This window comes from Avibacterium sp. 20-129 (genome assembly GCF_026226845.1).
Classification (GTDB): Bacteria; Pseudomonadota; Gammaproteobacteria; order Enterobacterales; family Pasteurellaceae; genus Avibacterium.
The window spans coordinates 115,084-230,426 of record NZ_JAKKOE010000002.1; the positions used below are offsets into that span (position 1 = coordinate 115,084).

At 40.3% G+C, this 115,343-nt stretch carries 103 protein-coding genes, 9 tRNA genes, 3 rRNA genes and 3 pseudogenes (2 of these 118 only partly in view); 88 read left to right on the plus strand and 30 right to left on the minus strand.

Features of this window, described 5'->3' with window-relative positions; all coding sequences use genetic code 11:
- Positions 1-1,494, plus strand: the 3' portion of a protein-coding gene (gene plsB / locus L5B90_RS08085; RefSeq protein ID WP_250349613.1) for a glycerol-3-phosphate 1-O-acyltransferase PlsB. Its footprint begins 939 nt before the window's first position; the window shows 1,494 of its 2,433 coding nt (coding positions 940-2,433); the start codon falls outside the window, past its left edge; it ends in the stop codon at positions 1,492-1,494.
- 282 nt (positions 1,495-1,776) lie between these two features.
- Here the strand turns inward: plsB and recN are convergent, their stop codons facing one another.
- Together recN and L5B90_RS08095 are read right to left on the minus strand one after the other, a co-directional pair.
- Positions 1,777-3,453, minus strand: a complete 1,677-nt coding sequence (recN, locus tag L5B90_RS08090) for a DNA repair protein RecN (RefSeq protein WP_250363489.1) — start codon at positions 3,451-3,453, stop codon at positions 1,777-1,779.
- Between the two features lie 77 nt (positions 3,454-3,530).
- Positions 3,531-4,448: an NAD(+) kinase gene (locus tag L5B90_RS08095; RefSeq protein ID WP_250364590.1), complete on the minus strand. Its 918-nt coding sequence runs from the start codon at positions 4,446-4,448 to the stop codon at positions 3,531-3,533.
- A gap of 159 nt (positions 4,449-4,607) precedes the next feature.
- Between L5B90_RS08095 and grpE the strand changes: the two genes are divergently transcribed.
- On the plus strand, positions 4,608-5,210 hold the full coding sequence (gene grpE / locus L5B90_RS08100; RefSeq protein WP_250363488.1) for a nucleotide exchange factor GrpE: 603 nt from the start codon (positions 4,608-4,610) through the stop codon (positions 5,208-5,210).
- A 58-nt stretch (positions 5,211-5,268) separates the two neighbouring features.
- Here the strand turns inward: grpE and tadA are convergent, their stop codons facing one another.
- From tadA to rppH, 5 genes and pseudogenes are all read right to left on the minus strand, one after another.
- Positions 5,269-5,790, minus strand: coding sequence for a tRNA adenosine(34) deaminase TadA (gene tadA, locus L5B90_RS08105; protein ID WP_265762754.1), 522 nt, complete (start codon positions 5,788-5,790; stop codon positions 5,269-5,271).
- 97 nt (positions 5,791-5,887) lie between these two features.
- On the minus strand, positions 5,888-6,739 hold the full coding sequence (locus L5B90_RS08110; RefSeq protein ID WP_265762616.1) for a thymidylate synthase: 852 nt from the start codon (positions 6,737-6,739) through the stop codon (positions 5,888-5,890).
- A 12-nt stretch (positions 6,740-6,751) separates the two neighbouring features.
- Positions 6,752-7,552, minus strand: coding sequence for a prolipoprotein diacylglyceryl transferase (gene lgt, locus L5B90_RS08115; protein ID WP_250349617.1), 801 nt, complete (start codon positions 7,550-7,552; stop codon positions 6,752-6,754).
- Positions 7,553-7,562: 10 nt separating this feature from the next.
- Positions 7,563-8,354: a sulfite exporter TauE/SafE family protein gene (locus L5B90_RS08120; protein WP_265762617.1), complete on the minus strand. Its 792-nt coding sequence runs from the start codon at positions 8,352-8,354 to the stop codon at positions 7,563-7,565.
- 145 nt (positions 8,355-8,499) lie between these two features.
- Positions 8,500-8,971 (minus strand): annotated as a pseudogene (rppH, locus tag L5B90_RS08125) (RNA pyrophosphohydrolase); the annotation flags it as partial.
- 674 nt (positions 8,972-9,645) lie between these two features.
- On the opposite strand from rppH, the gene L5B90_RS08130 reads away from it, so the two are divergent.
- Positions 9,646-10,245, plus strand: a complete 600-nt coding sequence (locus L5B90_RS08130) for a cation diffusion facilitator family transporter (protein WP_265762618.1) — start codon at positions 9,646-9,648, stop codon at positions 10,243-10,245.
- Between the two features lie 65 nt (positions 10,246-10,310).
- Here L5B90_RS08130 and ampD read toward each other — a convergent pair whose 3' ends face one another.
- Entirely contained in the window at positions 10,311-10,865 is a 555-nt protein-coding gene (ampD, locus tag L5B90_RS08135; protein WP_265762619.1) for a 1,6-anhydro-N-acetylmuramyl-L-alanine amidase AmpD, read from the minus strand.
- 142 nt (positions 10,866-11,007) lie between these two features.
- Between ampD and ppdD the strand changes: the two genes are divergently transcribed.
- Positions 11,008-11,442: a prepilin peptidase-dependent pilin gene (ppdD, locus tag L5B90_RS08140; RefSeq protein WP_326938215.1), complete on the plus strand. Its 435-nt coding sequence runs from the start codon at positions 11,008-11,010 to the stop codon at positions 11,440-11,442.
- A gap of 12 nt (positions 11,443-11,454) precedes the next feature.
- Complete coding sequence (locus tag L5B90_RS08145; RefSeq protein WP_265762620.1) at positions 11,455-12,867, plus strand: GspE/PulE family protein; 1,413 nt, start codon at positions 11,455-11,457, stop codon at positions 12,865-12,867.
- A gap of 48 nt (positions 12,868-12,915) precedes the next feature.
- On the opposite strand, the gene L5B90_RS08150 is transcribed toward L5B90_RS08145, so the two are convergent.
- Positions 12,916-17,493 (minus strand): exo-alpha-sialidase, encoded by a 4,578-nt coding sequence (locus L5B90_RS08150; protein WP_265762621.1) that lies wholly within the window; start codon positions 17,491-17,493, stop codon positions 12,916-12,918.
- Between the two features lie 284 nt (positions 17,494-17,777).
- On the opposite strand from L5B90_RS08150, the gene L5B90_RS08155 reads away from it, so the two are divergent.
- The 21 genes from L5B90_RS08155 (at position 17,778) to lpxC (ending at position 40,517) form a co-directional block, all read left to right on the plus strand.
- A complete protein-coding gene (locus L5B90_RS08155) occupies positions 17,778-18,881 on the plus strand; it encodes a PhoH family protein (protein WP_265762756.1) in 1,104 nt (367 codons plus the stop codon).
- Positions 18,878-19,345, plus strand: coding sequence for an rRNA maturation RNase YbeY (gene ybeY / locus L5B90_RS08160; protein ID WP_265762622.1), 468 nt, complete (start codon positions 18,878-18,880; stop codon positions 19,343-19,345). The genes L5B90_RS08155 and ybeY overlap by 4 nt, the downstream gene beginning before the upstream one ends.
- Before the next feature lie 2 nt (positions 19,346-19,347).
- Positions 19,348-21,309, plus strand: a complete 1,962-nt coding sequence (locus tag L5B90_RS08165) for a GNAT family N-acetyltransferase (RefSeq protein WP_265762623.1) — start codon at positions 19,348-19,350, stop codon at positions 21,307-21,309.
- 46 nt (positions 21,310-21,355) lie between these two features.
- Positions 21,356-21,523, plus strand: coding sequence for a DUF5363 domain-containing protein (locus L5B90_RS08170; RefSeq protein ID WP_250349627.1), 168 nt, complete (start codon positions 21,356-21,358; stop codon positions 21,521-21,523).
- Positions 21,524-21,756: 233 nt separating this feature from the next.
- Positions 21,757-22,215 (plus strand): division/cell wall cluster transcriptional repressor MraZ, encoded by a 459-nt coding sequence (mraZ, locus tag L5B90_RS08175; RefSeq protein WP_115250036.1) that lies wholly within the window; start codon positions 21,757-21,759, stop codon positions 22,213-22,215.
- Positions 22,216-22,328: 113 nt separating this feature from the next.
- A complete protein-coding gene (gene rsmH, locus L5B90_RS08180) occupies positions 22,329-23,294 on the plus strand; it encodes a 16S rRNA (cytosine(1402)-N(4))-methyltransferase RsmH (protein WP_265762624.1) in 966 nt (321 codons plus the stop codon).
- A 2-nt stretch (positions 23,295-23,296) separates the two neighbouring features.
- On the plus strand, positions 23,297-23,617 hold the full coding sequence (ftsL, locus tag L5B90_RS08185) for a cell division protein FtsL (RefSeq protein WP_250349629.1): 321 nt from the start codon (positions 23,297-23,299) through the stop codon (positions 23,615-23,617).
- A gap of 14 nt (positions 23,618-23,631) precedes the next feature.
- A complete protein-coding gene (ftsI, locus tag L5B90_RS08190) occupies positions 23,632-25,431 on the plus strand; it encodes a peptidoglycan glycosyltransferase FtsI (RefSeq protein ID WP_265762625.1) in 1,800 nt (599 codons plus the stop codon).
- Between the two features lie 21 nt (positions 25,432-25,452).
- The gene (murE, locus tag L5B90_RS08195) at positions 25,453-26,928 is read left to right on the plus strand and encodes a UDP-N-acetylmuramoyl-L-alanyl-D-glutamate--2,6-diaminopimelate ligase (protein WP_265762626.1); all 1,476 of its coding nucleotides are present in this window, start codon (positions 25,453-25,455) and stop codon (positions 26,926-26,928) included.
- Complete coding sequence (gene murF / locus L5B90_RS08200) at positions 26,925-28,307, plus strand: UDP-N-acetylmuramoyl-tripeptide--D-alanyl-D-alanine ligase (protein ID WP_265762627.1); 1,383 nt, start codon at positions 26,925-26,927, stop codon at positions 28,305-28,307. The genes murE and murF overlap by 4 nt, the downstream gene beginning before the upstream one ends.
- Positions 28,301-29,383, plus strand: a complete 1,083-nt coding sequence (gene mraY / locus L5B90_RS08205) for a phospho-N-acetylmuramoyl-pentapeptide-transferase (RefSeq protein ID WP_250349633.1) — start codon at positions 28,301-28,303, stop codon at positions 29,381-29,383. The genes murF and mraY overlap by 7 nt, the downstream gene beginning before the upstream one ends.
- A 19-nt stretch (positions 29,384-29,402) precedes the next feature.
- Positions 29,403-30,713: a UDP-N-acetylmuramoyl-L-alanine--D-glutamate ligase gene (gene murD, locus L5B90_RS08210; protein ID WP_265762628.1), complete on the plus strand. Its 1,311-nt coding sequence runs from the start codon at positions 29,403-29,405 to the stop codon at positions 30,711-30,713.
- Positions 30,714-30,723: 10 nt separating this feature from the next.
- The gene (ftsW, locus tag L5B90_RS08215; protein ID WP_265762629.1) at positions 30,724-31,902 is read left to right on the plus strand and encodes a putative lipid II flippase FtsW; all 1,179 of its coding nucleotides are present in this window, start codon (positions 30,724-30,726) and stop codon (positions 31,900-31,902) included.
- 16 nt (positions 31,903-31,918) lie between these two features.
- Positions 31,919-32,977 (plus strand): undecaprenyldiphospho-muramoylpentapeptide beta-N-acetylglucosaminyltransferase, encoded by a 1,059-nt coding sequence (gene murG / locus L5B90_RS08220; protein ID WP_265762630.1) that lies wholly within the window; start codon positions 31,919-31,921, stop codon positions 32,975-32,977.
- Positions 32,978-33,000: 23 nt separating this feature from the next.
- Positions 33,001-34,431, plus strand: a complete 1,431-nt coding sequence (gene murC / locus L5B90_RS08225) for a UDP-N-acetylmuramate--L-alanine ligase (protein WP_265762631.1) — start codon at positions 33,001-33,003, stop codon at positions 34,429-34,431.
- Between the two features lie 11 nt (positions 34,432-34,442).
- A complete protein-coding gene (locus L5B90_RS08230) occupies positions 34,443-35,369 on the plus strand; it encodes a D-alanine--D-alanine ligase (protein WP_265762632.1) in 927 nt (308 codons plus the stop codon).
- Entirely contained in the window at positions 35,369-36,139 is a 771-nt protein-coding gene (locus L5B90_RS08235) for a cell division protein FtsQ/DivIB (RefSeq protein ID WP_395895920.1), read from the plus strand. Before L5B90_RS08230 ends, L5B90_RS08235 begins: the two co-directional genes overlap by 1 nt.
- A 24-nt stretch (positions 36,140-36,163) precedes the next feature.
- The gene (gene ftsA / locus L5B90_RS08240; RefSeq protein WP_250349639.1) at positions 36,164-37,441 is read left to right on the plus strand and encodes a cell division protein FtsA; all 1,278 of its coding nucleotides are present in this window, start codon (positions 36,164-36,166) and stop codon (positions 37,439-37,441) included.
- A 32-nt stretch (positions 37,442-37,473) separates the two neighbouring features.
- A complete protein-coding gene (locus tag L5B90_RS08245) occupies positions 37,474-38,076 on the plus strand; it encodes a hypothetical protein (RefSeq protein WP_250363472.1) in 603 nt (200 codons plus the stop codon).
- Between the two features lie 173 nt (positions 38,077-38,249).
- Positions 38,250-39,557 (plus strand): cell division protein FtsZ, encoded by a 1,308-nt coding sequence (gene ftsZ / locus L5B90_RS08250; protein ID WP_250349641.1) that lies wholly within the window; start codon positions 38,250-38,252, stop codon positions 39,555-39,557.
- A gap of 42 nt (positions 39,558-39,599) precedes the next feature.
- Positions 39,600-40,517, plus strand: coding sequence for a UDP-3-O-acyl-N-acetylglucosamine deacetylase (gene lpxC, locus L5B90_RS08255; protein ID WP_250349642.1), 918 nt, complete (start codon positions 39,600-39,602; stop codon positions 40,515-40,517).
- A gap of 63 nt (positions 40,518-40,580) precedes the next feature.
- Here the strand turns inward: lpxC and L5B90_RS08260 are convergent, their stop codons facing one another.
- Complete coding sequence (locus tag L5B90_RS08260) at positions 40,581-41,501, minus strand: LysR family transcriptional regulator (protein ID WP_250363471.1); 921 nt, start codon at positions 41,499-41,501, stop codon at positions 40,581-40,583.
- 145 nt (positions 41,502-41,646) lie between these two features.
- Here L5B90_RS08260 and hchA point away from each other — a divergent pair, with 145 nt between their 5' ends.
- The 4 genes from hchA to pheA all read left to right on the plus strand — a co-directional run bounded on the left by hchA (position 41,647) and on the right by pheA (position 45,742).
- The gene (gene hchA / locus L5B90_RS08265; protein WP_250349644.1) at positions 41,647-42,513 is read left to right on the plus strand and encodes a glyoxalase III HchA; all 867 of its coding nucleotides are present in this window, start codon (positions 41,647-41,649) and stop codon (positions 42,511-42,513) included.
- 94 nt (positions 42,514-42,607) lie between these two features.
- Positions 42,608-43,357: an SDR family oxidoreductase gene (locus L5B90_RS08270; RefSeq protein WP_250363470.1), complete on the plus strand. Its 750-nt coding sequence runs from the start codon at positions 42,608-42,610 to the stop codon at positions 43,355-43,357.
- Between the two features lie 15 nt (positions 43,358-43,372).
- Positions 43,373-44,368 (plus strand): NAD(P)H-quinone oxidoreductase, encoded by a 996-nt coding sequence (locus L5B90_RS08275; RefSeq protein WP_265762633.1) that lies wholly within the window; start codon positions 43,373-43,375, stop codon positions 44,366-44,368.
- 210 nt (positions 44,369-44,578) lie between these two features.
- Entirely contained in the window at positions 44,579-45,742 is a 1,164-nt protein-coding gene (gene pheA / locus L5B90_RS08280; protein WP_250349647.1) for a prephenate dehydratase, read from the plus strand.
- Positions 45,743-45,816: 74 nt separating this feature from the next.
- Here pheA and L5B90_RS08285 read toward each other — a convergent pair whose 3' ends face one another.
- Positions 45,817-47,130, minus strand: a complete 1,314-nt coding sequence (locus L5B90_RS08285; protein WP_250349648.1) for an NCS2 family permease — start codon at positions 47,128-47,130, stop codon at positions 45,817-45,819.
- A gap of 194 nt (positions 47,131-47,324) precedes the next feature.
- On the opposite strand from L5B90_RS08285, the gene galE reads away from it, so the two are divergent.
- The 4 genes from galE (at position 47,325) to adk (ending at position 51,496) form a co-directional block, all read left to right on the plus strand.
- A complete protein-coding gene (galE, locus tag L5B90_RS08290; protein WP_265762634.1) occupies positions 47,325-48,341 on the plus strand; it encodes a UDP-glucose 4-epimerase GalE in 1,017 nt (338 codons plus the stop codon).
- Between the two features lie 72 nt (positions 48,342-48,413).
- A complete protein-coding gene (locus L5B90_RS08295; protein ID WP_265762635.1) occupies positions 48,414-49,682 on the plus strand; it encodes an AmpG family muropeptide MFS transporter in 1,269 nt (422 codons plus the stop codon).
- Positions 49,683-49,716: 34 nt separating this feature from the next.
- Positions 49,717-50,718, plus strand: a complete 1,002-nt coding sequence (locus tag L5B90_RS08300; protein WP_250349651.1) for a bile acid:sodium symporter family protein — start codon at positions 49,717-49,719, stop codon at positions 50,716-50,718.
- A gap of 133 nt (positions 50,719-50,851) precedes the next feature.
- Positions 50,852-51,496, plus strand: coding sequence for an adenylate kinase (gene adk / locus L5B90_RS08305; RefSeq protein WP_265762636.1), 645 nt, complete (start codon positions 50,852-50,854; stop codon positions 51,494-51,496).
- Positions 51,497-51,541: 45 nt separating this feature from the next.
- On the opposite strand, the gene L5B90_RS08310 is transcribed toward adk, so the two are convergent.
- Positions 51,542-52,348: a DNA ligase gene (locus L5B90_RS08310; RefSeq protein ID WP_265762757.1), complete on the minus strand. Its 807-nt coding sequence runs from the start codon at positions 52,346-52,348 to the stop codon at positions 51,542-51,544.
- 216 nt (positions 52,349-52,564) lie between these two features.
- Between L5B90_RS08310 and L5B90_RS08315 the strand changes: the two genes are divergently transcribed.
- From L5B90_RS08315 to L5B90_RS08355, 9 genes are all read left to right on the plus strand, one after another.
- Positions 52,565-53,713: a 5-methyltetrahydropteroyltriglutamate--homocysteine S-methyltransferase gene (locus tag L5B90_RS08315; RefSeq protein WP_250363463.1), complete on the plus strand. Its 1,149-nt coding sequence runs from the start codon at positions 52,565-52,567 to the stop codon at positions 53,711-53,713.
- Between the two features lie 193 nt (positions 53,714-53,906).
- The gene (gene nagB / locus L5B90_RS08320; RefSeq protein ID WP_265762637.1) at positions 53,907-54,710 is read left to right on the plus strand and encodes a glucosamine-6-phosphate deaminase; all 804 of its coding nucleotides are present in this window, start codon (positions 53,907-53,909) and stop codon (positions 54,708-54,710) included.
- Between the two features lie 12 nt (positions 54,711-54,722).
- On the plus strand, positions 54,723-55,868 hold the full coding sequence (nagA, locus tag L5B90_RS08325; protein WP_265762638.1) for an N-acetylglucosamine-6-phosphate deacetylase: 1,146 nt from the start codon (positions 54,723-54,725) through the stop codon (positions 55,866-55,868).
- Between the two features lie 140 nt (positions 55,869-56,008).
- Positions 56,009-57,232: an ROK family transcriptional regulator gene (locus tag L5B90_RS08330; protein WP_250349656.1), complete on the plus strand. Its 1,224-nt coding sequence runs from the start codon at positions 56,009-56,011 to the stop codon at positions 57,230-57,232.
- A 145-nt stretch (positions 57,233-57,377) separates the two neighbouring features.
- Positions 57,378-57,454 (plus strand) — tRNA-Met (locus L5B90_RS08335).
- 5 nt (positions 57,455-57,459) lie between these two features.
- Positions 57,460-57,544, plus strand: a tRNA-Leu gene (locus tag L5B90_RS08340).
- A gap of 27 nt (positions 57,545-57,571) precedes the next feature.
- Positions 57,572-57,646: transfer RNA gene (locus L5B90_RS08345), tRNA-Gln, on the plus strand.
- Positions 57,647-57,691: 45 nt separating this feature from the next.
- Positions 57,692-57,766: transfer RNA gene (locus tag L5B90_RS08350), tRNA-Gln, on the plus strand.
- Positions 57,767-58,055: 289 nt separating this feature from the next.
- Positions 58,056-59,318, plus strand: coding sequence for an NRAMP family divalent metal transporter (locus tag L5B90_RS08355; RefSeq protein WP_250363460.1), 1,263 nt, complete (start codon positions 58,056-58,058; stop codon positions 59,316-59,318).
- 159 nt (positions 59,319-59,477) lie between these two features.
- On the opposite strand, the gene L5B90_RS08360 is transcribed toward L5B90_RS08355, so the two are convergent.
- The 4 genes from L5B90_RS08360 to prlC form a co-directional block, all read right to left on the minus strand.
- The gene (locus L5B90_RS08360; RefSeq protein ID WP_250363459.1) at positions 59,478-60,896 is read right to left on the minus strand and encodes a surface lipoprotein assembly modifier; all 1,419 of its coding nucleotides are present in this window, start codon (positions 60,894-60,896) and stop codon (positions 59,478-59,480) included.
- Between the two features lie 60 nt (positions 60,897-60,956).
- Positions 60,957-63,512 carry a TonB-dependent hemoglobin/transferrin/lactoferrin family receptor gene (locus L5B90_RS08365; RefSeq protein WP_265762639.1) on the minus strand — a complete coding sequence of 852 codons (2,556 nt, stop codon included), beginning with the start codon at positions 63,510-63,512 and terminating at the stop codon, positions 60,957-60,959.
- A 9-nt stretch (positions 63,513-63,521) separates the two neighbouring features.
- Positions 63,522-65,315: a transferrin-binding protein-like solute binding protein gene (locus L5B90_RS08370; protein WP_250363457.1), complete on the minus strand. Its 1,794-nt coding sequence runs from the start codon at positions 65,313-65,315 to the stop codon at positions 63,522-63,524.
- Positions 65,316-65,548: 233 nt separating this feature from the next.
- Complete coding sequence (prlC, locus tag L5B90_RS08375) at positions 65,549-67,591, minus strand: oligopeptidase A (protein ID WP_265762640.1); 2,043 nt, start codon at positions 67,589-67,591, stop codon at positions 65,549-65,551.
- A 127-nt stretch (positions 67,592-67,718) separates the two neighbouring features.
- Here prlC and L5B90_RS08380 point away from each other — a divergent pair, with 127 nt between their 5' ends.
- Positions 67,719-68,081, plus strand: a complete 363-nt coding sequence (locus tag L5B90_RS08380; protein ID WP_250363455.1) for a YbaN family protein — start codon at positions 67,719-67,721, stop codon at positions 68,079-68,081.
- A gap of 81 nt (positions 68,082-68,162) precedes the next feature.
- Positions 68,163-69,707, plus strand: a complete 1,545-nt coding sequence (locus tag L5B90_RS08385; protein WP_265762641.1) for a peptide ABC transporter substrate-binding protein — start codon at positions 68,163-68,165, stop codon at positions 69,705-69,707.
- Between the two features lie 18 nt (positions 69,708-69,725).
- On the opposite strand, the gene L5B90_RS08390 is transcribed toward L5B90_RS08385, so the two are convergent.
- The 4 genes from L5B90_RS08390 to erpA are packed head-to-tail and all read right to left on the minus strand — an operon-like array spanning position 69,726 to position 73,611.
- Complete coding sequence (locus L5B90_RS08390; protein WP_265762642.1) at positions 69,726-70,484, minus strand: PIN domain-containing protein; 759 nt, start codon at positions 70,482-70,484, stop codon at positions 69,726-69,728.
- A gap of 18 nt (positions 70,485-70,502) precedes the next feature.
- Positions 70,503-72,863 (minus strand): penicillin-binding protein 1B, encoded by a 2,361-nt coding sequence (mrcB, locus tag L5B90_RS08395; protein WP_265762643.1) that lies wholly within the window; start codon positions 72,861-72,863, stop codon positions 70,503-70,505.
- A 32-nt stretch (positions 72,864-72,895) separates the two neighbouring features.
- Positions 72,896-73,255, minus strand: a complete 360-nt coding sequence (locus L5B90_RS08400; protein ID WP_265762644.1) for a YacL family protein — start codon at positions 73,253-73,255, stop codon at positions 72,896-72,898.
- A 14-nt stretch (positions 73,256-73,269) separates the two neighbouring features.
- Positions 73,270-73,611 carry an iron-sulfur cluster insertion protein ErpA gene (gene erpA, locus L5B90_RS08405; RefSeq protein WP_268738983.1) on the minus strand — a complete coding sequence of 114 codons (342 nt, stop codon included), beginning with the start codon at positions 73,609-73,611 and terminating at the stop codon, positions 73,270-73,272.
- Positions 73,612-73,748: 137 nt separating this feature from the next.
- Here erpA and map point away from each other — a divergent pair, with 137 nt between their 5' ends.
- A complete protein-coding gene (map, locus tag L5B90_RS08410; protein ID WP_265762645.1) occupies positions 73,749-74,552 on the plus strand; it encodes a type I methionyl aminopeptidase in 804 nt (267 codons plus the stop codon).
- A gap of 574 nt (positions 74,553-75,126) precedes the next feature.
- The gene (gene glnD / locus L5B90_RS08415) at positions 75,127-77,724 is read left to right on the plus strand and encodes a bifunctional uridylyltransferase/uridylyl-removing protein GlnD (protein ID WP_265762646.1); all 2,598 of its coding nucleotides are present in this window, start codon (positions 75,127-75,129) and stop codon (positions 77,722-77,724) included.
- A gap of 60 nt (positions 77,725-77,784) precedes the next feature.
- Here glnD and L5B90_RS08420 read toward each other — a convergent pair whose 3' ends face one another.
- Both L5B90_RS08420 and hemL read right to left on the minus strand, forming a co-directional pair.
- Entirely contained in the window at positions 77,785-78,645 is an 861-nt protein-coding gene (locus L5B90_RS08420; protein ID WP_250351657.1) for a DMT family transporter, read from the minus strand.
- A 19-nt stretch (positions 78,646-78,664) separates the two neighbouring features.
- On the minus strand, positions 78,665-79,954 hold the full coding sequence (hemL, locus tag L5B90_RS08425) for a glutamate-1-semialdehyde 2,1-aminomutase (protein WP_265762647.1): 1,290 nt from the start codon (positions 79,952-79,954) through the stop codon (positions 78,665-78,667).
- A 148-nt stretch (positions 79,955-80,102) separates the two neighbouring features.
- Between hemL and wecA the strand changes: the two genes are divergently transcribed.
- The 10 genes from wecA (at position 80,103) to rrf (ending at position 87,807) form a co-directional block, all read left to right on the plus strand.
- A complete protein-coding gene (gene wecA / locus L5B90_RS08430; RefSeq protein ID WP_265762648.1) occupies positions 80,103-81,173 on the plus strand; it encodes a UDP-N-acetylglucosamine--undecaprenyl-phosphate N-acetylglucosaminephosphotransferase in 1,071 nt (356 codons plus the stop codon).
- Between the two features lie 10 nt (positions 81,174-81,183).
- Positions 81,184-81,996, plus strand: a complete 813-nt coding sequence (locus tag L5B90_RS08435; RefSeq protein WP_265762649.1) for a Wzz/FepE/Etk N-terminal domain-containing protein — start codon at positions 81,184-81,186, stop codon at positions 81,994-81,996.
- A 171-nt stretch (positions 81,997-82,167) separates the two neighbouring features.
- A tRNA-Arg gene (locus L5B90_RS08440) sits at positions 82,168-82,244 on the plus strand.
- A gap of 21 nt (positions 82,245-82,265) precedes the next feature.
- Positions 82,266-82,341 (plus strand) — tRNA-His (locus L5B90_RS08445).
- Between the two features lie 8 nt (positions 82,342-82,349).
- Positions 82,350-82,426: transfer RNA gene (locus L5B90_RS08450), tRNA-Pro, on the plus strand.
- Positions 82,427-82,564: 138 nt separating this feature from the next.
- Positions 82,565-84,108: ribosomal RNA gene (locus L5B90_RS08455) — 16S ribosomal RNA — on the plus strand.
- Between the two features lie 81 nt (positions 84,109-84,189).
- Positions 84,190-84,266 (plus strand) — tRNA-Ile (locus tag L5B90_RS08460).
- Positions 84,267-84,291: 25 nt separating this feature from the next.
- A tRNA-Ala gene (locus tag L5B90_RS08465) sits at positions 84,292-84,367 on the plus strand.
- Between the two features lie 310 nt (positions 84,368-84,677).
- Positions 84,678-87,576: ribosomal RNA gene (locus tag L5B90_RS08470) — 23S ribosomal RNA — on the plus strand.
- A gap of 115 nt (positions 87,577-87,691) precedes the next feature.
- A 5S ribosomal RNA gene (rrf, locus tag L5B90_RS08475) occupies positions 87,692-87,807 on the plus strand.
- Together the 16S, 23S and 5S rRNA genes with 5 tRNA genes alongside form the textbook arrangement of a ribosomal RNA operon.
- 200 nt (positions 87,808-88,007) lie before the next feature.
- Here rrf and L5B90_RS08480 read toward each other — a convergent pair.
- The gene (locus L5B90_RS08480; protein ID WP_265762650.1) at positions 88,008-88,271 is read right to left on the minus strand and encodes a lipopolysaccharide kinase InaA family protein; all 264 of its coding nucleotides are present in this window, start codon (positions 88,269-88,271) and stop codon (positions 88,008-88,010) included.
- A gap of 401 nt (positions 88,272-88,672) precedes the next feature.
- On the opposite strand from L5B90_RS08480, the pseudogene L5B90_RS08485 reads away from it, so the two are divergent.
- Positions 88,673-89,101: pseudogene (locus L5B90_RS08485) on the plus strand (phage head morphogenesis protein); the annotation flags it as partial.
- Positions 89,102-89,458: 357 nt separating this feature from the next.
- Positions 89,459-90,625, plus strand: coding sequence for a porin (locus tag L5B90_RS08490; RefSeq protein WP_265762651.1), 1,167 nt, complete (start codon positions 89,459-89,461; stop codon positions 90,623-90,625).
- 181 nt (positions 90,626-90,806) lie between these two features.
- On the opposite strand, the gene L5B90_RS08495 is transcribed toward L5B90_RS08490, so the two are convergent.
- Together L5B90_RS08495 and cmoA are read right to left on the minus strand one after the other, a co-directional pair.
- Positions 90,807-91,073, minus strand: a complete 267-nt coding sequence (locus L5B90_RS08495; RefSeq protein ID WP_265762652.1) for a hypothetical protein — start codon at positions 91,071-91,073, stop codon at positions 90,807-90,809.
- On the minus strand, positions 91,060-91,785 hold the full coding sequence (cmoA, locus tag L5B90_RS08500; RefSeq protein WP_265762653.1) for a carboxy-S-adenosyl-L-methionine synthase CmoA: 726 nt from the start codon (positions 91,783-91,785) through the stop codon (positions 91,060-91,062). Before cmoA ends, L5B90_RS08495 begins: the two co-directional genes overlap by 14 nt.
- A 197-nt stretch (positions 91,786-91,982) precedes the next feature.
- Between cmoA and L5B90_RS08505 the strand changes: the two genes are divergently transcribed.
- The 8 genes from L5B90_RS08505 to ruvB all read left to right on the plus strand — a co-directional run bounded on the left by L5B90_RS08505 (position 91,983) and on the right by ruvB (position 98,383).
- Positions 91,983-92,273, plus strand: a complete 291-nt coding sequence (locus L5B90_RS08505; RefSeq protein ID WP_265762759.1) for a type II toxin-antitoxin system RelB/DinJ family antitoxin — start codon at positions 91,983-91,985, stop codon at positions 92,271-92,273.
- The gene (locus tag L5B90_RS08510; protein ID WP_250349674.1) at positions 92,274-92,570 is read left to right on the plus strand and encodes a type II toxin-antitoxin system RelE/ParE family toxin; all 297 of its coding nucleotides are present in this window, start codon (positions 92,274-92,276) and stop codon (positions 92,568-92,570) included.
- 84 nt (positions 92,571-92,654) lie between these two features.
- The gene (gene aspS, locus L5B90_RS08515) at positions 92,655-94,424 is read left to right on the plus strand and encodes an aspartate--tRNA ligase (RefSeq protein ID WP_250349675.1); all 1,770 of its coding nucleotides are present in this window, start codon (positions 92,655-92,657) and stop codon (positions 94,422-94,424) included.
- A 42-nt stretch (positions 94,425-94,466) separates the two neighbouring features.
- The gene (gene nudB, locus L5B90_RS08520; protein ID WP_250349676.1) at positions 94,467-94,910 is read left to right on the plus strand and encodes a dihydroneopterin triphosphate diphosphatase; all 444 of its coding nucleotides are present in this window, start codon (positions 94,467-94,469) and stop codon (positions 94,908-94,910) included.
- Positions 94,911-95,282: 372 nt separating this feature from the next.
- Positions 95,283-96,023: a YebC/PmpR family DNA-binding transcriptional regulator gene (locus L5B90_RS08525; protein ID WP_265762654.1), complete on the plus strand. Its 741-nt coding sequence runs from the start codon at positions 95,283-95,285 to the stop codon at positions 96,021-96,023.
- A 77-nt stretch (positions 96,024-96,100) separates the two neighbouring features.
- On the plus strand, positions 96,101-96,661 hold the full coding sequence (ruvC, locus tag L5B90_RS08530; RefSeq protein ID WP_250349678.1) for a crossover junction endodeoxyribonuclease RuvC: 561 nt from the start codon (positions 96,101-96,103) through the stop codon (positions 96,659-96,661).
- Positions 96,662-96,747: 86 nt separating this feature from the next.
- On the plus strand, positions 96,748-97,362 hold the full coding sequence (gene ruvA, locus L5B90_RS08535; RefSeq protein WP_250349679.1) for a Holliday junction branch migration protein RuvA: 615 nt from the start codon (positions 96,748-96,750) through the stop codon (positions 97,360-97,362).
- Between the two features lie 13 nt (positions 97,363-97,375).
- Positions 97,376-98,383: a Holliday junction branch migration DNA helicase RuvB gene (gene ruvB, locus L5B90_RS08540; RefSeq protein WP_250363439.1), complete on the plus strand. Its 1,008-nt coding sequence runs from the start codon at positions 97,376-97,378 to the stop codon at positions 98,381-98,383.
- Positions 98,384-98,648: 265 nt separating this feature from the next.
- Here the strand turns inward: ruvB and L5B90_RS08545 are convergent, their stop codons facing one another.
- The 3 genes and pseudogenes from L5B90_RS08545 to L5B90_RS08555 all read right to left on the minus strand — a co-directional run.
- Positions 98,649-99,785: a glycerate kinase gene (locus L5B90_RS08545; RefSeq protein WP_265762655.1), complete on the minus strand. Its 1,137-nt coding sequence runs from the start codon at positions 99,783-99,785 to the stop codon at positions 98,649-98,651.
- A gap of 12 nt (positions 99,786-99,797) precedes the next feature.
- Complete coding sequence (locus L5B90_RS08550; protein ID WP_265762656.1) at positions 99,798-101,174, minus strand: GntP family permease; 1,377 nt, start codon at positions 101,172-101,174, stop codon at positions 99,798-99,800.
- Between the two features lie 122 nt (positions 101,175-101,296).
- Positions 101,297-101,737: pseudogene (locus L5B90_RS08555) on the minus strand (PucR family transcriptional regulator); the annotation flags it as partial.
- A 133-nt stretch (positions 101,738-101,870) separates the two neighbouring features.
- Between L5B90_RS08555 and L5B90_RS08560 the strand changes: the two are divergent.
- Positions 101,871-102,218 carry a phage protein Gp27 family protein gene (locus L5B90_RS08560; protein WP_265762657.1) on the plus strand — a complete coding sequence of 116 codons (348 nt, stop codon included), beginning with the start codon at positions 101,871-101,873 and terminating at the stop codon, positions 102,216-102,218.
- A gap of 377 nt (positions 102,219-102,595) precedes the next feature.
- On the opposite strand, the gene L5B90_RS08565 is transcribed toward L5B90_RS08560, so the two are convergent.
- Positions 102,596-103,093 carry a helix-turn-helix domain-containing protein gene (locus tag L5B90_RS08565; RefSeq protein WP_265762658.1) on the minus strand — a complete coding sequence of 166 codons (498 nt, stop codon included), beginning with the start codon at positions 103,091-103,093 and terminating at the stop codon, positions 102,596-102,598.
- Between the two features lie 137 nt (positions 103,094-103,230).
- Between L5B90_RS08565 and L5B90_RS08570 the strand changes: the two genes are divergently transcribed.
- On the plus strand, positions 103,231-103,419 hold the full coding sequence (locus L5B90_RS08570) for a DNA-binding protein (RefSeq protein ID WP_265762659.1): 189 nt from the start codon (positions 103,231-103,233) through the stop codon (positions 103,417-103,419).
- Positions 103,420-103,428: 9 nt separating this feature from the next.
- Positions 103,429-105,432 (plus strand): transposase domain-containing protein, encoded by a 2,004-nt coding sequence (locus L5B90_RS08575; protein WP_265762660.1) that lies wholly within the window; start codon positions 103,429-103,431, stop codon positions 105,430-105,432.
- Between the two features lie 100 nt (positions 105,433-105,532).
- Here the strand turns inward: L5B90_RS08575 and L5B90_RS08580 are convergent, their stop codons facing one another.
- A complete protein-coding gene (locus L5B90_RS08580; RefSeq protein WP_116538929.1) occupies positions 105,533-106,039 on the minus strand; it encodes a hypothetical protein in 507 nt (168 codons plus the stop codon).
- Positions 106,040-106,073: 34 nt separating this feature from the next.
- Here L5B90_RS08580 and L5B90_RS08585 point away from each other — a divergent pair, with 34 nt between their 5' ends.
- The 18 genes from L5B90_RS08585 to L5B90_RS08670 all read left to right on the plus strand — a co-directional run.
- Positions 106,074-106,991 (plus strand): AAA family ATPase, encoded by a 918-nt coding sequence (locus L5B90_RS08585; RefSeq protein WP_005825940.1) that lies wholly within the window; start codon positions 106,074-106,076, stop codon positions 106,989-106,991.
- Between the two features lie 2 nt (positions 106,992-106,993).
- A complete protein-coding gene (locus L5B90_RS08590; protein WP_005825938.1) occupies positions 106,994-107,311 on the plus strand; it encodes a hypothetical protein in 318 nt (105 codons plus the stop codon).
- A gap of 24 nt (positions 107,312-107,335) precedes the next feature.
- Entirely contained in the window at positions 107,336-107,857 is a 522-nt protein-coding gene (locus tag L5B90_RS08595) for a host-nuclease inhibitor Gam family protein (RefSeq protein ID WP_005825936.1), read from the plus strand.
- Between the two features lie 68 nt (positions 107,858-107,925).
- The gene (locus tag L5B90_RS08600) at positions 107,926-108,144 is read left to right on the plus strand and encodes an ANR family transcriptional regulator (RefSeq protein ID WP_005752513.1); all 219 of its coding nucleotides are present in this window, start codon (positions 107,926-107,928) and stop codon (positions 108,142-108,144) included.
- Positions 108,144-108,329 carry a hypothetical protein gene (locus L5B90_RS08605; RefSeq protein WP_005752512.1) on the plus strand — a complete coding sequence of 62 codons (186 nt, stop codon included), beginning with the start codon at positions 108,144-108,146 and terminating at the stop codon, positions 108,327-108,329. The genes L5B90_RS08600 and L5B90_RS08605 overlap by 1 nt, the downstream gene beginning before the upstream one ends.
- A gap of 1 nt (position 108,330) precedes the next feature.
- On the plus strand, positions 108,331-109,287 hold the full coding sequence (locus tag L5B90_RS08610; RefSeq protein WP_265762661.1) for a hypothetical protein: 957 nt from the start codon (positions 108,331-108,333) through the stop codon (positions 109,285-109,287).
- Positions 109,288-109,298: 11 nt separating this feature from the next.
- Positions 109,299-109,583 carry a hypothetical protein gene (locus L5B90_RS08615; protein ID WP_265762662.1) on the plus strand — a complete coding sequence of 95 codons (285 nt, stop codon included), beginning with the start codon at positions 109,299-109,301 and terminating at the stop codon, positions 109,581-109,583.
- Positions 109,584-109,736: 153 nt separating this feature from the next.
- Entirely contained in the window at positions 109,737-110,306 is a 570-nt protein-coding gene (locus L5B90_RS08620) for a gp16 family protein (protein WP_265762663.1), read from the plus strand.
- Entirely contained in the window at positions 110,293-110,847 is a 555-nt protein-coding gene (locus L5B90_RS08625; RefSeq protein ID WP_116538924.1) for a hypothetical protein, read from the plus strand. The genes L5B90_RS08620 and L5B90_RS08625 overlap by 14 nt, the downstream gene beginning before the upstream one ends.
- A 203-nt stretch (positions 110,848-111,050) precedes the next feature.
- A complete protein-coding gene (locus tag L5B90_RS08630; protein ID WP_005752507.1) occupies positions 111,051-111,485 on the plus strand; it encodes a Mor transcription activator family protein in 435 nt (144 codons plus the stop codon).
- A gap of 77 nt (positions 111,486-111,562) precedes the next feature.
- Complete coding sequence (locus tag L5B90_RS08635) at positions 111,563-112,108, plus strand: N-acetylmuramoyl-L-alanine amidase (RefSeq protein ID WP_265762664.1); 546 nt, start codon at positions 111,563-111,565, stop codon at positions 112,106-112,108.
- Between the two features lie 2 nt (positions 112,109-112,110).
- Positions 112,111-112,329: a DUF2644 domain-containing protein gene (locus L5B90_RS08640; RefSeq protein ID WP_005752503.1), complete on the plus strand. Its 219-nt coding sequence runs from the start codon at positions 112,111-112,113 to the stop codon at positions 112,327-112,329.
- Positions 112,330-112,331: 2 nt separating this feature from the next.
- The gene (locus L5B90_RS08645) at positions 112,332-112,604 is read left to right on the plus strand and encodes a DUF2681 domain-containing protein (protein WP_265762665.1); all 273 of its coding nucleotides are present in this window, start codon (positions 112,332-112,334) and stop codon (positions 112,602-112,604) included.
- Between the two features lie 128 nt (positions 112,605-112,732).
- Positions 112,733-112,960: a TraR/DksA C4-type zinc finger protein gene (locus L5B90_RS08650; RefSeq protein ID WP_265762666.1), complete on the plus strand. Its 228-nt coding sequence runs from the start codon at positions 112,733-112,735 to the stop codon at positions 112,958-112,960.
- A complete protein-coding gene (locus L5B90_RS08655) occupies positions 112,957-113,286 on the plus strand; it encodes a DUF2730 family protein (protein WP_005752500.1) in 330 nt (109 codons plus the stop codon). Before L5B90_RS08650 ends, L5B90_RS08655 begins: the two co-directional genes overlap by 4 nt.
- A complete protein-coding gene (locus tag L5B90_RS08660) occupies positions 113,283-113,576 on the plus strand; it encodes a VpaChn25_0724 family phage protein (protein WP_005752497.1) in 294 nt (97 codons plus the stop codon). The genes L5B90_RS08655 and L5B90_RS08660 overlap by 4 nt, the downstream gene beginning before the upstream one ends.
- A 33-nt stretch (positions 113,577-113,609) precedes the next feature.
- Positions 113,610-114,179: a DUF3486 family protein gene (locus L5B90_RS08665; RefSeq protein WP_005825920.1), complete on the plus strand. Its 570-nt coding sequence runs from the start codon at positions 113,610-113,612 to the stop codon at positions 114,177-114,179.
- On the plus strand, positions 114,179-115,343 hold the 5' portion of the coding sequence (locus L5B90_RS08670) for a terminase large subunit domain-containing protein (RefSeq protein ID WP_265762667.1). Its footprint extends 356 nt past the window's final position; 1,165 of the gene's 1,521 nt are visible here — the first part of the coding sequence; the start codon lies at positions 114,179-114,181; its stop codon lies beyond the right edge, outside the window. Before L5B90_RS08665 ends, L5B90_RS08670 begins: the two co-directional genes overlap by 1 nt.

A 115,343-nucleotide genomic window follows, 5' to 3' on the forward strand; every position in this document is an offset into this window, starting at 1 on the left:
TTGCTTTCTTATGTGTTATATCATCAGGGCTTGGTTACACCACATATTGCAGCGGGAATTAACTTAAATTTCTGGCCGGTGGGCGCAATGTTCCGCCGAGGAGGGGCATTTTTTATTCGCCGAACCTTCAAGGGCAATCGCCTCTATTCAACGATTTTCCGTGAGTATTTAGCAGAATTATTCCATCGTGGTTATTCGGTTGAATATTTTATTGAAGGGGGACGTTCGCGCACCGGACGTTTACTTGCCCCTAAAACGGGGATGATGTCGATGACCTTGCAAGCATTACAACAACGCCAAACACGTCCTATTTCTGTCGTGCCTGTTTATGTAGGCTACGAACACGTTTTGGAAGTGGATACGTATGCCAAAGAATTGCGTGGTGCGGCAAAAGAGAAAGAAAATGCAGGGCTTGTGTTACGCGTCATTAAAAAATTGCGTAATTTAGGTAAAGGCTATGTGAATTTTGGTGAGCCAATCGTATTAAGCAGTTATTTGAACCAACATTTTCCAGAATGGAAAGAATTGCATTTAGACGATGAACGTTCTCAATGGTTTAATAAAGCCGTTGATGCGGTGTCAAACCAAGTTATGGTGAATATTAATAATGCCGCCGCAGTCAATGCGATGAATTTAACAGGAACTGCATTGCTATCATCTCGTCAGCGTGCATTAACGCGAAAACAGTTATTAGAGCAGTTAGCAAGTTATCAACAATTTTTACAGAATGTGCCTTATTCTGATGATGTCATTGTACCAAGCGAAACACCAGAAGAAATGCTCGATCACGTTTTAAATTTAGATCGTGTGGGCGTCTTGGTTGAAAAAGATAATTTTGGCGAGATCATTCGTTTAGAGCGTAATTCAGCGGTGTTGATGACTTATTATCGCAATAATATTCAGCATTTATTCGCCTTACCTTCTCTGGTGGCGAGCATTGTGTTGCACTATGGTGCAATGCAAAAAGATCTTGTCCTTGAGGCGGTTGAAAAAATTTATCCGTTCTTGCGTGGTGAATTATTTTTACATTTCAGCGATGGTGAATTAAAAGATTATGTAGAAAATATTATTCAGGAATTGCAACGGCAAAATATTATTCAATGCAATGAGAATTTGCTCGCGATCCACAAACCTCAAGTCAGAATGTTACAGCTTTGGTCATCGGGCGTGAGAGAAATTTTGCAGCGTTATTACATCACGGTAAGCATTCTACAAAATGATCCAACGATTTCTCGAGCCACATTAGAAAAAGAAAGTCAATCTGTGGCACAACGTTTATCTGTGCTGCACGGTATTAATGCTCCAGAGTTTTTTGATAAAGCCGTGTTTTCTGCGTTTGTTGGAAATCTAAAACAATATGGTTATTTTGATGACAACAATCAAGTGAATGCCTCCTTGCTTGATGAACTCAGTGAAATTCTTGCGCAGATGATTTCTGCCGAAGTCAGACTTACAATTAAAAGTGCGGTGGAAAAAAACGAAGAAATTGACTAATGTTTTGATTAAGTATTTTCAAGTGAGCTAAAGAACCTTAGCTAAATCGCGAAGGTTCTTTTTATGTTTTAAATGATAACCCTATCTACTAAAAATCATCTAGGTGAGCGTTGTCAGCAATTTTTTCTTATTTGCCTAGCTCGAGTAACCCGATTACTTAGATAGAGCCAGAAACCTCATAAACAGTGCCTAGAAAAAGTAAAAGAAGCAGATTTTTTACGTCATCATTTCAAAAATAGCTTGCAATAACCTTTCGCGGAACGCGAAAGGTTTTAGAGAAATTTAGGCAATCAAACGGAGCATTTCTTCTGCGTTTGCCAAGGCACTTTCAGTGACTTTGGTTGAGCCAAGCAATTTAGCTAAGGCTTTCACACGTTGTTGCTGGGAAAGCGCGGTCATTTTTGTTTCCGTTTTTCCATCAATGGTTTGTTTTTCGACAGAAAAATGTTGATGCCCACAACAGGCGACTTGTGGTAAGTGGGTAACGCAAATCACTTGGCATTTTTTGCCTAATTTGCGTAATAATTTTCCCACTACGCTTGCGGTTGCACCACTGATGCCCACATCAATTTCATCAAAAATGAGGGTTGAAATCGCGGATTTATCAGAGGTCAGCACTTGTAACACCAAGGCGATACGTGAAAGCTCACCACCCGATGCCACTTTTGCCAATGGTTGAGCGGATTGTCCGAGGTTTGCTTGTAGAATAAATTGCACCTGATCCATACCTTGGGCAGTCAGTTTACTTTCCGCCTGTACCACACTAATAGAGAATTCGGCATTTTCCATTGCCAGTTGTTTAATGCCTTTAGTCACTTGTGCTGAGAGTTTTTCTGCCCCTTTTTGGCGACTTGCACTTAAAGCCTGTGCATTTTCTAACAACTGTGCATAAGCCACTTTTTCTTGTTCAATCAGTGCATCTTCGCTGTCAGCAAAATCTACAAGCTGATGGAGTTCTTGTCTTAAAGATTGATGCAATGCAACCAATTCTTCCGCTTTTACATTGTGTTTACGTGCAAGTTGTAGTGCTTGGCTCATTCGGCTTTCCACTTCCTGTAAACGATACGGATCGGGGTCAATGTTGCAGGATAAATGTTGGATCTCAGAGCTTGCTTCCTGTACTTGGATCAACGCTTCTTGTAACATTGTGAGTGCATCATTGTAGTGCGGATCAAGGCTGTGTAGTTCTTCTAAATTTTGCACCGCACGATAGAGCAAGCTATCTACGTTCAGTTCATCATTCTCACTTAATAAATTTAAGACAGATTGAGAAAGTGCGGTGAGTTCTTCGCTGTTAGCAAGTCGGTTATATTCTTCCTCTAGCTCACTAAATTCATTTTCTTGTAAATTAAATTCATCAAGCTCTTCAACTTGATATTGTAGCAGTTGTTTTTTCGCCTCATTTTCGGCACATTTTTGTTGGAAATTCGCGACTTGTTGTTGCAACGCTTTCCATTGACGATATTGCTTTTGTACCTTGGCAAGCAGATCAGTATGCGCGCAATAGTCATCTAATAAGGTGAGCTGATAGTCATTTTTTAGCAAACGTTGTGAGGAATGTTGCCCATTGACTTGAATTAAATATTGCCCTAGTTCTTTGAGTTGGCTAGCAGAGACAGGAATGCTATTAATAAAGCCTTTGGAACGTCCATCAGCGTTGATTACTCGACGTAAAATACAGTTTTCTGGATTATCTTCATCTTGCAATTCTTGAACTTTAAGCCATTCATCAGCGGGGCTGTTTGGTTCAATCTGGAATGTGGCACAAATATCTGCACGGTTTTGCCCTTCACGTAACATCGCGCTTTCTGTACGTTGTCCTAAGCATACGCCAAGGGCGTCAATGGCAATAGATTTACCCGCACCCGTTTCACCAGTAATGGCAGACATTCCCTGCGCAAATTCAATATCAAGGTGATGAACAATCGCAAAATTATTAATCGTAAGTTGAGTAAGCATAATACACTCCTGTTTAACTGTATATATATCAGTTTATAACTGATTTTATATACAGTAAAGGGGTTTATGCAAATTTTTTACGCGGAATTTCTCAACCAGCCCAATTTTGTGCTTAACACATTGTAATAATTATAACTTTTTAAGTGAAGTAAACGCAGTTTATGTTTGCTTTTATAAATATGTACCACGTCATCAGGGGTGAACGGCAGCGCGACTTGACTATCGCAACCCGCTTCTAATTGCGGGGTGTTGTAGTCTGCAAAACGAATAGAGATTTTGCTTTCGCCATCAATGACCAAAGGGCGAGAAGAAAGGGTGTGTGGAAACATTGGTACTAGCGCGATTGCATTAAGTTGCGGGGTAAGAATCGGGCCACCAGCGGAAAGCGAATAGGCCGTTGAGCCTGTCGGTGTAGAAATAATTAAGCCATCAGAACGCTGTGAAAAGGCCAATTTATCATCAATATAAACGTGGAAATCGATCATATGAGCAATTTTGGCAGGGTGAATCACCGCTTCATTTACTGCATTGCTGGTGGCAATAATTTGTCCTTCTCGTTCAATGGCTGTTTCTAATAAAAAGCGTTCTTCCACAAAAAATTCACCACGATCTAAGCAAGCCTCAAGTTGGGCATAGGCATTTTTCGGATCAATATCCGTCAGAAAGCCTAAATTACCTCGGTTAATACCAATTAAAGCAATATCATATTTAGCTAAGATTCTTGCTCGCCCAAGCATATTGCCATCACCACCGATAACAATGGCTAATTGCGCCTGTGTACCAATCTCATCTAATTCTGCAAGATGTTGAATAGGTAAGCCTAAACGCTCGCCCACACTTTTTTCCACAAGTACCTGATAGCCTTTTTCTAAAAGCCATTGAAATAAATTTTTGTGCATTTGCAAATTTACATCATTGCGCGGACGCCCCACCAATCCGATGGTATGGAAGGAATTATGCAAACTTTTGTTGTCGATTAAATGGGTTGTGGACATCATATTTATTTTTATGCGGAAAACAGACCGCACTTGAATTCAAGAAATTTATGGCTATATTACACATAAACTATGTCAGTGGCTAGCCAAGTTTAGCAACTGTCAATTTTTACGTTTTTTGTTACAATAACGCAAATTTTTGAACAGATGGAGAAAACGATGTCAGAACAAGAACAACAAGTGGAAAAAACAGAAGTAAAACAAGAACAAGTAGAACAGGCAGAGAATGTGCAAGAAACAGCACAACAGCAAGAAAATGCTGAAAACCTTGAAGGCGATGCGTTAGAAGAAGCCATAGCCCGTGTTCAAGAACTTGAAGAGCAACTTGTTGAAACGGCGAAGAAAGAGCAAGATATTCTATTACGTAGCCGTGCAGAAATTGATAATATTCGCCGTCGTGCCGAACAAGATGTGGAAAAAGCACACAAATTTGCTTTAGAAAAATTTGCCAAAGATTTGCTTGAAACCATTGATAATCTTGAGCGAGCCTTGGCAACCCCAGTTAGCACGGAAGACGAGAGTTTAAAAGGCGTGTTAGATGGTGTGGAATTAACCTTAAAAGGATTGTTGGCAACAGTAGCACGTTTTGGCGTAGAAGCGGTTGGGACGGTGGGAGAAACCTTTAATCCCGATTTACACCAAGCCATTTCAATGCAGCCGGCAGACGGTTTTGAAAGCAATCAAATCACCACTGTACTACAAAAAGGCTATTTGCTGAATGGTAGAGTGATTCGCCCTGCAATGGTGATGGTGGCTGCGTAATCAATCAAATGCAATAAGTCTCATAAAAATAGGCGAGTGTATCGCCTATTTTTTTGCTCTAAATTTGAAGGGAATTTTTTTGCGTCAGCTTTTGCTGCTTTTTCTGTTCACGCCTTTTGCGGAAAAATTCGCTAAGTTTTTGGCTACATTCTTCTTGCAGTACACCGCCAGTAATTTCAAGATTGTGATTCATTTTATAATCATCAAAAAAGTGAAAACGCGAACCTACCGCCCCTGTTTTTAGATCATAAGCACCGAATACTAAACGCTTAATTCGGCTATGTAAAATTGCGCCTGCACACATTGTGCAAGGCTCCAGGGTAACGTACAGGGTGGTATTGAGTAAGCGGTAGTTTTGTTGCACTTGTCCTGCTTGGCGGAGTGCGACAATTTCTGCGTGAGCGGTGGGATCGTGTTGAAGAATAGATAGATTCCAGCCTTCTGCCACAATATTTCCTTCATCATTAACTAACACGGCACCTACAGGAATTTCCCCTAAGGCTTCTGCTTTATCAGCAAGGCTTAGGGCGTAACGCATCATTTTTTCATCAAAATCTGACCGCACTTTTATTCCCTCAATATTTAATTCGTGTGAAAAATCAGCCACAAATTGGCTGATTGGTAACATAAAGTGCGGTGCTTTTTGTGGAAGTTTTTCATTTTGTTATTTTTTATGCTTACACCGAGAAAGGATATTTAATCGCAGGGTGAGATTCATAGCCAATAACCTTGAAATCCTCCATTGTTACCCAGGTTTCGAGATCTTCAAGGGTTTTGATGTCAGGATTAATTTCTAATTTTGGTAGAGGCAATGGCTCTCGTTTGAGTTGTACATTTTGCATTAGCTCAAGCTGATCTTCATAAATATGTGCATTGACGATTTTATGATACGCCATTCCTGCTTTTTTCCCAGTAATTTGAGCCATTAATGCCAAGAAAGTAAACACTTGAATTTGGTTGAAATTTAACCCTAATGGTACATCGCAAGAACGTTGATAGCTGGTTAAATAAAGGGTATCGCCAAGTAAAGAAAAGGTGTGGGTGTGCATACAAGGACGCAAACAGCCTAGCTCAATTTCTCCGGGATTGTAAAAGGTGATGATTTCGCCACGATCGTCTAGCCCTTTGGTTAAATCATTCACCACTTTACGCAATTGGTCAAGGGTTTCACCATTTGGTTTACGCCAAGCACGCCCTTGCACACCATAAACGCGCCCCATATCATCAGTGCCTTTACGGTGTGGGTTATTCAACCACGCTTGATTTTCATTTGCATTGGCATCCCACGTTTTAGTGCCAAGCTTACGGAAATCAGCGGCATTGTCATAGCCACGAATGTAGCCTAAAAATTCTGCAATTGCGGCTTTCCAGTAACTTTTTCGGGTAGTGATTAAAGGAAATTTATTGTCCGCGACATTATAAGTGAGATCTGCATTAATCAGGGTTAAACAACGTTTTCCTGTCCGTTCATTTTCTACCCAAGTGCCGTTATCAATAATGTTTTGGCATAAATCTAAATATTGACGCATTATAAATTTCCCCTATTTTTTCACCGCACTTTTATAAGCGATCAGCATAATCAATGCCCCCAGCAGAATCATTGGCAATGAGAGAATTTGCCCCATTGAAATGTGCTGTTGGAAGAATAAGCCAAGCTGCGCATCAGGTTCACGAAAATATTCAATAATGAAACGGAATGTGCCATAACCGACTAAAAATAATCCTGCCACTGATCCCGTAGGGCGTGGTTTTTTGATAAACAGATTAAGAATGACAAATAGCACGAGCCCCTCTAACACGGCTTCATAAAGTTGCGAAGGGTGGCGAGGTAAATAACCGCCAGAGGGGAATAGCACTGCCCAAGGTACGTCTGTTACACGTCCCCAAAGTTCATCATTGATAAAGTTACCAATTCGCCCCATTCCTAAACCAAAAGGAATAAGCGGTGCAACAAAATCTGCCGTTGCCCAAAAGCCACGGTGTTGTAATTTGGCAGTGATAAACATAGCTAAAATCACACCAATTAATCCGCCGTGGAAAGACATTCCCCCTTCCCAGACACGAATTAAATACATCGGATCTTGTAAGAAATAATCAAATTGATAGAACAGCACATAACCGATACGCCCACCTAGGAATACACCAAGAAAGCCGTTAAATAAGAGGTTGTCCACTTGTTCTGTTGTCCAGCCACTATTTGGGCGATTGGCTCGGCGAACGGCAAGCCAACGTGCAAAGACAAAACCGATTAAATACATTAATCCGTACCAACGCAAGGCAACAGGACCTAACTGAAAAATCACAGGATCAAAGTGAGGAAAAGGGATAAAGCTAGAATTCATATATTTCCTTTTATTTCATAATCATATTGATAGCAATCACAATCAATAATACAGCAAAATAACGTTTTAGGGTTTTTACAGGCAATTTATCCGTGGTGCTTGCCCCTAATTTAGAGGTGAAAAATGACGTTGCAGTAATTGCCACTACAGCGGGTAAATACACATAACCTAATGAATAGCTTGGCATATTCGGTTGTCCCCAGCCACCCACGATAAAACTTAGCATTCCAGAGAGACCCAGTAACATTCCACAGAATGCAGATGAACCAATGGCTTTTTTCATCTCGATCCCACGTGCATTAAGAAACGGCACAATAAAGCCACCACCGCCAATGCCTGCAATGCTAGAGGCAATGCCAATCAAGATACCGCCAATGACAGAAGAAGTCGTGGTTAATGTTTTTGTCGCTTCTTTTGGTTTAATGGAAAGCAACATTTTCAATGCAAGATACACCACCAAACAGGCGAATAATTTGCTCGAAATGCTTTTATCTAAATGACCTACAAAAAGCCCTGAAATGAACGTGGTTACCATAATCACAGGGGCTAGCACTTTTACCGCATTCCATACAATATTGCCGAGTTTTTGATGGCGTTGTGCGGAAGAAAATCCAGTTACCACAATTGTGGCGAAAGAAGTACCTAATGCTGTGGACATCAAAAGTTCACTAGGCACATCAACCATTGGCAATAAATAAACCAATACCGGGACAATAATCAGTCCGCCTCCAATGCCAAATAAGCCTGCTAAAAAGCCGACCACACAGCCGACAATTAAACAAATAAGAAAAAAACTCAGCATTATGCTCCCCTTGTTCGATGAAATGAACGCTTATAATATTTGCCTGATGAATATTTTTTGCCAGAATGTTTGTTCGGTGTATTAGTTGCAGAATGTGTGAGCGAAGTTTTCTGCTCTTGAGGCGCCGCATTTGGCTGATTTTTCGGATTAAACAATACCCCCGCAAATTCTTTCATCGCTTTGCGGTACACTTCTTTTTTAAAAGGAACAACCTGACGCACAGGATACCAAAAATTCACCCAACGCCAACCATCAAATTCTGGCGATTTGGTGGTTTGCATATTAATATCTTTTTCGTCCGAGACTAATTGTAATAAGAACCAACGCTGTTTTTGCCCAATGCACATTGGCTTGCTGTCGTAGCGTAATAAGCGTTTAGGAAGTTTATAGCGAAGCCATTGTTTTGATACATAAAGTAATTTAACATCTTTACGAGTTAAACCCACTTCTTCAAAAAGCTCACGATACATTGCTTGTTCAGGCGTTTCATTATCATTTATACCGCCTTGTGGAAACTGCCACGAGTTTTGCCCATAGCGTTTCGCCCACAAAACCTGACCTTTACGATTGCAAATGACAATTCCCACATTCGGACGGTAGCCATCGAAATCGATCACTATCGTTTACCTTCATTTTAACTATTTTAAATTCTGAATTGGTGAATTGTTTCACAAACTTAAGGTTTTAACAACCGAAAACAAGCATTAAGCCGCTTTTCTATGAGAATTTTACAAATATGAAATCGTTATCATCTGTTAATAAATTGAATAAAAACCACAAGGCTGTGCATAACCTTGTGAACAGTGCGGGAGTAATATCAAATTATTTGTGTATAAAGATAACAAAATCCTTATTTCAAAATAAGTTAAAGAAGATCATTGCATCTTATTAAGATCTAAAGTTGAGATCCGAGATCGCATTATTTTGTTACAATTCTCGCCTATAAAAAAATCACACTGTATTTTTATCAGGATTTTAACCCCATTTCTTCTCTCAAGCTGTGAGTTATTCAGTATTTTTGTGGATAAAATTGTGGTTTTATGCAGAATAGGTGGGAATTAAATAGTAAACTTGGTGTGTCTGTATTGGCTCAGAATAATAAAATTATTTAAAATCAAAAAGATAGACAAAAAAGAAGCGTTGTTATATTGTGAATTACAGCGGATAAAAAGAGTGGTTATTAATTAATCAAAGACAAAAGTGCGGTGCTTTTCTCTCGTTTTTTTCATAAAACTTGACCTTAACCACCCGTTAAACTTTATACTATGGCAAATTTTCTCTAGGAACATTTATGCACCACAACCACGAGCAGGGCTGGCAAAACCAGCGCATTTTAGCCTTTAGCTTTGTTATTATCACCGCTTATATGGTGATTGAATTTTTGGGCGGCTATTATTTCAATAGCCTAACATTAATGGCGGATGCAGGCCATATGGCAAATGATAGCCTTTCCTTATTACTGGCTTTTATCGCATTATTTTTCCCCCATAAAACACAAAAATATTTCGCCCTATTTAATGGAATTTCTTTAATGGTGGTGGCGATTTGGATTTTACTTGAAGCTATTGAACGCTGGAAAAATCCCTTATTTATAAATGCGTTACCAATGCTAGGTGTGGCAGTTATGGGATTGTTTGTGAATATCATTGTGGCGTGGTTAATGCTGAAAAGCGATCAAGAAAACTTAAATATTCGTGCGGCTTATTTACACGTCTTGGCAGATTTATTTGGCTCTGTCATCGCTATTATTACAGGGGTGAGCGCGTGGTTATGGCAAATTCAGTGGTTAGATATTGTTGCCAGTGCCATTTTAAGTGTGTTCATTTTACGCAGTGGTGGGGGGATAATAAAAGCGGTAATGGTCGGACGGTATTTAGGGCATTCTCATTAGGCAATATATTGTTAAAGTGGAATACAGTGCGGTGGAAAAATCGAAAAATTTCCACCGCACTTATGTTATAGGCAAGTTAAATATTTTTCCCAATCAAAATATTGACCCGGATCGATTTTTCTTCCAGGGGAAATATCGCTATGCCCTACAATGCGATCTTTTCCTATTTTGGGATAGTGTTGCATTATGCTTCGTGTGAGTTTTGTCAGCGTGGCATATTGCTGTTCGGTGAACGGCTGATTGTTACTCCCTTCTAATTCAATGCCAATGGCGAAATCATTACATTTTTCACGTCCTTGAAAGCAAGAGACACCTGCGTGCCAAGCGCGATCATTGAAACTGACATATTGCGTTATTTTCCCCTCACGATTAATTAAGCAATGTGCTGAAACGCGAAGATCTTTAATTTCGTCAAAATAGGGATGAATAGCAGGATCTAAACGTCCTTGGAAAAATGCATCAATGTAATTTCCACCAAATTGCTCGGGGGGCAAGCTGATGTAATGAATGACGAGCAAGGAAATATCTTGTGGATCGGGGCGTAAATCATAATGGGGAGAAGGACAATGTTTTTGGTTGGCCAACCAGCCTGATTGATTAATGGAATATGTTGATTTCATAGATTTTTTGCGATCGTGATCGAGAAAAAGTGCGGTGCTTTTTGGCTTTATGTTTAATTTGAGCCACACTTATTCACGCGGGTTATTCATTGCTCGTATTTTATCGAAAATTAATCTTAAGAGAAATCAACAAGGACAACTTATGAACAGATTTTCTACGCGTTTGAAGCGGCAAGAAGGGTTTACGTTAATTGAATTAATGATTGTGATCGCCATTGTGGCAATTTTGGCAACAATCGCCGTGCCAGCCTACCAAAATTACACGAAAAAAGCGGCAATTTCAGAACTGATTCAAGCTGCAAGTCCTTACCGTTCTGAAGTGGAACTTTGTGTGTATAACACAGGATCAACCACCAAATGTAATGCTGGAACGAATGGGATTCAGAAAAAATTAACGAATAAAGGCAAAGTCGCGTCGATTGATGTACAGAAAGGTAAAATCACCGTTACAGGCAGAGAAAACTTAGCTGGGATAAGCTATTCTTTAACCGCGAGCGGTGATGCAGCCAAAGGAATAACTTGGGCGGTGAAGTGTGCTAAATCGGCGGAACTCTTTCCCGCAGGATTTTGTAACTGATGGGGCTAAATAATGGCGGAATATGTGTTACAGCCACAAATAACGGTGTGTGCGGTCGATGGAAAATATTTTGAAATTGCACCGCACTTATGGCAGCAAAATCAACAGCAAAAAGCCTTATTAATTCGTTATTTTGCTGTACCATTGCAGGAAAATGCACAAACCCTTTGGTTAGGTATTGATGATTTGAATAATCTTTCTGCTTGTGAAACCTTTTCTTTTTTAACAGGAAAAGTGGTTGAACCGGTATTATTACAAGCCCAAGATTTAAAATCACTTTTGCAAAGTCTTGCTCCAAATGTGGCGGAAGAGCCTGCAGTACCTGATTTTTATCGCCCTATGGAGCAGATCAAAGCGGAAGATTCGCAAGAAAAAACCGATGAACCCGTTATTCAGCTCTTAGATCGGATTTTTGAAAATGCTTTGCAGCTGAATGCCTCAGATATTCATTTAGAGCCACAACGTGAACAGTTGCAAATTCGCTTTCGTATTGACGGCGTATTGCAATGTCAAACGCCATTATCCACACAAATTAGTCATCGTTTGATTTCGCGTTTAAAGTTGCTTGCTCGGCTTGATATTAGCGAAACAAGGTTGCCACAAGACGGGCGTTTTCATTTTAAAACGACGTTTTCCGATATACTCGATTTTCGCCTTTCTACCTTGCCAACGCAATATGGGGAAAAAGCCGTGCTGCGTTTACAAAAAAATAAACCCGTCAGCCTTGCCTTTTCACAACTCGGAATGAATACAACACAGCAAAGCACCTTGCAGCAAGCACTTTCTCAACCCCAAGGTTTGATTTTGGTTACAGGCCCAACAGGGAGCGGAAAAAGTATCACCCTTTATACCGCACTTGAGTGGTTAAATCACTCAGAAAAACATATTCTCACCGCAGAAGATCCCATTGAAATCGAGCTACCGGGCATTATCCAAACACAAATTAATCCCCAAATTGGGCTTGACTTTAATCGCCTATTACGCACTTTTTTAAGGCAAGACCCCGATATCATTATGCTTGGTGAAATTCGTGATGCAGAAAGTGCTTCAATTGCTTTACGTGCCGCACAAACAGGGCATTTAGTGCTTTCTACATTGCATACGAATGATGCACATTCAGCGATCTCTCGTTTGTTGCAACTTGGTATCCAACAGCACGAAATTGACAATAGTCTATTGCTTGTTATTGCACAGCGATTGGTACGAAAGAAATGTCATCATTTGACTAAAGATTGCGATTGTTATCAAGGCTATAAAGGGCGCAGTGGCATTTACCAATTTTTACAACCACACTTTCATAACGGGGAACGTTCCTATCAAACGGATTATGCATCCTTACGAGAAAGTGGATTGGAGAAAGTAAAAGAAGGAATAACAGATTTAGTTGAGGTAGAACGAGTATTAGGGAAACGGATAGGGGAATAAAAAAGTGAGAGAAATGATAACCTTTCTCTCACTTCAGAGGTTAGTCTATTAGAAACGATAGGTTAATTTACCCGCAAAATAAGTTTGTTTTAGCCCATAATCAGAAAGCGATGTTCTATGGCTAATTTGTGCGCTGATATTTAGATTTTGCGTAATATCATAACCTGCACTGGCAGAGAATAATAATGCGTTACCTAATTTACCCGTTTTATATTGCTGGGTTGTTCCATCATTGAGGGTTAAAGTTGGGGTATTTCCTGCATTGTGTTCATACATCGCACGGAACTTTAATAATTTCCACGCAATTTCACCACCGATTTGTTGAGTGAAAATAGCTTGTCGATCATTATTAATATTCCAACTGAAAGTATGATCTTCAATCTTGGCTTTACTACGTTGGTATTGTAAAGCCATAATTGGCGTTAAACGGATTTCATTTAATAAGAAATGATAACCCATTTCTGTTCCAATCCCCCAGGAATGACCTCTCACTTTAGCTAAATCTTTATGTTGTGAAGTCGAAATTTTACCTCTTACATATTGATAGTTTCCACTGAGATTAATATAGCTTTGCTCAGTAAGTTTATTTTCTAATGTGAACAATAAGCCGACAGACTTGTATTTTGCAGAGCTGCTTCCTTCAATTTTTGTGGTTTTTGGTTCGATTGAGAATTTACTCAACGCAAGCCCTAAGTGAAGAGGGTGTTTATCATTGAGATCAAGTTTTCCCCCAAATAACGTGCTGTTCGTAGTGGATTTGTATCCATATCCATAATCAGTAAAGCCAAGATTGCTATCATAAGAAGCTTTACGATGTTGCTGTAAAACATAGAAGTTTTTTGTGTCTTGCGTAATGTTCTGTGTAAAGGTTTGAGTCTGCATATAACTATGCTCTAGCAAAGCTAAATTAGTTATCAAATAGGCAGGGACTTGACTATTTAGTGCAGCGCGATAGGTTGCTGTTCTTCCTGTTAATTCCTCATTTTGATTTGCAGACGGTGTTACTGCCGTATTAGTACTTGTCGTTGGCAAAGTAGGTGTTGTGGTGTTATCAGGTTTAGTTATTTCCCCTTTTGGTGGGTTTTGAGATGCTTTTATGATTGGTGATAGTGTTTCGCCTTTTTCATTAACTAATAAGGTTTGCAATCGATAATCGTAGAAATCATTATTATTTGTACCAAAGTGATTTTCACTTGCCGTAGTCGCGCCTTTTTCAATGCTGACTAAGGCATAGCGATGAATATGGCTTTCATCATTGTGAACCACTTTAGCCAAGTTGAAGGCATCAATACGACTGGTTTCTCCTTTTACTTGAATTAGCGAGATCCCCTCATTCGCATCATAACGATTATTTTCATTGGTATCTGACCGACCAATATGGCTATTACGTAAGTTAATGTTCACTGGAATTGCTTGTGTGGTAGTTAAATCACCATTAATCAGAACCTGATCAGAGCGCCATTTTGTCATATCTTCGGAAACGTTATCTACATTTAACGTAATAACCGCGCCTTCATTGTTTACATCTGCAAAGGAGAGTGTTTTAGGTTGGAAATCAGTATTGGTGGATTTATCTCCGTTTGTCGTGTGATTTAATTGTGGGGTATTATTTGGCATAATGTGGGCATTGGTTTTCCAATACGTATGTGAATGAATTACGCCATTTCCCATTAAACTCGCATTTTCTTGGATATATAATGGAGAATGATTTAATTCTCCCTCTAAAATAGTTACCCCTTGATTTAACAAAGTTTTTCCTGTGTGATTGAGTTGTCCAATTAAATATAATGTTCCATCTCCATTTTTGCTGAGTGCACCTGTGCCTTGTGTATCAGCAAATAAATGGCTTGTTTGGTTGGTGTTAATGTCGGCATTAATTTGGCTTGTGTCATCAAGTGTAATTGTATTAAAACGAGCAATCACATTATCTTTTATGCTTAATGTTGCATTATTTGCTAAATTTGCATTATGCGTTAAATGTGACGTGTTTGAGGCATAAATTATTTTACCTTGATTGATGTTAAGTTCATCTAATGTCGAATTCGTTTCTAAGGTCAGCTGGTTATTATTAAGTGCGGTCGGTTTATAAGAAAAATTTAATTTACCCTGCTCATCACCGAGTATTTCACCCTTAATTTTTCTTATTCCAGATTGTAAATAGTTGAGTGTGCTGGTTTTGCTTGTATTGCTGTTTATAATATTACCGTTAATTGTTCTAGCTTGCAGCCCGTTATCATCGCCATTTGCGATGGTGAAATTATTTCCATTTAAGTCAAATGTGCCTTTATTCAAGCTGAGGCTTTCGGATTTAATTTGGTTTTCTCCATATAATTTGACTGTACCTTCAGGATTTACAATGATTTCAGAATAGGCTTGAACTTTACCATCTTTTTCCTGCTGTTTTAAACCTAAGGTGCCTTCATTAACAATGATTTTAGCCGGATTAATTCCTTCACCAATTTTAATTATTTCTCCATCACCAATTTTATAGAACGTTTCCGCCACCGTGCTATTACGATCATATTCAAATGGCGTATTTCGTTTATCTCGGTGTAGGATATTATTTTGCCATACAAGCTCTTGAATATTTAAACGCACAAATTCGATTTTACCTTCTGCACCTTCATAGAGTAATCCAATATCTCCGTTTGGTAATTCCGTTAAGCTGCTATAAGCATAATTGTTTGGTGTAATCGTGGTGGTATATTTCCATTCGATAGAGCCATCTTCTTGCACTTCACCGAGCCAGACTTTACCATTGGTGCGTTTGTTTGAGTGTGGGTTGGCAAAAAGGATATGTTCTTTACCATTAATTCGTTTGGAATATTTAATCACTGAAAGTTGGCAATAAGGTTCTAATAGCACATCGTCTAAAATAACCTCTTTTTCCCAAGTATAACCACCATCATAGCTAGTGGAAATATGAACACGATTATGTGGTGTGACACGGGAAAAGAGTTTTAATTGTCCGTTGTCTAACTCAATCACTTGGGATTCGGTAATTTCATAACCGTAAGTACCGTCAAGAAGGCGGGATCCGCCTTGTGCTGCAAATCGGCTATCAATTGGTGATTCGCCACGTTCCCAAGTTTTTCCGCCGTCTTTACTGATGATGACAGCAGCCGCTTGTTTATTGTTATTATTCGTATAGTAAACAGGCATTACTAAAGAACCATCTTTCAGTTGAATTCCTGTTCCCGGACCTGTTCCCATAAAACGCATCCAATCCGCTTTTACTTGAGCATTAATATTGACAGGATTAGACCAAGTTTCACCATCATTATCACTATAAGTTAGCCATAAATTGCTCGTGATGGTTGATTTAAGTGGTGCGCTGTCATTATCTGGATTTTTAGTTTGTAAATAAATATTGCCTAAGCGTGTATTACCTTGATATAAATCACCAAGATCTTTAAATGCAAGTTCAGGATTGCCATTAATTACTACACGATAATCAGTTGGTTTATTTTTATCATTATAAACAATACCGTTTTCACGAATGGTATAACGATTATTATATTCATCAGTTAATAATTGATAATATTTCCCATTAATATTTTTATAACCTGAGCCTTCTGCATTTTGATTTTTGATCCCAAAGAAACCGCGTGTTTCAGGAAACATATCTACAATCATAAAGACACGTCCATTGCGTTTATCTTGCACCATAAGAGGATCGATTAAGAATGCGGAATTTTGATCACCATAAGATTGACTAGCAAGATCAATCACGGTTTGGCTTTTTTGCCAAGTTAAACCACCATCAAAACTGCGGCGGATTGCGGTATCAATATTTCCCCAGTCCGCAGAATGTTGCCAACGTTTATCAATTGCTGCAATCACAACGCCATTTTGTGTGGTGAGTAAAGAGGGAATACGATAGTTTCTTGCGTCATCTTGATTGGGTTGAAAGAGGGCGTTTTTTTCCGTTAGTATTGCGCCTGAAGCACGATATTTATCCACATTTTCAATTTCGTTTCGGTGATAAGTATCTGCTAATTCTTGGTGTAACGCTTTAATTTTTTCTTCTGACAAGACGTGTTCGGTCACTCCAGCAGAATAAATGTTTCCACTAAACTGCATTTCATTACCAGTACTTCTTGGGGTTTTCCCTAAATAAGCAATATTTAAATTTTCAATATCTTTGAAAAATTTAGAATTATTGTGTGTTTGCTTTAATTCACCATTGACATAAATTTTAATTTGATTATTTGTTTTATCAAAAGTGTAAGTAATCGTTTGATAATCTTTATTTTGATTATTGACATTGGCAGCAAGTAAAGCATTTTGAATTAGATAGTGGTTATTATTTCTTAACTCCAAGCCAAAGGTATCCGTACCCTGTTTCCTTAACATATAGAAATTAATGTAGTGGTTTGCAGGCCCGCCTAATGTTGAGGCGCCTAAGAGAGAATAAACATTATCACCACCATTAGTTTTAAAACCAAAAGTTAATGAACCATTTTCTAAATTGAATACGTCATTTTTAGCAAAGGTTTCCGTGATATTAAGCGGTTTGAAGAGTTCAGTATTGGATTTGAAATCTAAGATTCCTTCGCTACTCGCCATGGCATATTGGCTGATAAAGCACGAAGAGATTAAAGCTGCCAATGTTGTTTTTTTCATAGGGCATCCTTATTTTGAGTGGAAGAGAAAATAGCTCAAACCAGATGATATTTTCACTCCACAATGAAGTAAATCAAGATCATTTTACTTCGTGACGCTCTTCACAGAATCGTCTTTATTTTTGATTAAAAATGAGAGATCTCTCGCATTTCTATAAAGCGAGAATTTCTCAAAGAGCATTAGAGCCTGTATTTAAAACGTGATAATATGCCAACTAACAATCAAATGATGTTGGCTGTAACCTGAAAAACAAAAATAGAAAGGAACACAATTTGTCCAATCCAATAAACGAAATAAGTGAAACTTTTACCCTTGAACCGCAAGATAATGCCCGTTTACAGGCACTGTGTGGGACATTTGATGAAAATATCCAGTTAATTGAAAAAGAATTTTTCTTAGATATTGCACGGCGTAATTTTACTTTTACGCTAAAATCGAAAGATTCTCACCCTAAATCTCACCACGCTAAATTATTAGATAAAGTAGCGACATTGATCCAAGCCTTGTATTTGGAAACCTCTCCAGTACGTGGTGTAGTGAAAGAAATTGATTTGTCTGATGTGCATTTAGCTATTCAGGAAAATCGAATATTATTACAAGAAGATACGGAGCTAGCAGAGCAGAATGCGGTGCCAAAAGTGTATCAAACCACCATTAAAACAAAACGTGGTTTGATTAAACCGCGTGGCGCAAATCAAATTCAGTATTTGCATAATATTTTACGTTACGACATTAGCTTTGGGATTGGGCCTGCTGGAACCGGAAAAACATTCTTAGCTGTCGCAGCGGCGGTAGAAGCCTTAGAACGACAAGAAGTTCGCCGTATTTTGCTTACTCGTCCTGCGGTGGAAGCAGGGGAAAAATTGGGTTTTTTACCCGGCGATTTAGGGCAAAAAATTGAGCCATATTTACGACCGCTTTATGATGCCTTGTTTGAGATGTTAGGCTTTGAAAAAGTACAAAAGTTAATGGAACGCAATGTCATTGAAATTGCACCGCTTGCCTATATGCGTGGACGTACGCTAAATGATAGTTTTATTATTTTAGACGAAAGCCAAAACACCACAACAGAGCAAATGAAAATGTTTTTAACCCGTATTGGGTTTAATTCTAAAGCGGTGATTACGGGCGATATTACGCAAATTGATTTGCCACGTAGCCAAAAATCAGGCTTACGCCACGCCATTGAAGTGCTAGAAAATGTGCCAGAATTGAGCTTTAATTATTTTGATAGTAAAGACATTGTGCGTCATCCAGTGGTTGCTAAAGTGGTACAGGCGTATGATAAATGGGACGAACAAGAAGAAATTCGCCGCCAAGAACGCACCTTACAGCGTCAGCAAGAACAATCCAAACAACAAGCTTTAGAACGAGAAGAAACAGAATGAAAGATGTGATCGTTGATTTACAAATTGCCTCACAAGAGCTAGAAAATTTGCCGACAGAACAGCAATTTCAACAATGGGCAACGACGGCAGTACAAGCAGAAAACCTACAACCAGAGATCACCATTCGTGTGGTGGACGAAGCCGAAAGCCAAATGTTAAACGCTACTTATCGTGGCAAAGATTATCCCACTAACGTGCTTTCTTTTCCTTTTGAATGTCCTGAAGAAGTGGAATTACCGTTGCTTGGCGATTTAGTGATTTGCCGTCAAGTGGTGGAACGTGAAGCCAAAGAACAGGACAAACCTTTAATGGCTCACTGGGCGCATATGGTGGTTCACGGTTGTTTGCATTTACTTGGTTATGATCATATTGAAGATGATGAGGCAGAAGAAATGGAAAGCCTTGAAACGGAAATAATGCAAGAATTGGGCTTTGCCGATCCTTATTTAATGGAAAAAGGCTAGCCTTGCAACCCCGTCAGCTTTGTTTCTTGGTTGGAGAAAATGAGTGGTTACAGGCACAACTTTCTCCGTTATTCTCTTATTTAGAACGCTTTGAAACGCAAAGTGCGGTGCTTTTTTTCGATGAAAATTCTAGCGCACTTTTCGCCATTGAAAAGATTAAGTTAATTCCTTTTAGTAAAGCGAAAAATCAGCTTGGACGTGAACATTCGCTGATTATTTATGATGCTAGACAAAGCCTAAATTTGGATACGCTTGCGATTGCCGCTGGCACCCTACAAGCAGACGGACAGCTTTATATATTGTGTCATCATTGGCAACATTTAGCCACCCAAATTGATTTAGATAGCCTACGTTGGAGCGGGGTTCCACAAGGTATTCCCACGCCAAATTTTGTACAATTTATGCAACAAAAAGTGCGAGAGTATGGTTTTCCTGTTTACCAGCAGCACAATAACGCGTTATTTTTACCAGAACCCTATAAGCCAGTGAGCGAAGTGCTAGAACCTGTTTATTCAGCCACCCAAGATCAACAACATATTTTACAGCGGTTATTGGATCAACCAAAAGAGATCAATGTCATCACCGCCAAACGTGGACGAGGAAAATCGGCATTGGCGGGATTATTTGCTACTCATTTAGACAAGGTCATTCTCACCGCACCGAATAAAAGTGCGGTGCAAATTTTACAAGATTTTGCTCAGAAAGATTTGCCTTTTATTGCTCCAGATGATCTCGCTCAACAAGTGCAACAAAATCCGGATAAATTTACCCAATATTGGCTGATCATTGATGAAGCCGCAATGATCCCTCTGCCGTTATTAATGCAGCTAACCTCTCATTTTCACTCGATTTTATGCACGACGACAATCCAAAGCTATGAAGGAACAGGACGTGGTTTTTTGCTTAAATTTATGCAAAAAAATCACCGCACTTTGCAACATTTCGAGCTAAATACGCCGTTACGCTGGCGTGAAGATGATCTTATTGAGCCTTTTATTGCCGCTCTTCTTTTATTAGAGGCAGAAAACAACTTAGTACAGCCAAATTTCCAACCAAATTCAGCGTTACAGTTTTATTGGCATCACAGTTCAAGCCTTTTCCAACAAACACAATATCAAGCGCTCTATGGCTTGCTTACTCTTGCGCATTACAAAACCTCTCCCACTGATTTACGCCGTTTACTTGATGGTAAAGATCAGCAATTTTTATTGGTGAAAGCAAAGGACGATTTGTTGGGGGCGGTTTGGTTATTGCAGGAAGGTGGAATGCAAGATAGGGCTGTGCTTGAAGGGATAATGCAAGGTGTTCGTCGTCCAAAAGGGAATTTAGTGGCGCAAATATTGTGTCAAGCTAGTTTGAATGAAGCCGCCTGTAAACTGACTTCTACCCGCATTTCACGCATTGCGGTACAACCAAAATGGCAACATCAAGGGATCGGTACGAGATTAATTGCACAAGTGATAGCGCATAGTGAGAGCGATTTTCTTTCTGTAAGTTTTGGTTATTCAGCAGAATTAGCTTATTTTTGGCAAAAATGTGGTTTTGAGCTGGTTTATTTAGGCGAGCATAAAGAGGCGAGTAGCGGTTGTTATACCGCAATAGCGCTAAAAGGAAAGAGTGAGGCAGGAAAACAGTTTTGTAACGAATTGGTGCTAGCATTTCAGCGTAATATTGGGCTATCTTTTCATCCTTTAGCAGCGCAATTTATAAGTGTAGAACAGGATAAGAAATTAATGGAAGCAGATAAGAAAGCATTATATTATTTTGCTTATTACCAGCGAAATCTTGCCAGCACAGTACCAGCTATTCAGCGTTTACTTGCACAAGTTAGCCCACAAAATATGCCATTGTTAGCGCATTATTGTGAAATGAAAATGTTGCCTTTAACCGGTAAAAAACAATGGTTGAAAGATTGTCGGGAAGAAATAAAACGGTTATTGCAAAAGCAAAAAATTCTTTTATGATAAGAGATAAATCACATCAAGGAACAATAGCGATATAGGAGGAAAAATGGATAATCAGCCAAAAGGCGTGTTACGCAGATTATGGGATAAATATAGCGAATTTTGCAAAGAATTGGGGGTTGATCAAGGGGCTTGCCGTAGTTGTGTGCCGGTGGTGAAATTTGATGATGAACCACCGAAAAAAGTAGAAAAGGATCAGAAAACCAATTCTTAAGATCCGATCGCGATCTTGCATTTTTTACAATGCCATTTGGGGCTTTCTCAAATGGCTTTCTTTTTGCCTGAAATAGACAAATCTTTACATAAGGTAGGATCAAATTGCTTGCAACTTAGTCAAACTAATACTAAACTTACGCATAAGTGGTAAAAAGTGGTGTTTTGTGGTAAAAACTGCAAAAAATCTGTAAAAAACAACCGCACTTATTTTTAACCAAGAGATCTCAAAGAATGTTTCGTGGTGCATCATCGGTAAATTTGGATTCAAAGGGACGGCTTGCCATTCCTACCCGTTATCGCGCAGAGATCCTAGAAAAAAATAATGGTCAAATGGTTTGCACGGTGGATATTCGCCAACCTTGCTTGCTACTTTATCCTCTAGATGAATGGGAAATTGTTGAGCAAAAGTTATTAAGTTTGTCGAATTTTGATCCTGTGCAACGCAGTTTGCAGCGTGTGATGCTCGGTTATGCCACAGAATGTGAGCTTGACAGCGTAGGGCGAATTTTGATTAGCGCGCCATTACGCCAGCACGCAAAACTGGAAAAAAGCACAATGTTAGTGGGTCAGTTAAATAAATTTGAAATTTGGAGCGATGTAGAATGGCAAGCTCAAATTCAACAAGATATGGCTCTCGGTGCAAGTGGGCAGCTTGCTCAATCCCCTGAATTAATTACGCTGTCGTTATAAGAGAAGATGAACTTCCAGCAAGCGCAGCGGCACTAGCAGAGATAAGCGGTGTACTTGAGTACACCGCATTATCTCATTTTAATATTTAATTTTTTATTATTTTACAACGAGTTATGAACGCGCAGAACCTTTTTTCTTCACCTGAACATTTTACCGTTTTATTGAATGAAGCGGTGGACGGCTTGGCATTGAAAGAAAAAGGCATCTATATTGATGGTACCTTTGGGCGTGGTGGTCATTCTCGTCTGATCTTATCTCGCTTATCACAAGATGGCAGATTAATAGCCATTGATCGCGATCCTCGCGCCATTGCAGCAGCACAGCAAATTCAAGATCCGCGTTTTCAGATTGAGCATCAGAGTTTTTCAGCGATCCCTGAGATCTGCGAGAAACTCGGTTTAGTTGGGAAAATTGATGGGATTTTGCTCGATCTTGGCGTTTCTTCACCGCAATTAGATGAAGCAGAACGCGGTTTTAGCTTTATGAAAGATGGGCCACTTGATATGCGAATGGATACTACGCAAGGTTTATCAGCGGCAGAGTGGTTACAACAGGTTTCAGAGCAAGATCTCGCGTGGGTACTGAAAATGTTTGGTGAAGAGCGGTTCGCTAAGCGTATTGCGCAAGTTATTGTTAATTATAATAAAAACGCACGTCAAAATGGCACAGAGCCATTGCATCGTACCTTGCAATTAGCTGAATTAATCGCTCAATCAGTACCTTTTAAAGATAAACATAAACATCCTGCAACACGCAGTTTTCAGGCCATTCGTATTTTTATCAATGCCGAATTGGAAGAGCTAGAGCGTGTTTTAACGGGGGCTTTACAAGTGTTAGCGCCACAAGGGCGTTTGTCAATCATCAGTTTCCATTCCCTTGAAGATCGTATGGTGAAGCATTTTATGCGTAAGCAAAGCAAAGGGGAAAGTTTACCAAAAGGCCTTCCATTGCGCGAAGATCAAATTCAGCGTAGCCAAACCTTAAAAACCATTGGTAAAGCAATTATGCCAACAGAACAAGAAATTACACAAAATGCACGCTCTAGGAGTGCAGTGCTGCGCATTGCGGAGAGGGTATAAAAATGATTGAAAATTCAGAACGCTATCCATTGCGTAGCATTATTGTCGAGGATCTTTTTGCCTCAAACAAACTCTTGATGGCGTTAATGGCATTAGTGATTGTGAGTGCGCTAAGCACAATTTGGATTACTCACCAAACGCGTGGGCTGATTGCAGAAAAAGGCGAATTAGTCCTACAACACCAAGCCTTAGAAAATGAATTTTTAAACTTAAAGTTAGAAGAAGCAACCCAAAGTGATAATACTCGTGTTGAGGCGATTGCAACTGGGAAATTACAAATGCAACATATCTCGCCAGAACAAGAAATTTTATTATTAGAATAATTTGAGGGGCAAGGATGATTAAGAAAAATAATAAAGCAAAGCGTAGCACTAGCACAGGCAGTGCGATTAAACGCAATAAACCTAAAATTTCTTACGATAGTAGTTTTTTGCTAGTACGTTTTCGTGTTGCTGTTTTTTTCACTATGCTTTTGTTAACTGCATTGATTGCCCGAGCGGCTTATGTGCAAGTGGTAAATGCGGATCCCCTTGCTGATGAGGCAGATAAGCGTTCAGTGCGAACACAACAGGTGCTTTCAGTTCGAGGTTCAATTTTAGATCGTAATGGACAATTACTTTCTGTGAGCGTGCCAATGTATTCCGTGGTAGCTGACGCAAAATTTGTGTTTGAAGAGAATTCGTTACAGGATAAAGATCGTTGGCAAGCCTTAGCCAAAGCCCTTGGTGTTTCTTATAGCCATTTAATTAAACGCGTGGAAAAAGATCCTTCTTCGCGTTTCGTGTATTTATCTCGTCAGGTTTCACCAACCGTCGCGGATTATGTTAAGCAACTAAAAATTAAAGGTGTTGTACTGAAAACAGAGGCTCGCCGTTTTTATCCTAGAGTCGAGGAAACGGCTCATTTAATTGGTTATACCAATATTGATGGTGAAGGCATTGAAGGGATTGAGAAAAGTTTTAACGCGTTATTGGTGGGAAAATCGGGTTCTCGTACTTACCGCAAGGATAAATTTGGACACGTTGTAGAAGACATTGCAGATGTAAAAAAATATGATGCCCACGACGTTACCTTGAGTATTGATGAAAAACTGCAATCAATGGTTTACCGTGAAATCAAAAAAGCGGTAGCAGAGAATAAAGCAGAATCAGGTACCGCAGTGTTAGTGGATATTCGCACCGGTGAAGTGTTAGCGATGGTCAACTCCCCTTCCTATAATCCAAATAATCGTGTTGGTGTAAAAGCGGATTTAATGCGAAACCGAGCGATTACAGACACCTTTGAACCCGGTTCGACAGTAAAACCTTTCGTTGTTTTGACCGCACTTCAAAACGGTGTGGTAGGGCGTAACGAAGTGATTAATACAGGGCCTTTGGTGTTAAATGGACACGAAGTGAAAGACGTTGCCCCTAGAGATCGCCAAACCCTTGATGAAATTCTTGAGAACTCCAGTAACCGTGGGGTAAGCCGTTTGGCTTTGCGTATGCCACCGAGTGCATTAATGGAAACCTACCAAAATGCGGGCTTAGGGAAGCCAACAGAGTTAGGGTTGATTGGTGAACAATCAGGCATTTTGAATGCAAGTCGTAAACGCTGGGCAGATATTGAACGCGCTAACGTGGCTTATGGTTACGGGATAAATGCGACACCACTACAAATTGCCCGTGCTTACGTAACGTTAGGAAGCTTTGGGATTTATCGTCCACTTTCCATTACTAAGGTTGATCCGCCAGTGATTGGTCAGCGCGTATTTTCCGAAAAAATAACCCGTGAAGTGGTCAATATGATGGAAAAAGTGGCAATTAAAAATAAACGCGCAATGGTAGAAGGTTATCGTGTAGGGATAAAAACAGGGACGGCAAAAAAACTGGAGAAAGGCCGCTATGTGGATAAATATATTGCTTATACCGCAGGCATTGCTCCAATTTCTGATCCCCGTTATGCCTTGATTGTGCTGATTAATGAACCAAAAGCAGGACAATATTACGGTGGTGCGGTTTCTGCCCCATTATTCTCAAATATTATGGGATATGCACTACGAATGAATAATGTTACGCCGGATGGCATCGCGCAACAAAAAGTCGCAAAACGCACTGTTCGTTTAAGTGATCAGAAAAAAGATGAAAAAACCAACTAGCTTTTGGTAGAGGAAAAAAGAATGAAAAAACTCACCGCACTTTTGGGGATAAACTATTTGCCTCAAGAGGTTGAGCTGACCGAAATGACCTTAGACAGCCGCTCTGTAAAGACTGGCTGTCTTTTCGTTGCGATAAAAGGGCATCAAACAGACGGTAGAAATTATATTTCACAAGCCATTGCCAATGGGGCAAGTGCGGTGCTTTTTGAGGCAGATTTTCCGCAACAACATTTAGCCGTCAAAATGGAACAAGGTATTCCGCTTATCGCTTATTATGAGTTAGCATCACATTTATCTCATCTTGCAGGGCAATTTTATGATGAGCCTTCTCATCATTTAACATTAGTCGGTGTAACAGGCACGAATGGTAAAACCACGGTAGCGCAGCTTTTGGCGCAGTGGGCGAACTTGCTTGGGCATCGCAGCGCGGTAATGGGGACAATTGGGAATGGGTTGCTTGGGCAAATAAAGGAAGCGGCAAACACCACCGGCTCAGCCATTGAAATTCAATCTACGTTGGATCATTTCGTGCAAGCAGGGGCAGATTTTGCAGCGATTGAAGTATCTTCACACGGCTTAGTACAACATCGTGTTGAAGCCTTGCAATTTTCTGTAGCGATTTTTACCAATCTGAGCCGTGATCATCTTGATTATCATCATACAATGGAAAATTATGCGGCGGCGAAATATCGTTTATTCAGCGAATTAGCGACTCAGCATAAAGTGATTAATGCTGATGATCCCGTTGGCGCACAATGGTTACAGGCATTACCGAATGCCATTGCAGTAAGTGTGAAAGCGGATTATCAACCAACGCATCAACAATGGTTAAAAGCAGAGCAAATCCAATTTCATCATCAAGGCGCGGTAATTCATTTTGCGTCCAGTTGGGGCAAGGGAGAATTACATAGCCCATTGATCGGCGCATTTAATGTCAGCAATTTATTATTCGCTTTTGCAAGCCTCCTTGCTTTAGGTTATTCCTTAACCGAACTTTGCCAAAGTGCGGCAAAATTACAGGGCGTTTGTGGTCGAATGGAGCGTTTGAATGCCCCAAACCAAGCAACCGCTATCGTGGATTATGCCCACACGCCAGATGCATTAGAAAAAGCGTTGCAAGCAGCACGCTTACATTGTGATGGCGTGCTTTATTGTGTTTTTGGTTGCGGTGGCGATCGAGATAAGGGCAAACGTCCAGAAATGGCACGCATTGCAGAACAGTTTGCTGATTTCGTGATTGTTACTGATGATAACCCACGCACTGAAGATGCAACGAAAATTATGCAAGACATTCAAGCTGGATTTGTTGATTTAACCAAGGTGAAGATTATTCATCAGCGTGATCAAGCAATTAGACAAGCACTTACAATGGCGCAACCACAAGATGTGGTGCTGATTGCGGGTAAAGGCCACGAAGATTATCAAATTATTGGCACAAGCAAATTGCCATTTTCCGATCAAGCCACAGTAAAACAATATTTTAGTGAAACAAAATGATTAAATTAACGACACAACAATTGGCGAATATTCTCAATGGCACACTTTCTGGTGAAGGTAGTGTGGTGATTGAAAATATCAGCACGGATACCCGTCAAGCCAATCCACAAGGCGTATTCTTTGCCTTGAAAGGCGAGCGATTTGATGGCCATCAATATTTAACCAATGCCGTAGAACAAGGGGCGTTGGCGGTGATTGTGGATCACCTATGTGAAATTAACGTACCACAGATCATCGTGGCTGATACTCGTCTTGCTTTAGGACAATTGGGCAAATGGTTAAAAGCAGAAATTAACCCTTTAACTGTGGCAATAACAGGATCATCGGGCAAGACCACGGTAAAAGAAATGACGGCTGCCATTTTGCAACAAAGTGCGGGGGATTTTTCTCAGGTTTTATTTACCAAGGGTAATTTTAATAACGATATTGGCGTGCCATTAACCCTATTACGTCTTACGCCACAACATAAATTTGCGGTGATCGAATTAGGTGCGAATCATCTTGGTGAAATTGCTTACACCACCGAATTAGTGCGTCCTAATGTAGCAATGGTCAATAATGTTGCCGCCGCACATTTAGAAGGTTTTGGTAGCCTTGCTGGGGTAGCACAAGCCAAAGGGGAAATTTATCAAGGCTTAGCACCGCAAGGCATCGCATTAATTAATTTAGATTGCAATTATTTATCTGATTGGCAAAAGAATATCACCGATCATCAAGTGCGGTCGTTTTCTTTAACAAATTCACAAGCTGATTTTTACGCCACAGAAATTCAGCTCAACGAGCAAGGCTCGCAATTTATCTTACACAGTCCGCAAGGGGATATTGCAATTCAGTTACCTTATTTAGGTGAACATAATATCAGTAATGCCTTAGCCGCTACTGCTTTGGCAATGAATGTGGGGGCAACGCTTTCTGATGTGCAACGAGGTTTGGCAACAGGGACAAAAGTGAAAGGGCGTTTATTCCCCATTCAGCCTTGCAAAAATTTATTGTTACTTGATGATACATACAATGCCAATGTGGATTCTTTGCAATCGGCGATTCAAGTGTTACAAAAATATCCCGCTTTTCGCATTTTAATTGTTGGCGATATGGCAGAATTAGGCGAAAATAGTCAGTTTTGTCATCAGCAAGTGGCAGAGGCTGCAAAAGCCGCGCAATTAGATTTTGTCGCAAGTTATGGTAAGGAAAGTGCCGTAATTTCAGCCCAATGTGGCGGAACGCATTTTTCTCAACAAAATCAATTAGCTGATTTTGTTATTGAATTAGTTAAAGAAAAATTAGCACAAAATCAATCTGTCGTGGTGTTAGCCAAAGGCTCTCGCCGAATGCAATTAGAAAATGTGATTGAATTATTAAAGGATAGCTTTCAATGTTAGTTTGGCTCGCAGAATATCTGCAACAATACCAGAGTGGTTTTAATGTTATTTCTTATATTACCGTACGTGCGATCTTGGCATTATTAACGGCATTGTTAATTTCTTTATGGATTGGACCAAAAGTGATCCGCCGCTTACAAATTCTAAAATTTGGGCAAGAAGTGCGTAATGACGGGCCAGAAAGCCATTTAAGCAAAAAAGGTACCCCAACCATGGGGGGGATTATGATTTTATTCGCCATTACCGTCAGTACATTGCTTTGGGCGAATTTAGCCAATCCTTATATCTGGTTTAGCTTACTTGTTTTGCTCGGCTATGGCGTGGTGGGTTTTGTGGATGATTACCGCAAGATCACCCGCAAAAATACAGACGGCTTAATTGCACGCTGGAAATATTTTTGGCTTTCTGCGATTGCCTTAGTGGCGGTGTTTGGCATGTATGCAGTTGGCAAAGATACCGATGCAACACGCCTTGTTGTGCCATTTTTTAAAGAAGTGATGCCACAGCTTGGCTTATTCTATGTTGTGTTAGCCTATTTTGTTATTGTTGGCACAAGTAATGCGGTAAATTTAACCGATGGCTTAGATGGACTTGCCATTATGCCAACGGTATTTGTTGCTGGTGCATTTGCCTTGATTGCATGGGCAACGGGTAACATAGAATGGGCGAATTATTTGTATATTCCGCATATAAAATATACTTCTGAATTGGTCGTGTTTTGTACTGCGATTGTTGGGGCGGGATTAGGTTTCCTTTGGTTTAATACTTACCCAGCACAAGTTTTTATGGGCGATGTGGGATCACTTGCGCTAGGTGGCGCATTAGGCGTGGTTGCAGTGCTTGTGCGACAAGAATTTCTATTAGTGATTATGGGCGGGGTTTTTGTGATGGAAACGCTGTCAGTGATTTTGCAAGTGGGTTCTTACAAACTGCGTAAACAACGTATTTTTCGTATGGCACCCATTCATCACCATTTTGAATTAAAAGGCTGGCCTGAGCCGCGTGTGATCATCCGTTTTTGGATTATTTCCTTAATGCTTGTATTACTTGGCTTGGTTACGTTGAAATTACGTTAGAAAAGGGTGAAAGCAAACAATGAATCAATATCAAGATAAAAATATCTGTGTGGTTGGCTTGGGGAAAACTGGCCTATCTTGTGTGGAATATTTACTTGCTCAACAAGCAAAGGTTCGTGTGATGGATACCCGCCAATCACCTGCTGGTGTAGAGCAGTTGGGGAAAAATGTCCTCGTGCATACAGGGAGCCTGAACTCACAATGGTTGCTGGAAAGCGATATGATTGTGATAAGCCCTGGGCTTGCGGTAAAAACACCAGAAATTTACACCGCACTTCAAGCTGGCGTTGAAGTGGTGGGCGATATTGAATTGTTCTGCCGTGCCGCAGATAAACCGATTATTGCGATTACTGGTTCAAATGGAAAAAGTACCGTTACCACACTGGTGGCTGAAATGGCGAAAGCAGCGGGCTTGAAAGTGGGAATGGGTGGTAATATTGGTATTCCAGCCCTTTCTTTACTTGAACAACATCACGATATTTATGTGTTGGAGCTATCAAGCTTTCAACTAGAAACCACTTATAGCTTAAAAGCCGTTGCTGCCACTGTGCTGAATGTGAGTGAAGATCATATGAATCGCTATGTGGATTTAGAAGATTATCGCCAAGCAAAGTTAAAAATTTATCATCATTGCCAAACTGCAGTAATTAACGCCGAAGATCCACTCACTCAACAAGAAGGCAGCTTGCGAGCGAAAAAACAAGTCAGTTTCGCCGAATATAATGCGGATTATTGGTTAAAAACAGAAAACGGTAAACAATATTTAATGGCATACGATGAGGTGATATTACCTTGCGATGAAATCAGATTGACAGGTCGCCATAATTATATGAATGCGCTTGCTGCCATTGCCCTTGCACAAAGTGCGGGGATAAATTTGCAAGGAATTTGCACCGCACTGCGTGAGTTTACCGGTTTAGATCACCGCTTTCAATTAGCTCATTTGGCGCAGGGGGTACGTTGGATTAACGATTCCAAAGCCACTAATGTCGGTAGCACCGTTGCCGCACTCACTGGCTTGCAAGTGGCGGGTAAACTTTATTTATTGCTCGGTGGAGACGGCAAAGGGGCTGATTTTTCTGAACTCACTGCGCTGATTAATCAACCACATATTGAATGTTATTGCTTTGGGCAAGATGGTGCAAAACTGGCACAACTTTCTACGCAAAGTCATTTATTTGACACAATGGAACAGGCGATAGAGGATTTTCGTGCAAAACTAAAAGAGGGCGATATGGTGTTACTTTCCCCTGCTTGCGCGAGTCTTGATCAATTTGCCTCGTTTGAAAAACGCGGTGAGGAATTTACTCGTTTAGCGAAACTAAGTTAGAGAATCATCAATGCAGTTTATTGAAAAGTTAAAAGCCCAGTTAAGAATCACACCAAATAATTTGCTCTACGATAGAGCATTATTATGGTTGTTTTTGAGTTTGCTCGTGATTGGATTGATCGCCGTATCCTCAGCATCTATTCCTGTGGGGGCGAGATTATTCAATGATTCTTTTTATTTTGCAAAACGTGATGCCATTTATGTGGTGTTGTCTATTTTTGCTTGCTACACCGTCTTAAATATCCCAATGACGTTTTGGGAAAAATATTATGGCTATATTTTTTGGATCGCAATCATTTTGCTCGTAATGGTGCTTATTCCGGGGATTGGGTCAAGAATTAACGGTGCGAGACGCTGGATTCCAATGATTTTCTTTAATTTCCAACCCGCTGAATTTGCGAAGTTGGCACTCACTTGTTTTTTGGCGAGCTATTTTACTCGTCGTTACGATGAAGTGCGCAGCCGCAAACTCAGTGCTTTCAAGCCATTCATTGTAATGGGAGTATTGGGCGCTTTATTATTGTTGCAACCCGATTTAGGAAGTACCGTTGTATTATTTGTGATTACTTTTGGCTTGCTTTGGATTGTCGGAGCAAATCTCTGGCAATTCTTAGCGTTGGGTTGTTCTGGCGTATTGCTTGTATTATGGCTAGCGATTTCATCAGCTTACCGCTTTAAACGTTTAACGGGGTTTTCCGATCCCTTCAAAGACCCTTATGGTACGGGATTTCAGCTTTCAAACTCATTAATGGCATTTGGTCGAGGCGAAATTACAGGGGAAGGATTGGGAAACTCCATTCAAAAATTAGAATATTTACCCGAAGCTCATACTGACTTCGTGATGGCAGTAGTCGGAGAAGAGTTTGGTTTAATCGGTATTTTATTTGTCATTGCATTGTTAGCATTGTTGGTGTTTAGGGCAATGAAAATAGGGCGAGAATCATTACAACTAGAGCAACGCTTCAAAGGGTTTTTTGCCTTCGGTATCAGTTTTTGGATTTTCTTCCAAGGCTTTGTGAATTTAGGAATGGCATTAGGTTTATTACCGACCAAAGGATTAACCTTCCCCTTGGTAAGTTATGGGGGATCAAGTTTGATTATTATGTCGGTGTGTATCGGCATTTTATTGCGCATTGATCACGAAAATCGACTGATGCGAAGTGGACACGCACGCTTGCGTGATGATTAAGACAAAAGGATAAATTGTGGCACAACAAAAAAAACGTTTATTGGTGATGGCGGGAGGAACGGGGGGACACGTTTTCCCAGCTATTGCGGTTGCACAATATTTACAGCAACAAGGTTGGCAGATCTGTTGGCTTGGTACGCAAGAGCGTATGGAAGCGCAATTAGTGCCGAAGCACGGTATCCCGATTAAATTTATTCAAATTTCTGGTTTGCGAGGTAAAGGCATAAAAGCCTTACTTGCCGCGCCATTTAAAATTGTGCGGGCAATTTTCCAAGCGAAAAAAATTATTCAAGATTATCAGCCTAATGCCGTGCTTGGTATGGGAGGGTATGTTTCTGGCCCGGGTGGGGTGGCAGCAAAATTGTGTGCAGTTCCCATTGTGTTACACGAACAAAACGCGGTGGCGGGATTGACCAATTCTTGGCTGGCTAAAATTGCAACGCGCGTATTGCAAGCCTTTCCTAACACTTTCCCGAATACTGAAGTCGTGGGCAACCCTGTTCGTCAATCTTTATTTGCAATGCCAAGCCCTGCTGAGCGTTTTGCTGCGCGTTCAGGAAAATTAAATGTGCTTGTGGTGGGGGGAAGTCAAGGCGCACGCGTGTTAAATCTCACTTTACCAAAAGTGATGGAGGCATTAGGGGATAAATTGACCGTTCGCCACCAAGTTGGGGCAAATATGTCAGAAAAAATCACCGCACTTTATCCGCCAGGGGCGGATGTACAAGTAACAGATTTTATTGATGATATGGCGGAGGCCTATGGCTGGGCAGATATTGTTATTTGCCGTTCCGGTGCTTTAACCGTGTGTGAACTTGCGGCTGTCGGAACACCAGCGATTTTTGTGCCATTCCAACATAAAGATAGACAGCAATATTTGAATGCAAAATATTTAGCTGATGTGGGCGCAGCCAAAATTATTGAGCAAAAAGATCTCAGTGCAGAAGCACTTATTGAGATGTTGAACCAATTTGATCGTAGCCAATTATTAACAATGGCAGAAAAAGCCAAAGCAATGGCCACACCTCAATCTGCTCAGCAAGTGGCCGAGGTAATTATGGCGGTGGCAAAATAAGAATAAAAGCAAGAGGCAGAGCAATGAAAGAATTTCAAAAACGAGTAAGACAAACCGTGCCAGAAATGCGTCGCGTGAAACAAATTCATTTTGTCGGTATTGGTGGTGCGGGAATGGGCGGTATCGCGGAAGTATTATTAAATGAAGGCTATCAAGTCACGGGATCGGATATTGCGGAAAATGCGGTAACTCAACGCCTAAGTGCATTGGGGGCAAAAATTTATTTTTCTCACCAACCCGCTAATGTAGATGGCGCCAGTGTGGTGGTGGTATCCAGTGCGATTAAAGAAGATAATGTTGAGGTCGTGGAAGCGCACAATAACCGCATTCCCGTTATTCAACGTGCGCAAATGCTAGCGGAGATTATGCGATTCCGTCACGGCATTGCTATTGCAGGAACACACGGAAAAACCACAACAACAGCAATGATTTCAATGATTTATGCACAGGCAGGGCTTGATCCTACCTTTGTAAATGGCGGATTAGTGAAATCAGCAGGGACAAATGCACATTTAGGGACAAGCCGTTATTTAATCGCTGAAGCAGATGAAAGTGACGCCTCTTTTTTACACTTACAGCCAATGGTTTCTGTGGTAACAAATATTGAACCCGATCATATGGAAACCTATCACGGTGATTTTGAAGAAATGAAACAAACCTATGTCAATTTCTTACATAATTTACCGTTTTATGGCTTAGCGGTAATGTGTGCAGATGATCCTGTGTTACTTGAACTTATTCCAAAAGTGGGACGTCAGGTGATCACTTATGGCTTTAATGAAAATGCCGATTATCGCATTGAAGATTATCAGCAAACAGGTTTTCAAGGCCATTACACGGTTGTTACACCGCAAGGTGAACGGGTGAATGTATTGCTTAACGTCCCGGGTAAACATAATGCGTTAAATGCTACGGCAGCCTTTGCCGTGGCAAAAGAAGAAGGGATTAGCAATGAGGCTATTTTAGCCGCCTTAGCCGATTTCCAAGGGGCAGGGCGTCGTTTTGATCAGCTTGGTCAATTTATTCGTCCAAATGGAAAAGTAATGTTAGTGGACGATTATGGACATCACCCGACTGAAGTGGGCGTAACCATTGAAGCGGCAAAAAAAGGTTGGGAAAATAAGCGAATTGTGATGATTTTCCAACCGCATCGTTATTCACGTACTCGAGATCTGTTTGATGATTTCGTACAAGTATTATCGCAAGTAGATGTGCTATTAATGCTTGATGTGTATGCTGCAGGTGAAGCCCCTATTGCAGGGGCAGATAGTCGTTCATTATGTCGTTCGATTCGTAATTTAGGTAAAGTCGATCCGATTTTTGTCGCTGAACAGGAAAGCCTTGCGCAAATCTTAGATCAGGTGATTCAAGATGGAGATCTGATTTTGGCGCAAGGGGCGGGTAATGTGAGTAAGTTATCCCGTCAATTAGCAACAAATTGGGCAGAAAATTAATTGGAAGCAGTATGAAGAAAACATTAAAACAAGAAAAAATTGCCGTATTACTTGGGGGAACTTCTGCAGAGCGTGAAGTATCGCTTAATTCCGGTGAAGCGGTGCTTAATGCCTTAAAAAATCTAGGTTATGATGCTCACCCAATTGATCCTAAAACGTTTCCCGTGGCGGAATTAAAACAACAAGGATTTGATCGCGTATTTAATATTTTACACGGACGTGGTGGCGAAGATGGTACAATGCAGGGATTGCTTGAGCAAATAGGTCTTCCTTACACTGGCTGTGGGGTAATGGCATCCGCTTTAACAATGGATAAAATGCGTACTAAGATGCTGTGGAAGGCCTTTGGTTTACCTGTGGCGAATATGGAAATCGTAACGAAATCAACAGTCTCTGAACTAAATCCTGTCGCTGTTGTCGAAAAATTAGGTCTGCCATTAATGGTGAAACCTTCGTTGGAGGGGTCAAGCGTAGGCTTAAAGAAAGTCAACCATCTTGATGAATTACAAAGTGCGGTGGAATTTGCGTTAGGTTTTGATGATACAATTTTGATTGAAGAATGGCTTGCTGGCGATGAATTTACTGTGCCTGTTTTAGACAATGAAGTGCTACCTGCCATTAAAATTGTTCCTGAAGGCGAATTTTATGATTATGAAGCAAAATATGTTTCTGATAATACACAATATTTTTGTCCAGCCGGTTTAACTGATGAGCGTGAACAGGAATTACGTCAATTAGTCAAGCGTGCTTATGATGCAGTAGGTTGCCGTGGTTGGAGCCGTATTGATGTAATGATGGACGGTGAAGGACAATTCCGCTTAGTGGAAGTCAACACTAACCCGGGAATGACGAGCCATAGTTTATTCCCGAAATCAGCGGCGAGCGTTGGTTATTCTTTTGAACAGTTAGTAGAGAAAATTTTGGAGCTGAGTGTTTAATGAAGTTATGGCGGCATAAAGCGATACAAAGCATACGCACGGGGGAGCCAAGATCTCGCTTTTTTATGCAGGTCAAGCCATTAATTGTGCTATTATGTCTAGGGTTACTGTTTTATGTTTACTCAAATTGGCAAAACTGGCTGGAAAAATTAGATGATCGTCCAATTAGTGCCTTTAATCTGGTAGGAACGCCTGCATTCACCACTGATGAAGATGTGCGTGATATGCTGATAAAAATGGGCGATCTTAAAGGTTTTTTTGGACAAGATGTAAGTTTAGTTCGTGAGCAAATTCAAAAAATGCCTTGGGTCAAACAAGCCGTAGTGAGAAAAATTTGGCCTGATCGCCTTAATATTTTAGTGAGTGAATATACACCTGTCGCAGTTTGGAACGATAATGAATTTTTATCTAGTGATGGCGTGGTGTTTAAATTGCCAATGGATAAGTTGCAAGATAAAAACTTACCGCATTTAGCAGGACCTGATTATCAAAGTTTAGTCGTACTGGATGCGTGGAAAAAGATTTATCAAGATCTTAAAACAAAAGGCTTAACGTTAAAATCTGTTGCAATTGATGATCGCGAAGCTTGGCAATTAGAACTTGATAATGGCGTATTATTAAAATTAGGACGCGGAGAATGGAAAAGCAAACTTGATCGTTTTGCTACTATTTATCCGCAAATTGAAGTTCCTGAAAATAAAAAGTTATCCTATGTTGATCTACGCTATAAAGTAGGGGCAGCAATAGGAATGATTGATATAAATGAATAATTTTACCTGATAAGAAGTTAGAAAATGGCAAAGATTGTGGAATCAAAAACGATTGTCGGATTGGAAGTCGGTACTTCTAAAGTTGTCGCTGTTGTGGGTGAAGTGTTGCCAGACGGCGTAGTAAATATCTTAGGTGTAGGAAGTTGCCCTTCTAAAGGGATTGATAAAGGCAGCATTACTGATCTCAATGCAGTGGTTACCTCTATTCAACGTGCGATTGAGGCAGCCGAATCAGTGGCAGATTGCCAGATTATGAGCGTTACTTTAGCAATTACGGGCGATCACATCCAAAGTCTGAATGAAAGTGGCTTTGTTCCTATTGCCGAAGGAGAAGTTACGCAAGATGAAATTGATTCCGCAATGCACACCGCTAGCTCAGTGAGAATGGGCGAAGGGCTTTCCTTATTGCACATTATTCCACAAGAATATGCGGTAGATAAGCAGGTAAATATTAAAGATCCCCTTGGTTTACAAGGTGTACGTTTAAAAGCGCAAGCGCATTTGATTGCTTGTCACCAAGATTGGCAAAACAACCTTAAAAAAGCCGTAGAGCGTTGTAAATTAAAAGTGGATAAAATCGTTTATTCAGGCGTTGCATCAGGTTGCTCTGTGTTAACCGAAGATGAGAAAGATCTTGGTGTTTGCTTAATTGATTTTGGTGCAGGCACAATGGATATTGTCGTTTACACTAATGGCGCATTACGTTTTAGTAAAGTCATTCCTTATGCAGGAAATCGTGTTACCGATGATATTGCTTATGCTTGTGAAACATCAAGAACAGAAGCTGAACGGATCAAAGTGAATTATAGCAGTGCGTGGAATCCCCCTTCTTCACACCCAGAAAAACGGATTGAAGTAGCGGGAATTGGCGGACGAGCGCCACGCGTGCTAACCAAAGAACAATTATCTGTTGCCACCTCAGCACGTTATGAAGAATTACTCGGCTTAGTTCGCCAAGAATTAAACCAATTGCAGTATGAACTTGAAAGCAAACAAATGAAGTTTGAATTAATTGCTGGTGTTGTGATTACCGGTGGGGGCGCACAAATTGAAGATTTAAAACAATGTGCCACTAAGGTATTTGGAATGCAAGTACGTGTCGGTAGCCCATTAAATATAACTGGGCTAACGGATTATGTAAATAAACCCCAATATTCTACCGTTGTTGGTTTGTTACAGTATAATCACAATGATGAAGATGAAAGCCCTATTAATGATCAATATGGTTCAGGAGAAAGCTTTTTAGGCGCGGCTTGGGCTGGGGTGAAAAAAATTATGAATAAAGTGCGGTCTGAATTTTAATCAATTTTTATTTAAGCTGAGAGGAAAGAAAAATGGGTGATAAATTATTGATTAGTGTGCTGGGTGTTGGAAGTTATGGTACAAAAAAACTCCAGATGATTATGGATAAAATGCAAAAAAATGCTCAAGACGATACGTTCATTAGTTCCCCCCATAGCAATGAGTTTGCTTTTTATGCTATAGATAACGATAAAGATGTACTCAATACGAGCAAGGCACAAGATAGCTTGTTGCTAAGTGATGAGTTAAATCAAGAAACATTAGTTGCTCAACAAGTAGAAGAAAAATTACGCCAAATGGTTGGTAATAGTGATTTGGTTATCTTAGTTTCAGCTGCTGGTGGTAACACATCTTCAATGGTGATTCCTGCGATTGTAGAGAGTCTTAATGAGATTAAAATCCCATTGGCAGCAGTGGTAGTGAAGCCTTTTGATTTTGAAGGAAGCAAACGTAGTGTAAATGCAGAAATTGCGATCAGCAAAGTGGAAAAATTAGCTACAACGCTTAAGGTATTAGATAATAATAACTTGATCTCAGTACTAAATCATCAGCCTTTGAATGAGGCATTTGCACAAATGGATCGTGAAGTGGTTGAGTTCGTATTGAGTTTTGCTGAAAAACATTTTGTTGCCTAAAATAGAGTGCGGTGAAAAATTTACGATTTTTTGGTTTCTTTTATTATTTTTTTGGAATTTTTATTAATAAAGTGCGGTCTGAATTTTGAGAATTTGCATTTTTCATCTACAATAAAAGCAATTTAGGTTTTAATTTTGTGCCAGCAAAACCCTGGCATTAACGGAGAATAACTATGTTTGAACCAGTGGATTATGATCTTGGTGATATGAACGGCGCACTGATTAAGGTCGTTGGTGTTGGCGGTGGTGGCGGTAACGCTGTGGATCATATGGTTGCTAATATGATAAAAAACGATATTGGTGGCACATTAGTGGGGGCTGATGAATTAGCTTTCCCAACTGCAAATGACGAACACGATAGAATTATTTTCTATGCGGTAAATACTGATGCACAAGCCTTGCGTAAAAGCAAAGTACAACAAACCGTTCAAATTGGTGGTTCAACAACCAAAGGACTGGGGGCAGGTGCTAATCCAAATGTTGGTCGTAAAGCCGCAGAAGATGATCAAGAGGCGATTCGTGCAATGCTTGAAGGGGCGGATATGGTATTTATTGCCGCAGGTATGGGCGGTGGTACAGGAACAGGTGCCGCTCCAATTGTTGCGCAAATCGCAAAAGACTTGGGTATCCTGACTGTTGCTGTAGTAACCAAGCCTTTCGCATTCGAAGGTCCAAAGCGTATGCAATTTGCCGAAATGGGAATTAAAGAGCTTTCTAAACACGTTGATTCTTTGATTATCATTCCAAATGAAAAATTATTAAAAGTATTAGGTAAAAACATCAGTTTAGTAAATGCCTTTGCTGCTGCAAATGATATTCTCCGTAATGCAGTAACGGGTATTTCCGATATGATTACTTCTCCCGGCTTAATTAACGTGGACTTTGCAGACGTTCGTACCGTAATGTCTGAAATGGGGCGCGCGATGATGGGATCTGGCGTGGTTGAAGGTGAAGCGGGTGATGGACGTGCAGAGAAAGCTGCACAGGAAGCGGTTGCTAGCCCATTATTGGAAGATGTGGATTTATCTGGGGCAAGAGGCGTGCTAGTTAATGTTACTGCTGGATTTGATTTAACCTTAGATGAATTTACCATAGTGGGTGATACGATTAAGGCCTTTGCCTCAGAAGAGGCAACGGTTGTGGTAGGAACAACCTTAGTACCAGATATGTCGAATGAAATCCGTGTAACCATTGTCGCGACGGGGATTGGTGATATTGATGCACCAGATATTAAAATTGCACCACGTACCGTACCATTAGGTCAGCCAATGCAAAAAGTTAATCAAGAACCATTTGGACAACAGCAAGCAACAGGCTATCAGACGCATAATTCACAAGTGGGGCAAATGCCAAATCGTCCTGCTGATTTAACACATAGAAATATTTTAGATACGCCAATTACTGATCGTTTAAATTCACTTAAAAGAGAAGAAGGCTTAGTGAATGCGAACAGTTTTATGCGTAAACCGGAAGATAAATAAAGGAATAAATCTTATTGTTATTCAATGGATTTAGGAAATATTATGATTAAACAAAGAACTTTAAAACAAAGTATTAAAGTAACGGGTGTTGGGTTACATAGTGGAAACAAAGTCACGCTAACTTTACGCCCAGCAATGGCAAATACCGGTGTTATTTATTGCCGTACGGATTTAAATCCGCCAGTGACTTTCCCAGCCAACGCCAATGCAGTGCGTGATACGATGCTTTGTACCTGCTTGATAAATGAAGAAGGGATTAGAATTTCCACGGTTGAGCATTTAAATGCCGCATTAGCAGGATTAGGGATTGATAATGTGATTATTGAGGTGGACGCCCCTGAGATTCCAATTATGGACGGTAGTGCTAGCCCATTTATTTATCTTTTATTAGATGCTGGTATTGAAGAACAAAATGCCGCGAAAAAATTTATTCGCGTGAAAAAGCCAATTCGTGTAGAAGATGGTGATAAATGGGCAGAATTTAAACCTTATAATGGTTTCCGTCTGGATTTTACCATTGATTTTAATCACCCAGCGATTAGCAAAGATGTGCGTAATTATGTGATGGATTTTTCAGCTCAAGCATTCGTGCAACAGATTAGCCGTGCAAGAACCTTTGGTTTTATGAAAGACATCGAATATTTACAATCACAAGGTTTAGCACTCGGTGGTAGCCTAGATAACGCGATCGTGCTTGATGATTATCGCATTTTAAATGAAGATGGTTTACGTTTTAAAGATGAACTCGTTCGTCATAAAATGTTAGATGCGATTGGTGATTTATATATGTGTGGTTATAACATCATTGGCGATTTCAAAGCCTATAAATCAGGACACGGTTTAAATAATAAATTATTAAGAGCCTTGCTTGAAGATCAAGAGGCGTGGGAGTTTGTTACCTTTGAAGATAAACAGCAAGTACCACAAGGTTATCTCGCACCAAATCAAGTATTTATCTAAATATTAAAAAAAATAAAGCCATATTGAAAAATATGGCTTTATTTTTTTACCGCACTTTTTATTTTATTTGCTTTTTGCCATTTCTATCTGATGGACAATACTTTTTAAAATACTGCTTAATTTTTCAAAAACAAATAATACTCGCTCACTTACCACACTTTGATAAGGGCGATATAAATAAAGCTGCCATTTTTGTTTTTCCACTTCAGGGAAAAGCTCTACTAATTTTCCTTGCTCAATATAAGGTTGGCATAAAATATCAATTAACTGCGAGCAAGTGCGTCCAACTAAGGCGGATTGTAATTCACTATACATATCAGAAGCCAAAAATTTTGGATGGGTTGGAATAAAATGTTGTTGAGAGTTAATTTGCCAGTGCCAAATACGTTTAAGTTTGGGGTTGATCAAACCGCTGAGTGGGTAGTTTAATGCAAGATCTTGCAGATTTTCAGGTGTTCCCAAACGCTGTAATAATTTCGGTGAAGCGACAATTTTTTCTTGTATAGTAAAGATGTGATGAGCAATCCAATCTTGTTCTGGTTCAAGGCATACGCGCAACCCAATATCAATTTGATCATCAATCGTTTTTAGCTTATCTAAGGATACACGCCAATCAATCACCAAATCAGGATAAGGCTCAAGGGCAAGCAATAATTCATACAAAAGTTGATCGTTATAAGGCATTGGTGGCAGGGTAATTCTCACAATGCCTTGCATTGCTTTATCATTAATTTTTTGTGAAGAAAACAATCGTTCGCTATCTGCTAATAATTGTTGTGCTTGAGGGAGAAATTGTTCGCCAAATTCTGTCAGTTTAATGCTACGTGTATTACGTTGAAATAAGGGTTCGCCTAGCAGATTTTCTAGCTCGGCTATTATGCGTGTTACCACTTGTGGCGATACGGCAAGCCTTTGTGCCGTTTCACGAAAATTTAAGGTTTCACTCGCGACACTAAAATAACGAAGCGCATCAAGTTTATTCATATTATTCCTTTTTTGCGAATAGTCTATTCCAATTTTATTCCTTTTCAACCCAATTATCTAGGGGTAAAATGCACGCCAGAAAAAACGCTAAAACGGTTTTTCATTGTGAACTTTATACAATATAAACACTTTTGGAGAGTAAATAATGACAGATTTAAGTAAAAATCCAGTAGCAGATCGCGCTGAACACAATGCATTCTTCCCATCAGAATATTCTTTAACCCAATATACCAGCAAAAAAACGGATTTCGATGGCTTCAAATTCGATAAACCATATACGGGCGGTAAACACAAAGTATTAATGATTGGTACTGATGAGCGCTATATTGAAATGCAAAACGGCAAATTATTCTCAACAGGTAACCACCCCGTTGAAATGTTATTACCGATGTTGCATATGCATCACGCTGGTTTTGAAATTGATGTGGCAACGTTATCAGGTAACCCTGTGAAATTAGAAATTTGGGCAATGCCAGAAGAAGATAAAGCCGTTATGGATTTATATAATCAATATTTGCCAAAATTAGTAAATCCAAAAAAATTAGAAGAGATTTTACCTGAGGTATTGGCTGAAAATTCACCTTATATCGCCGTATTTATTCCGGGAGGTCACGGTGTATTAGCTGGTGTACCACACAGTAAAGAAGTGAAAAAAGTATTAGATTGGGCATTAGCGAAAGATAAACACGTGATTACTTTATGTCACGGACCAGCTTCTTTGCTAGCAGCAGGTGTCGGCGAAAAAGCAGAAGATTTTCCATTTAAAGGCTATGAACTTTGTGTTTTCCCTGATGCATTAGATGAAGGTGCAAACCAAGCAATTGGTTATATGCCGGGTAAATTACAATGGTTAGTGGGTGAAAATTTAGCTAAATTAGGTGTGAAAATTATGAATGAAGGCATCACAGGACAAGTTCATAAAGATCGTAAATTGCTTACTGGTGATAGCCCATTGGCATCAAATAATTTAGGGATTTTAGCTGCTGATGAATTATTGAAAGCAGTGAAATAATTTCTAAAAGAGCGGTGTAAAAATTGAGGAAATTTTCACCGCTCTTTTTCTATTTCTGTTTTATCAATAAATTAAGCCAAACAAAGGAACGATAATGAACAACAACATTCAAGATAAAGTCGTATTAATTACAGGCGCATCAAGTGGCTTAGGTGAGGAAACGGCTCGCCATCTAGCCGCCTTAGGTGCTAAAGTCGTTTTAGGTGCAAGACGCTTAGAACGCTTACAAAAGTTAGCAGCGCACATTAAACAACAAGGTGGACAAGCTGTTGTGGTGCAAATGGATGTATCAAAACGTGAAGAGGTAGAAAAACTAGCACAAACCGCATTACAGGAATTTGGTCGTATTGATGTGCTAATCAACAACGCAGGTATTATGCCGGGAGCGGTAATGAGTGCGTTAAAAGTGGATGAATGGGATCGAATGATTGATGTCAATATTAAAGGCGTACTCTATGGTATTGCCGCTGTGTTACCGACAATGTTAAGCCAGAATGCGGGGCATATTATCAATTTATCCTCAGTCGCGGGCTTGAAAGTATCATCAGGTGGCGGCACAGTATATAGTGCAACAAAATTTGCGGTGAAAGCCATTAGCGAAGGTTTGCGTGCTGAAATGGCAGGGCATAATATTCGCGTTACCACCCTTTACCCCGGTGCGATTGAAAGTGAGCTAAAATTCAGCAGTAGCGACCCTGAGTCTCGTGAGCGTGTACAAAAATTTTATGCTGCTCACGAAATTCCTGCTAGTTCTATTGCTCGAGCCATTGCTTATGCAGTGGAACAGCCAGATAATGTGGCGGTGAATGAAATTACTGTTCGCCCCACTGTACAGGAGTTCTAAATTAAGGAATAAAAGATGACAATGCAACAAATCGCGATGCGAGAAGCGGGAGCACCCGACGTTTTATTTATTCAACAAGCTACCATTCCAACACCACGAGCGGGTGAATTGTTAGTGAAAGTGGCTTACGCTGGGATAAATCGCCCTGATATTATGCAGCGTCAAGGATTGTACCCAATGCCGAAAGGGGTAACCCCCATTATGGGGTTAGAGCTTTCAGGTACTGTCGTTGCTATTGGCGAAGGCGTAAGTGGATTTCAGCTAGGTGATAAGATTTGTGCTTTAACTGATGGAGGCGCTTATGCCGAATATTGTCTCGTACCAGCCAGTCAAGCCTTGCCTATTCCGAAAAATTATTCTTTAGTAGAGGCGGCTGCTTTGCCTGAAACATTGTTTACTGTATGGGTAAATTTATTTATGCAACAACAGGTTAAAGCTGGAGAACACTTATTGGTTCACGGTGGGACAAGTGGTATTGGGCTAACTGCCTTAGCGATTGCAAAAAGTCTTGGTATCAAAACCTACGCAACCGTAGGTAATACAGAAAAATGTACTATTGTTGAACAATATGGGGCGGTTGCGATTAATTATAAAACGCAAGATTTTGCAGAAGTCATCAAGCAGGCAGGCGGTGTTGATGCCATTTTAGATGTGGTTGGGGCCAGTTATTTCCAACGCAATTTAGATTGCTTAAAACAAAATGGCAGATTATTTTTGATCGGCTTTATGGGCGGAGCAGTGGCATCAAACGTGGATTTATTGCAAATCGCGTTAAAGCGTGTCCATATTACAGGTTCAACAATGCGTAGTCGCACCAAGGAAGAAAAAGCTGAAATCGCACAATCGTTACAAGAGAATGTGTGGCATCAATTAGAAAACGAGCAAATTGGCAAACCCATTATTCATCAAGTGTTTGATTTTAAAGAGGTTAAACAGGCACACCAAGAAATGGATAAAGGAACGCATATTGGTAAGATAATGCTTGCATTTGATAAAACGCAAACTATTTAATTGTAAAATAAAGTGCGGTGAAAATGATTTAGTTTTTTTGTGTAAAAAGCACCGCACTTCTTTTTTTCTGACTTTTAATATTAATTCATTAGTGTTAACCCTTATTCATTAAAAAGCCTTATTATTTCCTTATGATTAATACGATATTCATTTGATCTCCTTAACAATCTTGTTTATCCTAGCTCCATTCCCCATAACTGAGAGAATAAAATGGCATTGGATTTAGCAGAAATCAGACAACAGATCACTCAAATTGACCGCAGTTTATTAAAACTGCTTTCGGAACGTCATCGTTTAGCTTATGATGTTGTGCGTAGTAAGGAAATCACACAAAAAGCGTTGCGTGATGTAGAACGTGAACAGCAATTATTACAAGAGCTGATTCAGTTTGCAGAAACACAAAATTATCAGCTTGATCCGCAATATATTACGCAAATTTTCCAAAAAATTATTGAAGATTCTGTACTCACTCAACAAGCTTATCTACAAAAGAAACTCAATGAACAGCGTGAGCAAAATAGTCATATTGCATTCTTAGGTAAACGCGGTTCTTATTCTCACCTTGCGGCGCGTAGTTACGCAACACGCTATCAAAAACCATTTATTGAACTAAGTTGTAGTTCTTTTGAGCAAGTCTTTGAAAAAGTGCAGAATGGCGAGGCGGATTACGGTATTTTACCGCTAGAGAACACCACATCAGGCTCAATTAATGAAGTTTACGATTTATTGCAACATACGGATCTTTCTTTAATTGGAGAATTAGCGTATCCGATAAAACATTGTGTATTAGCCACAGAGCAGGGGGAATTAAGTCAAATTGACACGTTATACAGCCACCCGCAAGTCATTCAACAATGTAGTCAATTTATTCGTCGCCTTGACCGTGTGCATATTGAATATTGCGAAAGTAGCTCTCACGCAATGCAGCTTGTAGCGAGCCTGAACAAGCCAAATATTGCTGCGTTAGGTAATGAAGATGGCGGTCATCTGTACGGCTTGCGTGTACTGAAAAATAACATTGCCAACCAAGAAAATAACATTACAAGGTTTATTGTATTAGCGAAAGCACCTGTTGCGGTATCGCCTCAAATTCAGGCAAAAACCTTATTGCTGATGACAACCAATAAACGACAAGCGGGGTCATTGGTGGACGCGTTATTGGTATTTAAAAAGCACAATATTAATATGACGAAATTAGAATCTCGTCCGATTTATGGTCAGCCTTGGGATGAAATGTTTTATTTGGAAATTGATGCGAATATCCATAATCCTGCCGTACAACAAGCGCTAGAGGAGTTAAGAGAATATAGTAATTATCTTAAAATACTCGGTTGCTACCCAAGTGAGATTGTAAAGCCAGTGGAAGTCAATTAAACGGGTAAGATGTGCAAATTTAAGTGCGGTGGAAAAATCGAAAAATTTCCACCGCACTTCTTTTTAGTAAGAAATTAAATATTCCAGCCGCCTAAATAGAAGGCTAATAATGCCACGGCGATTAATACCGTACCGATATTCAGTTTTTTCACTTCACCGCTGATAATTCGTCCGATCACCAGTGTGGCAAAACCTAGCATAATGCCTGTTACGATATTTGCAGTCAGTACAATAAATACCGCACAAACTAAGCCGCTCATCGCGCCAATAAAATCAGAAAAATCTAATTTGTTTACGTTGCTTAACATAAGTAAGCCGACATACATTAACGCTGGTGCCGTGGCGTAGCTAGGTACAAGGCTGGCAAGGGGTTGGAAAAAGAGCATTAAAAGGAATAAGAGACCGACAACAATCGCGCTGATCCCTGTTTTACCACCCGCTGCGGTACCAGCGGCGGATTCAATATATACCGCTGCTGGCGCTGTTCCAAATAAGCCTGAAAATAAGCTACTCACTGAATCCGAAGTGAGGGCTTTGCCGCCATTGATGATTTGCCCGTCTTTATCTAACAAGTTTGCTTGCCCTGCTACGGCACGGATTGTGCCAGTGGCATCAAAAACGGCAGTCATTACTAAGGCAAAAACAACGGGCAAGATCGCAGGTTGTAATGCGCCCATTAAATCCAGCTCAAGGAATAAGGATTGTTCACCAAAAGTGGGGATTTTGAATAATTCACCACTAAATTTTACATTTGGATCAATCACTAAACCGATAAGCGTGATGGCAATAATTACCCACAAAATGCCGCCTTTGATTTGCATTTTTTCTAAGCCGATGATTGCCGCTAACCCCGCAAGGGAAATTAGCACAGGGAACGTGGTGAAATCACCGAGTTTTACCGGCAAACCAGCTTGGTTGCCAACTACAATCCCCACGCCATTAGCTGCGATTAATAATAAAAATAAACCAATCCCAATCCCCGCACCTTGCGCAATGCTTGCAGGCAAGTTGCGTAAAATCCACGCACGAATGCCTGTTGCAGAGATTAAGGTAAAAACAAGCCCCATAAAAAATACTGCACCCAGTGCAACAGGAACGCTCACGCCTTGCCCTAGTACAAGGCTGAATGCCGTAAAGGCGGTTAATGAAATGGCGCAACCAATTGCCATTGGGGCGTTTGCCCATAAGCCAATCAGAATTGAGCCTAAGCCTGATACCAAGCAAGTAGCGATAAATACGCTTTCTGGCGGGAAGCCGGCGGCACTCAACATATTTGGTACTACAATCACGGAATACACCATTGCTAAGAAGGTGGTGAGACCCGCAATAATTTCTTGGCGTACCGTTGAGCCACGTTTGGTGATCTCAAAAAGTTTTTCTGCGAACATAAATTTCCTTTCGTTAATGAAGTTAAAATAAAAAGCCTTGTTGAAATAAAAATGGCGCTATTTTACAGAAAAGAAAAGAATAGTAAACGTTTGCTTGATAGAAAGTGCGGTGATTTTTGCGGAAGTTTTTGGGCTTGTTTTACAAATGGTTTATAATGCCGTCAAATAATACAAATAACCTAAGTGAGGAAAAAATGGCGATTTTAGTGACTGGCGGTGCGGGCTATATTGGCTCTCATACTGTTGTAGAATTATTAAATGTGGGAAAAGACGTGGTGGTACTGGATAATTTATCCAATTCTTCGGCGAAATCCTTGCAGCGTGTTGAGGAAATCACGGGCAAAGCGGTGAAATTCTATCAAGGCGATGTGTTAGATCGGGCAATGTTGCAGCAAATCTTTGCGGAGAATCACATTGACGCCGTGATTCATTTTGCTGGTTTGAAAGCAGTGGGCGAAAGCGTTCGTAAACCGATTGAATATTATATGAATAATGTCACTGGCTCGTTAGTCTTAGTCGATGAAATGCGTAAGGCAGGTGTGTGGAATTTGGTCTTTAGCTCATCGGCAACCGTCTATGGCGATCCTGAAATTGTGCCAATCACCGAACAATGCAAAGTAGGCGGCACAACCAATCCTTACGGCACATCCAAATTAATGGTGGAACAAATTTTAACGGATGTTGCTAAAGCAGAAGACAAATTTAGTTTTACTATTTTGCGTTATTTCAACCCAGTAGGGGCGCACCACAGCGGGCTAATTGGTGAAGATCCAACAGGTATTCCAAATAATTTATTGCCTTATATTAGCCAAGTGGCAATTGGTAAATTACCGCAACTTTCTGTATTTGGTAGCGATTACGACACGCACGATGGCACAGGGGTACGCGATTATATTCACGTTGTGGATCTTGCCATTGGGCATTTGAAAGCCTTAGATCGTCACCAAAACGATGCAGGATTACACATCTATAACCTTGGCACAGGCACAGGTTATTCTGTGTTAGATATGGTGAATGCCTTTGAACAAGCCAATAATATTCACATTCCTTATCAGTTAGTGGCGCGCCGTCCGGGGGATATTGCGACTTGTTATTCCGATCCATCGCTTGCCGCAAAAGAATTAGGCTGGAAAGCAGAACGTGGCTTAACGGAAATGATGCAGGATACGTGGAATTGGCAGAAAAAGAACCCTCAAGGGTACCGTGATTAATCCTTAATATCATTGTGCTGTAAGGAAACTTACAGCACAATTTGTTTGAAAAATACCCCGCACTCGATGGCTATGACTACACAAACTCACTTATTTTCACAAATTTTCAGCCGTAATATGCTGATCTGTCTATTTACCGGATTTAGCTCAGGCTTGCCCCTTTATGTTCTTGTGTCTTTATTACCTATTTGGTTGCGTGCAGAAAATGTGGATCTTAAAACCTTAGGCTATTTCACCCTGATGATGCTTCCGTTCTCGTGGAAATTTGTTTGGGCGCCGTTGCTCGATCGTTTTGTGCCGCCTTTCTTAGGACGCCGTCGTGGCTGGATGTTTATTTCACAAATTTTATTATTAATCAGTCTTGCATTATTTGGCTTTTTAGATCCAAGCAAGCAGGCTGGGTTGAGTTTGATTGCAGCCTTGGGCGTGCTTTGTGCGTTTTTTTCTGCTACGCAAGACATTGTGCTAGATGCGTATCGACGAGAAATTTTAACTGATAAGGAATTAGGTTTAGGTAATTCTATCCACGTTAATGCTTACCGTATAGCTGGGCTTGTTCCCGGTTCGCTTTCACTAATTTTGGCTGATCATTTTCCGTGGCAAACGGTATTTATTATCACCGCGATGTTTATGTTGCCGGGGATTTTAATGTGTCTATTTTTAAGTACAGAACCTAAAATCACACTCAAAAAGCACCGCACTTTAAAAGAAAGTGTGATTGACCCTTTTAGTGAATTTTTTCAACGCAAAGGCGTCTGGTCTGCCTTAGGGATCTTAGCGTTTATTTTTCTGTATAAATTGGGCGACAGTATGGCAACGGCGTTAATTTCACCTTTTTATTTAGATATGGGATTTAGCAAAACGCAGATTGGCTTGGTCGTGAAAAACGCTTCTTTATGGCCAATGGTCATCGCGAGCATTTTAGGTGGGATTTTAATGCTGAAAGTTGGTATTAACCGTGCCTTATGGTTATTTGGTTTAGTGCAAATTATCACCATTCTTGGCTTTGCGTGGCTAGCTAAACAAGGGCCTTTTGAGCTTGTAGATAGCCGTGCCTTGTGGTCGCTTTCCCTTGTTGTGGCGGCGGAATATATCGGCATCGGCTTAGGTACCGCTGCCTTTGTTGCCTTTATGGCAAGGGAAACCAACCCACTTTACACCGCCACCCAGCTTGCCTTATTCACCAGCCTTGCCGCATTACCAAGGGCTACGCTCAATACCCAAGCAGGGGCATTGATCGATTGGCTAGGCTACTATGATTATTTCTGGCTTTGTTTCTGGCTGGCAATCCCCGGTATGTTATGCTTAGTCAAAGTTGCCCCTTGGAATGAGGGGAGCTAGCGCGTTTATTGAGAGAGAAATGTAGGAGAAAGTAATGCAATTTTTGAAGAAGCTCAGTTTTTTATTAGCAAAATTCACCGCACTTTTTATTATTGTGCTATCACTGATTACCTTTTATCAACCGAGTTTATTTACTTGGGTTAAAGGCGATACACAAGTTTTCATCATCAGTATTATTATGCTTTCAATGGGAATGACCTTGGGTAAGCAAGATTATCAGGTGCTTGCGCAACGCCCTTTGGATATTTTAATTGGCACCTTTGTGCAATATACCGTTATGCCTTTTGTCGCCATTGCCATTGCAAAAAGTTTTGACCTTTCGCCTGCCTTGACGCTTGGTTTAGTGCTTGTGGGATCTTGCCCTGGTGGCGTGGCATCTAACATTATGACTTTTTTATGTAAAGGCGATGTAGCATTTTCAGTGGGAATGACCACGGTCTCAACCTTGCTTGCCCCAGTAATGACCCCCTTGTTACTTAACTACCTTGTTGGGCAAAGCGTAGAAATGAATGCTTGGGCAATGTTCAAATTTATGCTTTTGGTTACGGTATTACCTGTGGCAGTGGGGTCAATTTTAAATATTACTTTACATCGTAAACAATGGTTCCAAGATATTAAAGCCTTAATGCCCGGCGTTGCGGTGATAAATTTTGCCTTTATTGTGGGAGGCGTTGTGGCCGTTTATGGCAATTATTTTTTACAGTCAGGTTTAATGATCTTACTTTGTATTGTGCTACATAATGTGATTGGCTATGCGCTAGGTTATTCCGCAGGGAAATTATTTGGTATGAGCTTAGCCAAAAAGAAAACCATTTCCTTGGAAGTTGGCGTGCAAAATGCAGGTTTAGCCACGGGCTTAAGTATGAAATTCTTCCCAACCATTCCAGAATCTGCGGTGGTTTGTGCCGTTGCTTGCGTGTGGCATTCTGTGGCAGGAACCGTCTATGCTAATTTTTTATTATGGCTAGATAAATACCGTAAATCGCCACAACATTTAGAACAAATTAAACAAATCAACATTGATGAAGTGAACTAAAGTGAAAGTGCGGTCATTTTTTGCTTAATTTTTCATTAAATAGTACAAATTTAATGTTCATCATTTGTTGAGTATTGAGTTTTAACGTTATTAACGGTATGGTAAGGCAAATTTTTCTAAAAATGAGGTTACTATGAAAATTATTCTTTTAGGTGCGCCCGGTGCTGGTAAGGGGACGCAAGCACAATTCATTATGAACAAATTTGGTATTCCGCAAATTTCAACCGGTGATATGTTGCGTTCGGCGATTAAAGCGGGGACGGAATTAGGTAAACAAGCGAAAACCTTAATGGATGCAGGGCAACTTGTGCCAGATGATTTAATTATTTCTTTAGTCAAAGAGCGTGTTGCGCAAGATGATTGTGCAAAAGGCTTTTTATTAGATGGCTTCCCACGCACGATTCCTCAAGCTGATGCCTTAAAAAGTGCGGGTATTAGCATTGATTATGTGCTGGAATTTGATGTGCCAGATGAAGTCATCGTAGAACGTATGAGCGGTCGCCGAGTTCACCAAGCGTCAGGGCGTACTTACCACATTGTGTATAACCCACCAAAAGTGGAAGGAAAAGACGATGTGACAGGAGAAGCGTTAATTATTCGTGCTGATGATAAGCCTGAAACGGTATTAGATCGCTTGAAAGTGTATCACAATACCACCAAGCCACTGGTGGATTACTACCAAGCAGAAGCTAAAGCGGGGAATACGAAATATTTCCGCTTAGACGGTACCCAAAAAGTGGAAGAAGTGAGCGCAGAATTAGATAAAATTTTGGCTTAATTTCCACCGCACTTTATTAATCCCCTTGATTTTAAGGGGATTTTTTTATTCTTTCTTCCGCCAATAAGTGGCAAATCTCGGCAACCCTTTTTGCGTTAAACCACGATATTTATAGGTAATGATTGACCCAATTGGTGGAGGATTTTCTCTATCTGTCAATTTAAAACCTGACCCGATACGGAATTCGCCACGCTGATTTTTACAGGTGATGGCACCGAGCTTATCGACAAATTGCCCCTTGCCTTTGTGATGTGCAATCACTTCACATTCTTCATCAAGTGCGGTCTTTAATTTCAATATTTGGTTGCTACGTTTCTTTTCATAAGGGGCATTAGGATTACGCAACACTAAACCTTCCCCTTGATTTTGTTCTACTTGGTGCAGAAAATCTTGTACTTGAGAATAATCCTTAATGGGAATTTGTTTAATAATTTCAATATGTTGGCTAGGGTGCTGTGCCAGATAATTTTCTAACACTGCTAAGCGTTCAAATAGATTGCCCTTGGCATTGGGGACATCAAATACATAGAGCTTTAATTTTTCCCAGCCCTTATCTTTTTGTGAACGCACAATGGAGGAAATTTGCTCAAATTCATTACGCTGACTAAACAGTTCTCCATCAATGGCAAAAGGAGGAAAATCTTTAATAAAATAAGCAGGCGGTGTGAGGATTTTATTCTGCCTTGTAAAAAGCTGCTTACCATCCCAATACCCCCTGATGCCGTCTAATTTTTCGCTCATCACCCAACCTTGCACGTTTTGATTATGATAAGTGCCAAGCAACATTAAATCAGGTGGATTGGCATAAGCAAAAAGTGAATAGAGTGTGAATAAGGTGAACAAACTACGCATAATATAAGACATCATTTTTCTCCCATATAAAAACTTGTTCGGATATTAAGCGACTTTTCTGCCATCGTGGAAAATTAACCACGGTTTTGCGATCCCGATCGTAAGAATTTTTTCGTTTTATAAGTGCGGTGGTTTTTTTCGCATTTTTTAGGATATGTGTGAATTTTTTGTTAAAATCGTTGCTTCCTATCTAACTATAACTAAAAGAGAGTGATTATGAGCAAACTATTTCCTAATGCACAACTTCGAGATAATGCCCCTTATCGTTTTGATATTGTGGGAAGTTTTTTACGTCCTGAAAGCTTAAAACAAGCACGCCAACAATGTAGCTGTGGTGATATTTCTTGTGCAGATCTGAGCGAAGTGGAAGACAAAGAAATTGCCAATTTGGTGGCAAAACAAAAAGCAGTAGGCTTGCCTGCGGTAACTGATGGCGAATTTCGCCGTACTTTTTGGCATTTGGATTTTTTAAGTGCTTTAGAAGGCGTGGAAGAAGTTGAAGCAGAAAAATTTTCTGTTCAATTTAAACACCATAATGTTCGTCCTAAGACGTTGAAAATTGTCGATAAAATTGGTTTTTCCGATCATCATCCATTCCTTGAACATTACCGTTCTTTACAGCAAATTGCAGGGGATTATCCTGTGAAATTCACCATTCCATCACCTTCAATGCTACATTTAATTTGTACGGTGCGTGAAACGGCGTATCAACCCATTGAGCGTTATAAAAACAATAATCAACAGCTACTTGATGATATTGCTGAGGCTTATATTCGTGCAATGCAAAAATTCTATGCGTTGGGCTGTCGCAACTTGCAATTAGATGACACAAGCTGGGGCGAACTATGTTCTGAAGAAAAACGCCAAGCTTATCAAGCGCGTGGCTTTGATCTCGAACAGCTGGCGAAAGATTATGTGTATATGGTCAATCGTATTATTGCTGTTAAACCTGAAGATATGACAATAACGATGCACATTTGTCGTGGCAATTTCCGTTCAACGTGGTTCTCATCAGGGGGCTATGAGCCTGTAGCTGAAATCTTATTTGGCAATTGCAATGTAGATGGTTTCTTCCTTGAGTACGATAGTGATCGCTCGGGTGATTTCAAACCATTGCGCTTTATTAAAGATCAGCAAGTGGTACTTGGCTTAATTACGTCAAAAGATGGTAACCTTGAAGATAAGAATGAAATCATTAAACGCATTCAAGAAGCCGCACAATATGTGGATATCAACCAACTCTGTTTAAGCCCACAATGTGGGTTTGCTTCAACGGAGGAAGGCAATATTCTGACGGAAGAGCAACAATGGAATAAACTGGATTTTATCCGTGAAATTGTTGAGGAAGTTTGGGGCAAGGCTTAATTTTCTACCATTTATTCCTAATTCCAGAATAATACCGCTTTTTAATAGAGCGGTATTCTTTTTGCGAATTTTTCTTTGTGATGTAGATCACGATTTTTTCTTTTCAATAAAATTCTATTTTCCTTTGAAGTTAATTTTATTTTATAATCAAAATTATGAAATGATACTTCAAAATAGCAAATAGGAGAGAGCTATGCGTTTAATTCCTTTACAAACTTCCGAACAAGTCAGCAAATGGGCAGCTCGTCATATTGTTGATCGCATTAATGAATTTAATCCAACAGAAGCGCGGCCTTTTGTGCTTGGACTGCCAACAGGTGGCACCCCTTTAGCAACTTATAAAGAATTAATTAAACTGTATCAGGCTGGGGAAGTGAGCTTCAAAAATGTGGTTACCTTTAATATGGATGAATATGTAGGATTGCCTAAAGATCATCCTGAAAGTTACCGCTCTTTTATGTATAAAAACTTCTTCGATCACGTTGATATTCAAGAAAAAAATATTAATTTACTAGATGGCAATGCCCCTGATCTGGATGAAGAATGTCGCCGTTACGAAGAAAAAATGAAATCTTATGGCAAAGTGAATTTATTTATGGGCGGAGTAGGCGTGGATGGACATATTGCGTTTAATGAACCTGCCTCATCTTTAGCGTCTCGTACTCGAATTAAAACATTGACAGAAGATACCTTAATTGCAAACTCTCGTTTTTTTGATAATGATGTTAATAAAGTACCGAAATACGCCCTAACGATTGGGGTTGCAACCTTATTAGATGCGGCAGAAGTGATGCTTTTAGTTACGGGACATAACAAAGCCCTTGCGTTGCAAGCTGGCGTGGAGGGGAGCGTGAATCATTTTTGGACGATTAGTGCGTTACAACTACACCGCCACGCAATTTTTGTTTGTGATGAACCTGCTACACAAGAGCTAAAAGTAAAAACTGTCAAATATTTTACTGAGTTAGAAGCTAAAGCAATTCATAGTGTCTTATAGAGAAGGTAAAAAATGAGTTATGCATTAGTAAACGGGGTCGTTTATACCTCGCAAAGCGTGCAGTATGGACAAGCAGTGATAGTCGATGGGGAGAGAATTGTGGCGATTATGCCACAAGAAAATCTGCCTGAAGGATTGCAACAAATTGATTTAAAAGGGAATAATCTAACAGCAGGGTTTATTGATCTGCAATTAAATGGCTGCGGTGGCGTTATGTTTAATGGCGATACTTCAGTGAAAACCCTTGAAATTATGCAACAAACTAATTTGCGTTCAGGCACGACAAGTTATTTGCCCACGTTTATCACGGCAGATGATGAAGGTATTAAGCGAGCAATTTCAGTGATGGGCGAGTACCTTAAAAAGCATAAAAACCAAGCACTTGGCTTGCATTTGGAAGGCCCTTATTTAAGCGTAGAAAAGAAAGGCGTGCATCAGGCGGAATATATTCGTGCCATTAGTCCTGAAATGAAAGATTTTCTATGCCAAAATTCCTCGGTGATTAGCAAGATTACACTGGCGCCTGAAAACCCAACAGCGAAATACATTGGTGATTTTGTACAAAGTGGCATTGTGGTTTCCATTGGGCATTCCAACGCCACTTATGATGTGGCAAAACAGGCGATTGCCAATGGTGCAACTTTCGCCACACACTTGCATAATGCAATGTCACCGATTAGTTCAGGGCGTGAAATGGGGGTTGTCGGTGCAGTGTTAGATAGCGATATTTACACAGGTATTATCGTGGATGGTTTGCACGTTGAATTCGGCAATATCAAAATTGATAAAAAAGTCAAAGGCGATAAATTGTGTATCGTGACAGACGCCACTGCTGCCGCTGGTGCGAATATCACATCTTTCGATTTTGTGGGGAAAACCGTGTATGTGCGCAATGGTAAATGCTATGACGAAAATGGTACGCTCGGCGGCTCTGCGATCACAATGATTGAATCGGTAGAAAATGCGGTAAAACAAGTGGGGATTCCACTTGATGAAACCCTAAGAATGTGCAATTACTACCCGGCAAAAGCCATTGGTGTGGATGCTTATCTAGGAGATATTGCCGAAGGGAAAATTGCTAACCTGACGTTATTCAATAATGATTTTAAAGTGCTAGGCAGTGCAGTCAATGGGCAATGGCAATGGTATGAAAACTAAGAGAAAAAACACCGCACTTTATTGATAAGAAAAAGGTAGCACAGGCTACCTTTTTATTTAGCCTGTTTTCTCAGCTAGGCATTTTGTTCAATTCATTTTAAAATACCCCTATTATCGGTTTTATGATGTAGGAAAAGAGAATGTGGGATCATCATCAAATTGCAAATGTTGATTTTGTTAAACAAATGAATAGTGCGGTGGTTTATAAATTAATTGATCAACAAGGACCAATTTCTCGTATTCAAATTTCAGAATTAAGCCAGCTTGCACCAGCCAGTGTGACAAAAATTACGCGAAATTTACTCGCGCGCGGTTTGATTAAAGAAGTTGAGCAACAAGAATCAACAGGGGGACGCCGAGCAACGTCGATTATTGCGGAATATAAGGCATTTCGAGCCATTCTAATTCGGTTGGGACAAGAGTATATTACCTTTGCAATAATGGATCTTTCTACAAAATTATTAAAGAAAACCGTGATTGATTTGCCAGAGATGAATAGTGCCGCTGAAATCGAAGCATTTTTATGTACTCACTTGAAGCAATTCATTGAAGCCAATCAGCATCGCCGTAGTGAATTTATTGCAATTGGTGTTACTGTATCAGGCTTTGTTGATAGCAAAACAAACGCGATTGAACATTTATCTTATCTTAAGTTAGATGAACCTTGGTTATTAGCGCAAAAAATAACACAGGAATTTCAATTGATGACCTTTATTGGGCATGATGTGCGTAGCCTTGCTTTAGCAGAACATTATTTCGGTGTAACAAAAGATTGCTATGATTCTTTATTACTACGTATTCATCGTGGTGTTGGTGCTGGCATTGTGATTAATCACGAAGTATTCCTTGGTTATAAAAATAATGTGGGGGAAATTGGGCATATTCAGGTTGATCCTTTAGGTAAACGCTGTTTGTGTGGCAATGTAGGTTGTTTGGAAACCGTGGTCAGTAATGCGGCAATTGAAGAAAAAATGCAACGTTTACTTGAAGATGGTTATCAAAGCAAATGGATTTCTTTAGAAAGTCATGATATTGAAGCGATTTGTAAGGCGGTGAATAAACAAGATACCGTCGCAGTAGAGTTGATCGAACACGTAGGTATCCAAATTGGACGTGTACTTGCAATGAGCGTAAATATGTTTAACCCTGAAAAAATCGTGATTTCAGGAGAAATTACGCAAGCTAAGGATGTACTGTTTTCCGCTATTCGCCGCACCTTGGATAATTTGGCATTGCCTGCTTTTGTGAAAAATACACCACTGGTGGCTTCTGAACTACAAAATGAAGATGTTATCGGCGCATTTGCGTTGATTAAACAAGCCTTATTCGATGGTAGATTGCTCCAACATCTATTAGCAGAGTAAAGTGCGGTTGCTTTTACGCCGATTTGTATAATCTCTATGCGAATGAGAAAGAATTTAGAAAAAAGCGTAAAAAAAGAGTTGACGAAGGGGAGTCAGATCAGCATAATTAGCCCCGCAAAGCCGATGAGGTGAATGCAAAATGTTTGGCTATGTAGCTCAGTTGGTTAGAGCACAACACTCATAATGTTGGGGTCACAGGTTCGAATCCCGTCATAGCCACCATATTTGCGGGACTGGCGAAATTGGTAGACGCACCAGATTTAGGTTCTGGCGCCGCGAGGTGTGTGGGTTCAAGTCCCTCGTCCCGCACCATTCATTAGCTTGCAGTTCTTTAGTAGGTGGGGTATCGCCAAGCGGTAAGGCACCGGGTTTTGATCTCGGCATTCCTAGGTTCGAATCCTAGTACCCCAGCCATACTATCCGATTTCTTATCAAAAATTCTAATTATAGAATTCCTAATGGGGTATCGCCAAGCGGTAAGGCACCGGGTTTTGATCTCGGCATCCCTAGGTTCGAATCCTAGTACCCCAGCCATCATTATTCATTTTCTATTCCATTTTTAGTTTTTAATAGAAACAGATTTACCTATACTTTTCTGATGTAAGCTTAAGAATTAAATATCTTACTATTAAATTGTATTGGAGTTTTATTCTGTTTTTTATCATTTTTATAGTGTTAAATATCTGAGATTTATTCTATTTGTCTTTTTTAATCTTTTCCTCAGTTTTTTATACTAAAAATGAGGCTTTTACTTTCGTCCTTGCTGTGTTATTGTGTGCATCCATCATTGTTGTGGATGATGTAATAAAAAGGAATATAACAAATGACAACGACTTCAAATTTCAATGCTTCTACGTGGCGTTCTAAATTTTCGGCTTTAGGTCCCGGTATTTTAATGGCTTCCGCTGCGGTTGGGGGATCGCATCTTATTGCGTCAACGCAAGCTGGGGCGATTTATGGCTGGCAATTAGCGATTATTATTCTTCTTGCAAATTTATTTAAATACCCTTTTTTCCGTTTTGGTACTCAGTACACTTTAAGTACAGGGAAAACCTTGCTAGAGGGTTATAAAGAAAAAGGATATTTTTATTTATTAATTTTTTTCTTGCTTAATGTTTTTGCGACAGCGATTAATACAGCTGGAGTAGGCATTGTAACTGCAGCGATTTTAAGTTTTATTTTACCTAAAGAATGGGGATTAAGTATTTCTCAGGTGAGTACGGTTATTATTGTCCTAACTTGGTGTATTTTATTGCTTGGTAAATACCGCTTTTTAGATCGTTTATCGAAATGGATTATGATTGCATTGACTACGGCAACTGTAACAGCAGTAATTATTGCCGTTTTCAAGGAAAAAGTCATTGCGCCAGACTTTATTGAGCCATCCCCTTGGAATATGCTTTCGCTTGGTTTTATTGTTGCCTTAATGGGCTGGATGCCAGCACCTATTGAAATTTCTGCAATTAACTCAATGTGGGTTGTGGCCAAAAGACGTTTTACCCATATAAATTATAAAGATGGACTGTTTGATTTTAATGTAGGCTTTATTGGTACCGCTATTCTAGCAATGGTATTTTTAGCATTAGGGGCGCTCATTCAGTATGGTTCTGGAGAAGCCGTGGAACAAGCTGGTGTGAAATATATTGCGCAATTAATTAAAATGTATGCTTATGCTATTGGAGATTGGTCTCGCTTATTAATTGCCTTTGTTGCATTAATGTGTATGTTTGGAACAACAATCACGGTGATCGATGGTTATTCCCGAGCGAATGCTGAGGCTCTACGTTTATTATTAAATCATAAAGAGCAGTCACCAAAACAATTGGCTTTATGGATGACCTTTGCCGCATTAGCAGGCATAATTATCATTAGTTTCTTTATGAGTGATGTTGCAACAATGTTGCGCTTTGCTATGATTTGCTCTTTTGTTTCAACGCCTATTTTTGCCTATCTTAATCTTTCTCTCGTCTTAAAAGGTGAACATAAGGTTGAAGGGGGGTTATTATGGTTGTCATTTATTGGGCTTATTTATTTATCTTTGTTTACTGTGTTATTTATTTCATATCAAGTCGGTTGGATTGGTTAGCCTAAAATTTAGAAAAAAATCACCGCACTTTTATATAATCTAAATTTTACTGATTCAGGAGAGCTATAGTCTCGATTTCTAGATCGAACGCTCTCCTTTTTATTTTTAGCATCTTAGCCAGTCAAGCTAAGAATGATAGGTACTAAAGGAGAACTTATATTAAAATATTTTTTGTATTTCCAATGTGATGCTATGTTTGTGATAAGGAATATTTAAGCTATTGCTGTTCACCCGTTGATAGTTATAGCTTAATGTTGGCACTATTCCCATGAATTGAATACGGGGTGACCAGATGGATGTTGAGAATTGTGTTTCTCGATCTTGCCGTTTGGCATTACCACTTAACCCCCAATAAAATGGCGCTTTGTAGTATTTTTGTTCACGAGCAAGGCGTAAACGGACACCAATATTTTTGTTTTGATAGCCTATATTGAGATTCGCCCGATATTTTATATACCGATCTTGTGGATAAGCGGTAGCATATTTTTTACCTATATCAACGGAAATGCCGGCATACCATCTTGAGTTAATGTTCCAAGAATTGCTCAACGCTAAATTTTGCGTGTAGTTTGTGAGATGTTTATATTGTTTCTGCCGATACCTTTCAGTGGCATAATTAAATGCAATTTTACTGCGAAAATAGTTGGTCCATTGATATTGCCAACTGGTTGTTATACCAAAATGATTTGTATAGGGCTTTCCTGAAAAAATGCGTAATCCTGAATAAGGTTCTAGTGTAAATTGATGATGATAATTTGCATAGCCGAATGGTATTGTTATTCGCCCATAAAAATCATTATATTGGTGGTAAGTGCGGTATATTTTTCCGATAAAATCGCTTTGCCATTGTGTATAAAAACCATTTGGCATAAAAAAAGTTTTTCGATTTCCAAATTGATAGCCTAATCCTTTATCCGCAAGTTTTTTTTCAAATGAAAAGGCACCGATTTTTTGTTTATCTGGCGCATTATTAATATTTTTATCATTGAGAAATTCAATTGCAATATAGTGTTTCCAGGCTTTGCGCGATTGGAGGTATTGATCGATTTTTTCTAGTTGAGTAATAAATTGCGGGGAGGATGTCGTTGTTAAATGCTGTTGAACAAGTTCAGTAGCTTGCCAAATTTGTTGATTTAGTAGAAGACTATCAATATGGTGAAAAATGGCTTTTTCCGAATTAGGGTAAAGTGTTTCTACTTTTGTAAACTCTGTTATAGCTAGGGGATATTGTTGTGCTGATTTTGCTACGAGTCCTTTTGCATAAGCGATGATAATTGGATTTGGATGAGTACTCGTTTCATAGACAGGAAGAATTTTTTTGAGTAGTGGAATATGTTCCTGCGCAATCGCAAGATTTATCACTTTTTGTAATAATTCTGGCGTATGGCGTAATTGTTCTGCCTTAATCTTAAGAGGCATTGAAGAGGTTTTTGGGGTTTCCTGCCAAGAGGAGGAAGAATTAATATGGATTGGCTCATAATTTAATTCTGGCGCTTCTTTTATATCTATGTTTTGTGGTAAAGCACAGATTTTACTCGATAGAATAAGGGGAAGAATTAAAAATGTTGTTTTTTTCATTTTACTTATTACTCAAGAAAATGCAGTATGCCTGAATGTCATACTGCATTTAATAACCTATTAGAATTTAATTTCTAGTCCTGCGAAGAAGTTACGTCCTGGGGCGGCCACGACAGAATAGTTTGGCGTGTCTAAATTCGTTTCTAAACTGCCATTCCATACTGTTTGTCGAGCGGATTCCCAAGTCACATAGCGGTAATTAAATAAATTATAGATCCCTGCTCGGAATGTCATATATTTATTAAATCGATAATGCCCAGTGAGATCGGCAATGATCCAAGATTTGGTTTTAATGTGAGAACGGCTTTCTTCTATCACACCTAAAGGTGAACTATCTTGGGCAACCAATTCTCCACTATCTTTGCCTTTGGAATAGGTTGTAACGAAGTTAAGCCCCCATTTTTCTTCTGGTGAGAGGTAAGAGATTCCATAGACCACGCGTAATGGTTGAATAGAATCAAGGGAATATGCTCTTCCTTCATATCCTTCAGGCATTTTGGCTGGTCCGCCAATTTGCTGCGTTTTACTAATTTTAGCAAAGAGATTAATTCCTTCAGGAAAGCGTTCCCATAAACTATATAGATCTAAATTGGCACTAATATCATAGCCACGTACTTTGATATCTTGCGTATTGTAATAGAATAGATCACCTCGTCCTTGCCCTGTAGGTTTTTTTAAAGAGGCAAGAGCAATCATATTTTTATAGGTCGCCCAGAAATAACTGCTTTTTAGGCGTAATGCTTTGTATTCAAATTCTGCACCAATTTCTTGATTGCGTGAGTACTCTTTGTCTAATTTTCCTTGGATTGAATGTCCATAGGCATTGAGATCAGGACCTAGCTGTTCATAAACAGAAGGGATTCTAAATCCACTACTATTACGATAAGTAAGGGCTAATGGTTCGATAATTTGATATTTTATACCCAGATCCCAAGAGAGGTTTTGGTATTTACTTTGTTTGAATTGAATAGAGCGTTGCTGTTCCTCAAGGGTAGGGTTACCTTTAAATTGATAGTGATCATAACGTAATGCACTAGAGATAAACCATTTTTGTCCTAGCGTGATAGAGTCGCTTATACCTATAAAATAATGGCGACTTTTTATTGGACTAATTGGGTGAAAATCAATATGGTGTTTACCAGCAAATTCACGAGGTCCTGAGCCGACACGTTTATAAATGATGTCACTAAAACGATCATAATCATAAAAATGATGCTTACTCAATATCGTGCCGAGAACCACGCGGGTATCGTGCCCTGTTTCTCCCCATTCCCAGAGTTTATTCAAATTGAGATCGAAGCGATAGTCTGTTTGTTTGCTATTAACAATATGATGCCAAGATTTTTGCCCTTCTTCAGTTGCCCAGCAATTCGCATCTACGGAAGGCCATTTGGCACAATTTAACCGCTTCACTTCTGATTTCATAATCAGATCACGTTTATCAAAACGAACCACCGCAGAGTTTACCCAAGCTGCTTCATCTTTTGCATCAAAACGGTACTCTAATCCAATTCTATTGTTTTGATGAGTATCAAAATAAAATTGCGAAGGGGTATATTGAATCCGTTTTGTTGAGATTTCATCATAGAAAGGGGATTCAGGGTAGAGTACACCATTAATCAGATGCTTTTCTTGACCATTATAATAATTTGGACGTTGCATTTCCCGCATTTTATATTGTTGCTTAGTTCGATTTAGTACAATGCCCAAGTAGTGTTGAGGGGTAAAATGCCAACCAAATTTACTCAGTAATGAATGACTTTCATAATCGAGTGGATTAGGAATACGACGACGTACGCCACTTACTTCTTCCATACTGACCCAACGCCCTTTTTTATTCATAATAGGATCGACAGGATCAGCGTGATTCGCAATGAAAAGCGTGCCTTTATAAAGATCTTTATGCGCTTGAATTTCATGTCCATTACGATGAGAATATTGCACAAACCCATCGAACTTCCCCGCTCGGAAAGCTAAACCACCGCTATATAATTTTCGCTTATCTTTGGAGGTATAGTCTGTTTTAAAACGACCGCCTATGGATTGATCGGGCTGTAAGAAATCATCAACATTCTTCGTTTCCATTGATACAGCACCACCTAATGCCCCACTACCAGATTCAGCAGATGATGCGCCTTTTCTTAGATCAAGTAGTCGAAGATCTTCATATTCCACATCATTTTTTGCTGAACCGGATAACATTGAAAATGTACCGCTTGCATCATGTCTTTTCAATGTTGATGAAGCACCTAATCCATCTAGATCAATAGCGACTCGATCTTGATCAACTCCACGTATAGAAAACCCTCTAGTGGTTCCTCGTCCTCCCGCTTCGGTGATTGAAATACCGGGATCGTAGCGTGTGATATCACGAATATTTTCTATTTGTTCATTTTGTATTTGAGCCTGATTTTTACGTACTTCCCCTAAGCCAGAAACATTTTGCTTCTGTTTTTCAAATTTCTCTTTAATATGAATTGTTTCTAGTGTTGTAATCTCGGACTCTTCTAACGCCTCTTGCTGATTTTCTGCTTGAACATAAAGTGCGGTACAAAAAAGACAAAAAACGAGATTCATTTTATTTATGAGAGAAATGGTATTCTTTGCTGACATCATTCTTTCCTTTTATTGTTGAATTTGTTTTCCACCAAAAACGGCACCAAAAGTTTTGTCTTCTTTAATTACCGTTCCGCCAATTTCATTAGCGTTTGTACCGTAAAAATGACCTGATACATCTGCCTCACCTGTAATAACGGCACCGGAGCCGGTAATATTGCCATCGTGTACAGCTAGATTTGCTTTTCCATTAAAGCCATTTTCAGTAATAGACAAATTCTCAAATTTTACTGCTGAAGTTCCGCCATTATTTTTTAATTCACCAGAGACTTGGCGAGTCGCAAAATTTGCCGTAAATTCTGCATCTTGATAACGTCTAGATACATTAGCCGCTTGACCTTTACCAAAGCCATACCAATGTCCGTGATACTTTACTTCACCCGTTACAGGGATTTCAGAAATAGGTGTAACATAGCCTTGAACAAACAGATTGCCTCGCTTCTCGGTTTTATTATCTGCCTGTTTTATTTCGTGATTTTCAACACCAAAACGTAAAAAATTAAAATCTCCACAGCATATATTATCTGTATTAGTAGTATCTAAATTAACCAAAATGCCGTCAATTTGAAGCTTATTAATATCACCAGAGAAATTTTGTGATTGCGGTTTATTTTCAGAAAAGGTGTTACTATCACCTTTATTGGTAAAAGGTAAAGTTTGAGCATTTAGGTGTTTACCGTCAGTTTCAACGGCTTCTTCTTCTGAATTTTGCTTAGCAGCAAAAACACCTGCAAAATGATTATCTTCTGACCATACCCGCCCAGCTAATTGTTTTGCTTTTTCACCCGCAAAAGAGCCTAATACCTTTGCATTTTCAGGTAGCGGAGGGTTATTATTTGCATCATTAGCAAAAAGCGTGGTTTGACCATTTTTTGTGGCATTACCACGGAAACCGTTTTCTGTAATCGTTGCGTTAATGTCATAAACAATTTTTTTATCATTTCTATCAACCGCATCTAATGTTCCCGTTACCGTTTTATTTGAGAAATCAACGGTGAAAACCGCTTTATTTTGTTTTAATGTTCCACCAGCTTGTTTGCCTGTTTCGTAGTATGAACCACTACCGCTACCTTTTTGTGGCGTATAGGTTGCATATTCCCAAACACCACTATAAGTTGCCTTTCCTTTCATTGGCATATCCATCGTTTTTTCACGAATGGCATAAAAAATATTGTTATAGCTTTGGCTTCTAGGAAGTACTGTTTTCGGGTCTTGTTCAATTAATTCAATAAAACCGACTTTGACATCACCATATTCTGTGATTTTGAGGTAAATATAATTGACACGATCTTCTGTGGAATAAAAAACTAAGGTTTTCCCTTTTTCTTGATCTTCTATAGGGAAGACTTGTGAGATATCTTTTACCGCTCTTTTCCATACTTTCTTACCATTTTCATCAATAACTTGAATAGATTCGGAACGAGCCTGATGATCGTGGGTTAGAGGATAATCACCTTTAAATAATAGGACATCATAGTCTTTAGGATTAAGGTTGGTACGTGCATCGGTAATTACTCGTTTTTGGCTTTTTACATCTTCAAAATCACTATTCATTACACTACCATCGCGACCCGGTCCCCAAGGGGTTGTAGCTACCCAGCCCATTTCACTCAAGTCTTCTGGGGCAGGAGATTCTAATTTTTTGCCATTATTTTCGGTAACATAATTAGGCTTAGAGGGTTGATTATCTTTGACAACATTGGGTGGGTTAGCATTCTCCACGTCAAAGCCTCCACCACCAGAAGCACAGCTTATGCAGAATAATGAGGTGAGAGTACATAGAACGGTTTTCTTTATTTCCATAAAATAACTCCTTATTGGTAATAGTTCTCATTAATATTATTATAAATAATAATTATTATCAAAAACTATTTTTCAAATAAAGAAAATTTTCTGAAATGCTTTTTCAATAATGGTTTGTTTGATGTTTCAATATAAAGGAGATGAGAGATAATTACTAAATTTCAGGAATAAGAAAGATGTGGCGTAGTAAGGTGCATAGCGAAAGAGCTATGCACCAAAAAGGGAAATGAATATTATGAGGTTGCAATCCCTTTATGCCTTAATAAAGCATCGAGTTTAGGCTCACGCCCTCTAAAGTGTTTAAATAATGCCATTGGCTCTTCCGAACCACCACGGGTAAGAATTTCATCTAAGAAAGATTGCCCTGTTTGTGGGTTAAAGATACCTTCTTCTTCAAAACGAGAAAATGCATCGGCTGATAGCACTTCGGCCCATAAATAACTGTAATAACCAGCGGCATAGCCTCCAGCAAAAATATGGCTAAAGCTATGTGGGTTTCTTGCCCACTCAACACCTTTCAGCACCGCAACTTCTTTTTTCACTTGCTGTAATATCTCTAAAATTTGATTCTCTTGGTTCGCATCAAAATAATGATGTAAACGGAAATCAAATAAGCCAAATTCAAGTTGTCGTAAAACAAACATTGCTGCTTGGAAGTTTTTCGCTTTGAGTAGCTGTTGCAATTTTTCTTTTGGTAGAGGCTCACCGGTTTCATAATGTCCTGAAATAAAGGCAAGGGCATCTTCTTCCCAGCACCAGTTTTCTAAGAATTGGCTTGGTAATTCCACGGCATCCCAAGGTACACCATTGATCCCTGCCACATCGGCTACATCAATTTGTGTTAGCATATGATGAATGCCGTGTCCAAATTCGTGGAATAATGTGGTCACTTCATCGTGGGTAAAGAGAGCAGGTTTATCACCCACAGGCGCATTAAAGTTACAAGTAAGATAAGCCACAGGATGCTGAATAGTGCCGTCTGATTTACGGCGACGACCGACGCAATCATCCATCCACGCCCCGCCACGTTTATTTTCACGAGCATAGAGATCTAAATAAAAGCTACCACGTAGTTGATCTTGGCTATCAATCAGATCAAAGAAACGTACATCATTATGCCAAGTTTCCACATCAAAACGCTCAACGGCACGAATATTAAATAAACGTTTAATCAGCTCAAATAAGCCAGTCAGTACGCGATCTTCAGGAAAATAAGGGCGAAGTGCTTCATCATTAATCGCATATAAATGTTGTTTTTGTTTTTCGCTATAAAACGCAATATCCCAAGGTTCAAGTGCGGTGATATTAAAGTGCGTTTTACAAAATGCGTTTAATTCGGCTAATTCTTGCTGTCCTTGCTCTTTTGAACGGCTTGCTAAATTCTCAAGGAAATCCAATACTTGTTGCGGGCTTTCAGCCATTTTGGTAGCAAGGGAAAGTTCGGTGTAATGCTCAAAATCAAGCAATTTTGCTAATTCCACACGCAAGGTTAAGATCTCTTGCATAATGGCAGAGTTATCCCATTTGCCTGCATTCGGGCCTTGTTCTGAAGCGCGCGTAACGAACGCGCGGTACATCTCTTCACGCAATTGGCGATTTTCACAATACGTCATCACTGGCAAATAGCTTGGAAACTCAAGGGTAAAGCGATAACCTTCTCGCCCTTTGCTTTCTGCGGATTGTTTTGCGGCTTGTAAAGCACTTTCTGGCAAACCAGCTAATTCATTTTTATCTGTGATCACTTTATCCCAGCCCATTGTGGCATCTAGCACATTATTGCTAAATTGCGAGCTTAATTCAGATAAACGCGCCACGATTTCCCCATAGCGTTTTTGTTTTTCTGCTGGAAGGGAAATGCCCGAGAGTTTGAAATCACGTAAGGCATTATCAATGGCTTTTTTCTGTGCCACGGTATAAGTTGCATATTCTGGGCTGTTTTTGAGTTGTAAGTAGGCTTGGTATAAACCTTCGTGTTGCCCTAACCAAGTGCTATATTCGGAAAGCAATGGCAAGCAGGCTTGATAGGCTTCACGCAATTCAGGGCTATTTTTTACTGCATTTAAGTGGCTGACGGGTGACCACGCTTTACTTAGGCGATCACCACTTTCAGTGAGTGGTTCAATAAAATTCTGCCACGTTAAGTGCGGTTGTTTTAAAACTTGCGCGACGGTATCTCGATTTTCTTGAATTAATTGGCTAATTGCAGGTTGAATATGTTCAGGTTTGATGTGCGAAAATTGCGGTAAGGTCGTTTCGCTTAATAGCGGATTTGGCATAACAGCTCCTTGCTTTTTTATAGTGTTTTTCATTGCATAACAAATAAGGGGCGATTTTATAATATCAAGGTTGAGAAATCTAAAAAAAATATGGATAATTGAGAATTATTTTTATTTGGAAAGAAAAATGAAAGCTATTTACATCATTTTAGGATTTATTTCGTTAGCACTCGGCATTATTGGCGCATTTTTGCCCTTACTACCGACGACACCTTTTTTATTACTCACGGTATTTTGCTTTGCGCAAGGTTCTGAACGTTTACATAATTGGATCATTCACACGGAACTTTATAAAAAGCATTTGCAGTCTTTCAGTGAACAGCGTGCATTAACGTTAAAAACCAAAATTCGGATTCTTATTTTATCCACCACAATGCTGGCAATTGGGTTTTATTTTACCCCTACCATTTTTGGTAAAATCGCCATTTTACTCGGTTTGATCATTCACTACTGGGTGTTTTTCTTTTGGATTAAAACGCTGAAAGAATAACCCGTTATTAAAGAAAGAATGATTGGTAATAAAGGGGCATTTTTGTATAATGCCCCTACTTTTACCTGAGTTTTTAAGCCAATGCCATCATTGAACATTTCAACAATTTTACCAAGTGCGGTGTTTTTTTGCGTTATTTTCGGATTAACCGGTTGCGATAAGCCACAGCAGGTTACCACGCCTCATCCTGCACAAACCACGACAACACCAACTGAGCCTGAAGTGCGTATTCCTCGCTTAGTTCGTGGCGTTTATGGTGATTTAGTGATTTCGCCAGACAAACTACAAAATGATGAACAAGCCACTTTTTTGCGTGATATTCTAGAAGGTCTGGTAATTTACGATCCGCACGGCAATGTGATTCCTGCCGTTGCTGAAAGCTGGCAAACCAAAGATAATAAAACTTGGATATTTACTTTGCGCGAAGCGGCAAAATGGTCAAATGGCTTACCTGTTACCGCCGAAGATTTTGTACAAAGCTGGCGAAAATTAGCGACTTCAAATAATCCACTGAAAAAATACTTAGCTTTTATCAATATTCAGCACGCGACCTCTGTGATACAAGGGGAAGCGGATGCTGCTCAATTAGGCGTACAAGCCCTGTCTCCACAGCAATTACAAATCACCTTAGAAAAAGCGATCCCCTATTTACCCGCAATGTTGGCACACCCTGTGCTATTACCGCAGTCTTTTGCCGAACAGCAAGGCTTTGTGAGCAATGGGGCTTATTATGTGAAAAATCAGCAAGGGGATGAAATTCATCTGGCACAAAATCCTTATTATTGGCAAGGTGAGAATGTGGCATTCTCTTTGGTTGATTATAAAAAACTCACGCCAAATCAAGAACTGACGGGGATTGATATTGTTGTTAATCCAACGCATCGCAATGTACAAGTGACGTATTTTCCGAAACTTTGCACTTATTATTATGAATTTAATTTTAATGATCCAAGGCTGGCTAAAAGTGCGGTACGAAAATCTCTTGTTTTTTTAGCTTCAGCCCGTAACTTAGTACGGGGTGAACCGCAGGCTCGTCTGGCGAGTAATCATTTTCTTCCCATTTCAATGCAAGGTGAGCCAGAGAATGCGTGGTCGCCCGTGTTAGTGGAACAGCTTTTACAGCAAAACGGGATTACCGAAAAATCGCCTCTCGTGTTGCGTTTAACTTTTGACCAAGAAGGGATTAATCACACCATTGGGCAGCGTTTAGTGCAAATGTGGTCGCAATCTGATCTCATTCATATTCAAGCCGATCCTGTGCCTTGGCAAACCTTATTGGAAAGACGTGCGAAAGGTGATTTTCAAATTATTCGCTCAGGCTGGTGTGCGGATTACAATGATCCTTCGGCATTTTTAATGAATTTTTATTCCAAAAATCCAGACAATAAATCCGCGTATCACAACGAAAAAGTGGACGCGTTACTAGAACAGAGTTTACAGCCTATTTCTACGCAAAAACGCACCGCACTTTATCAGCAAGTAACTCAATTATTACAACAAGATAATGTGGTTTTACCCGTGTTTCAGTATACCACTCCCATTTATCTTAGCCCTAATTTGCAAGGTATTGATCGGCAAAATCCAACCAATGTGATTTATAGCAAGGATTTAAAGCGGGAGTATTAACATCAGAGGAAAGTGAAATCACGTTGTAAAAATCATTTCCCTAATTTTGCTAATTTGCGAGGCATTTAAACCATCACCGTTAAAAAAGCTCTTGAGCCAGTTCGTTTGCGTTTCGAGTTTATTCGGGTGATGCCTTTTTTCTAGGCTATTTAATTTTGCTTTAGCACGATCAATATAGCTTTTTAATTCTGTTGATTGGGCAGGGGAAAAATCTACCATTTTGATCAGGGCTTTAATCTCTTTTTCAGCAAGATTTTCTGATTTTAATAACGCATTGATACAATTATATTGACTTTGCGGTTTTTTCGGTAAGCTTCTGGGAGAAATCGCATTTATTTTATCAATGTGCTTCTGTATTGTTGAGGCAAATTCAGCCATATTTTTAGTTTGGCTATTATCTCTTGGATTTGGATTACTTAGAATGTCATTTATGCTGTCTAATCGCTTAGCCTGTTTGATCCGATCTTTTATGAGGTAATAATGAATGATCGAATCGAACCCTTTATCTTTAGAAATAATATAAAGGGAATTAAATTGATATTCTGTTGTGATACGCGCCATCTCATCAACAATAATAAAATCTAATGCATTTTTTCCTGATTTCGGACATTCAATAATACGGCAATTTTTTTCGAATCTTATCAAAGAGGTTACCAATGTAACAGGCAGGGATTTTTGATTTTCACCAATACAAAGCACAATAAAATGATCATTTGGAGATAAATGGTCTAATGCTGTCGGTTGGATATTTTCATAATCAATAAAAATCAATTTCATCTTATCCCTCGATAAAAATTAATTGGCAGGTGCAGCTTCTTCCACGGGGGCTGGCTGAGAGCCTAAAGCGGAGGGGGTTAACACATCCCACAAGCTCGGCTGTTTCGGTTCTGGTGCAACTTCGCGAGGGGCTGAACAGAAAGATTGGTTACCATCTGTCCATACAGGAATTTGCCGTACATTGCCACAATCCCAACCTCCATAACTATTAATACCAACCCATTTAATGCCTGCTGGCGTGGATGGATGTAAGGTTTTCGCCTGCGTGCGTTGTAGATAGTTTTTATATACCTGCAATGCCCCCGTTGCTCCTGTTAATCTTGTTTCGCCATTGTCATCACGTCCAAGCCAAACCGTGGCGACATTTTCGCCGTCAATCCCCACAAACCAAGTATCGCGCGCAGAGTTTGTGGTTCCCGTTTTTCCTGCTAAACGTAAATGGGCGAATTGGTTTTGCAAACTGCGGGCAGTGCCGCGTTCTACTGTTTGTTGCATAGCAAAAAGCGTTTCATAAGCCGCTTGTGCCGGAACAACTTGGTTTGGTTGCGTATTTCGCTGATAAATTAATTCCCCTTTTTGATTTGTAATGCTATCTACTGTTGCAAGGGGAATGGTTGCCCCTTGATTGGCAATTGTTTGGAATAATTTCGTCACTTCATAGGGGGAAATTGAGTAAGATCCCAACAACATTGCCGGGACTTTAGGAATTTTTACTTTATCCCAGCCCATCGCTTTTTGGGTTTCAATCACTTTGCTTAGTCCTACTTTCATTCCAATATTTACTGTAGGAATATTTAACGATCGTGCAAGTGCATCCATTAACATCACAGAGCCACTATAACGACGATCATAATTCCGCGGTTGCCAAGGCGGGCTACCTTTAGTATGAATGGTAATCGGCTGATTTTTAATCGGCGTATTTAAACGAAATTCGCTAGGTTCAGTAAGTGCGGTTAAATAAATAGAAGGTTTTACGAGTGAGCCAATTTGACGTCTCGCATTTAATGCACGGTTAAAACCCGCATAGTTGGTTTGCAAACCACCCACAATGGCTTTGATTTCACCCGAATGATAATCTGCCACGATCATTGCAGACTCTAAATAAGGATTTTTATATTTCAACTGTAATTCAGAAACGGCATTAATCACTGCTTGTTCAGCATAATGTTGCTGTTTAATATCTAACGTAGAGAAAATGCGTGTGCCAGATAAACTACTTGCACGATTTTCGCCTAATTGCTGGCGAAGTTCGGCTTGCAAGGTTTGAATAAAAGCAGGATATTTACGGTTAATTTGTCCCCGTTTTTGCACGCCAAGCGGACGTTTGCTCAACATCTCATACAGCTCTTGCCCAATTACTTTGTGTTCAAGTAATAAACGTAACACCACATTACGGCGCTCAAGCGCATTTTCAGGATTGCGCCAAGGATTATATAGCGAGGGGCCTTTTACCATTCCTACTAATAAGGCAATTTGATCCAAATTGATCTCACGAATTGAACGGCCAAAATAAAAATGGCTTGCTAATTCAAAACCGTGGATTTGCGTATTGCCGTTTTGTCCAAGATAAATTTCATTAAGATAGGTTTCCAAAATACGGTTTTTGTCGTAACGCCAATCTAAAATGAGTGCCATTAGCGCTTCATTGATTTTTCTTGTGAATGTACGTTCGTTAGAAAGGAAAAGATTTTTAACCAATTGCTGCGTTAAGGTACTTCCCCCTTGCACGCGATGGCCTGCTTGTAGGTTTGCCACAATGGCTCTTGCAATACCTAAAGGGCTTATCCCGTCGTGTTCATAAAATCGGCGATCTTCGGTTAAAAGCAAGGTATCAATCAATAATCTAGGATAATTTTGTAAAGAAAGGGTTAAGCGTTCTTCATTTTCTGATTGCAACATTGCAATTAATTTGGGAGCGAGAGAAAATTCATCAATGGCTTTTACATTAACTAAATCTTCTATTACCGCTAATTTGTTGTCTTTAAAGCGTAAACGGAAAACACGTTGGGCTTCAGGGTGAACAGGAAATGGAAAGGCGCCACGCAACAAAACGAGGGTATTGTCTTCAATTTTGAAATCACCTGGGGCGGCAACCATCGTGGTTTGACGATAATCGTTTTCTAATAAACGTTGTTTGACCTCATTGAGGCTTAGCCCATCAGATAATTTAATGGTATCTATTTTGCTATAAACTTCCGCGGGTAACTGCCAGATTTGCCCATCCATTTTGGTGCGGATTTGCCCATCTAAATAAATTCCGTAAAAAGTAATGTAACAAGCCAGCACAAACGCGATTTTAAGCAAAAAATGACGAAAACGCTTTTTTCGCGAAGGGGAGGCTGTTTCTTTTGTTTCTGGTGTAGGATTGCTTTCTGACATTACACATTATACCTAGTGATCTGGCACGAATTTTAGCGCTTAAAGGATAAATAAGATTGTAAAAACTGTTCAAAATCTTCCAAGCCACAGAAAGCGAGGCTTTCCTCATCATAGTAATGAAAATCTGGCTCAAGTTCTTGTTGTTCATCAATAGCAAGATTATTCGCACGAATCATCACTTCATCAGCACTGACAAATAGGCTATATTCAGTGCCAAGTAATTTGAAATCCTGTGTTGGCGCTTGGCGAGCTTGATTGATAAGAGAAAGTGCGGTGGAAATTAGCTGAGAATTTGACCGCACTTCGGTATTTAACCAATTGGCTAAAGCCTCGTGTCCCATTGAACATTTGGCTGAAATTTGTCCGCCTTGGGCAAAAAATTGATAATCCATTTTGAGTGATTAGGTTAGATACTGAACGATGAACCGCAACCACAAGTCGTTGTCGCATTAGGGTTATTTACCACGAAACGAGAGCCTTCTAGTCCTTCCGTGTAATCCACTGTGCCACCAATTAAATATTGCAAGCTCATTGGATCAATGACTAACTGCACGCCTGAATTCTCAATAGTGAGATCACCTTCATTCACTTTTTCATCAAAGGTAAAACCATATTGAAAACCGCTACAACCACCGCCTGTGATATAAACGCGTAATTTAAGCTCGCTATTTTCTTCTTCGGTAATCAAGGCTTTTACTTTATTGGCCGCCGCATCGGTAAAGGTTAAAGGAATTGCCATCTCTGTCATAATTTATCTCGCTTGTATCCTTGTCAATTTTAAGTTGGCTATTATCTAATAACCAAGTAAACCATTCAAGAATTTATCAAGGATTTTTCAAGGGAAAGGTGGTAAAATGCCGCACAAATTTTTGTCAAGGAGAAGTTATGGCAATTCCAATTAGAACAGAACAAGAAATTGAAAAACTGCGCGAGGCCTGTAAATTAGCCTCTGATGTGTTAGTGATGATCGAACCTTATGTAAAAGCGGGTGTTACCACTGGCGAGTTAGATCGCCTGTGCCACGAGTATATGGTGGAACAACAAAAGGTGATCCCAGCTTGCTTAGGTTATCACGGTTTTCCTAAAGCAACCTGTATTTCCATTAACGAAGTGGTGTGTCACGGTATTCCCAGTGAAGGAAAACAACTAAAAAATGGCGATATTGTGAATATTGATGTCACGGTGATTAAAGATGGCTACTATGGCGATAATTCCAAAATGTTTATCGTTGGCGAGACAAATATCCGTAGCAAAAAATTGGTGGACGTAACACAAGAAGCATTATATATCGGCTTGCGTACAGTAAAACCGGGGATTCGTTTAAGAGAAATTGGCAAAGCAATCCAAAAATATGCAGAGTCGCAAGGCTTTAGCGTTGTGCGTGAATATTGTGGACACGGCATTGGTACCGAATTTCATAATGATCCCCAAGTGTTACATTATGACGGAGATGATGGCGGTGTGATCTTGAAAGAGGGAATGGTTTTCACCATTGAGCCGATGATCAACGCAGGCAAGCGTGAAGTGCGTTTAATGGGCGATGGATGGACGGTAAAAACTAAAGATCGCAGCCATTCTGCGCAATTTGAGCATCAAATCGTGGTTACCGCAAAGGGTTGTGAAGTAATGACAATTCGCAAGGAAGAAGAAAAAGCAGGGCGTATTCAGCGGTTTATGGTGAATGTATAATCTACGGGCGAACACATCGGTTCGCCCCTACGATTTATTAAGTCATCAATATAATGTAGAGGTAGACCTATGTGTCTGCCCGCATAAGGTTTTCTGAACAGCAAGCAGAAAAATAGAAATGGGCGAACAGATCGGTTCGCCCCTACGATTTATTAAGTCATCAATATAATGTAGGGGCAGACCTATGTGTCTGCCTGCATAAGGTTTTCTGAACAGCAAGCAGAAAAATAGAAATGGGCGAACACATCGGTTTGCCCCTACGATTTGTTAAATCATCAATGTAATGTAGAAGCAGACCTATGTGTCTGCCCGTATAAGGTTTTCTGAACAGCAAGCAGAAAAATAGAAATGGGCGAACAGATCGGCTCGCCCCTACGATTTATTAAGTCATCAATGTAATGTAGGGGCAGACCTATGTGTCTGCCCGCATAAGGTTTTCTGAACAGCAAGCAGAAAAATAGAAATGGGCGAACACATCGGTTCGCCCCTACGATTTATTAAGTCATCAATATAATGTAGGGGCAGACCTATGTGTCTGCCTGAAGCTGATAGCCGAAAAGGAATCTGATCCAAAATGTTTACTTACAGTCGCGCAACGCCGTTCACAATACAATCTGTCAAAGCGCAAAAAGATCAACTCAAAAACCTTGAGCTAGCTGAATTTCAACAGGCTTCTATCTATCAATTACTAGAAAATCGCACAACATTTTATGACGATATATTGCAACACCTTTGGCAACATTTTCAGCTTGATCAACAACCAGATCTGAGCCTAATTGCAGTAGGTGGCTATGGGCGAGGGGAAATGTTCCCTCTATCTGATTTGGATTTTTTGATTTTGGCACAATCGCAACCTAGTGAAGAAATTCAGTTGCAACTCCGTCAATTTGTTCAGTTTTTATGGGACTGTGGGTTTGAAGTCGGGCATTCTGTTCGTACTTTGGCGGAATGTGAACAAGCTGGCCGAGAAGATATTTCTATCGCCACTAATTTGCTCGAAAGTCGCTACTTATGCGGAAATGAAAAATTATTTGAAAAACTCACCGCACTTTTAAAACAGTCCGATTTCTGGCGTTTGGCGGATTTTTATCAGGCCAAGATGGAAGAAAAAAATGTGCGTTATCAACGTTATAACAACACCAGTTATAACCTTGAACCGGATATCAAATACAGCCCGGGCGGTTTGCGTGATTTACATTTGCTCTATTGGCTCGCCCTACGGCATACCGGGGCAAAAAACTTGCAGGATATTTTACAAACGGGCTTTATTTACCCCGAAGAGTATGCGTTATTGCAAGAAAAGCAACATTTTTTGTTTAAAATGCGCTTTGCTTTGCACCTCATTTTAAAGCGTTACGATAACCGACTATTATTTGATCGCCAAGTAAAAGTGAGCCAATTGCTTGGCTATCAAGGGGAAGGTAATGAAGCCGTAGAAAAAATGATGAAAGCATTTTTTCAATCTTTACAAACGATTGCGACTCTGACGCATAGCTTAACGAAACATTATCGTGAACATTTTATAGACAAGCCAAGTCAGCAAACCTGTTTTCCGTTAGATCGTCATTTTCACGTTGCGAATAATGCCATTTGCTTAACGCAAAAAGACTGTTTTCAACAACAGCCAGACAGTATTTTAGATTTGTTTTTCTATCTCACTCAATACCCAACAGCAGAAATTCATTCCAGCACGCTACGCCAATTAATCCGCACGATTGAAACATTTCAAGGCTATTTAAGTGAAAATTCACCAGCGAGAGAAAAATTTCTCCGCTTATTTCAACAACCCAATTGCGTGCAACGAGCATTTTTGCCAATGCATCAATATGGCGTGTTACGCATCTATTTACCACAATGGCAAGCCATTGAAGGATTAATGCAATTTGATTTATTCCATAGCTATACCGTTGATGAGCATACTTTGCGTGTGATGCAAAAATTAGAACGTTTTACCCAGCCAGAAAGCCGATCTGCGCACCCTATCTGCTATGGCATTTTTACTCAATTATCACAGCGTGCTTTGCTTTATCTTGCAGGGTTATTCCACGATATTGCCAAGGGGCGGGGAGGTGATCACGCCGAGCTTGGTGCAAAAGACATTGCGGATTTTGCCGCGTTACACGGTTTTTCTGCTCAAGACAGTGAATTAATGCAATGGTTAGTCGCTCAGCATTTATTGATGTCGGTAACGGCACAACGGCGAGATATTGACGATCCCAATATCGTCCTTACATTTGCTGAGGAAGTTACGACTCAACAACGCCTTGATTTGCTCACTTGCTTAACGGTGGCAGATATTTGTGCGACTAATGAAACCCTTTGGAATAGTTGGAAACGTTCTTTATTAACAAAGCTTTATCAATCTACTACCGAGCAATTTAGCCTAGGAATGGCAAACCTGTTGGATAATCAGAACAAAATCGCACAGCATAAAAATCAGGCACTGGCATTATTACAACAAGAGAAGCCCGAACTTCTACAAGAAGCCATTCAGTGCTTATGGCAAACGTTCCCACAAGATTATTTCTTACGCAATAATCCAAAGCAAATTTGCTGGCATAGCGCACTCATTGCGGAAAGTCGAAAACAAAGTGCGGTGCAAAATGTAGTAAAAATCAGTAACCGCTTTTCCGCAGGGGGGACGGAAATCTTTATTCATTGTGAAGATCAAGACAATTTATTCCATAAAGTTGTCAGCACCATCGGCGCAAAATGTTTTAGTATTCACGACGCACAAATTCTCACGGCTGAAGACGGCAAGGTGTTTGACAGTTTTATTGTTACTGAATTAGATGGAACACTCGCGAAATTTGATCGCCGCCGCGAGCTAGAGCAAGCCTTGCAAAAGGCTCTGAGTGCGAACAAAATCGCGAAAATCAGCACGATGAAAAACCATCAGCTTAAGCCATTTCGTGTAAAAACCGAAGTACGCTTCTTGCATTTAGCGAAAAGCACACACACAGAAATGGAACTGTTTGCCCTTGATAAAGCAGGGTTGCTAGCAGAAATCAGCCAAATTTTCACCGCACTTCAGTTAAATATCCAAAACGCTAAAATTACCACAATTGGTGAAAAAGCGGAGGATTTCTTTATTTTAACCAATCGCGAAGGGAAGGCATTGTCGCAACAGGAAAGAGAGGCGTTAGAGCAGCGAATTTTAGCCTCGATATAATCAAATATAATTGAACACCGCTTTTTTAAAGAGCGGTGTTTTTTTGTGAATTTTTTCTTACTACTTGCGTAAATTTTCTAAGGCGACAGCGGTGATGATAATTGCACCGCCAAGTAACATTGTGAGCGTAGGGGCTTCATTAAGCCATAGCCAAGCAATAAGAATGGCATAAACTGGTTCAAGGGAAATAATCATCGCCGCCGTTCTTGCGCTTAGCACATCAAGGCTAGAAACAAAGAGCGTGTAGGCAAGGCTGGTGCAAAGCAAGCCAATGCAGGCGATCCAAAACCAATCTTGTAAAGAAACACTTGGCAATTCATTGGCGTAAAATGGTAAAAGCACAATAACGCCCACCAAATATTGCCACCAGCTGGCTTGGCTACCTGAAAGGAGGCCTCGATTTTTGCGATTTAGCACCGCAAGTAAGCCGTAAATCGCCCCTGAAAAAATGCCCCATAATAGGCCTTGTGTGGATTGGTTGCCAAATTCAAAGGCAGGGGTTACAAGGATTAATCCAAATGTAATGGCGAGTAATAAGAAAAATTCACCTAATTTTAACCGCACTTTGAATATGAGCATTTCAAATAAGCAGACAAAGGCGGGAAAACTGGCAAAGCCCAGTGTTCCCACTGCGACACCGCCAACTTTAACTGCAATATAAAAGGTGACCCAATGGGCAGTGAGTAAACTACCTAGCACAAATTGTAATAAAATGCCTTGTGCAGAAAGCTTGTTGAGAGGCATTTTCTTATAGAGGAAGAAGAGGGAGAGTGCCATAAGAGCGATAAATACACGCCCAAGCACTAACACGCCAGCACTGCTTTGAATCAGCACGCCCAGCACGCCCGTTAAACCAAATAACACTGCGGTACTATGTACTTTTAGCAATGCAAGCTGATAGTGTTTGTTGGCGTTTTCCATCATTTCTTCCTACTTTTCCTTAAGCATTTTTGATTGTGGCAAAGGCATTATCGGCTGCTTGCAAGGTGCGTTCAATATCTTCATCAGTATGTGCCAAAGACATAAAACCAGCTTCATAAGCGGAAGGGGCGAGATAAATCCCTTGTTCTAGCATTTTATGGAAGAATTGTTTGAATTTTTCCGCATCACATTTCATCACCTGCTGATAAGTGCTGACTTCAGGTTGGTCAGTGAAGAAAATACCAAACATTCCTCCTACATAATTCACCACAAATGGAATGTGATGTTTGTCCGCGAGGGCTTTTAAGCCAACGGCGAGTTTTTCCGTTAAAGTGGCAAGGCGTTGTTCGTTACCTGCTTTTTTCAATTCTGTTAAACAGGCTAGCCCCGCAGCCATTGCAATTGGATTACCAGAGAGCGTGCCAGCTTGATACACCGGACCTGTTGGTGCGATATATTGCATAATTTCTTTTTTTCCGCCAAATGCACCTACGGGCATTCCGCCGCCAATGACTTTGCCAAGGGTGGTTAAGTCAGGGGTTACGCCATAGTATTGTTGCGCACCGCCTAAGGCAACACGAAAACCGGTCATCACTTCGTCAATGATTAATAATGCGCCATACTGATCACAGAGTTCACGTAATTGTTGTAAAAAGCCTGCTTTAGGTGGAATGCAGTTCATATTTCCTGCAACTGGTTCAATAATGACACAGGCAATTTCATCGGGATATTGTTCAAAGGCTTGCTTAACAGAATTAATATTATTGTATTCACAAGTTAACGTCTGTTTTGCAAAATCCGCTGGCACGCCCGGTGAGCTAGGTTGCCCAAGGGTTAATGCACCAGAGCCAGCTTTTACCAGTAAGCTATCAGAATGCCCGTGGTAACAACCTTCAAACTTAATAATTTTATCTCGTTTGGTATAACCTCGCGCTAAGCGAATGGCGGACATTGTGGCTTCGGTACCAGAACTTACCATTCTGACCATTTCAATAGAAGGCACAAGCTGGCAAACTAAGGTGGCTAAATCAATTTCTAATGGGGTAGGCGCCCCAAAACTCAAGCCTTTTTCGGCAGTTTTTAGCACCGCACTTAAAATGGCGGGGTGGTTATGCCCTAAAATCATCGGCCCCCAAGATCCCACATAATCAATATATTGCTTGCCGTCCGCATCAAAAATATAAGCACCTTCTGCACGGTCAATAAATACCGGCGTACCACCGACGCCATTAAAGGCACGGACAGGCGAATTAACCCCACCGGGGATGACTTTTTGCGCTTGGGAAAAGAGGCTTTCTGAATGGTTCATTACTATTTGTCCTTTATCTTGTCTAAGAGAAATTGCATAAAACTGAAATATTGTACTGTAAAACTGAGTAAATTTATAAAAATATTTATGTACGCGTTTGCCTTTATGGTATGCTTTTGCCACTTATTTTTTACTGAAATTATTCATTATGTTGTTGAGTTTTCTGCTCACATTTTTCGGTGCATTGCTTTCTTTATTTGCAATGCGTCCGATTGCGCAAAAAATCGGTTTAGTGGATAAACCAAATTATCGCAAACGCCACAAAGGCGCAATCCCTCTGATTGGGGGCATTTCGCTATTTATCGGTAACTGTGTCTTCTATTTTCTTGAGTGGGAGCAAATGCGGCTGCCAGCGTTATATCTTTTCAGTATATTTGTGTTGTTAGCCATCGGTATTTTAGATGATCGCTTTGACATCAGCCCTTTCATTCGTGCGGGAGTTCAAGCCTTTTTAGCTATTTTAATGATTGATATGGGCAATATTTATCTCGATCATCTCGGGCAAATTTTAGGTCCATTCCAACTAACACTCGGTTCAATTGGGTTGATGATCACCGTGTTTGCAACGATTGCTGTAATCAACGCCTTCAATATGATAGATGGTATAGACGGTTTGCTTGGTGGCTTATCTAGTGTTGCTTTTGGGGCGATAGGCATCTTACTCGTTATGGATAATCAAATGGATCTCGCCTATTGGAGTTTTGCCTTAATTATTGCTATTTTACCTTATTTAATGCTTAATCTTGGCATTCCTTTTGGTACGAGATTTAAAGTTTTTATGGGGGATGCTGGCAGCACACTGATTGGCTTTACGATTATTTGGATCTTACTGCTTAGCACACAGGGTAAAGGTCACCCAATGAATCCAATCACGGCATTATGGATCATTGCCATTCCCGTGATTGATATGATCGCGATTATTTACCGCCGTTTGCGTAAAGGTAAAAGCCCATTTCGTCCTGATCGCTTGCATATTCACCATTTAATGGTGCGTGCGGGGCTAAGTTCACGCCAAGCCTTTTTATTTATCACCTTTATCGCCGCACTCTGTGCAGGTTTTGGGATTTTAGGTGAAATTTATTACATCAATGAATGGATAATGTTTCTCGGCTTTATTCTTCTGTTTTTCATTTATGTCTTTTCTATCGCCAGAGCGTGGCGTATTACTCGCTGGGTAAGACGCCTAAAACGCCGCCATCGCCGTCTAGCAAAACAATAAGGAGAAAACGATGCAATCAAAAAATACAGCAAAAAAATCTTTTATCATTATTTTATTTACGATTATTTTTGCTTTGGCTGGGTATGGGACAAGTTTTTTACAGAAATTACAGTGGAAGGCGGAAGCGAAAATCTCTCAACCAACCGTAAATCAATTAGGCAATTATTATGCGTTGGCATCAATGTATCAGTTTATTCAAGGTAAGAATGAGCCAGAAGCCTTGTTAGTGAACAACGTGTATGATGAATTTAAACGCCAGCTTTCTGCTTATGACAATATCCGTCAATTTTGGCTGCAAAGTTCCTACTATAAACAACGAGAAACAGGGAATGCACAAAATGATGAAGAATTACTCGAACAATTAGTAAAAACAGTCAAATTTTCCACCGCACTTAAAGGACAGCCAGAAACACTTTCTATTCAATTAGATAACCCTAAACAGGCGCTGGAAATGCTCAATGCATTTATTGAGCAAAGTAATCTTGCAACAAGAGAGGTGATTTACAATGAATTGATCGGGCAGTGGAAAAATTTGTTTAATCAAGTAAATAGTGCGGCTCAATTAAAGCTAGGCGCAACCTTACAGGCTAATACACTGGGGGAGCAAGATTGGCAAGGCAAATTAAATATGATGAAATCAGTCAATCCGCTTGATAATAATTTGACTGCTTATCGTTACCTTAAATCACCAATTCAACCGCTTCGTCCTGAACGTCAGGCATTATATTGGGTATTATTTGCAGGTTTATTGGGGCTGATGATAGGTATTTTCTTCGCAAACATACTCACAACAAAATCTAAAAAAGAAAGTATTGAAGAATAAAAAGTGCGGTTGGATTTTTTAGCGTTTTATAAAAGATAGACAAGTATTTTACGTTTTATAAACAAATTGAACAAAAAACTATCTTGTGATAAAAAAAATAAAAAAAATACTAGACAAGCTATTTGGAAACTCTTAATATATGCCCCGCAACGACGCAGTGAGATATAAAACGCGTTCGTAGCTCAGTTGGATAGAGCGTTGGCCTCCGGAGCCAAAGGTCGCAAGTTCGAATCTTGTCGAGCGCGCCAGAGTCAATGCAAACAACAATGGTGGCTATAGCTCAGTTGGTAGAGCCCCGGATTGTGATTCCGGTTGTCGTGGGTTCAAGTCCCATTAGCCACCCCAATTTATGTCGGCGAGTAGCGCAGCTTGGTAGCGCAACTGGTTTGGGACCAGTGGGTCGTAGGTTCAAATCCTATCTCGCCGACCACTTTTGCTCTTTAACAATCAATCAGACAATCTGTGTGGGCATTCGTTGATTTTCAAAAAGATTTAAAATTTAGAAATCAATGATGCTTAACTTGAAATTCGAAAAGAATATAACGTTATGTATTCATTGAGCGAGATTAAACTGAAGAGTTTGATCATGGCTCAGATTGAACGCTGGCGGCAGGCTTAACACATGCAAGTCGAACGGTAACGGGTTGAAAGCTTGCTTTCGATGCTGACGAGTGGCGGACGGGTGAGTAATGCTTGGGAATCTGTTTTATGGAGGGGGATAACCATTGGAAACGATGGCTAACACCGCGTAATATCTGAGGATTAAAGTAGTGGGACCGCAAGGCCACTAGCCATAAGGTGAGCCCAAGTGGGATTAGGTAGTTGGTGGGGTAAAGGCCTACCAAGCCTGCGATCTCTAGCTGGTCTGAGAGGATGACCAGCCACACTGGGACTGAGACACGGCCCAGACTCCTACGGGAGGCAGCAGTGGGGAATATTGCGCAATGGGGGGAACCCTGACGCAGCCATGCCGCGTGAATGAAGAAGGCCTTCGGGTTGTAAAGTTCTTTCGGTGATGAGGAAGGTGGACGTGTTAATAGCACGTTGATTTGACGTTAGTCACAGAAGAAGCACCGGCTAACTCCGTGCCAGCAGCCGCGGTAATACGGAGGGTGCGAGCGTTAATCGGAATAACTGGGCGTAAAGGGCACGCAGGCGGTAAATTAAGTGAGATGTGAAATCCCCGAGCTTAACTTGGGAATTGCATTTCAGACTGGTTTACTAGAGTACTCTAGGGAGGGGTAGAATTCCACGTGTAGCGGTGAAATGCGTAGAGATGTGGAGGAATACCGAAGGCGAAGGCAGCCCCTTGGGGAGATACTGACGCTCATGTGCGAAAGCGTGGGGAGCAAACAGGATTAGATACCCTGGTAGTCCACGCTGTAAACGCTGTCGATTTGGGGGTTGGGCTTTGAGCTTGGCGCCCGTAGCTAACGTGATAAATCGACCGCCTGGGGAGTACGGCCGCAAGGTTAAAACTCAAATGAATTGACGGGGGCCCGCACAAGCGGTGGAGCATGTGGTTTAATTCGATGCAACGCGAAGAACCTTACCTACTCTTGACATCCAAAGAAGGTCTTAGAGATAAGACTGTGCCTTCGGGAGCTTTGAGACAGGTGCTGCATGGCTGTCGTCAGCTCGTGTTGTGAAATGTTGGGTTAAGTCCCGCAACGAGCGCAACCCTTATCCTTTGTTGCCAGCATGTAGAGATGGGAACTCAAAGGAGACTGCCAGTGATAAACTGGAGGAAGGTGGGGATGACGTCAAGTCATCATGGCCCTTACGAGTAGGGCTACACACGTGCTACAATGGTGCATACAGAGGGAAGCGAGCCTGCGAGGGTGAGCGAATCTCAGAAAGTGCATCTAAGTCCGGATTGGAGTCTGCAACTCGACTCCATGAAGTCGGAATCGCTAGTAATCGCGAATCAGAATGTCGCGGTGAATACGTTCCCGGGCCTTGTACACACCGCCCGTCACACCATGGGAGTGGGTTGTACCAGAAGTAGATAGCTTAACCGAGAGGGGGGCGTTTACCACGGTATGATTCATGACTGGGGTGAAGTCGTAACAAGGTAACCGTAGGGGAACCTGCGGTTGGATCACCTCCTTACCGAAGAGAAGACGAATGTTCACACAGATTGGTTGATTGATGTTAGACAATGAGAAGCAAAGGAATACCCGAATCCCTTGAGGGTCTGTAGCTCAGGTGGTTAGAGCGCACCCCTGATAAGGGTGAGGTCGGTGGTTCAAGTCCACTCAGACCCACCACTCAAGTGATGAAGAAGAAATGATTGGGGATATAGCTCAGCTGGGAGAGCGCCTGCCTTGCACGCAGGAGGTCAGCGGTTCGATCCCGCTTATCTCCACCAAATCATCTGATAAGATGTAAATCATTAGTAAGTTCTTTTAGGTATATCTTAAGTCTATATACTTAAGATAGATTTTAGTCAGAGAATTTAGTAATGATAGTACACATAATCAGTATTATCCTATTTGCTCTTTAACAATTAAAAAACAAGCTGAAAACTGAAGAGACTTTCAAGCCGGTGATAAAAGATAAAGTTTATCATTGAATTGAAGAAGTCTGAGTAGAAGAAGACTTACTTGAACAAAAGCAAGTAAGCGATTCTCAACGAATGACGATGATAGCTTTAAGGAAAAAAATCCTTGAGGTTGTATAGTTAAGTGAGAAAGCGTACAGGGCGGATGCCTTGGCAATCAGAGGCGAAGAAGGACGTGCTAATCTGCGAAAAGCGTGGGTGAGTTGATAAGAAGCGTTTAACCCACGATGTCCGAATGGGGAAACCCGATAGGTGAAGAACCTATCATTGTTTACTGAATAAACTAGGTAAACAAGGCGAACCGGGAGAACTGAAACATCTAAGTACCCCGAGGAAAAGAAATCAACCGAGATTCTGTGAGTAGCGGCGAGCGAAAGCGGAGGAGCCAGTAAGTGATAGCGAGTGATTTAGGAGAATTGACTGGGAAGTCAAGCGAAACAGGGTGATAGCCCCGTATCTGAAAAATCGCGTGTGGTACTAAGCTTACGAGAAGTAGGGCGGGACACGAGGAATCCTGTTTGAAGATGGGGGGACCATCCTCCAAGGCTAAATACTCCTGATTGACCGATAGTGAACCAGTACTGTGAAGGAAAGGCGAAAAGAACCCCGGTGAGGGGAGTGAAATAGAACCTGAAACCCTGTACGTACAAGCAGTGGGAGCCCTTTGGGGTGACTGCGTACCTTTTGTATAATGGGTCAGCGACTTATATTTTGTAGCGAGGTTAACTGAATAAGGGAGCCGAAGGGAAACCGAGTCTTAACTGGGCGGCTAGTTGCAAGGTATAGACCCGAAACCCGGTGATCTAGCCATGGGCAGGTTGAAGGTTGGGTAACACTAACTGGAGGACCGAACCGACTAATGTTGAAAAATTAGCGGATGACCTGTGGCTGGGGGTGAAAGGCCAATCAAACCGGGAGATAGCTGGTTCTCCCCGAAATCTATTTAGGTAGAGCCTTGTGTGAATACCTTTGGGGGTAGAGCACTGTTTCGGCTAGGGGCCCATCCCGGGTTACCAAACCGATGCAAACTCCGAATACCAAAGAGTACTGCACAGGAGACACACGGCGGGTGCTAACGTCCGTCGTGGAGAGGGAAACAACCCAGACCGCCAGCTAAGGTCCCAAAATCTATATTAAGTGGGAAACGAAGTGGGAAGGCTTAGACAGCTAGGATGTTGGCTTAGAAGCAGCCACCATTTAAAGAAAGCGTAATAGCTCACTAGTCGAGTCGGCCTGCGCGGAAGATGTAACGGGGCTAAAATATAGTACCGAAGCTGCGGCATCAATCGAAAGATTGTTGGGTAGGGGAGCGTTGTGTAAGCGGAAGAAGGTGAATCGAGAGGTTTGCTGGACGTATCACAAGTGCGAATGCTGACATAAGTAACGATAAAACGGGTGAAAAACCCGTTCGCCGGAAGACCAAGGGTTCCTGTCCAACGTTAATCGGGGCAGGGTGAGTCGGCCCCTAAGGCGAGGCTGAAAAGCGTAGTCGATGGGAAACGGGTTAATATTCCCGTACTTGGTAAAGCTGCGATGTGGGGACGGAGAAGGTTAGGTTAGCGTACTGTTGGAGATGTACGTTTAAGTTGGTAGGTGGGTAGACTAGGCAAATCCGGTCTACTGTCAACACAGAGAGATGATGACGAGGCTCTAAGGAGCTGAAGTAACTGATACCACACTTCCAGGAAAAGCCACTAAGCTTCAGGCTTTACTAAACCGTACTGAAAACCGACACAGGTGGTCAGGTAGAGAATACTCAGGCGCTTGAGAGAACTCGGGTGAAGGAACTAGGCAAAATAGCACCGTAACTTCGGGAGAAGGTGCGCTGGCGTAGTGTGAAGTTCTTTGCGAATGGAGCATGAACCAGTCGAAGATACCAGCTGGCTGCAACTGTTTATTAAAAACACAGCACTCTGCAAACACGAAAGTGGACGTATAGGGTGTGATGCCTGCCCGGTGCTGGAAGGTTAATTGATGGTGTAATCGAAAGAGAAGCTCCTGATCGAAGCCCCAGTAAACGGCGGCCGTAACTATAACGGTCCTAAGGTAGCGAAATTCCTTGTCGGGTAAGTTCCGACCTGCACGAATGGCATAATGATGGCCAGGCTGTCTCCACCCGAGACTCAGTGAAATTGAAATCGCCGTGAAGATGCGGTGTACCCGCGGCTAGACGGAAAGACCCCGTGAACCTTTACTATAGCTTGACACTGAACCTTGAATTTTGATGTGTAGGATAGGTGGGAGACTATGAAGCGGTAACGCCAGTTATCGTGGAGTCGTTGTTGAAATACCACCCTTTAACGTTTGATGTTCTAACGAAGCGCCTGAAACGGGTGTTCGGACAGTGTCTGGTGGGTAGTTTGACTGGGGCGGTCTCCTCCCAAAGCGTAACGGAGGAGCACGAAGGTTTGCTAATGACGGTCGGACATCGTCAGGTTAGTGCAATGGTATAAGCAAGCTTAACTGCGAGACAGACAAGTCGAGCAGGTGCGAAAGCAGGTCATAGTGATCCGGTGGTTCTGAATGGAAGGGCCATCGCTCAACGGATAAAAGGTACTCCGGGGATAACAGGCTGATACCGCCCAAGAGTTCATATCGACGGCGGTGTTTGGCACCTCGATGTCGGCTCATCACATCCTGGGGCTGAAGTAGGTCCCAAGGGTATGGCTGTTCGCCATTTAAAGTGGTACGCGAGCTGGGTTTAGAACGTCGTGAGACAGTTCGGTCCCTATCTGCCGTGGGCGTTGGAGAATTGAGAGGGGCTGCTCCTAGTACGAGAGGACCGGAGTGGACGCATCACTGGTGTACCAGTTGTCTCGCCAGAGGCACTGCTGGGTAGCTAAATGCGGAAGAGATAAGTGCTGAAAGCATCTAAGCACGAAACTTGCCTTAAGATGAGTTCTCCCCGACTTTAAGTTGGTAAGGGTTGTTTGAGACTAAGACGTAGATAGGCTGGGTGTGTAAGCGATGTGAGTCGTTGAGCTAACCAGTACTAATTGCCCGAGAGGCTTAACTATACAACACTCAAGGGTTTTGGCTTGTTTTTGATTGAGAGAGTAGGGATTTTAGAGCGGAAGGTTTTAAAATCTTTAGAGAATAGAGATAAGATTTAGATGTGAGATAAAGAATTATCTTGGCGGCGTTAGTGCAGTGGACCCACCTAAATCCATGCCGAACTTAGAAGTGAAACGCTGTAACGCCGATGGTAGTGTGGGAGCTTCCCATGTGAGAGTAGGGCACCGCCAGGTTTTGAATGAAAGAAGAACGCCATTGAGGGAACTCAGTGGCGTTTTTTGTTTTTTAGGGAATAAAAGCAGATAAGCATCGGATAAAAGAGGATTGAAATCTAAGTAGGTTATTAAATTTTTAAAATTCACTTTTTGCAAAGTCAAATAAAAATTTCTATTTTTATTCAAAATAAGAGAAAAGGATTTATATAGCTGCTAAATTATTTAGGATATCCAACTAAAATTTCATTCCAATCTGGCTGAGTAAATTGAATTGCCAGTTTATTTCCCTTTTTATTAAAAGAGCGGTGTAATTTAGTTAGATTTTGGACTTTCCAACTATTACCCGATTTTTCTGTGCATTTATCGAAATCTAAGATCCAATATTTTTGTTCTGGCGTGACGAAATGTTGTACTAAAATAGTATGGGTGTTGAGGTTGGTGTAGCAAATTTGTCGATCATGTAATTGATGGATTAGTCGCAATACTCATTCAAACCCTGCTTCAAATAAACGCCTATCCATCGTAGCTGAATAAATCGTGAATGTAATTAAGCTATTTTGCTCTTTGATTTGAGCTGCAACAGATGATGTGCGCAGGTATCGTTTAGCAATTATTAGGCATAAGGGCGGTAATAAAAGGTATCCAATTCTGTTTCATCAATAAAATGGCTTGATATTTATAGTATTGTGCCAATACCTGTTGATAAGCGGCTACTTGCTCTGGTTTTGCTCTCCTTTATAGCGGGCTGTCTTTTTTACGCGTAATACCCAAAATTCACTCAAATAAGTCATATTTGAGTGTTATTTTAAGTGCGGTGCTTTTTTGTTAATTATTTACTCGCCAAAATCATTACTTTTTTGAGGATGGTGATTTTGCTCAGTGGTATCAACAAATGCGGGATAATGTTGATAGTCGCCCTTATTGGCAATATAGTGCCGTCAATGATGATCGCACCCGCCCAAGTCATAGCGCAATGAATGGTTTAGTATATGCCTATGATGATCCATTCTGGCACACCTTTTACCCGCCTAATGGCTTTAATTGCCGTTGTACGGTGATTGCCCTTGCCGAGCGGGATATTAAGCGGAGTAATTTAACCGTGAGCCAAAGCGAAGGGCGATTGGAGGAATATGAGCGTAAAATTAACCAACGAGAAACCGAGAAAACCAGGGCGCTTAAAGTGAATGAAGAGCGTTGGGTAATTACCGACCGTGGGTTTGATTACAATGTAGGACGCAGTAGTTATAAGCCGAATTTAGATCTGTATCCTGAAAAACTGGGGCATCAATTTGCCAAACGGGAAATGAGTGGCAGGGGTTATGGGATTTTGCTCAATTTGAAAGAGAATTTAATACTGCTATTAACTTTAGCTCCTATATGCCTTAAGTAATCTTGATAAGTCATCATCATTATTTATATTTTATACATTAGGTGCAAATTCATACAAATTCCGCATTAAGCAAATATAGAGATGGATTTTTTCTTAAAATATGTGATCTTGATCACTAAATACAATGAACTTTTTCAGATTTTACATTGACACTTGAATATTTCTTTGCCAATATAGCCGTGCTTCAAGTGAAGTCAGCTTTGACATTTTCTTTTAAGAAAAGTTTTAGCCTAACTTTAAAATTTGTTATAACAACTTAATTCTGAAAGGAATTTAATTATGAAAAAGACATTATTAGCATTAGCAGTTGCAGCTGTAGCAACTTCAGCAAGCGCAGCAACAGTTTATAACAACGATGGCACACAAGTAGATGTAGGCGGTCGTTTTGATGTGGTTTTAGGTAAATTTGGTAATGATCAACGTGCTGATTTACGTAACAATGAATCACGTGTATTTATCCAAGCACAACACGATTTAGGTGATGGTTATAAAGCAGTTGCTTATACTCGTTTCCGTTTTAATGAAGGTGGTGATCGTTGGGATACAAGTTCATCATTCAACAATATTACAACTAATAAATTATGGTTAGCACTAGAAAAAGAGGGTGTTGGTCGCGTATCTTTTGGTAAACAAAATACTTCTGGTGATGCGGTAGAAATTAATGATCACTCTTACTTATTTGGTGGAAATAATAATCTTTTCACTGGTGGAAATAAAGTGGTTGCTTTCCGTACTGCTGACTTCCAATTAGCTGAAGGTCAAACATTAGGTTTCGGTGCTGACTACGCTTTTGGTGAAGCTAAGAAAAATAATGCAGATGAGAAACTTAAATATGCTTACGGTGCATCTGCATTTTATGCAGGTCAATTCGCTGATGTTGGTGTGAATTTAAACGCTGGCTATACTGTAGAAGTGAATGATAATGGTGATGCATTGTCAAATGATACAGGTCGTAAAGTTCAATCTTGGCGTGTAGCTTCTCAATTTACTTATGGACCAGCAACTTTCGGTGCTGAGTATGGTCAATCTTATTACAAAGATCACCAAACCCAAGATCAAGAAGGAAGAGGTCGTTTCTTAGAAGTTGCGGCTAAATACCAATATTTAGAGAATGCTTCTGTATATGCAATCTGGGAGCGTAATGAATATAAAGGTAATAAAGCTGGTTTAGGTTTTGATAAAGGTGATGCTAATTTCTTACGCACCGTTTCTGGAGCATTGGCAGTAGATAAAGATAAAAAACTTACAGAGAATGTATATGTTATCGGGGCTGATTATGCATTTAACAAAAATGTAGTAGCTTATGTAGAGTATGCACATTCTCGTACTAAAGGTACTGGCTCTATCTATGATGTAGCTAAACTTGATGATGTTACAGCAAGTACTAAAGCTAGACATTCTGCTAAAGACAACCGCTACGGTGTTGGTTTACGCGTTTACTTCTAATTGTTAGATTAGATATTTATCTATCCCAAAAGCCACGTTTGACGTGGCTTTTTTAGTATGCTCTAACTTTGAATCGGTTACTTTTAAATTTCTATTTTTCATGCAATTGCATGACCTGCGATGGGTTTACTTGTAATACACCGTTAAGGTTTGCTAACTGCTTTTCTAACAATTGAAGATCCTATTTCTCAGGAATATGCACTGCAATAGCATTAAGGTTCTGGTATTCGTAAAGCAATTCAGTCCCTAATTTTTGGCTGGCAGTAATAAGTTGTTGTGGATTTGTTAAAGTACGGTCGTAAAAAATAATAAAATCGCGCGTGAAAATCGGATCTATACTCAGTTGTGAAAGGCCGGTAACTCCCCTATCTCGAGCATAAAGGGGATAAATTACCGTTCCTATAGTGCAATCAAAACGAATGAAAGCCTTTTCATTATTTAATGGCAATCATTGAACCGAAATTAAAACACTGAAACCACAGTTCAACGTGAGAAAATCCTATGGATTTTAACCGCACTTTGTGCGTTTCAATCTCATCTGTTCGCATCACATTTTCAAGTGCGGTGCGTTTTTGGCTAACTTCTAGTTCACTATAACCATTGGCTCGTTTAAATTCGTGGTGCAGATTAATCAGTAAATCATCAATTTTTTCATCATTAAAACGGAATTTTTCCGATAATACTAACACCCCATTTGGGTTTAAACCTTGGTAGATTTTTGTCAGTAGCGTGGTGCGATCTTGCGGTGGCAAAAACTGCAGGGTGAAATTTAAAATCACCATTGAGGCATTTTCAATGTGAATTTGGCGAATATCATCACATAAAATTTCAACGGGAATATCACTGTGATAAGCCTGAATATGCTGACGGCAACGCTCTACCATTGGCAACGAATTATCCACCCCAATAATTTTCACATTAGGTTGCTGAATATTACGTCTGGCAGAAAGCGTTGCTGCACCACGGGAACAACCCAGATCATACACATTTGAATTAGGCGTAACAAAACGGCTTGCCAACATACCAATTGCGGTAATGATATTAGAATATCCCGGCACAGAACGTTGAATCATATCGGGAAACACTTCCGCGACATTTTCATCAAAAGTAAAATCGCCTAAATTTTTAATCGGGGCAGAAAAGAGGGTATCTTTAGTCATTATTTATCCTAAATTTTTCACTAAAATGTGCTGAAAATTAATAAAATTTTCCCCGCACTTTATTTTGCTTGTATTTTAGAGTAAGACGGTGCTTCTCACAAATGAAAATAGATTAAGCTTAATTTGTAATGATAATGTATATGCAATATAATGCTATAAACTTAACTTAATCTGTCAAGGGGTTTATTATGGCAACAATGACGAATAATAATGCGGTGGTGAATTTTCGTTTGCCACAGCATTTAAAAACCGAGGCGTTTGAAGTGATTGCACAATATGGCCTTACTCCCTCACAGGTATTCAATATGTTTTTAACGGAAATTGTTGCGACTAAAGCTATTCCTTTAAGTTTGAATTATTTGCAACCTAATACAAAAACGTTAATGGCAATGAATGAAATTGAAAATGGAAAAGCTGAGCGGTTTTCTCTTGATGCTAATACTGATCTTGCCTCTTTACTAAAACAAAAAGCCGAAGGAAAAGAATAAATGAGCCAGCCATTGCCAATTAATGAAATTGAAATGGCAAAAGAATTTAAGCGAGATTTAGTACAACTTGCCAAAAAAATGCCACACTTGTTTGTTCATCCCCGCTATTTGGAAGTAATGCATTACTTAACAAATGGGATAACCCTGCCTGCCGAATATAAAAATCATCCACTTAAAGATAATTTGAAAGGCTATATGGATTGCCATATTCTCAATGATCTCGTGCTAATTTATAAAATTGAACAACAATGCCTAAAATTAGTTCGGTTAAACACACATTCAGAAGTTTTTGCATAACTTCTCAATTAACAATTCTATCCGCCCTCGATTTCCGCTATAATTCCGCTGTTATCACTTTTTAAAATTTTAAAGGAAAATATTATGATGCGAACTCATTATTGCGGGGCATTAAACCGCAACAACATTGGGCAAGAGGTTACGCTAAGTGGCTGGGTGAATAAACGCCGTGATTTAGGTGGACTTATTTTTATTGACTTACGCGATCGCGAAGGGATTGTGCAAGTTTGTTTTGATCCTAAATATCAAGAAGCATTGAGCGCGGCAGCCAATTTACGCAATGAGTTTTGTATTCAAGTTAAAGGTGAAGTCATTGCACGCCCTGAAAATCAAATTAATAAAACAATGGCAACAGGCGAAGTGGAAGTGTTGGCGAAATCTCTTTCTGTTTATAATGCCTCGGATGTATTGCCATTGGATTTCAACCAAAATAATACAGAAGAACAACGCTTAAAATATCGTTACCTAGATTTACGTCGTCCTGAAATGGCGCAACGCTTGAAAACTCGTGCGAAGATTACCAGTTTCGTACGCCGTTTTATGGATGATCACGGTTTCTTAGATATTGAAACCCCAATGCTAACGAAAGCCACCCCTGAAGGTGCGCGCGATTATTTAGTACCAAGCCGTGTCCATAAAGGGAAATTCTATGCCTTACCACAATCACCACAATTGTTTAAACAATTATTGATGATGTCTGGCTTTGATCGTTATTATCAGATTGTAAAATGTTTCCGTGATGAAGATCTGCGTGCTGATCGTCAACCTGAATTTACCCAAATTGATGTGGAAACCTCGTTCTTAACCGCACCAGAAGTGCGTGAAATTATGGAACAGATGATCCACGGATTATGGTTAGCGATCTTAGGCGTAGATCTCGGCAAATTCCCAATGATGACGTGGCAAGAAGCAATGCAACGTTTTGGTTCAGATAAACCTGATTTGCGTAATCCATTAGAAATGGTCGATGTGGCTGATTTAGTTAAAGAGGTTGATTTCAAAGTATTTAGCGGCCCAGCTAATGATCCAAATGGCCGTGTTACCGTGATTCGTGTGCCAAATGGCGCAAACATTACGCGTAAACAAATTGATGAATATACTCAATTTGTCGGCATTTATGGCGCAAAAGGCTTAGCTTGGTTGAAAGTGAATGAGCTTGAAAAAGGCTTAGAAGGGGTGCAAAGCCCAATCGCTAAATTCTTATCTGAAGATGTTCTGAATGCTTTATTAACACGTGTACAAGCACAAAATGGCGATATTCTCTTCTTTGGTGCGGATAAATGGAACGTGGCAACAGATGCAATGGGTGCATTGCGTTTGAAATTAGGTCGTGATTTAGGCTTAACCCGTTTAGACGAATGGAAACCACTTTGGGTCATTGATTTCCCAATGTTTGAGCGTGATGAAGAAGGCAATCTTGCCGCGATGCATCACCCGTTCACTTCACCGAAAGATTTCAGCCCAGCACAACTTGAGCAAGATCCAACCTCAGCAGTAGCAAATGCTTATGATATGGTCATTAACGGTTACGAAGTAGGCGGTGGCTCTGTACGTATTTTTGACCCAGTAATGCAACAAACGGTCTTCCGTATTCTTGGCATTAATGAAGAAGAACAATATGAAAAATTTGGTTTCTTACTTGATGCCTTAAAATTCGGTACGCCACCACACGCAGGATTGGCTTTCGGGTTAGATCGTTTAGTGATGCTTTTAACTGGCACAGACAACATTCGTGATGTGATCGCCTTCCCGAAAACCACCGCCGCGGCGTGCTTAATGACAGAAGCGCCAAGCTATGCGAATCCACAAGCTTTAGCCGAATTAGGGATTAGCGTGGTAAAAAACGAGAAATAACTTTAGGTAAATAGGCGTGGGGACACCCACGTCTTATCTTGTATGAATTACAAAAATCCGCAAAGTATTTTAGTTGTTATCTATGCTAAAAAGACAAATCTGGTCTTAATGTTGCAACGCAAAGATGATCCTGATTTTTGGCAGTCGGTAACGGGGTCAATAGAAAAGAGCGAAACACCAAAAGAAGCGGTGATTCGTGAACTTTGGGAAGAAGTGCGGTTAAAAATTTCACCAAATTCCACCGCACTTTTTGATTGCAATGAAAGCGTAGAATTTGAAATTTTTCCTCATTTCCGCTATAAATACGCACCGAATATCACGCACTGTCGAGAATATTGGTTTTTATATGCGGTTGAACAAGAATTTGAGCCTCAATTAACTGAGCATTTAGCTTTTAAATGGGTTTCGGCGCAAGAAGCCATACAGCTAACAAAATCGCCAAATAATGCCGCAGCGATAAAGAAATATTTAATAAATAAAGGCTGATAAATCTCCCCTAGCCTCTTTTTGCTAAAAAGGGGAAAGATGCGATGAAAAAATAAGAGAATTTTTCACCGCACTTGGGGAATAATATAAATAATATCAGCGTTCAGCTTGATCCCGTCTGAATTGCCTGAACGACTGAAATTTTTAGCAAAATTCAGCGTGTTTGAGCGTAGCGAGTTCTGAATTTTGCGTAAAGAAAATTTCAACTAAGTGAAGAAAAGCAGTGAAGTCGGGCGTGCTTTCTTTTTGTTTACTTTTACTTTGCACGAGCAAAGAAAAAGTCAGTCGCAACGGCGAAACCCGATTTATAAAAACAAACAAATTTAATTAAACTCAAGATCAAAAAGATCACAGAAAATAGAAGGAAAAAAAATGGCAGGACATAGTAAGTGGGCGAATATTAAACATCGTAAAGCCGCCCAAGATGCCCAACGTGGAAAAATCTTTACTAAATTAATTCGTGAATTAGTTACCGCAGCAAAATTAGGTGGTGGTGATGTAAGTGCCAACCCACGTTTACGCGCGGCGGTGGATAAAGCCCTTTCTAACAATATGACACGTGATACCATTAATCGTGCAATTGACCGTGGTGTAGGCGGTGGCGATGATACGAATATGGAAACCAAAGTCTATGAAGGCTATGGCCCGGGCGGCACAGCGGTTATGGTGGAATGCCTAAGCGATAACGCAAACCGCACGATTTCACAAGTTCGCCCAAGTTTCACCAAATGTGGCGGAAACTTAGGCACAGAAGGCTCGGTAGGATATTTATTCAGTAAAAAAGGCTTAATTTTGATTGCCGAAGCGGATGAAGATGCGTTAACAGAAGCGGCGATTGAAGCGGGCGCAGATGATATCCAACCACAAGAAGATGGTAGCTTTGAAATCTATACTGCGTGGGAAGATTTAGGCACCGTGCGTGAAGCGATTGAAGCAGCTGGCTTTAAAATTCAAGAAGCAGAAGTCACAATGATCCCATCTACTACGGTGAATCTTGATGCAGAAACTGCACCAAAATTATTACGTTTAATTGAAATGCTGGAAGATTGTGATGATGTGCAAAACGTTTATCACAATGGTGAAATCAGTGATGAAGTGGCGGCACTGCTTTAATTTTTCACATTGATTTTATTGACGATAATTTAAAAGGTGCGTGATCTCATCAGCACCTTTTTCATTTAGGAAAAAAGATGGCAATTATTTTAGGCATCGATCCGGGATCTCGTTTAACGGGTTATGGAGTGATCCGCCAAGTTGGACTTAAATTAGACTATTTAGGCAGCGGCGTAATTCGTACTCAGGCAGAAGATATGCCCACACGCTTAAAACGAATTTATGCTGGCGTGAGTGAAATTATCACCCAATTCCACCCTACAATGTTTGCCATTGAAGAGGTCTTTTTGGCAAAAAATGCCAATTCTGCATTAAAACTCGGGCAAGCACGTGGCGTGGCGATTGTCGCTGCGGTGAACCAAGATTTACCAGTGTTTGAATATGCGGCTCGTTTAGTGAAACAAACGGTGGTGGGAACAGGCGCTGCGGATAAAACCCAAGTACAAGAAATGGTAATGCGAATCCTCAAACTATCTGCAAAGCCACAAGCCGATGCGGCAGATGCCTTAGCTATCGCCATCACTCACGCTCATTCTGCCGCCCAGCTTGCTCAAGTTAATCAAAATATGCAAAAAACAGGCGTAAAAAGCACCGCACTTTTACGTCCTAGATATAGCCGAGGGCGTTTTCGTTTATAGTCGTTGAGGGTGAAAATTTATTGTTTAAAACTGGATATTTATCCAGTTTTATTTTATTCTATGGCAAATCGTTTTAAGGGGAAATTATGATAGGCCGTTTAACAGGATTATTAGTCGAGAAGCAACCACCAGAAATTTTACTTGATGTACAAGGCGTCGGCTATGAACTTTTATTGCCAATGACCAGCTTTTATAACTTACCAGAAACAGGGCAACAAACCACATTATTCACCCATTTGGTGGTGCGAGAAGATGCTCATTTATTATTTGGTTTTTCTCATAAACAAGATCGTAGTCTATTTCGCGAACTGATTAAAACCAATGGCGTTGGGCCTAAATTAGCCTTAGCAATTTTATCTGCAATGTCAGTAAATGAATTTGCCTATGCCATAGAACGTGAAGAATTGTCTAAATTAGTTAAAATTCCGGGCGTTGGAAAAAAAACAGCAGAACGTTTACTAGTTGAATTAAAAGGGAAATTTAAAGATTTACAACAAGCCGATTTCTTTATTGAAAGTACCCATTTGCCTATGGTTGAAAAATCATCAAACAAAGAAAATATGCATATTGATGATGCGGTAGCGGCATTAATTGCTTTAGGTTACAAAGCAAGTGAGGCGGAAAAAATGGTGAAAAAAGTCGCCGATCCAACACTTAATAGTGAACAATTAATCCGCGAAGCCCTAAAAGCAGCGTTATAAATAAGGCAGAATAATGATTGAAGTAGATAGAATTGTTAGCGCAACAGAAAAATTTGATGAAGAATATATTGATCGTGCGATTCGTCCTAAATTACTCACTGATTATGTGGGGCAACCACAAGTATGTGAGCAAATGGAAATTTTTATTCAAGCAGCAAAGTTGCGTCAAGATGCGCTCGACCACCTCTTAATTTTTGGCCCCCCGGGTTTAGGAAAAACCACGCTGGCGAATATAGTAGCCAATGAAATGGGCGTCAATATCCGTACCACATCTGGGCCAGTATTAGAAAAAGCAGGTGATCTTGCTGCGATGCTTACCAATCTTGAACCGCACGATGTACTATTTATTGACGAAATTCACCGCCTTTCCCCTGCGATTGAAGAAGTCCTGTATCCCGCAATGGAAGACTATCAGCTTGATATTATGATTGGTGAAGGACCTGCCGCACGTTCGATCAAATTAGACTTACCCCCTTTTACCTTAATTGGTGCAACGACTAAAGCTGGCTCGCTCACTTCCCCTTTGCGAGATCGCTTTGGCATTGTGCAACGCTTAGAATTTTATTCAGTGGAAGATCTCACGTCTATTGTGGCGCGCAGTGCGCAATGTTTAAATTTAGCCATTGAACAAGATGCCGCACAAGAAATTGCTTGCCGTTCCCGTGGCACACCACGTATTGCAAACCGTTTACTACGTCGCGTGCGTGATTATGCGGATGTAAAAAATGCAGGCCAAATATCCGCACAAATTGCGCAATCAGCCCTTTCAATGTTGGATGTGGACCCGGCTGGTTTTGATTTTATGGATCGCAAATTATTAAGCGCGATTATTGAACGTTTTGACGGTGGCCCTGTGGGGTTAGATAACCTTGCTGCCGCCATTGGTGAAGAACGCGAAACCATTGAAGATGTGCTTGAGCCTTATTTAATTCAGCAAGGTTTTTTGCAACGTACACCAAGAGGACGTATCGCCACATTACGAACCTATCGCCATTTTGGTGTCAATAAACTCACCGACTAAGCAAGAAAAGAAAGGAGCAAGTAGGGGAGCGAACCATTTGCTTGCAAGATTGATAGGACAATAAAATTTCATCGCAAATTAGCTAAATATTCACTCAAAGTATAATGGGATAAAAGAGGATTTTGGATCGCATTATATTTAGCCCTGATAAGATGTGGTAATCACATTTAATTCAGAAAAGCGGATGAAAAAACTATTCCATAGATAAATTAAGTGCGGTACAAATTTTCTTAATTTTTGCACCGCACTCTGATCTTAACTCAAGTTATCTTGTTACTAACTGATAAAATCGGGCAACATTCTGTGCGGTTGAAATCAGATTTTCTTTTCCTGATCGTAAGGTGTTTTCCAAGCTATCTAGCTGACGAATAATGGGAAATACCGCATCAATACCCTGCTCATACACCACTTCGTAATCTTCTCGTAGGCAACCTACGATAGCAATAACAGGTTTGCCAAATTGTTTGGCTACTTTAGCGACGCCAATTGGCGTTTTTCCGTATGCACTTTGCCCATCCATTCTGCCTTCACCTGTAATCACTAAATCTGCATTTTGTACTTGTGTGGCAAAATTTAAGGTTTCTAATACAATATTTACCCCTTTTTTCAACCTCACTTTAGGGAGAAGTAATAAGCCACCGCCCATTCCTCCTGCCGCGCCAGCTCCTGCTTGGTTAGCAATATCAATACCAAGTTGCTGCCACACGGTTTGTGCAAAATGTGCAAGTGCGACATCCAGTTGCTGAACCATTTGAAGCGTTGCCCCTTTTTGTGGCCCGAATACTGCTGATGCCCCTGTCTCACCACACATTGGATTGCTCACATCACAAGCAACCTCAATTTGTACTTGGGCTAAACGTGGATCAAGCTGGTGTAAATCAATATGAGCGATGTTAATTAACTGCTCGCCACCATAGCCTAAAAGCTGATTTTCACCATTGAGAATACGTGCGCCTAAGGCTTGCAACATTCCTACACCTGCGTCATTGGTTGCACTCCCTCCAATACCTAGAATAATTTTTTTAACGCCATAATTTAACGCCTCTAAAATCAATTCTCCCGTACCAAAACTGGTGGTTTTCAATGGATTGCGTGCTTCCATTGGAACAAGATGCAATCCAGAAGCCGCTGCCATTTCAATGAATGCGGTTTTACCATCACCAGAAAGCCCCCAAAATGCATCAATTTTATTACCTAACGGGGCAGTGACAGTACATTGTATTAGCTTTCCTTCGGTGGCATCCACCAAGGATTGCACCGTACCCTCACCACCATCAGCCATTGGGATTTTACAATATTGAGCTTGTGGAAAAATCTTTTTAAAGCCAATTTCAATCGCTTCCGCTACTTCAAGAGCGGTTAAGCTTTCTTTGAATGAGTCTGGTGCAATGAGTATTTTCATTATCAATTTCCATTAAAGTAAAACTAAGGAAAGAACATAAACCGTGCTAATCCCCACGATTCCCATAATAAAAGTCAGTGCGGTTTGTGTACGATACCCTTGTTGTGCGGTCATCTTGCTGAAGTTTGTAACTACCCAGTAGTAACTATCATTCGCGTGAGAAACGCACATTGCGCCTGCTGCAATTGCCATTACGGTTAGTGCAGCCGCAATTTCACTGGTTAAACCCAAAGCATTCATTAGAGAATCATCGACATTAAACATTCCCATAATTGCTGTGGTGGTAATCATCGCTACGGTTGAACTGCCTTGTGCCGTTTTTAAAATTGCAGAGATGATAAATGGAAAGAAAATACCTGCACTACTAATAATATGTGCGTTTTCTTTAATATATTCTACAAAGCCAGCTTCAACAATGACTTTACCTAATACGCCACCCGCTGCAGTGATAAACAGAATAGGGCCAACAAGTTTTAGGGTATCATTTGTTAAGGTTTTAAATGTTTTGATTTTGCTACATTGAAAAATCAGAATAATAGCGAAAATTAGCCCAACACCTAAGGCAATAATCGGATTACCTAAGAATAAAATGAAGTTAGCTATATCTCCTGTTATGCCAGAAATTTTAGTTATTGAACCTAATGCCATTAAAATAATTGGTACAAATATAGGGGCAAAGCTCAGAAAACCATTGGGTAACGTGCCATATTTTTGCAATAACGCTTCATAGCCTTGAGCAATAAGTTCATCGTTCGTCTCATCTTGTAAGATGACTCGCTTGCCAATAAATTTGGCAAAAAGATAGCTTGCGATTAATACAGGAATAGACACTGTAATTCCCATCAGAATCACTAATAATAAATTATGCTCTAAGCCTAAACCACCAGCTACTGCAATTGGTCCCGGTGTTGGTGGAATGAATACGTGTGCGGCATAGAGACCGGCACTAAGCGCAACCGCTGTGCCAACAGGATTTGCGGCAATTTTTTTCTGAATAGCTTCACGAATTGGGTTTAACACAACAAAACCACTATCACAGAATACAGGAATGCCCACAACCCAGCCCATAATAAGCATTGCAAGTTCAGGTCGTTTTTGTCCAACCCGTTTAACGACGATATCTGCCAATTTTAAGGCTGCGCCTGTTTTTTCTAGTACCATACCGATAATTGCACCAAAAATAATCACAATTCCGATACTTTTAAATGTTCCGCTAAAACCCGCCCCAATCATTGAGGGAATTTTTATGAGGGGAATGCCAGCAAGAAGAGCTAAAGCAAGGGAAATACTCATTAAAGCGAGGAATGGATGAACTTTTAATTTCGCTATCATAAAAATCATCATCAAGATAGCAAGGATAAAGCTAATAATGAGTGCGATGCCTGTCATATTATTTCTCCTTTATAGGATTAATCATCACTCATATTATTGTTTTTCCTAATAGAGAATGCTTTATCCGAAGATACAAAAAATAGGATAAAAATCAGTAATAACTTGTCAAAAAGGACAAATCACTTTTTTAATAATATACTTAAATAAAAGATAAACAAATCCTCTATCCTATTGAAAGATAAAGAAGTTATTTGTTCAATTTTATTAAGGCGATAACGTAGCGTATTAATATGAATGAATAAATTTTGAGCGGTGAGAGTGAGATCACAATTTGACAAAAAATATTGTTGTAAAGTTTTGTGTAATTGTTGATTAGTATCTTGAGTATAAAGTTTATTAATTGGTTTTAACAATTCCTTAGCTTGCCAAGAATCCGTTAAATCATCTAATAAAACGGGCAGTTGGCACTGTTCAAAAAAGTAAACTGCTTTTTTCGGAAAAAATTTTAATCCATAGTTTAACGTACTTAATGCGGTTTTATAAGAAAGGGAGAGTTTTTCATTTCCGCCTAAAAAGCCACCTACAACAATCTTATAGGCGCGGAGATTCCAATGCGGTGGATGTATAAAACCATAAAAACTAAGAAATAAAAACAAATAGGGATTTGGTTGAAATTTCCGAAATTTGGCGGGTCTTGTATTCGGGATAATATCGGGATAAAATGGGATTATCGAAATACTAAGGGAGAAGTAAATGGGGCGAGTTTCATTTTTATCTGATGTACCTGAAGAAGCCATCTATGAATTAAACCAACGCATTATAGAAGCAAACTATGGCGATGCTCAGCGATTGGCGGACTGGTTCAAAGCACAAGGCTATAAAACGTCAAAAACTGCTATGCACCGCTATATTAAGGAATTAAAGGCTATTAATGGGCATAATGGCGTGTCAGGTTCATTGAGGCTATATGCAAGTTTAACGGCTTCGGATAGTAATCTGGATTTATTATATAAAGAGCTTGGTCGGTTGGAATACCGCAAGCAAGAGATTTTAAACCGTATTCGGGAAATAACGGAACAGCAACACAATTTAGGGGGCTAATCAGCCCCTTTTTCATTGCCTGAAATTGCGAAAATGCAAAACTGCGAAAAAATGGCTAAAACTAACCGCTTGCACCACTAAAACAACGAAAAGCCACTATGCCATTTAAAAGGCTTTAAATGGTGTTTAAAATGGTATCTCGCCCAATGAAAACTACCTGCCCGATAACTTCAAAATCTAAGCTCTCGTCAAAATAAACATCAATGGGGCTATCGCTAATAAGTCTGATGCCATTGATAATACCTTGCGCATGTTTAACTCATATCGAAGTTATCGACTGGTAACAGAATGATAATTTTTCTGTGTAGTAACTTCATAAAAGTAAAAATTAACCTAACCAATTGAAATATTTAGTTTTTTAGTAGAGCTCTTTCTTTTCATTCTGTGAAGTCTTTCTTTCTAAGCTGATCCTTTTCTGTGTATTCATTTAGTCTCATTCGGGCAATAGAAAGTTCACAACTCATCTGAGCCATATCAAAAATAGCTTTCTTGCCTTTACTATCGCTTCTTCGATAGTTGCTTAACAGGAGAACCTCTTCAAAATTCAACAAAACAGTTGTGTCAGCATTTTCTGGGGTAATAAAAACTTCTTCTGTGAAATAATCTTCTGAATTTAGTTTTGTTTTCTCTTTCGAATGCTTAGATAGAAATGAATGAATATCATCTTTTTTACCAGTCAATATATATTCAATATTTAGTTTTAAATGTGGATTAGCTAAATCAGCTAATCGCAATGCCTCTTCTGGGAAAACTCCTCTACGTTTTCTTTCTGCAAAAGCACTTTTTGTTAAACCTAAGAAACTAGCAACATCCTTATCCATAGTTAAAGAAAGTTCAGTTTTTAATCTGTTGAGTATGTCTGTGAAATTTTTCATAAAAAAACCTTGCAATTCATAAAATTCATATTTAATATGAACTTAGTAAATAATAATGAACTATATGATTTTGTATTAAATCATAATTAGTGATTTTAGTTCATAAAGTGTTTTTAGTCCATAGTATGAGAGGTTTTATGCAAAAAAGAACAAGGGAAGAAGCAAAAGCTTGGTTTCGAGAGAAAAACATAACTCAAGCAGAATGGGGGCGTAGAAATGGCTATAACTCGAATGAAATTAGTCGGGTTTTAAATGGTAAATCTAAACTTAATTATGGAAGAGAGCGAGATATAGCAATCAAACTTGGTATTCATATTGAAAATTAAGGAATTCATATGAGTGAACTTAAATCATATTATTCTTCTCAAGAGTTAGTTGAACTTCATTTAAACGGATTACCATCAACCAAAAAAGCTATTTTAAGCAAAGCGTCTAGAGAAAACTGGGAGGCTAGAAAAAGAAATGGTAAAGGTGGTGGACTTGAATACCACATCTCCAGCCTTCCCCCTGAAACTCAACAAGCACTTAGATTGCAAGCCGCTTTAGCGGTTGTGCCAATTGCTGAAATGACGGTGCAACAACCTAATTTAGAGCTTAGTCGCAAATTTAATGAAGCAAGCGACAAAGCACGAGAAAAAGCCAAAGCAAAAGCCGAAGCGTGCTTACAGCTTAAAGCCTTTCTCGACCAAGGCTTCCCAATGATGTCGGCACTTGAGGGAGCCGCAAAAGCCAAAGATGTGTCGGCAGGCTCTTTAAAAAATTGGTACTACAAGGTTCAACCCTACCCTGTCCACGAATGGCAAGCGGTATTGATTACGCAATCAGGCAAAGCGAAAAAACCAAGTCGCAAAGCCTTTATCGAACAGGAAGCGTGGGACTGCTTTTTGGCGGATTATCTCCGCCCTGAAAAGCCTGATTTAAGGGAATGTTATCGCCGCACCGAGCAATTAGCCAAGCATTACGGTTGGGAAATCGCAAGTTTGCAAACCTTTCAACGCCGTGTGCTTGAAGAAATTCCTTACGAAGTGATTTTACTGAAACGAGAAGGAGCAAATGCGGTGGCGAAATTAGTGCCAGCATTACAACGGACGGTGAAAGATATTCTCGCAGGCGAATGGATCAACGGCGATGGTTATCAACATAACGTCTTTGTGAAATGGCACAACGGCGAGATTGTCCGCCCGAAAACGTGGTTTTGGCAGGATGTGCGAACTCGCAGAATATTGGGCTACCGCACGGCAATTTCGGAAAACACCGACAGTATTCGTCACGCTTTAATGGATGTGATTTTTAGCTACGGCATACCGAAAACCATCACCTTAGATAACACCCGTGCGGCAGCGAATAAAGCAATGACGGGGGGCATTGAAAACCGCTACCGCTTTAAACATAACGAACTTGACCCGAAAGGTATTCTGCCGATTTTGGGGATTGAAGTGCATTTCACCAGTGTTTTATACGGTGAAGGACACGGGCAAGCGAAGCCGATTGAGCGTGCATTCGGACGTGGTGGCATTGGCGAGAAAGTTGATAAACGCCCTGAACTTGCAGGTTTCTATACAGGTAAAAACGTATTAGAGAAACCAGACAATTATAACGGCGGTAAAGACGGCGTGGACTATGAGATTTTCTTACAAGCCCTTGCCGCAGGTGTGGCGGAGTACAACGCACAATTAGACCGTAAAACCGAGCTTTGCCAACACGACAAAACCTTGAGTTTTGACAAAGTGTGGGAGCGAGATTACTGCCCAAGCAATGTAAGACAAGCCAGTCCTGAACAGTTACGACTGCTGTTTTTACAAGCCGAAACTATCAGTATTAAGCGTAACGGCGAATTTAAACTGAAAGCGGCAGGCAAACTTTACGGCTTAACCAACACTTACTGGGCAGAGAGTTTAATCGGCATCACCGATAAAAAAGTGGTCGCACGTTTTGACCCTGACAATCTACACGGCAACGTGTACGTCTATGACATTGAAGGCAGATTTTTAGCCGAAGCGATATGTCGAGAAGCGAAAGGGTTTGGCGATACGAGTGCCGCACGAGAGCAAGGCAGACTTTACCAAAAACTTGTTAAAGGTGCGAAACAACAAGCGGAAACACTTGAACTGCTTAAGACTCACGAGTTGGCAAGTTTACAACCACAGGTTGAAGTACCAGAACCGATTGAAGAACGAGTGAAAACGAAGCTGATTGATACCGTTATTCAAGACCGCAATGCATTACGAGTAGTGCAAGAAGAGATTGTAGTTGAAGAAGTCAATGAGTTGGAGCAAGGCTGGTTTGAACAAGGCTGGGAAAAAGGCTTAACGCTAATGAAAAAGGCGAAAGGACTGTAACTACAAGCGGTCAGATAATCGCAAAAATTTGCAAGTTTGACCGCACTTTAAACCATTTAAACCAGATTTAAACAGGGTTTAAACGCCCTAAGGAGAAAGATTATGACAAATCATACATATGATGAATTTCTTCACCATCTTCAGCAAGAAACGGCGAAGGCAACGGCATTTTGTCACACCAAACTGGTGAATGAGCATAAATCCGAGATATGTCGCTTAAAAAATTCAGCGATATATCAACAACTTTTTGAGCAGATGCAGTCCGAACAGTTTCAAGCTCTAGTAGCCTATTTTGAACCACTAATGCCGCAGTTACCCAGCGCCAATAAGAATAAGCTCTTACCAATCTCTGCGGATATTTTTGCGAACTATTTAGCTTTTTGCGTTCTTTTACTGGAAGAACGTAGAAAGATTGCCAGAAAGGGCGATAAATGTCTCTTTCCAGCTCAAGATATTTATCAATGCCTATCTTTGATTTTAACAGATCGTAAAGCTGCTCAAAATCGACAGCAGACCAATCTTTAAAACAAATATCAAAGGCATATTCAGCAGCTTCTTCTACTTCTCTTTTATCGAAGTCAGTGGGTAATTTAAATAAGTTAAGCATATATCCCCTAAAAAAAGAAAACAGGATCAACATTATGACACTAATTAACCAAATCAAACAACACATTGCCGACACCCAAAGCAGTCAGGCAAAAATCGCCAAAGAAGCAGGCATTAACGCAGGGGCGTTAAGTGCTTACTTAAACGAAAACTACAAGGGCAATATTGCAGAAATTGAAGCAAAACTTACCGCTTTTTTTGCAAAGAAAGAAACCGCAGAGCGTGAGTTTGTAGAAGCGCCTGCATTTATCGAAACCGCAACGGCTCGCCAAATTTTTAAAACCCTTGAATTTGCCCAAATCGCCAACTGTATGGCGACGGTTTACGGTGCAAGTGGCGTAGGTAAGACCAAAGCGATCCAACAGTTCGCTGGCAGTCGTGCAAATGTGTGGCTAGTTACCGCAAGCCCAAGTCGCTCAAGCCTCAGTGAAATCTTGTACGAAATTGCCTTAGAGCTTGGGATTAGTGATGCACCACGTCGCAAAGGCACGCTCTCACGCTTGATTGCTCGCAAAATCAAAGGTACGGAAGGTTTGCTGATTGTGGATGAAGCCGACCACTTACCTTACGAAGCCTTGGAAGAACTTCGCATTATGCAAGAAGAAGCAGGAATTGGCTTAGTGTTAGTGGGCAATGACAAGGTATACAGCCGAATGAAAGGGGGCATTCACCCTGCCCACGAATACGCAAGATTATGGTCACGCATTGCTAAAAATACCAGCATTCAAAAAACCAAACAGGCAGATACCAAAGCGGTGGCAACAGCGTGGGGGCTAAATGAAGATGAAGAAGCCTTGAAAGTGATGCAAAGCATTACTGAAACAGGCGGTGGTTTGCGAATTTTAACCCAAACCCTCCGCCTTGCAGGAATGGTGGCAAAAGGCACAAACAGCCTGATTACTGCTGATTTAATTGTTAAAGCACGCCAAGAGTTATTAGGCAAAGGAGAGTAACGATGAAAAAACAATACAACCCACTGGCAGGCGAAATGATGACCCCACGCAACAGCGAAGTTTATATGCACCTTGCAATGCTTGAGCTGGCGACCCTTGAATGTGAAGCCTTGGGTATTGAGGTAGAAAAAGTGGAATGGTTCGACACCGGCAGACCTCGCTTAGTGGCAAGAGATAACACGACCACACGCAAAATGGCACAAAATCAACGTGCATTTAATTATGGCACAGAAGTTAAAAACGGTACCCGCCGTTACTTAATGCAAATGACGATTAAAGGGGTGAAGGTGATTTGGAGCACTGACACCATTAAACATTAACCCACGCCAATAAGGAGAATATCAATGGCAAAACAACCCACAAAAACCCGAGTAAAACAACCAGCAAAACTGCGTTTTACCACGGAAGAGCAAGTGCAAAGTGCGATTAAAGAGATCGGGGATTTAAGTCGTGAACATACCCGTTTAACAACGGAGATGAACGATATTATCGCAGAAACCAGTGAGCGTTACGCCCCCGAGTTGAAACGTTTACAGGCAGAGATTGAGCCGTTACAGCAAGCGGTGCAGGAATACTGCGAAGCACACCGTGATGAATTGACGGAAAACGGCAAGAGTAAAACCGCTAACTTTGTGACAGGCGAAGTGCAATGGCGACAACGCCCACCTTCTGTGGCAATTCGTGGGGCGGATGCGGTGCTTGATTTTATGCAACGTATGGGCTTTGACCGCTTTATTCGCACCAAAAACGAGATCAACAAAGAAGCCCTACTCCTTGAGCCTGAAGTGGCAAAAGGGATTGCTGGGGTGACGATTAAGCAAGGGGTGGAAGATTTTGTGATTAAGCCGTTTGAGCAGGCAGCTTAAAACCCATTTAAACGCTCTTTAAACCCGATTTTAAGGGGCGTTCATAATGTGTTTTAACGGAGGAAAGTATGAAAACGCAAAAATCAACATCAGAGAAAGTTTTTAATCGCTATCACTATTATGCAACTCAAGCCGTAGAAGCGGAGCAAAATGGCAAATTTAACCATGCGATTAAACAGTGGGAAGTAGCGAAGTTATCGGCAACAGGCGGTAATGTGGCGTGGTGTGAGGCTCGCATCGCACATTGTAAATATATGCTAGAGCATCCCTCACGTTGGAGCAAGTAATGATGACTGATAGCGAAAAAGGACAAATAAAAGACCGCTTGTATGACCTGATTGAAAAGCTACAAGGGGCGACGGAATTAGTCGAAATGGACGATTTGGCACTGGCTGGCGTGGTTTTGATGGACGTGGCAGGGCAAATTCAGCGGGTGAAGCTTAAATTATCAACTAACCAAGAGGAAAACTAAGATGAAAAACAGTGATTTTATTCAAATGACACAATGCAACATTCATAGCATTAAGTTCCCTGTGGACAATGTGAAAGAAGTGTTAGAAGGGGCTACTTTTGAGCCTGCGGACATTTATACCACCATTGAGTTAGTCAAAAATCCGATGACAAACACGAAAGTGTTAGAACTGGATAATGGGTTGTTCTTTACTTTGCGGACAACCTTTAAAAAAGTGACTAAAGAGTTACTTTCAGCCAAAATTTATGAGCTGAAAAAATCAGAATCACTTCGAGATGAAAGAATGCCGAAGATTGTACCGAATACTGATAAAGAGTGGCGACAAATTGCCGAAGCTCATTTACTGCAAGTTATGCCATTTTCGAGTGAATTAGTCAATGTGTTTTACAGCCCAGAAAAAGAGCTACTTTTTACGAATAATCGCTCTAAACACAGCCGTTTGGCATTGAAACATTTGATTAAATTGTTTGAACTTGCAGGTTTTAAAAGCATTGTTGTGTCGGAAGAAAAGTTGGGTTTAAACACTAAATTGACTAAATTTTTGGAAAAAGGTGAACCGCTTTTTAAATATCTACATTTCCAGCACGAAGCGACTTTGCGTAAGTTGGCAAACGACAATGAAGAGTTTTTGACTTGTCGCCATTTGGATACGTTAGAGGGCAAGGAAAAAGCGTTAGGGGCGTTACAAAATGGTTTTCGTGTGCAATCTATGGCGATGCGTTATGAAAGCGAAGAAGCGTTTATTGTAAATTTTAAGTTGGACGAACATTTAAAAATCCGCTCGATGCGTTTTACCGAATATGCCGATATTGCTCGTCATTTAAACGGTACAAGAGAAGCACATAAGCACGCTATTTTAACGGAATACCTTGAAGGTCAGCTTAATGCCTTACTCAAAATTGCAAGTGCTACGGTGCTGGAGTTTACAGGGGAAACGAAGTTAGAGAGTTTTGTGTAAGGTGTACCCAAATGAATAAAGACGAATTTTTCAAGAAATACCAACTGGATGGTTCACTAGTTATTTTGGATTTGGATGCAAATGACGATGATAGCAAATTTTGTTACGAAGCATTATTGGCGTATAGAAATCTCCCATTAAACGAATTTATTGTAGAGTACTTAGATGAATATATGACTGAATCAGAATTTATTGAGTCCATGCTTGATACATTAGATGAAATTATCAGTAGAGCCAAGAATGCTAAACGATTTATTAAAAAACGTAAAAAAACAATGAAGGAGGAAACTATGTAATCACTAACAAAACTCACACCGCCCCACACTATTTTTATCGGCATAGCCTAATGAAATTGTGAAATGCACTTGGGGCGGTGAGTTAAGTAAGCAGTCAAAAGTAATGATTTAAGCATTGTTTTTGACTGTTTATTTATGGATAGGAGGAAGAAGATGACCTTACAATCAGAAAAAGCAAGGTTGATCCAACTGGTGAAAATCGGGCAAAAACAGCTGAATATGGATGATTTTAGCTATCGTGAAATTTTAAAACGGCTCACAAATAAAGACAGTGCAACCAAACTCACCGTAGTGGAATTACACCGAGTGTTGCACGAATTAAAGCAGAAAGGGGCTAAAGTCACTTATTTTGCAAAAAATCGTAAAAATCCGACCGCTTACAGCCCTGTGACTGGTGATGTTAAAGTGAAATCACAGGTCGTGCATAAGATCCGTGCGATTTGGATCAATATGGGCAAAGATGGCTTATTGCGTGATAGCAGTGAACAAGCATTAAATGCTTATATGCGTAAGATTATCAATAAATCTCGTGCTATTTTAGTGTTAAATGTCGGGGCGTTAAATGTAAACGATGCCAGCCGTATTTTAGAAATTTTGAAGAAATGGCATATGCGAGTACTGATTGAACGAATCGAAGGGAAAACAGGCGAGAAAATTCAGACTAAAATCAGTTATGACCGTGTGGTTGAGTGGTATAAGGAGCTGTTTAATGAAACTTTGTAGATGCCCCATTTGCCACAGCGATATTCATCTTGAAGGCTTGATTGAAGATGAAGCAGGAAGAGAACTGTTAGTCCAAATATCACAGCTCACGCATGGAGTCGCCAAGCCGATGGTCGCTTATTTAGGACTGTTCAAGCCACAAAAAAGCAACCTTAATAACGCTAGAGCTTTGAAGATTTTAACCGATGTACTGGAGTTATATCCTTGCTCATTATTGCTGGCTCAAGCTTTAACAGAAACAGTGGCAAGTATCCGCAAAAAACGCCAACAAGCCTTGCAAACAGGGCAAAAGATTGAACCGCTTGCCAATCATAACTACCTGAAATCGGTGTATGAAACGCAAAAGCCTCACTTTGCTGTCATTCGCACCGATAAAAATCAGTCGGAAGCGGTCAAAGCCCAACAAGCGGAAGAGAAGAAAACGCAAGATGCGATTTTATACGTTGAACGTTTTGTACAACTTGGACAGGAAAAATTTGTGAAAAGCAGCCCCGAATATCAAATCTGGCTGCAACACAAACAGCAAAAACAAGCCCTTTAAACTCTCTTTAAACTTTCCCCAAGGCGGTTCACACCGCCTTTTTTCTTGCCTTAAATCTCCCTTTTCAGACTTTTTTATTTTTCGCTAAGCCTTGCTATATCAGGATTTAAGCCACTTTTTACCTTACGTTAAGAAAATTTGTGCTAGTGGGAAATTTTAGTTTTTGTACAATAGTCACATTGATAAATTGAATTGGGTACGCTATGTCGCAAACATTACAACAAACAGGCTTATTTGATGATGAACACGCCAATATTGGAGCGTTGTTCGACCATTTAGACCATATTCCTGATGTGGAATTACAAAATCGTTGGCCATCATTGCTTGTTGAGGTCATTGATGTTATGCAAGCGGAGCTTATTCGTCAAAAATTTGAGGAAGATAGTGCAAAGCTTACTGCGTCTAAATTAGTGGGTGTAATGGCTCACTATTTTGGTGGAAAGTCGTTTTATTTGCCCGCAGGCGATAAAATCAAAGAAGCCTTGCGTGATGTACAAATTTATGCGGAATTTGATGGAAAAAATATTCCCGAATTAATTAGAAAATATCGCTTGTCGCAGACTACTATTTATGCGATCTTACGCCAACAACGGGCGTTACATCGCAAGCGTTATCAAAAAGAGTTACCTTTAGTTTGAGTAGTCGCAAACTCAAATTTATCTTCAGATCATTAAACTCCAACTATCAACTTTAAATTGACAGTTGGAGTTTTTTTATGTCCTTACCTATCACAAAAATCGTGGTGCATTGCTCCGCAACACGCAACGGCAAATCCCTTAAACAAAATGGCAAAACAGCCGCACAAATCATTGACAGCTGGCATAAAGCACGAGGCTTCCGTCGTTCAGCCAATGCGGTGCGTCATTTTAACTCTCATCTCTTGCATATTGGTTATCACTTTGTGATTGATGTAGATGGCACGGTCGAAACGGGTCGTCAAGTTGGGGAAATCGGGGCTCACGTGAAAGGTCATAACAGCAATTCTGTTGGTATCTGTTTAATCGGTGGCATTAGTGCAAGTGGTAAAAATCACGCTGAATACACTGAAGCACAGTGGCAATCATTACATAAGCTGTTACGTGAACTAGAAGCCAAGCATCCAAAAGCAAAAATCTATGGTCATCGTGACTTATCTCCAGACCTAAATAACGATGGCAAGATCACTAAAAACGAATGGCTAAAAGACTGCCCGTGTTTTGACGTATGGGAATGGCTTGACCGTGGTGAAACCGTGTTTGTGGAGCATTTATTTAAGGAATAACAATGGCTAAGTTTTCTGAATTGATTACCAATGATAATGGCAGACTATCGACCACTGCTTTTATCCAGTTCTTTGGTGCCATTTTAATGGCAATTATCTTGGCGTATTCGGTGTATTTAGATCGTGCCAACGTGGGCGAATTATTTACTGTATTTGCCTTGTTCTGCGGAGGACAAGTTGCGACCAAGGGTTTTGCCAACGCATTACAACGTAAGGAATGACTATGATTGTAGAAAAGATTATCCCTCTCGCTTTATTGGCTGGTTCTTTGGCGAGTTTTGTGGGTTATAAAAGCTGGCAAGTAGCAAAGGCCCGTAAAGAAAATGAGAAATTAAATGAGCAAAACCATCAGTTACAAACAGAAAAAGCAGTAGCAGAAGCTCAAGTGAAAAATTATGAAGTGAGAAAACAGCATGAAGAAAACATTAGTAGCTCTAGCCGTGACAGCATTCTTGACCAGTTGCAGCAAAACGGTGACTTACGAGGTAACGAATAGTAGTTGTGCTGGGTTTAATTTAATTAAAGCCAGTCGTCAGGATACAACCGAAACACTGCGTCAAGTCTTAGTGCATAACAATACTTATCGACAAATCTGTGTTGTTGGTAAGAAAAATGAGAAACAAAATGAGTGATGATGTAGATCGTATTACGGAGCAAGACGAGCAACTGCTTTCGCTCCAACTTGCCCCACATTTAGAAAATCAATTATCCGATGATGAAATTGAACAGATTGTGTTAAGTGGTCGTGATTGCATTGAATGTGGCTTACCTATTCCTATTCAACGTTTACGAGCTGTGCCTTTTGCCGTGCGTTGTATCTGTTGCCAACAAGATTACGAGGACGGCAAATGATTGAAGTATTAGATACGCTGAAAGCCCACTGGGGCATTATTTTAACGCTGGCTGGACTGTTAGCGTCTGTCTTTTGGTTAAAAATGGACAGCCGCTATGTCAAAAAAAGTGATTTTTCGGAGTTAAAAGAGACGGTGACGAAAACCACGCACCGAGTAGATGAAGTCGAAAATGAGTTGTTACATTTGCCTAGCTCAAAGGATGTGACTGATTTACGCATTGCGGTGGTGGAGATGAAAGGGGAAACGCAAGCCTTACGCACCGAAGTAAAAGGCTTGTCGCACCAAGTACAGTTGTTGATTGAAAAGGAAGTAAGTAAAAAATGATGAAAGATATTTTTACCCAAGACCAACGGCTTGTGATTTTGCGATCATTGGCTGACGCTGGCTACGATGCAAACGAAAGCATTTTAGATGACTGCCTTGCTCTCTATGGGCATAAAATTAGCCGAGATCTTGTCCGTAATCATTTAAACTGGCTTGAAGAACAAGGGCTAGTACAAATCGAACGTTTACAAGGCAATTTTATGGTGGCTAAAATTACTCAGCGTGGTTTAGATGTGGCTAACGGTGAAGCTTTTGTAGATGGTGTTAAACGCCCTCGTCCAAAAATTTAAACGGTTTTTAAACGATATTTAAGGAGCGTTTAAATGATAGAAAAAAACACTCGTGGACGTGCCAGTAAGGTCGATTTATTACCACCGAATATTAAAACTCAGCTTGCGATGATGTTGCGTGATAAGCAGTATTCGCAGGCTGAAATTTTAGCCGAAATCAATGACTTAATTCGTGATTGTGGCTTACCTGAAGAAATGCAGTTGAGTAAAACAGGGTTAAACCGTTATGCCAGCCGAATGGAAAAAATGGGAGCCAAAATCCGACAAAGCCGTGAGATTGCGGAAATTTGGACGAAGCAATTTAGCGAAGCACCGCAGTCAGACATTGGCAAAATGTTGATGGAAATCGTCAAAAACATTGCCTTTGAAACCTCGCTTGGAATGAGTGAAGATGGCACGGCAGACCCGAAATCTATCGCCTTGCTTTCTTCTGCTGTGCAACGTTTAGAGCAAGCGGAAAGTTTGAGCTTTAAACGTGAACAAGCTATTCGGAAAGAAGTGGCGTTGCAAGCAGCAGAAACCGCAGAAAAAGTGGTGGTACAAGCTGGGTTATCTCAAGCAACAGTCGCACAACTGAAAGCCGAAATTTTGGGAATTGCATAATGAAACTGCCTGATTTTATCCCTTTTGACCCGAATGAATTGTTGCTTGGGTATCAAAAACGTTGGATTGCTGATGAGAGCCAACTCAAGATTGCGGAAAAATCTCGCCGTACAGGTTTAACGTGGGCGGAAGCAGCTGATGATGTTCTGATTGCAAGCCGAAATAAGTCTGATGGTGGCTCAGATGTGTTTTATATCGGCTCAAACAAAGAAATGGCTCGTGAATTTATTGATGCTTGTGCAATGTGGGCAAGTAAATTCAACCGTGCAAGCGGTCAAATTCAAGAAGAACTTTTCGAAGATGAAGACAAGGATATTTTAACTTACGTTATCTACTTTGCTTCAGGTTTCAAAATTAAAGCATTGTCTTCGAACCCGAAGAACTTGCGTGGTATGCAAGGGGTGGTTTGTATTGATGAAGCCGCTTTCCACGAGAAGCTTGCTGAAGTCTTGAAAGCTGCACTTGCACTAACAATGTGGGGAGCGAAAGTCCGTTTAATCTCAACCCATAATGGTGTCGATAATCTCTTTAATCAGCTGATCCAAGATAGCCGTGCTGGGCGTAAAAGTTACTCTATCCATACGATTACCCTTGATGATGCTTGCCGTGAAGGGCTTTATCAACGTATTTGTCAGGTAAGTAAACGTCCGTGGTCAGCGGAATTAGAAGAGGAATGGAAATCAGGATTATTGCGTGAAACCGCAACGGAAGAAGATGCTCTCGAAGAGTATTACTGCGTGCCAAAACGCAGTTCAGGCGGTTATTTGCCTCGTCCGTTAGTCGATAGAGCTGCGGATAGAAACAAGGTGATTTTACGTTTTGAATGTGATACTCGGTTTATGGAATGGACCGAAGAAGAGCGTGAAATATTAACATTGGAATGGCTTTTAAATGAGGTTTTACCTGAGTTAGAAAACTTAAATAAAGATTATCGTCATAGTTTTGGTGTGGACTTTGCTCGCTCTGGAGACTTGAGTGTTTTCGCCGTGGTAGCGACATTACCCAATACTGCTCGCAATGTGGAAATCACCCTAGAAATTCGTAATTGCCCATACAACCAACAACGGCAGATTATGTTGTTTGTGTTATCCAAATTGCCTCGTTTTATCGGTGCAGCATTTGACGCGACAGGTAACGGAGGCTACTTAGCTGAGGCTGCCTTAA

Excerpts from the sequence above, each read along its gene's own strand:
- recN (WP_250363489.1), bottom strand. The coding sequence starts at position 3,453 with ATGCTTACTCAACTTACGATTAATAATTTTGCGATTGTTCATCACCTT.
- L5B90_RS08095 (WP_250364590.1), bottom strand. The coding sequence starts at position 4,448 with ATGTCCACAACCCATTTAATCGACAACAAAAGTTTGCATAATTCCTTC.
- grpE (WP_250363488.1), top strand. The coding sequence starts at position 4,608 with ATGTCAGAACAAGAACAACAAGTGGAAAAAACAGAAGTAAAACAAGAA.
- L5B90_RS08110 (WP_265762616.1), bottom strand. The coding sequence starts at position 6,739 with ATGCGTCAATATTTAGATTTATGCCAAAACATTATTGATAACGGCACT.
- lgt (WP_250349617.1), bottom strand. The coding sequence starts at position 7,552 with ATGAATTCTAGCTTTATCCCTTTTCCTCACTTTGATCCTGTGATTTTT.
- L5B90_RS08120 (WP_265762617.1), bottom strand. The coding sequence starts at position 8,354 with ATGCTGAGTTTTTTTCTTATTTGTTTAATTGTCGGCTGTGTGGTCGGC.
- L5B90_RS08130 (WP_265762618.1), top strand. The coding sequence starts at position 9,646 with ATGCACCACAACCACGAGCAGGGCTGGCAAAACCAGCGCATTTTAGCC.
- ampD (WP_265762619.1), bottom strand. The coding sequence starts at position 10,865 with ATGAAATCAACATATTCCATTAATCAATCAGGCTGGTTGGCCAACCAA.
- ppdD (WP_326938215.1), top strand. The coding sequence starts at position 11,008 with ATGAACAGATTTTCTACGCGTTTGAAGCGGCAAGAAGGGTTTACGTTA.
- L5B90_RS08145 (WP_265762620.1), top strand. The coding sequence starts at position 11,455 with ATGGCGGAATATGTGTTACAGCCACAAATAACGGTGTGTGCGGTCGAT.
- L5B90_RS08150 (WP_265762621.1), bottom strand. The coding sequence starts at position 17,493 with ATGAAAAAAACAACATTGGCAGCTTTAATCTCTTCGTGCTTTATCAGC.
- ybeY (WP_265762622.1), top strand. The coding sequence starts at position 18,878 with ATGAAAGATGTGATCGTTGATTTACAAATTGCCTCACAAGAGCTAGAA.
- L5B90_RS08170 (WP_250349627.1), top strand. The coding sequence starts at position 21,356 with ATGGATAATCAGCCAAAAGGCGTGTTACGCAGATTATGGGATAAATAT.
- mraZ (WP_115250036.1), top strand. The coding sequence starts at position 21,757 with ATGTTTCGTGGTGCATCATCGGTAAATTTGGATTCAAAGGGACGGCTT.
- rsmH (WP_265762624.1), top strand. The coding sequence starts at position 22,329 with ATGAACGCGCAGAACCTTTTTTCTTCACCTGAACATTTTACCGTTTTA.
- ftsL (WP_250349629.1), top strand. The coding sequence starts at position 23,297 with ATGATTGAAAATTCAGAACGCTATCCATTGCGTAGCATTATTGTCGAG.
- ftsI (WP_265762625.1), top strand. The coding sequence starts at position 23,632 with ATGATTAAGAAAAATAATAAAGCAAAGCGTAGCACTAGCACAGGCAGT.
- murE (WP_265762626.1), top strand. The coding sequence starts at position 25,453 with ATGAAAAAACTCACCGCACTTTTGGGGATAAACTATTTGCCTCAAGAG.
- murF (WP_265762627.1), top strand. The coding sequence starts at position 26,925 with ATGATTAAATTAACGACACAACAATTGGCGAATATTCTCAATGGCACA.
- mraY (WP_250349633.1), top strand. The coding sequence starts at position 28,301 with ATGTTAGTTTGGCTCGCAGAATATCTGCAACAATACCAGAGTGGTTTT.
- murD (WP_265762628.1), top strand. The coding sequence starts at position 29,403 with ATGAATCAATATCAAGATAAAAATATCTGTGTGGTTGGCTTGGGGAAA.
- ftsW (WP_265762629.1), top strand. The coding sequence starts at position 30,724 with ATGCAGTTTATTGAAAAGTTAAAAGCCCAGTTAAGAATCACACCAAAT.
- murC (WP_265762631.1), top strand. The coding sequence starts at position 33,001 with ATGAAAGAATTTCAAAAACGAGTAAGACAAACCGTGCCAGAAATGCGT.
- L5B90_RS08230 (WP_265762632.1), top strand. The coding sequence starts at position 34,443 with ATGAAGAAAACATTAAAACAAGAAAAAATTGCCGTATTACTTGGGGGA.
- L5B90_RS08235 (WP_395895920.1), top strand. The coding sequence starts at position 35,369 with ATGAAGTTATGGCGGCATAAAGCGATACAAAGCATACGCACGGGGGAG.
- ftsA (WP_250349639.1), top strand. The coding sequence starts at position 36,164 with ATGGCAAAGATTGTGGAATCAAAAACGATTGTCGGATTGGAAGTCGGT.
- L5B90_RS08245 (WP_250363472.1), top strand. The coding sequence starts at position 37,474 with ATGGGTGATAAATTATTGATTAGTGTGCTGGGTGTTGGAAGTTATGGT.
- ftsZ (WP_250349641.1), top strand. The coding sequence starts at position 38,250 with ATGTTTGAACCAGTGGATTATGATCTTGGTGATATGAACGGCGCACTG.
- lpxC (WP_250349642.1), top strand. The coding sequence starts at position 39,600 with ATGATTAAACAAAGAACTTTAAAACAAAGTATTAAAGTAACGGGTGTT.
- L5B90_RS08260 (WP_250363471.1), bottom strand. The coding sequence starts at position 41,501 with ATGAATAAACTTGATGCGCTTCGTTATTTTAGTGTCGCGAGTGAAACC.
- hchA (WP_250349644.1), top strand. The coding sequence starts at position 41,647 with ATGACAGATTTAAGTAAAAATCCAGTAGCAGATCGCGCTGAACACAAT.
- L5B90_RS08270 (WP_250363470.1), top strand. The coding sequence starts at position 42,608 with ATGAACAACAACATTCAAGATAAAGTCGTATTAATTACAGGCGCATCA.
- L5B90_RS08275 (WP_265762633.1), top strand. The coding sequence starts at position 43,373 with ATGACAATGCAACAAATCGCGATGCGAGAAGCGGGAGCACCCGACGTT.
- pheA (WP_250349647.1), top strand. The coding sequence starts at position 44,579 with ATGGCATTGGATTTAGCAGAAATCAGACAACAGATCACTCAAATTGAC.
- L5B90_RS08285 (WP_250349648.1), bottom strand. The coding sequence starts at position 47,130 with ATGTTCGCAGAAAAACTTTTTGAGATCACCAAACGTGGCTCAACGGTA.
- galE (WP_265762634.1), top strand. The coding sequence starts at position 47,325 with ATGGCGATTTTAGTGACTGGCGGTGCGGGCTATATTGGCTCTCATACT.
- L5B90_RS08295 (WP_265762635.1), top strand. The coding sequence starts at position 48,414 with ATGACTACACAAACTCACTTATTTTCACAAATTTTCAGCCGTAATATG.
- L5B90_RS08300 (WP_250349651.1), top strand. The coding sequence starts at position 49,717 with ATGCAATTTTTGAAGAAGCTCAGTTTTTTATTAGCAAAATTCACCGCA.
- adk (WP_265762636.1), top strand. The coding sequence starts at position 50,852 with ATGAAAATTATTCTTTTAGGTGCGCCCGGTGCTGGTAAGGGGACGCAA.
- L5B90_RS08310 (WP_265762757.1), bottom strand. The coding sequence starts at position 52,348 with ATGCGTAGTTTGTTCACCTTATTCACACTCTATTCACTTTTTGCTTAT.
- L5B90_RS08315 (WP_250363463.1), top strand. The coding sequence starts at position 52,565 with ATGAGCAAACTATTTCCTAATGCACAACTTCGAGATAATGCCCCTTAT.
- nagB (WP_265762637.1), top strand. The coding sequence starts at position 53,907 with ATGCGTTTAATTCCTTTACAAACTTCCGAACAAGTCAGCAAATGGGCA.
- nagA (WP_265762638.1), top strand. The coding sequence starts at position 54,723 with ATGAGTTATGCATTAGTAAACGGGGTCGTTTATACCTCGCAAAGCGTG.
- L5B90_RS08330 (WP_250349656.1), top strand. The coding sequence starts at position 56,009 with ATGTGGGATCATCATCAAATTGCAAATGTTGATTTTGTTAAACAAATG.
- L5B90_RS08355 (WP_250363460.1), top strand. The coding sequence starts at position 58,056 with ATGACAACGACTTCAAATTTCAATGCTTCTACGTGGCGTTCTAAATTT.
- L5B90_RS08360 (WP_250363459.1), bottom strand. The coding sequence starts at position 60,896 with ATGAAAAAAACAACATTTTTAATTCTTCCCCTTATTCTATCGAGTAAA.
- L5B90_RS08365 (WP_265762639.1), bottom strand. The coding sequence starts at position 63,512 with ATGATGTCAGCAAAGAATACCATTTCTCTCATAAATAAAATGAATCTC.
- L5B90_RS08370 (WP_250363457.1), bottom strand. The coding sequence starts at position 65,315 with ATGGAAATAAAGAAAACCGTTCTATGTACTCTCACCTCATTATTCTGC.
- prlC (WP_265762640.1), bottom strand. The coding sequence starts at position 67,591 with ATGCCAAATCCGCTATTAAGCGAAACGACCTTACCGCAATTTTCGCAC.
- L5B90_RS08380 (WP_250363455.1), top strand. The coding sequence starts at position 67,719 with ATGAAAGCTATTTACATCATTTTAGGATTTATTTCGTTAGCACTCGGC.
- L5B90_RS08385 (WP_265762641.1), top strand. The coding sequence starts at position 68,163 with ATGCCATCATTGAACATTTCAACAATTTTACCAAGTGCGGTGTTTTTT.
- L5B90_RS08390 (WP_265762642.1), bottom strand. The coding sequence starts at position 70,484 with ATGAAATTGATTTTTATTGATTATGAAAATATCCAACCGACAGCATTA.
- mrcB (WP_265762643.1), bottom strand. The coding sequence starts at position 72,863 with ATGTCAGAAAGCAATCCTACACCAGAAACAAAAGAAACAGCCTCCCCT.
- L5B90_RS08400 (WP_265762644.1), bottom strand. The coding sequence starts at position 73,255 with ATGGATTATCAATTTTTTGCCCAAGGCGGACAAATTTCAGCCAAATGT.
- erpA (WP_268738983.1), bottom strand. The coding sequence starts at position 73,611 with ATGACAGAGATGGCAATTCCTTTAACCTTTACCGATGCGGCGGCCAAT.
- map (WP_265762645.1), top strand. The coding sequence starts at position 73,749 with ATGGCAATTCCAATTAGAACAGAACAAGAAATTGAAAAACTGCGCGAG.
- glnD (WP_265762646.1), top strand. The coding sequence starts at position 75,127 with ATGTTTACTTACAGTCGCGCAACGCCGTTCACAATACAATCTGTCAAA.
- L5B90_RS08420 (WP_250351657.1), bottom strand. The coding sequence starts at position 78,645 with ATGGAAAACGCCAACAAACACTATCAGCTTGCATTGCTAAAAGTACAT.
- hemL (WP_265762647.1), bottom strand. The coding sequence starts at position 79,954 with ATGAACCATTCAGAAAGCCTCTTTTCCCAAGCGCAAAAAGTCATCCCC.
- wecA (WP_265762648.1), top strand. The coding sequence starts at position 80,103 with ATGTTGTTGAGTTTTCTGCTCACATTTTTCGGTGCATTGCTTTCTTTA.
- L5B90_RS08435 (WP_265762649.1), top strand. The coding sequence starts at position 81,184 with ATGCAATCAAAAAATACAGCAAAAAAATCTTTTATCATTATTTTATTT.
- L5B90_RS08490 (WP_265762651.1), top strand. The coding sequence starts at position 89,459 with ATGAAAAAGACATTATTAGCATTAGCAGTTGCAGCTGTAGCAACTTCA.
- cmoA (WP_265762653.1), bottom strand. The coding sequence starts at position 91,785 with ATGACTAAAGATACCCTCTTTTCTGCCCCGATTAAAAATTTAGGCGAT.
- L5B90_RS08505 (WP_265762759.1), top strand. The coding sequence starts at position 91,983 with ATGACGAATAATAATGCGGTGGTGAATTTTCGTTTGCCACAGCATTTA.
- L5B90_RS08510 (WP_250349674.1), top strand. The coding sequence starts at position 92,274 with ATGAGCCAGCCATTGCCAATTAATGAAATTGAAATGGCAAAAGAATTT.
- aspS (WP_250349675.1), top strand. The coding sequence starts at position 92,655 with ATGATGCGAACTCATTATTGCGGGGCATTAAACCGCAACAACATTGGG.
- nudB (WP_250349676.1), top strand. The coding sequence starts at position 94,467 with ATGAATTACAAAAATCCGCAAAGTATTTTAGTTGTTATCTATGCTAAA.
- L5B90_RS08525 (WP_265762654.1), top strand. The coding sequence starts at position 95,283 with ATGGCAGGACATAGTAAGTGGGCGAATATTAAACATCGTAAAGCCGCC.
- ruvC (WP_250349678.1), top strand. The coding sequence starts at position 96,101 with ATGGCAATTATTTTAGGCATCGATCCGGGATCTCGTTTAACGGGTTAT.
- ruvA (WP_250349679.1), top strand. The coding sequence starts at position 96,748 with ATGATAGGCCGTTTAACAGGATTATTAGTCGAGAAGCAACCACCAGAA.
- ruvB (WP_250363439.1), top strand. The coding sequence starts at position 97,376 with ATGATTGAAGTAGATAGAATTGTTAGCGCAACAGAAAAATTTGATGAA.
- L5B90_RS08545 (WP_265762655.1), bottom strand. The coding sequence starts at position 99,785 with ATGAAAATACTCATTGCACCAGACTCATTCAAAGAAAGCTTAACCGCT.
- L5B90_RS08550 (WP_265762656.1), bottom strand. The coding sequence starts at position 101,174 with ATGACAGGCATCGCACTCATTATTAGCTTTATCCTTGCTATCTTGATG.
- L5B90_RS08560 (WP_265762657.1), top strand. The coding sequence starts at position 101,871 with ATGGGGCGAGTTTCATTTTTATCTGATGTACCTGAAGAAGCCATCTAT.
- L5B90_RS08565 (WP_265762658.1), bottom strand. The coding sequence starts at position 103,093 with ATGAAAAATTTCACAGACATACTCAACAGATTAAAAACTGAACTTTCT.
- L5B90_RS08570 (WP_265762659.1), top strand. The coding sequence starts at position 103,231 with ATGCAAAAAAGAACAAGGGAAGAAGCAAAAGCTTGGTTTCGAGAGAAA.
- L5B90_RS08575 (WP_265762660.1), top strand. The coding sequence starts at position 103,429 with ATGAGTGAACTTAAATCATATTATTCTTCTCAAGAGTTAGTTGAACTT.
- L5B90_RS08580 (WP_116538929.1), bottom strand. The coding sequence starts at position 106,039 with ATGCTTAACTTATTTAAATTACCCACTGACTTCGATAAAAGAGAAGTA.
- L5B90_RS08585 (WP_005825940.1), top strand. The coding sequence starts at position 106,074 with ATGACACTAATTAACCAAATCAAACAACACATTGCCGACACCCAAAGC.
- L5B90_RS08590 (WP_005825938.1), top strand. The coding sequence starts at position 106,994 with ATGAAAAAACAATACAACCCACTGGCAGGCGAAATGATGACCCCACGC.
- L5B90_RS08595 (WP_005825936.1), top strand. The coding sequence starts at position 107,336 with ATGGCAAAACAACCCACAAAAACCCGAGTAAAACAACCAGCAAAACTG.
- L5B90_RS08600 (WP_005752513.1), top strand. The coding sequence starts at position 107,926 with ATGAAAACGCAAAAATCAACATCAGAGAAAGTTTTTAATCGCTATCAC.
- L5B90_RS08605 (WP_005752512.1), top strand. The coding sequence starts at position 108,144 with ATGATGACTGATAGCGAAAAAGGACAAATAAAAGACCGCTTGTATGAC.
- L5B90_RS08610 (WP_265762661.1), top strand. The coding sequence starts at position 108,331 with ATGAAAAACAGTGATTTTATTCAAATGACACAATGCAACATTCATAGC.
- L5B90_RS08615 (WP_265762662.1), top strand. The coding sequence starts at position 109,299 with ATGAATAAAGACGAATTTTTCAAGAAATACCAACTGGATGGTTCACTA.
- L5B90_RS08620 (WP_265762663.1), top strand. The coding sequence starts at position 109,737 with ATGACCTTACAATCAGAAAAAGCAAGGTTGATCCAACTGGTGAAAATC.
- L5B90_RS08625 (WP_116538924.1), top strand. The coding sequence starts at position 110,293 with ATGAAACTTTGTAGATGCCCCATTTGCCACAGCGATATTCATCTTGAA.
- L5B90_RS08630 (WP_005752507.1), top strand. The coding sequence starts at position 111,051 with ATGTCGCAAACATTACAACAAACAGGCTTATTTGATGATGAACACGCC.
- L5B90_RS08635 (WP_265762664.1), top strand. The coding sequence starts at position 111,563 with ATGTCCTTACCTATCACAAAAATCGTGGTGCATTGCTCCGCAACACGC.
- L5B90_RS08640 (WP_005752503.1), top strand. The coding sequence starts at position 112,111 with ATGGCTAAGTTTTCTGAATTGATTACCAATGATAATGGCAGACTATCG.
- L5B90_RS08645 (WP_265762665.1), top strand. The coding sequence starts at position 112,332 with ATGATTGTAGAAAAGATTATCCCTCTCGCTTTATTGGCTGGTTCTTTG.
- L5B90_RS08650 (WP_265762666.1), top strand. The coding sequence starts at position 112,733 with ATGAGTGATGATGTAGATCGTATTACGGAGCAAGACGAGCAACTGCTT.
- L5B90_RS08655 (WP_005752500.1), top strand. The coding sequence starts at position 112,957 with ATGATTGAAGTATTAGATACGCTGAAAGCCCACTGGGGCATTATTTTA.
- L5B90_RS08660 (WP_005752497.1), top strand. The coding sequence starts at position 113,283 with ATGATGAAAGATATTTTTACCCAAGACCAACGGCTTGTGATTTTGCGA.
- L5B90_RS08665 (WP_005825920.1), top strand. The coding sequence starts at position 113,610 with ATGATAGAAAAAAACACTCGTGGACGTGCCAGTAAGGTCGATTTATTA.